102 protein-coding genes and 1 riboswitch (2 of these 103 cut by a window edge) are annotated in these 115,343 nt (G+C 56.6%); of the genes, 38 read left to right on the plus strand and 64 right to left on the minus strand.

All coding sequences use genetic code 11. From position 1 onward, the window contains the following. The 3 genes from asmA to udk form a co-directional block, all read right to left on the minus strand. On the minus strand, positions 1 to 423 hold the start of the coding sequence (gene asmA / locus AAE045_RS11910) for an outer membrane assembly protein AsmA (RefSeq protein ID WP_455547900.1). Its footprint begins 1,416 nt before the window's first position; only the first 423 of its 1,839 coding nucleotides appear in the window; the start codon lies at positions 421 to 423; its stop codon lies beyond the left edge, outside the window. A 32-nt stretch (positions 424 to 455) separates the two neighbouring features. Next, positions 456 to 1,037, minus strand: a complete 582-nt coding sequence (gene dcd / locus AAE045_RS11915) for a dCTP deaminase (protein ID WP_202304634.1) — start codon at positions 1,035 to 1,037, stop codon at positions 456 to 458. 140 nt (positions 1,038 to 1,177) lie between these two features. Further along, positions 1,178 to 1,819 carry a uridine kinase gene (gene udk, locus AAE045_RS11920; protein ID WP_455547901.1) on the minus strand — a complete coding sequence of 214 codons (642 nt, stop codon included), beginning with the start codon at positions 1,817 to 1,819 and terminating at the stop codon, positions 1,178 to 1,180. Positions 1,820 to 2,177: 358 nt separating this feature from the next. Here udk and AAE045_RS11925 point away from each other — a divergent pair, with 358 nt between their 5' ends. Then, positions 2,178 to 5,507: a diguanylate cyclase gene (locus AAE045_RS11925; RefSeq protein ID WP_455547902.1), complete on the plus strand. Its 3,330-nt coding sequence runs from the start codon at positions 2,178 to 2,180 to the stop codon at positions 5,505 to 5,507. Positions 5,508 to 5,573: 66 nt separating this feature from the next. On the opposite strand, the gene AAE045_RS11930 is transcribed toward AAE045_RS11925, so the two are convergent. From AAE045_RS11930 to alkA, 5 genes are all read right to left on the minus strand, one after another. Next, positions 5,574 to 7,346, minus strand: coding sequence for a polysaccharide biosynthesis protein (locus AAE045_RS11930; RefSeq protein WP_455547903.1), 1,773 nt, complete (start codon positions 7,344 to 7,346; stop codon positions 5,574 to 5,576). A 142-nt stretch (positions 7,347 to 7,488) separates the two neighbouring features. Next, positions 7,489 to 8,067: a NeuD/PglB/VioB family sugar acetyltransferase gene (locus AAE045_RS11935; protein ID WP_455547904.1), complete on the minus strand. Its 579-nt coding sequence runs from the start codon at positions 8,065 to 8,067 to the stop codon at positions 7,489 to 7,491. Between the two features lie 5 nt (positions 8,068 to 8,072). Then, entirely contained in the window at positions 8,073 to 9,104 is a 1,032-nt protein-coding gene (locus AAE045_RS11940) for an MraY family glycosyltransferase (protein ID WP_455547905.1), read from the minus strand. Continuing rightward, a complete protein-coding gene (locus tag AAE045_RS11945; RefSeq protein WP_455547906.1) occupies positions 9,104 to 10,048 on the minus strand; it encodes an NAD-dependent epimerase/dehydratase family protein in 945 nt (314 codons plus the stop codon). The genes AAE045_RS11940 and AAE045_RS11945 overlap by 1 nt, the downstream gene beginning before the upstream one ends. Before the next feature lie 152 nt (positions 10,049 to 10,200). Next, entirely contained in the window at positions 10,201 to 11,046 is an 846-nt protein-coding gene (gene alkA, locus AAE045_RS11950) for a DNA-3-methyladenine glycosylase 2 (protein WP_455547907.1), read from the minus strand. A gap of 133 nt (positions 11,047 to 11,179) precedes the next feature. Here alkA and yegD point away from each other — a divergent pair, with 133 nt between their 5' ends. Further along, on the plus strand, positions 11,180 to 12,538 hold the full coding sequence (yegD, locus tag AAE045_RS11955) for a molecular chaperone (protein ID WP_455547908.1): 1,359 nt from the start codon (positions 11,180 to 11,182) through the stop codon (positions 12,536 to 12,538). 37 nt (positions 12,539 to 12,575) lie between these two features. Here yegD and AAE045_RS11960 read toward each other — a convergent pair whose 3' ends face one another. Both AAE045_RS11960 and AAE045_RS11965 read right to left on the minus strand, forming a co-directional pair. Next, positions 12,576 to 12,890, minus strand: coding sequence for a helix-turn-helix domain-containing protein (locus AAE045_RS11960; RefSeq protein WP_455547909.1), 315 nt, complete (start codon positions 12,888 to 12,890; stop codon positions 12,576 to 12,578). Between the two features lies 1 nt (position 12,891). Further along, positions 12,892 to 13,239, minus strand: coding sequence for a type II toxin-antitoxin system RelE/ParE family toxin (locus AAE045_RS11965; RefSeq protein WP_455547910.1), 348 nt, complete (start codon positions 13,237 to 13,239; stop codon positions 12,892 to 12,894). A 229-nt stretch (positions 13,240 to 13,468) separates the two neighbouring features. On the opposite strand from AAE045_RS11965, the gene AAE045_RS11970 reads away from it, so the two are divergent. From AAE045_RS11970 to yegS, 10 genes are all read left to right on the plus strand, one after another. Then, on the plus strand, positions 13,469 to 14,701 hold the full coding sequence (locus AAE045_RS11970) for an MdtA/MuxA family multidrug efflux RND transporter periplasmic adaptor subunit (RefSeq protein WP_455547911.1): 1,233 nt from the start codon (positions 13,469 to 13,471) through the stop codon (positions 14,699 to 14,701). Continuing rightward, on the plus strand, positions 14,701 to 17,826 hold the full coding sequence (locus AAE045_RS11975) for an MdtB/MuxB family multidrug efflux RND transporter permease subunit (RefSeq protein WP_455547912.1): 3,126 nt from the start codon (positions 14,701 to 14,703) through the stop codon (positions 17,824 to 17,826). Before AAE045_RS11970 ends, AAE045_RS11975 begins: the two co-directional genes overlap by 1 nt. Continuing rightward, positions 17,823 to 20,903, plus strand: a complete 3,081-nt coding sequence (mdtC, locus tag AAE045_RS11980) for a multidrug efflux RND transporter permease subunit MdtC (RefSeq protein ID WP_455547913.1) — start codon at positions 17,823 to 17,825, stop codon at positions 20,901 to 20,903. Before AAE045_RS11975 ends, mdtC begins: the two co-directional genes overlap by 4 nt. A gap of 52 nt (positions 20,904 to 20,955) precedes the next feature. Continuing rightward, positions 20,956 to 22,371 carry a multidrug transporter subunit MdtD gene (gene mdtD, locus AAE045_RS11985; RefSeq protein ID WP_455547914.1) on the plus strand — a complete coding sequence of 472 codons (1,416 nt, stop codon included), beginning with the start codon at positions 20,956 to 20,958 and terminating at the stop codon, positions 22,369 to 22,371. Then, positions 22,368 to 23,765 (plus strand): envelope stress sensor histidine kinase BaeS, encoded by a 1,398-nt coding sequence (gene baeS, locus AAE045_RS11990; RefSeq protein ID WP_455547915.1) that lies wholly within the window; start codon positions 22,368 to 22,370, stop codon positions 23,763 to 23,765. The genes mdtD and baeS overlap by 4 nt, the downstream gene beginning before the upstream one ends. Beyond that, a complete protein-coding gene (baeR, locus tag AAE045_RS11995) occupies positions 23,762 to 24,484 on the plus strand; it encodes an envelope stress response regulator BaeR (protein ID WP_455547916.1) in 723 nt (240 codons plus the stop codon). The genes baeS and baeR overlap by 4 nt, the downstream gene beginning before the upstream one ends. Positions 24,485 to 24,605: 121 nt before the next feature. Then, positions 24,606 to 24,875: a type II toxin-antitoxin system TacA family antitoxin gene (locus AAE045_RS12000; RefSeq protein ID WP_455547917.1), complete on the plus strand. Its 270-nt coding sequence runs from the start codon at positions 24,606 to 24,608 to the stop codon at positions 24,873 to 24,875. A gap of 3 nt (positions 24,876 to 24,878) precedes the next feature. Next, a complete protein-coding gene (locus AAE045_RS12005; RefSeq protein WP_455547918.1) occupies positions 24,879 to 25,403 on the plus strand; it encodes a GNAT family N-acetyltransferase in 525 nt (174 codons plus the stop codon). Positions 25,404 to 25,558: 155 nt separating this feature from the next. Next, positions 25,559 to 26,920 (plus strand): prephenate-dependent tRNA uridine(34) hydroxylase TrhP, encoded by a 1,362-nt coding sequence (gene trhP / locus AAE045_RS12010; RefSeq protein ID WP_455547919.1) that lies wholly within the window; start codon positions 25,559 to 25,561, stop codon positions 26,918 to 26,920. Between the two features lie 262 nt (positions 26,921 to 27,182). Next, positions 27,183 to 28,082, plus strand: a complete 900-nt coding sequence (gene yegS, locus AAE045_RS12015) for a lipid kinase YegS (RefSeq protein WP_455547920.1) — start codon at positions 27,183 to 27,185, stop codon at positions 28,080 to 28,082. A gap of 36 nt (positions 28,083 to 28,118) precedes the next feature. Here yegS and AAE045_RS12020 read toward each other — a convergent pair whose 3' ends face one another. The 7 genes from AAE045_RS12020 to fbaB all read right to left on the minus strand — a co-directional run bounded on the left by AAE045_RS12020 (position 28,119) and on the right by fbaB (position 35,899). Beyond that, positions 28,119 to 28,892 carry an ABC transporter ATP-binding protein gene (locus AAE045_RS12020; protein ID WP_455548063.1) on the minus strand — a complete coding sequence of 258 codons (774 nt, stop codon included), beginning with the start codon at positions 28,890 to 28,892 and terminating at the stop codon, positions 28,119 to 28,121. Between the two features lie 15 nt (positions 28,893 to 28,907). After that, complete coding sequence (locus AAE045_RS12025; protein WP_455547921.1) at positions 28,908 to 29,774, minus strand: ABC transporter ATP-binding protein; 867 nt, start codon at positions 29,772 to 29,774, stop codon at positions 28,908 to 28,910. Next, the gene (locus AAE045_RS12030; RefSeq protein ID WP_455547922.1) at positions 29,746 to 30,651 is read right to left on the minus strand and encodes an ABC transporter permease; all 906 of its coding nucleotides are present in this window, start codon (positions 30,649 to 30,651) and stop codon (positions 29,746 to 29,748) included. Before AAE045_RS12030 ends, AAE045_RS12025 begins: the two co-directional genes overlap by 29 nt. Beyond that, entirely contained in the window at positions 30,651 to 31,685 is a 1,035-nt protein-coding gene (locus AAE045_RS12035) for an ABC transporter permease (protein WP_455547923.1), read from the minus strand. Before AAE045_RS12035 ends, AAE045_RS12030 begins: the two co-directional genes overlap by 1 nt. Then, positions 31,682 to 33,307, minus strand: coding sequence for an ABC transporter substrate-binding protein (locus AAE045_RS12040; protein ID WP_455547924.1), 1,626 nt, complete (start codon positions 33,305 to 33,307; stop codon positions 31,682 to 31,684). Before AAE045_RS12040 ends, AAE045_RS12035 begins: the two co-directional genes overlap by 4 nt. A 66-nt stretch (positions 33,308 to 33,373) precedes the next feature. Continuing rightward, positions 33,374 to 34,531, minus strand: coding sequence for a mandelate racemase family protein (locus AAE045_RS12045; RefSeq protein ID WP_455547925.1), 1,158 nt, complete (start codon positions 34,529 to 34,531; stop codon positions 33,374 to 33,376). Between the two features lie 315 nt (positions 34,532 to 34,846). Then, positions 34,847 to 35,899, minus strand: a complete 1,053-nt coding sequence (gene fbaB / locus AAE045_RS12050; RefSeq protein WP_455547926.1) for a class I fructose-bisphosphate aldolase — start codon at positions 35,897 to 35,899, stop codon at positions 34,847 to 34,849. 271 nt (positions 35,900 to 36,170) lie between these two features. On the opposite strand from fbaB, the gene AAE045_RS12055 reads away from it, so the two are divergent. Genes AAE045_RS12055 through AAE045_RS12065 form a run of 3 tightly spaced genes read left to right on the plus strand, consistent with a single transcriptional unit; the run spans position 36,171 to position 39,431 of the window. Beyond that, positions 36,171 to 37,448 (plus strand): nucleoside permease, encoded by a 1,278-nt coding sequence (locus tag AAE045_RS12055; RefSeq protein ID WP_455547927.1) that lies wholly within the window; start codon positions 36,171 to 36,173, stop codon positions 37,446 to 37,448. After that, positions 37,448 to 38,461: an ADP-ribosylglycohydrolase family protein gene (locus tag AAE045_RS12060; protein WP_455547928.1), complete on the plus strand. Its 1,014-nt coding sequence runs from the start codon at positions 37,448 to 37,450 to the stop codon at positions 38,459 to 38,461. Before AAE045_RS12055 ends, AAE045_RS12060 begins: the two co-directional genes overlap by 1 nt. After that, entirely contained in the window at positions 38,451 to 39,431 is a 981-nt protein-coding gene (locus AAE045_RS12065) for a PfkB family carbohydrate kinase (protein WP_455547929.1), read from the plus strand. The genes AAE045_RS12060 and AAE045_RS12065 overlap by 11 nt, the downstream gene beginning before the upstream one ends. On the opposite strand, the gene AAE045_RS12070 is transcribed toward AAE045_RS12065, so the two are convergent. The 3 genes from AAE045_RS12070 to thiM all read right to left on the minus strand — a co-directional run bounded on the left by AAE045_RS12070 (position 39,405) and on the right by thiM (position 41,813). Then, complete coding sequence (locus AAE045_RS12070; RefSeq protein ID WP_455547930.1) at positions 39,405 to 40,151, minus strand: GntR family transcriptional regulator; 747 nt, start codon at positions 40,149 to 40,151, stop codon at positions 39,405 to 39,407. The two genes, AAE045_RS12065 and AAE045_RS12070, sit on opposite strands and share 27 nt — an antisense overlap. Before the next feature lie 67 nt (positions 40,152 to 40,218). Further along, on the minus strand, positions 40,219 to 41,028 hold the full coding sequence (gene thiD / locus AAE045_RS12075; RefSeq protein ID WP_455547931.1) for a bifunctional hydroxymethylpyrimidine kinase/phosphomethylpyrimidine kinase: 810 nt from the start codon (positions 41,026 to 41,028) through the stop codon (positions 40,219 to 40,221). Beyond that, positions 41,025 to 41,813, minus strand: coding sequence for a hydroxyethylthiazole kinase (thiM, locus tag AAE045_RS12080; RefSeq protein WP_455547932.1), 789 nt, complete (start codon positions 41,811 to 41,813; stop codon positions 41,025 to 41,027). The genes thiD and thiM overlap by 4 nt, the downstream gene beginning before the upstream one ends. Before the next feature lie 33 nt (positions 41,814 to 41,846). Next, a riboswitch (TPP riboswitch) is annotated at positions 41,847 to 41,944 on the minus strand. Between the two features lie 135 nt (positions 41,945 to 42,079). Here thiM and AAE045_RS12085 point away from each other — a divergent pair. From AAE045_RS12085 to AAE045_RS12105, 5 genes are all read left to right on the plus strand, one after another. Then, the gene (locus AAE045_RS12085; RefSeq protein WP_455547933.1) at positions 42,080 to 42,691 is read left to right on the plus strand and encodes a PAAR domain-containing protein; all 612 of its coding nucleotides are present in this window, start codon (positions 42,080 to 42,082) and stop codon (positions 42,689 to 42,691) included. Further along, positions 42,669 to 42,944, plus strand: a complete 276-nt coding sequence (locus AAE045_RS12090) for a hypothetical protein (RefSeq protein ID WP_455547934.1) — start codon at positions 42,669 to 42,671, stop codon at positions 42,942 to 42,944. The genes AAE045_RS12085 and AAE045_RS12090 overlap by 23 nt, the downstream gene beginning before the upstream one ends. 397 nt (positions 42,945 to 43,341) lie before the next feature. After that, positions 43,342 to 44,124 (plus strand): hypothetical protein, encoded by a 783-nt coding sequence (locus tag AAE045_RS12095; protein ID WP_455547935.1) that lies wholly within the window; start codon positions 43,342 to 43,344, stop codon positions 44,122 to 44,124. 219 nt (positions 44,125 to 44,343) lie between these two features. Next, positions 44,344 to 46,761: a DUF3772 domain-containing protein gene (locus tag AAE045_RS12100; RefSeq protein ID WP_455547936.1), complete on the plus strand. Its 2,418-nt coding sequence runs from the start codon at positions 44,344 to 44,346 to the stop codon at positions 46,759 to 46,761. Positions 46,762 to 47,004: 243 nt separating this feature from the next. Then, positions 47,005 to 47,379, plus strand: a complete 375-nt coding sequence (locus tag AAE045_RS12105) for a hypothetical protein (RefSeq protein ID WP_455547937.1) — start codon at positions 47,005 to 47,007, stop codon at positions 47,377 to 47,379. Between the two features lie 127 nt (positions 47,380 to 47,506). Here the strand turns inward: AAE045_RS12105 and AAE045_RS12110 are convergent, their stop codons facing one another. The 3 genes from AAE045_RS12110 to AAE045_RS12120 are packed head-to-tail and all read right to left on the minus strand — an operon-like array spanning position 47,507 to position 52,085. Beyond that, entirely contained in the window at positions 47,507 to 48,748 is a 1,242-nt protein-coding gene (locus AAE045_RS12110; RefSeq protein WP_455547938.1) for a c-type cytochrome, read from the minus strand. Continuing rightward, a complete protein-coding gene (locus AAE045_RS12115) occupies positions 48,745 to 49,299 on the minus strand; it encodes a (2Fe-2S)-binding protein (protein ID WP_455547939.1) in 555 nt (184 codons plus the stop codon). Before AAE045_RS12115 ends, AAE045_RS12110 begins: the two co-directional genes overlap by 4 nt. After that, on the minus strand, positions 49,296 to 52,085 hold the full coding sequence (locus AAE045_RS12120) for a xanthine dehydrogenase family protein molybdopterin-binding subunit (RefSeq protein WP_455547940.1): 2,790 nt from the start codon (positions 52,083 to 52,085) through the stop codon (positions 49,296 to 49,298). The genes AAE045_RS12115 and AAE045_RS12120 overlap by 4 nt, the downstream gene beginning before the upstream one ends. A gap of 172 nt (positions 52,086 to 52,257) precedes the next feature. Between AAE045_RS12120 and AAE045_RS12125 the strand changes: the two genes are divergently transcribed. Continuing rightward, a complete protein-coding gene (locus tag AAE045_RS12125) occupies positions 52,258 to 52,848 on the plus strand; it encodes a nucleotidyltransferase family protein (RefSeq protein WP_455547941.1) in 591 nt (196 codons plus the stop codon). Continuing rightward, positions 52,835 to 53,803, plus strand: a complete 969-nt coding sequence (locus AAE045_RS12130; RefSeq protein ID WP_455547942.1) for an XdhC family protein — start codon at positions 52,835 to 52,837, stop codon at positions 53,801 to 53,803. Before AAE045_RS12125 ends, AAE045_RS12130 begins: the two co-directional genes overlap by 14 nt. Positions 53,804 to 53,866: 63 nt before the next feature. Here the strand turns inward: AAE045_RS12130 and AAE045_RS12135 are convergent, their stop codons facing one another. Continuing rightward, on the minus strand, positions 53,867 to 54,334 hold the full coding sequence (locus tag AAE045_RS12135; RefSeq protein ID WP_202302851.1) for a YehS family protein: 468 nt from the start codon (positions 54,332 to 54,334) through the stop codon (positions 53,867 to 53,869). A gap of 177 nt (positions 54,335 to 54,511) precedes the next feature. Then, positions 54,512 to 55,624: an iron-sulfur cluster carrier protein ApbC gene (apbC, locus tag AAE045_RS12140; RefSeq protein WP_455547943.1), complete on the minus strand. Its 1,113-nt coding sequence runs from the start codon at positions 55,622 to 55,624 to the stop codon at positions 54,512 to 54,514. 161 nt (positions 55,625 to 55,785) lie between these two features. Between apbC and metG the strand changes: the two genes are divergently transcribed. Further along, positions 55,786 to 57,816: a methionine--tRNA ligase gene (metG, locus tag AAE045_RS12145; protein ID WP_455547944.1), complete on the plus strand. Its 2,031-nt coding sequence runs from the start codon at positions 55,786 to 55,788 to the stop codon at positions 57,814 to 57,816. 88 nt (positions 57,817 to 57,904) lie between these two features. On the opposite strand, the gene AAE045_RS12150 is transcribed toward metG, so the two are convergent. Further along, positions 57,905 to 59,125: an MdfA family multidrug efflux MFS transporter gene (locus AAE045_RS12150; RefSeq protein WP_455547945.1), complete on the minus strand. Its 1,221-nt coding sequence runs from the start codon at positions 59,123 to 59,125 to the stop codon at positions 57,905 to 57,907. Positions 59,126 to 59,305: 180 nt separating this feature from the next. On the opposite strand from AAE045_RS12150, the gene AAE045_RS12155 reads away from it, so the two are divergent. The 3 genes from AAE045_RS12155 to deoR all read left to right on the plus strand — a co-directional run bounded on the left by AAE045_RS12155 (position 59,306) and on the right by deoR (position 61,528). Next, positions 59,306 to 60,046 carry a phosphatase PAP2 family protein gene (locus tag AAE045_RS12155; protein ID WP_455547946.1) on the plus strand — a complete coding sequence of 247 codons (741 nt, stop codon included), beginning with the start codon at positions 59,306 to 59,308 and terminating at the stop codon, positions 60,044 to 60,046. Then, positions 60,043 to 60,651 (plus strand): undecaprenyl-diphosphate phosphatase, encoded by a 609-nt coding sequence (gene ybjG, locus AAE045_RS12160; RefSeq protein WP_455547947.1) that lies wholly within the window; start codon positions 60,043 to 60,045, stop codon positions 60,649 to 60,651. The genes AAE045_RS12155 and ybjG overlap by 4 nt, the downstream gene beginning before the upstream one ends. 112 nt (positions 60,652 to 60,763) lie before the next feature. Next, on the plus strand, positions 60,764 to 61,528 hold the full coding sequence (gene deoR / locus AAE045_RS12165; protein ID WP_455547948.1) for a DNA-binding transcriptional repressor DeoR: 765 nt from the start codon (positions 60,764 to 60,766) through the stop codon (positions 61,526 to 61,528). Here the strand turns inward: deoR and dacC are convergent, their stop codons facing one another. Beyond that, complete coding sequence (gene dacC, locus AAE045_RS12170) at positions 61,529 to 62,698, minus strand: serine-type D-Ala-D-Ala carboxypeptidase (RefSeq protein ID WP_455548064.1); 1,170 nt, start codon at positions 62,696 to 62,698, stop codon at positions 61,529 to 61,531. Positions 62,699 to 62,985: 287 nt separating this feature from the next. Between dacC and AAE045_RS12175 the strand changes: the two genes are divergently transcribed. Continuing rightward, positions 62,986 to 63,612, plus strand: a complete 627-nt coding sequence (locus AAE045_RS12175; protein ID WP_455547949.1) for a glutathione S-transferase family protein — start codon at positions 62,986 to 62,988, stop codon at positions 63,610 to 63,612. On the opposite strand, the gene AAE045_RS12180 is transcribed toward AAE045_RS12175, so the two are convergent. From AAE045_RS12180 to AAE045_RS12195, 4 genes are all read right to left on the minus strand, one after another. Then, entirely contained in the window at positions 63,609 to 64,718 is a 1,110-nt protein-coding gene (locus AAE045_RS12180; RefSeq protein WP_455547950.1) for a PQQ-dependent sugar dehydrogenase, read from the minus strand. The two genes, AAE045_RS12175 and AAE045_RS12180, sit on opposite strands and share 4 nt — an antisense overlap. A gap of 119 nt (positions 64,719 to 64,837) precedes the next feature. Then, a complete protein-coding gene (locus AAE045_RS12185) occupies positions 64,838 to 65,221 on the minus strand; it encodes a biofilm formation regulator BssR (protein ID WP_455547951.1) in 384 nt (127 codons plus the stop codon). Between the two features lie 135 nt (positions 65,222 to 65,356). Further along, the gene (locus tag AAE045_RS12190; RefSeq protein WP_455547952.1) at positions 65,357 to 66,568 is read right to left on the minus strand and encodes a serine hydrolase domain-containing protein; all 1,212 of its coding nucleotides are present in this window, start codon (positions 66,566 to 66,568) and stop codon (positions 65,357 to 65,359) included. A 42-nt stretch (positions 66,569 to 66,610) separates the two neighbouring features. Then, positions 66,611 to 66,916, minus strand: a complete 306-nt coding sequence (locus AAE045_RS12195; protein WP_455547953.1) for a hypothetical protein — start codon at positions 66,914 to 66,916, stop codon at positions 66,611 to 66,613. Positions 66,917 to 67,534: 618 nt separating this feature from the next. Here AAE045_RS12195 and AAE045_RS12200 point away from each other — a divergent pair. The 3 genes from AAE045_RS12200 to AAE045_RS12210 all read left to right on the plus strand — a co-directional run bounded on the left by AAE045_RS12200 (position 67,535) and on the right by AAE045_RS12210 (position 70,112). Beyond that, complete coding sequence (locus AAE045_RS12200) at positions 67,535 to 68,446, plus strand: LysR family transcriptional regulator (protein ID WP_455547954.1); 912 nt, start codon at positions 67,535 to 67,537, stop codon at positions 68,444 to 68,446. Between the two features lie 33 nt (positions 68,447 to 68,479). After that, positions 68,480 to 69,355, plus strand: a complete 876-nt coding sequence (locus AAE045_RS12205) for a LysR family transcriptional regulator (RefSeq protein WP_455547955.1) — start codon at positions 68,480 to 68,482, stop codon at positions 69,353 to 69,355. Positions 69,356 to 69,557: 202 nt separating this feature from the next. After that, positions 69,558 to 70,112, plus strand: coding sequence for a hypothetical protein (locus AAE045_RS12210; RefSeq protein ID WP_455547956.1), 555 nt, complete (start codon positions 69,558 to 69,560; stop codon positions 70,110 to 70,112). A gap of 157 nt (positions 70,113 to 70,269) precedes the next feature. Here the strand turns inward: AAE045_RS12210 and gsiD are convergent, their stop codons facing one another. The 5 genes from gsiD to iaaA form a co-directional block, all read right to left on the minus strand. Beyond that, positions 70,270 to 71,181, minus strand: a complete 912-nt coding sequence (gene gsiD, locus AAE045_RS12215; protein WP_455547957.1) for a glutathione ABC transporter permease GsiD — start codon at positions 71,179 to 71,181, stop codon at positions 70,270 to 70,272. A gap of 2 nt (positions 71,182 to 71,183) precedes the next feature. Next, on the minus strand, positions 71,184 to 72,104 hold the full coding sequence (gene gsiC, locus AAE045_RS12220; RefSeq protein ID WP_455547958.1) for a glutathione ABC transporter permease GsiC: 921 nt from the start codon (positions 72,102 to 72,104) through the stop codon (positions 71,184 to 71,186). A 100-nt stretch (positions 72,105 to 72,204) separates the two neighbouring features. Then, entirely contained in the window at positions 72,205 to 73,743 is a 1,539-nt protein-coding gene (gene gsiB, locus AAE045_RS12225; RefSeq protein WP_455547959.1) for a glutathione ABC transporter substrate-binding protein GsiB, read from the minus strand. 23 nt (positions 73,744 to 73,766) lie between these two features. Beyond that, positions 73,767 to 75,641 carry a glutathione ABC transporter ATP-binding protein GsiA gene (gene gsiA / locus AAE045_RS12230; RefSeq protein WP_455547960.1) on the minus strand — a complete coding sequence of 625 codons (1,875 nt, stop codon included), beginning with the start codon at positions 75,639 to 75,641 and terminating at the stop codon, positions 73,767 to 73,769. Beyond that, positions 75,641 to 76,594: a beta-aspartyl-peptidase gene (iaaA, locus tag AAE045_RS12235; protein ID WP_455547961.1), complete on the minus strand. Its 954-nt coding sequence runs from the start codon at positions 76,592 to 76,594 to the stop codon at positions 75,641 to 75,643. Before iaaA ends, gsiA begins: the two co-directional genes overlap by 1 nt. Before the next feature lie 214 nt (positions 76,595 to 76,808). Between iaaA and moeA the strand changes: the two genes are divergently transcribed. Then, positions 76,809 to 78,041 carry a molybdopterin molybdotransferase MoeA gene (gene moeA, locus AAE045_RS12240; RefSeq protein WP_455547962.1) on the plus strand — a complete coding sequence of 411 codons (1,233 nt, stop codon included), beginning with the start codon at positions 76,809 to 76,811 and terminating at the stop codon, positions 78,039 to 78,041. A gap of 2 nt (positions 78,042 to 78,043) precedes the next feature. Beyond that, positions 78,044 to 78,805 (plus strand): molybdopterin-synthase adenylyltransferase MoeB, encoded by a 762-nt coding sequence (gene moeB, locus AAE045_RS12245; RefSeq protein WP_455547963.1) that lies wholly within the window; start codon positions 78,044 to 78,046, stop codon positions 78,803 to 78,805. 64 nt (positions 78,806 to 78,869) lie between these two features. On the opposite strand, the gene AAE045_RS12250 is transcribed toward moeB, so the two are convergent. The 20 genes from AAE045_RS12250 to AAE045_RS12345 all read right to left on the minus strand — a co-directional run bounded on the left by AAE045_RS12250 (position 78,870) and on the right by AAE045_RS12345 (position 101,315). Further along, entirely contained in the window at positions 78,870 to 79,538 is a 669-nt protein-coding gene (locus AAE045_RS12250; protein WP_455547964.1) for a LuxR C-terminal-related transcriptional regulator, read from the minus strand. Positions 79,539 to 79,589: 51 nt separating this feature from the next. After that, a complete protein-coding gene (locus tag AAE045_RS12255) occupies positions 79,590 to 80,228 on the minus strand; it encodes a LuxR C-terminal-related transcriptional regulator (protein WP_455547965.1) in 639 nt (212 codons plus the stop codon). 123 nt (positions 80,229 to 80,351) lie between these two features. Next, positions 80,352 to 80,888 (minus strand): fimbrial protein, encoded by a 537-nt coding sequence (locus tag AAE045_RS12260; RefSeq protein WP_455547966.1) that lies wholly within the window; start codon positions 80,886 to 80,888, stop codon positions 80,352 to 80,354. Positions 80,889 to 80,943: 55 nt separating this feature from the next. Beyond that, positions 80,944 to 81,975 (minus strand): fimbrial protein, encoded by a 1,032-nt coding sequence (locus AAE045_RS12265; RefSeq protein ID WP_455547967.1) that lies wholly within the window; start codon positions 81,973 to 81,975, stop codon positions 80,944 to 80,946. A gap of 10 nt (positions 81,976 to 81,985) precedes the next feature. Then, on the minus strand, positions 81,986 to 84,550 hold the full coding sequence (locus AAE045_RS12270) for a fimbria/pilus outer membrane usher protein (RefSeq protein WP_455547968.1): 2,565 nt from the start codon (positions 84,548 to 84,550) through the stop codon (positions 81,986 to 81,988). A 100-nt stretch (positions 84,551 to 84,650) separates the two neighbouring features. Then, complete coding sequence (locus tag AAE045_RS12275) at positions 84,651 to 85,322, minus strand: fimbrial biogenesis chaperone (protein ID WP_455547969.1); 672 nt, start codon at positions 85,320 to 85,322, stop codon at positions 84,651 to 84,653. A 100-nt stretch (positions 85,323 to 85,422) separates the two neighbouring features. Then, entirely contained in the window at positions 85,423 to 85,941 is a 519-nt protein-coding gene (locus AAE045_RS12280) for a fimbrial protein (RefSeq protein WP_455547970.1), read from the minus strand. Positions 85,942 to 86,427: 486 nt separating this feature from the next. Beyond that, positions 86,428 to 86,976, minus strand: coding sequence for a tyrosine-type DNA invertase (locus tag AAE045_RS12285; RefSeq protein WP_455547971.1), 549 nt, complete (start codon positions 86,974 to 86,976; stop codon positions 86,428 to 86,430). A gap of 608 nt (positions 86,977 to 87,584) precedes the next feature. After that, positions 87,585 to 88,319, minus strand: a complete 735-nt coding sequence (locus AAE045_RS12290; protein ID WP_455547972.1) for an SDR family NAD(P)-dependent oxidoreductase — start codon at positions 88,317 to 88,319, stop codon at positions 87,585 to 87,587. Between the two features lie 4 nt (positions 88,320 to 88,323). After that, entirely contained in the window at positions 88,324 to 88,572 is a 249-nt protein-coding gene (locus AAE045_RS12295) for an acyl carrier protein (RefSeq protein ID WP_455547973.1), read from the minus strand. A 10-nt stretch (positions 88,573 to 88,582) separates the two neighbouring features. Next, positions 88,583 to 89,383 (minus strand): MaoC/PaaZ C-terminal domain-containing protein, encoded by an 801-nt coding sequence (locus AAE045_RS12300; protein WP_455547974.1) that lies wholly within the window; start codon positions 89,381 to 89,383, stop codon positions 88,583 to 88,585. Next, positions 89,380 to 90,636 carry a beta-ketoacyl-[acyl-carrier-protein] synthase family protein gene (locus AAE045_RS12305; RefSeq protein WP_455547975.1) on the minus strand — a complete coding sequence of 419 codons (1,257 nt, stop codon included), beginning with the start codon at positions 90,634 to 90,636 and terminating at the stop codon, positions 89,380 to 89,382. The genes AAE045_RS12300 and AAE045_RS12305 overlap by 4 nt, the downstream gene beginning before the upstream one ends. Next, on the minus strand, positions 90,629 to 92,029 hold the full coding sequence (locus tag AAE045_RS12310; protein ID WP_455547976.1) for an efflux transporter outer membrane subunit: 1,401 nt from the start codon (positions 92,027 to 92,029) through the stop codon (positions 90,629 to 90,631). The genes AAE045_RS12305 and AAE045_RS12310 overlap by 8 nt, the downstream gene beginning before the upstream one ends. A 2-nt stretch (positions 92,030 to 92,031) precedes the next feature. Beyond that, entirely contained in the window at positions 92,032 to 93,984 is a 1,953-nt protein-coding gene (locus AAE045_RS12315) for an ABC transporter permease (RefSeq protein ID WP_455547977.1), read from the minus strand. Beyond that, a complete protein-coding gene (locus AAE045_RS12320; RefSeq protein ID WP_455547978.1) occupies positions 93,977 to 95,146 on the minus strand; it encodes an efflux RND transporter periplasmic adaptor subunit in 1,170 nt (389 codons plus the stop codon). The genes AAE045_RS12315 and AAE045_RS12320 overlap by 8 nt, the downstream gene beginning before the upstream one ends. Position 95,147: 1 nt before the next feature. Beyond that, positions 95,148 to 97,286 carry a peptidase domain-containing ABC transporter gene (locus AAE045_RS12325; protein ID WP_455547979.1) on the minus strand — a complete coding sequence of 713 codons (2,139 nt, stop codon included), beginning with the start codon at positions 97,284 to 97,286 and terminating at the stop codon, positions 95,148 to 95,150. 18 nt (positions 97,287 to 97,304) lie between these two features. Continuing rightward, positions 97,305 to 98,252 carry an ABC transporter gene (locus AAE045_RS12330; protein WP_455547980.1) on the minus strand — a complete coding sequence of 316 codons (948 nt, stop codon included), beginning with the start codon at positions 98,250 to 98,252 and terminating at the stop codon, positions 97,305 to 97,307. After that, positions 98,252 to 98,926 carry a DsbA family protein gene (locus AAE045_RS12335; protein WP_455547981.1) on the minus strand — a complete coding sequence of 225 codons (675 nt, stop codon included), beginning with the start codon at positions 98,924 to 98,926 and terminating at the stop codon, positions 98,252 to 98,254. Before AAE045_RS12335 ends, AAE045_RS12330 begins: the two co-directional genes overlap by 1 nt. A gap of 139 nt (positions 98,927 to 99,065) precedes the next feature. Then, on the minus strand, positions 99,066 to 99,254 hold the full coding sequence (locus AAE045_RS12340) for a DUF4762 family protein (protein WP_455547982.1): 189 nt from the start codon (positions 99,252 to 99,254) through the stop codon (positions 99,066 to 99,068). A 465-nt stretch (positions 99,255 to 99,719) separates the two neighbouring features. Beyond that, complete coding sequence (locus tag AAE045_RS12345; protein WP_455547983.1) at positions 99,720 to 101,315, minus strand: ABC-F family ATPase; 1,596 nt, start codon at positions 101,313 to 101,315, stop codon at positions 99,720 to 99,722. A gap of 232 nt (positions 101,316 to 101,547) precedes the next feature. On the opposite strand from AAE045_RS12345, the gene ldtB reads away from it, so the two are divergent. The 5 genes from ldtB to sanA all read left to right on the plus strand — a co-directional run bounded on the left by ldtB (position 101,548) and on the right by sanA (position 105,641). After that, positions 101,548 to 102,468: a L,D-transpeptidase gene (gene ldtB / locus AAE045_RS12350; RefSeq protein ID WP_455547984.1), complete on the plus strand. Its 921-nt coding sequence runs from the start codon at positions 101,548 to 101,550 to the stop codon at positions 102,466 to 102,468. Between the two features lie 213 nt (positions 102,469 to 102,681). Continuing rightward, entirely contained in the window at positions 102,682 to 103,083 is a 402-nt protein-coding gene (locus tag AAE045_RS12355) for a CidA/LrgA family protein (RefSeq protein WP_455547985.1), read from the plus strand. Next, positions 103,080 to 103,775, plus strand: coding sequence for a CidB/LrgB family autolysis modulator (locus AAE045_RS12360; protein WP_455547986.1), 696 nt, complete (start codon positions 103,080 to 103,082; stop codon positions 103,773 to 103,775). The genes AAE045_RS12355 and AAE045_RS12360 overlap by 4 nt, the downstream gene beginning before the upstream one ends. Before the next feature lie 130 nt (positions 103,776 to 103,905). Continuing rightward, a complete protein-coding gene (gene cdd, locus AAE045_RS12365; RefSeq protein WP_455547987.1) occupies positions 103,906 to 104,790 on the plus strand; it encodes a cytidine deaminase in 885 nt (294 codons plus the stop codon). Between the two features lie 131 nt (positions 104,791 to 104,921). Then, on the plus strand, positions 104,922 to 105,641 hold the full coding sequence (gene sanA, locus AAE045_RS12370) for an outer membrane permeability protein SanA (RefSeq protein ID WP_455547988.1): 720 nt from the start codon (positions 104,922 to 104,924) through the stop codon (positions 105,639 to 105,641). A 120-nt stretch (positions 105,642 to 105,761) separates the two neighbouring features. Here the strand turns inward: sanA and mglC are convergent, their stop codons facing one another. The 7 genes from mglC to AAE045_RS12405 all read right to left on the minus strand — a co-directional run bounded on the left by mglC (position 105,762) and on the right by AAE045_RS12405 (position 113,950). After that, positions 105,762 to 106,772 (minus strand): galactose/methyl galactoside ABC transporter permease MglC, encoded by a 1,011-nt coding sequence (gene mglC / locus AAE045_RS12375; protein WP_202302906.1) that lies wholly within the window; start codon positions 106,770 to 106,772, stop codon positions 105,762 to 105,764. A 20-nt stretch (positions 106,773 to 106,792) separates the two neighbouring features. Then, positions 106,793 to 108,310, minus strand: coding sequence for a galactose/methyl galactoside ABC transporter ATP-binding protein MglA (mglA, locus tag AAE045_RS12380; RefSeq protein WP_455425154.1), 1,518 nt, complete (start codon positions 108,308 to 108,310; stop codon positions 106,793 to 106,795). A gap of 83 nt (positions 108,311 to 108,393) precedes the next feature. Further along, positions 108,394 to 109,392, minus strand: coding sequence for a galactose ABC transporter substrate-binding protein (gene mglB / locus AAE045_RS12385; protein WP_455425155.1), 999 nt, complete (start codon positions 109,390 to 109,392; stop codon positions 108,394 to 108,396). A gap of 292 nt (positions 109,393 to 109,684) precedes the next feature. Beyond that, positions 109,685 to 110,707: an HTH-type transcriptional regulator GalS gene (gene galS / locus AAE045_RS12390; protein WP_455547989.1), complete on the minus strand. Its 1,023-nt coding sequence runs from the start codon at positions 110,705 to 110,707 to the stop codon at positions 109,685 to 109,687. A gap of 156 nt (positions 110,708 to 110,863) precedes the next feature. After that, on the minus strand, positions 110,864 to 112,021 hold the full coding sequence (gene yeiB / locus AAE045_RS12395) for a DUF418 domain-containing protein YeiB (RefSeq protein WP_455547990.1): 1,158 nt from the start codon (positions 112,019 to 112,021) through the stop codon (positions 110,864 to 110,866). A gap of 20 nt (positions 112,022 to 112,041) precedes the next feature. After that, positions 112,042 to 112,707, minus strand: coding sequence for a tunnelling fold family protein (gene folE / locus AAE045_RS12400; protein ID WP_455425158.1), 666 nt, complete (start codon positions 112,705 to 112,707; stop codon positions 112,042 to 112,044). A 118-nt stretch (positions 112,708 to 112,825) separates the two neighbouring features. Continuing rightward, positions 112,826 to 113,950 carry a YbfB/YjiJ family MFS transporter gene (locus AAE045_RS12405; protein ID WP_455547991.1) on the minus strand — a complete coding sequence of 375 codons (1,125 nt, stop codon included), beginning with the start codon at positions 113,948 to 113,950 and terminating at the stop codon, positions 112,826 to 112,828. 107 nt (positions 113,951 to 114,057) lie between these two features. On the opposite strand from AAE045_RS12405, the gene fghA reads away from it, so the two are divergent. Beyond that, positions 114,058 to 114,888: an S-formylglutathione hydrolase gene (gene fghA / locus AAE045_RS12410; protein WP_455547992.1), complete on the plus strand. Its 831-nt coding sequence runs from the start codon at positions 114,058 to 114,060 to the stop codon at positions 114,886 to 114,888. A gap of 78 nt (positions 114,889 to 114,966) precedes the next feature. On the opposite strand, the gene cirA is transcribed toward fghA, so the two are convergent. After that, positions 114,967 to 115,343, minus strand: partial view of a catecholate siderophore receptor CirA gene (gene cirA / locus AAE045_RS12415; RefSeq protein ID WP_455547993.1) — the 3' portion only. It continues 1,606 nt past the right edge of the window; the window shows 377 of its 1,983 coding nt (coding positions 1,607–1,983); its start codon lies beyond the right edge, outside the window; its stop codon occupies positions 114,967 to 114,969.

Genomic DNA, 115,343 nt, shown 5'->3' on the forward strand with positions numbered 1-115,343 from the left:
GCCTTGCTCCGGCTCCGGCACCGGGTTGCTGCCGGAAGGGCCGACCGGGGCGTTTTCAGGCTTACGCTCTTCGGTTTCCGGCGTCAGCTGGACGACCGCGCCTTTCAGCATCACCTGGCGAACCTGCAGCTGATGGGAAAGCAGCGGCAGCAGCGCCACATCAAGGCGCATATTATCTGAGCTGACCAGCGGCTGAGTCGCCCCCGGCGCGGTCAGTGACATTCTGCCGGATAAAATACTCAGCTGCGGCCAGACGTGCCAGCGCAGGGGTCCGTCCAGCCTGAGCTGGTATCCGCTGCGCTGTTCCACCTGGTGCACCATATAAGCGCGAAAATCATTGGGATTGACCAACAACACCAACGCAGAAAGGCCGGCCACTATCACGACCAGCAAAATCATCAGCGTGGTTAATAATCGTCTCATTGGATCCTCAGTTCAGAAATCAGGGCGTCCGCCTAGTCTTTGTCGATGCGGCTGGCAACGGCACCCTGCTGATCGCGATACTTCGCGTCCTGGCGACGGTTGTAAGGGCGAGCGGCGGGACCGGACAGCGGCTCAAAGCTTAGCGCACCAATCATCATGCCGGGACGCAGCGCCAGCGGCAGCTTGCCAGAATTATAGAATTCAAGAACGATGCAGCCGTGCCAGCCCGGATCGATTCGGTGGGCGGTGACGTGAACCATTAACCCTAAACGCGCCAGCGACGAACGCCCATCGAGCCAGCCCACAAGGTCGGACGGAATCGTTACCGACTCAAGCGTTACCGCCAGCGCAAGCTCACCCGGATGGAGGAAAAATGCGTCGCCCTCATCGAGAACGATTTCATCGCTCATGACCCGCTCGAGTGAAGCAGTCACTTCATCTTTTGGCCCGCTAAGGTCGATGAACGGTGCGGTATGGCCGCTGAAGGTACGGAATTTATTACCCAGACGGACGTCAACGGTAGCACCGTTGATACGCTCAACCGGCGGACGTGGCGTAATCGTTAATCGCCCGTCATCAAGCCAGGCCTCTATATCGCGGTCACATAAACGCATCGCAGATTCTCCTTATCAGGCAGTTTTGTTTACCCTGCCATACCGGGCGGCAGATATCCACGGCAGGCAGCTAATAACTGGTAATTCATTGTAACTTACGGGCGCGGGTGAAAAGCGCTCGCGCTTGAACCCCTGCGGGGCTACTCGAAGAACTGGCTGATTTTCGCTTTCAGAATGTCGATAGCAATGCGGTTTTTACCCCCGCGCGGCACGATAATATCGGCGTACTGCTTGGAAGGCTCAATAAACTGCAGGAACATTGGACGTACGGTTTTCTGGTATTGCGCCATAACCGAATCCATTGAGCGACCGCGCTCGTTAACGTCGCGCTTCATGCGGCGCATCAGGCAAATATCCAGCGGCGTATCCACAAAGATGGAGAAGTTCATCTCTTCGCGCAGGCGGGCGTCGGTAAGTAGCAAAATCCCTTCCAGAATAATGACTTTCTTTGGCACCAGATGCACCGTATTGGCCGTACGGGTGTGCTCTACATAGCTGTAGACCGGCAGTTCGATGGCCTTACCCGACTTCAACGTCTGCAGATGCTGGAACAGCAAATTATGGTCCATCGCGCTTGGATGGTCGTAGTTAGTCTTGACTCGCTCTTCCATCGACAGATGGCTTTGATCTTTGTAATAGCTGTCTTCTGGAATAACACCAATGTGTTCATCACCAACCTGATCGCGTAATTCACGATACAGCGTGCTGGCAATAAGACTTTTCCCTGAGGCCGATGCGCCGGCGATCCCAATGATGACGCATTGATGAGACTTGTCAGTCATGTTGTAAACGAGCCTTGTTGACTTAAATGTGAAGGAAGGGCGACGCAGATGCGTCAAACGCGCCAATTATAGGGAGTTCCGGCGGGTGATACCAGAGTAATGCTAAGTGACTGCTGATTTAGCTTAGGCAGGCGAAATATATCGTTCGAAACATCAACAATACGAAGGGATCGGCGGAGAATGTCATAAATGAAAATAAGCAGCGTTCAGCGGCACTTTTTATAACACGTTGATGTTAAATTATGAGCGCACGGCATAGGAATTGTAAAATCTTTGTACTAGCATAAAACGAAACAACTCATTTTTCTTGCATCCGGGCGTTGCACCTGGCGGCACTGCCTTAACGGATTTAGTGGGAATGACCAAAACTAAAACAAATAATATTGTCGCCACCCCTCCCCTTTTGCTGCTGGCGGGCCTGGGTTTACTGAGTTTTGTGTTTACCCTTTACTCGCTGGAATTATCCCTGCTCGGCACCGTTCTGGCGCCGCTTTGGTTTCCGACCGCCATTATGATGGTGGCCTTCTTTCGCAACCCGCTCCGCCTGTGGCTGCCGGTCATTGTTGCCTGTTCAGCAGGCAGTCTGGCGGCGTCCGCCGTGCTGTTTCCGGTTAGCGAAATCAATCCCGGCTTCACCGCCATCAATATTGTCGAAGCGCTGACGGGGGCGGTGCTGATGCGTCGCTTCCTGGCGCCGGACAACCCGCTGCAAAATCTCAACAGCTGGGTACGCCTGTCGCTTTGCAGCGCCGTGATCCCACCCGTTATCGGCGGGGCGTTGGCAATCTGGCTCACCGGAGCAGAAAGCGGGACGGAGACGAAAACTTTCTTCGTCTGGGTCCTGTCAGAGGCCATAGGCGCGATGGCCCTGCTGCCAACCGGCCTGCTATTTAAACCACACTTTTTGCTTAGCACCCGCCATCCAAAACAGCTGCTGGAGACAGCGCTGACGTTTATCGTCACCCTTGCGCTGAGCTGGCTGGCGCTGCGCTTTATGCCCTGGCCCTTTACCTTCATCATCGTCTTCCTGATGTGGAGCGCCATTCGCCTGCCTCGCCTGGAAGCCTTTATTATCTTCCTTGGCACGCTGATGGTGGTCTCTGCCATGATGGCCACTAACAACGTCTCGATGTTGGCCCCTCACGCCACCATCGTAGATAACGCCCCCTGGCTGCCCTTCCTGATGATCCTGCTGCCCGCCAACGTCATGACCATGGTGATGTACTCGTTCAGGGAAGAGCGCAAGCATATCACCGAGAGCGAGGCACGCTTTCGTAATGCGATGGAGTATTCCGCCATCGGCATGGCGCTGGTCGCCATTGAAGGCCAGTGGATTCAGGTTAATAAATCCCTGTGTAACTTTCTGGGCTACACCCCGGCCCAGCTCCGGTCGCTCACCTTCCAGCAAATTACCTATCCGGAAGACCTGCACGCTGACCTCGTCCAGCTGGAAAAACTGGTTTCCGGTGAGCTGAATAGCTATTCGATGGAAAAACGCTACTACACCAGCAAAGGTGACGTAGTGTGGGCATTACTGGCCGTTTCAGTCGTGAGGGATACCGACGGCTCCCCGCTCTATCTGATTGCCCAGATTGAAGATATTAACGACCTCAAGCATACGGAGTGGGTTAACAAACGCCTGATGGAACGTATTACGCTGGCGAACGAAGCAGGCGGCATCGGCATCTGGGAGTGGGATTTAACCAACGATGTGCTCAGCTGGGACAAACGCATGTTTGAGCTCTACGAAGTTGCTCCCCACCTGAAGCCGACCTACCAGATTTGGGCCGAGTGCCTGCTGCCTGAGGATTTACCCGAAGCGGAAAAAGTGGTTCATGACTCCCTGCGGGCGCGCATCCCTTTCAAAATTGAATACCGTATAAAAGTGAAGGATGGCATTCGCCATATCCGCTCGCTGGCCAACCGGGTGCTCAATAAAAATGGCGATGTAGAGCGCCTGCTTGGCATCAATCTGGACATGACGGAGGTCAAGCAGCTGAACGAAGCGCTCTATCAGGAGAAAGAGCGTTTGCACATCACGCTGGACTCCATCGGCGAAGCGGTGATCTGTACCGATATCGACATGAACGTCACCTTTATGAACCCGGTGGCGGAAAAGCTAAGCGGCTGGCCGCAGGCGAGCGCCACAGGTCAGCATATCCTGTCGATTCTGCGCATTACCTTTGGTGACAATGGGCCGGTCATGGAGAACATCCACAGCGGTGATTTCTCCCGTATGGCCATCGAGCAGGACGTGGTCCTGCACTGCCGTAACGGCGGCAGCCACGACATTCATTACAGCATTACGCCATTAACCACGCTGGATGGCCAGAGCATCGGCTCCGTGCTGGTTATCCAGGACGTGACCGAGTCGCGTAAAATGCTTAAACAGCTGAGCTACAGCGCCTCCCATGACAGCCTCACGCATCTTGCCAACCGGGTGAGCTTCGAAAACCACCTGAAGCGGCTGCTGCAAAGCGCGGCGGAAAATCGCCAGCGCCATGCGCTGGTCTTTATCGACCTGGACCGGTTCAAAGCGGTGAACGACAGCGCGGGCCATGCGGCGGGAGACGCGCTGCTGCGCGAACTGGCTTCACTTATGCTCAGCATGCTGCGCACCGGAGATTTCCTGGCACGCCTGGGCGGCGACGAGTTTGGCCTGCTGCTGCCGGACTGCTCGGCGGACAGCGCCCGCCATATCTCAGAGCGCATTATCAAGAGTATTAACGACTATCACTTCGTCTGGGAAGGCAGACTACACCGCATCGGTGCCAGCGCCGGGATCACGCAGATTGACGCGGATAACCGCATTGCCTCCGAGGTCCTCTCACAGGCGGATATCGCCTGCTATGCCTCCAAGCACGGCGGCCGCGGGCGCGTCAGCCTCTATGAAGCGCAGCAGCTAATGCAGAACAGCCGCAGCGCGCTGCCCATCGATGAACAGTGGCGCATCATCAATGATAATCCGATGCTGATGATTGCGCAGGCCATCGCCCCCCCGCGCGTGCCGGAATCCACCAGCTTCTATCTGCTGCAGCTGAAATTCTGGAACAGCGAAGGTGAGGTGCTGGACGAGCAGGCCCTGCGCAGCGGTATTACCGACAACGAACTCCACCTGGCCCTGGACCGCCGGGTATTCAACGAGTTCTTCCGTGATTTTGCCCAGCAGCTTGCACTGAAAGGGTTCGGCGTGGCGCTGCCGCTCTCCAGCGCCGGGCTTGCCAGCAGCGGCTTCATCGACGAGCTTTTAAATCTGCTTTCCCTCAGCCCGCTGCCAGCACGCCTGCTGCATTTACAGGTTGGCTGCGAGGTACTCATGACAGAAGACGGAAATATTCGGGAGAATCTGCAGCGTCTGCGCAGGCATGGCTGCCAGCTGGTGCTGACGCAGGTGGGGCGCGATCTGGATATTTTCGACAAGATTAGCCGCCAGGATTTCAGCTACCTCGTCGTGGACAGCGAGCTGATTCAGAACATCCACTGCAATTTAATGGATGAGATGATGGTCACCATCGTGCACGGCCACGCCCAGCGCCTGAAGATTCAGACCATCGCCGGTCCCGCCGATATGCCGCTGATAATGGACACCCTTTCCGGCATCGGCGTAGACATGATCTATGGGGAAACCATCAGCCTGCCGCAGCCGCTGGGAATGCTGCTGAGCACCAGCTATTTCGCGATTAACTAATGAGATCTTACCTGGGCGGATAAGAAAACGGCGCCTCATCCGCGCCGTTTTTTCATTTTTAATGACTTATGCTTCGCGGGCTTTTAACCACAGTACATCGCAAATTTCATCAGTTGGTTTGAATCCGGTTGGGGCCTGCAATAAAAGCTCCCTGATTCGATGCTGATTGAATTCTGTGCACGCAATGTCCAGCTCCTCAATGTACTCTTTAAGCTCATTCCATGGCAGCATCACTTCGTTTGCCGTCATGATTCTTGGATGCTGGGTGCGCAGGACGCTGTCTCCAATCAACAGCTCCTCGAAGAGTTTTTCACCCGGACGTAAACCGGTTGTTTTGATCTCGATGTCGCCATTGACGTTAGTCTCGTCGCGGATGGTTAAGCCACTTAGCGTAACCATTCGGTGCGCCAGATCGATGATTTTAACCGGCTCTCCCATATCCAGTACAAATACGTCGCCGCCGCTTCCCATAGCACCTGCCTGAATAACCAGCTGAGCGGCTTCCGGTATGGTCATGAAGTAACGGATGATATCCGGGTGAGTCAGCGTAATCGGGCCACCGGCATCAATCTGCTTCTCAAAAAGCGGCACAACGGAACCCGAAGATCCCAGTACGTTACCGAATCGAACCATACTGAAAAGGGTAGAAGGCTGCTGAGCAGAAAGCGCCTGAAGCACCAGTTCGGCCATGCGCTTTGTCGCGCCCATGGTATTAGTTGGTCGAACAGCTTTGTCAGTGGAAATCAGAACAAAATTCGGGACCTGGCACTTAATCGCAGCCTGGGCGCAGGCCAGCGTGCCAAAGACATTGTTGCGTACGCCATCGGTAACGTTATATTCGACCAGCGGCACGTGCTTATAAGCGGCTGCGTGGTAAATAGTCTGCACGTGGAAACTTGTCAGGACACGCTCAAGATGCTGCTGATTTTGCACGTTTCCGAGAACAGGATATAAAACAATATCCAGCTTTTCCTCGGCAATGTAGGCAGATAGCTCGCGCTCAATCGCATAGAGTGAAAACTCCGACATTTCAAAAAGAACCAGCGTTTTCGGCCCGTTGCGCAAAATCTGCCTGCACAGTTCAGAACCAATAGAACCACCGGCACCGGTCACCATAACCACTTTACCGGTGATATTCCTGGAGATCAGTTCAGGCACTGGATCGACCGGATCGCGGCCCAGTAAATCGGTAATAGAAACTTTCTGCAGGCTATCTATGCGGGCTTTCCCCTCCACGAGATCGACCATGCCCGGTATCGACAGCACTTCACAAGGCAGGCCTTCAAGCATGGTGATAACTTCGTTCTTACGTGCACGGGTGGCGCTGGGCATAGCCAAGAGGATTTTTTTTACTTCATATTTTTGCACTAACCAGGCGAGTTTTTCCGGCGGATAAACAGTTACGCCGTGCATCACGCTTCCCTGCAACCGGGGATTATCATCAACAAACGCCACTGGATAATATTCCGCAGCCTGGCTCAACGCGGGAAGCAGCTGCCGGCCAGATGCCCCGGCACCATAGATAATCACCTTTGTACCCAGCCTTAATCCCCGGTTTACAATCATTCGCAGCGCGAGTCGAGAGCCGCTAATCAGCAGAACCCCGAAGGAGAAATAGATAAACGGAATGGTGCGGGGTAGATAAAGGTTGGTATAAAACGCCGCGATGATGAGCAGGATTGAAGAAGCGACCATTCCCGCCGCGACGGCGACAAAAACTTTAGCGGTGATGTAACGGATAACCGCCCGATATAATCCAAGCTTTACAAAGAAAGCCAGGGTAATCAGGATAATAGAAAAAATAAGCTGCCAGTGCGCCAGGCTGGTAAGCGGGGTCATGGAGTCTATGCGCACCCAGAATGCAAACCAGAACGCAAAAAGCAGAAGAACAATATCAATCCCCAGGGTAATCAGTCTTTTTGCCGGTCTGGGTAAGGTCAATAAAAACGTTAGCATAGTTTTAACCACTTCATTCTGAGCATCATGCTCGTGAGTTCAAAGTTGATCCAGGAGCGCAGACAGCAAAAGCCTCTGCAAATGCGCCAAAGCCACCACGTGACCCTGCCTGTACAAAAGCACTTTTTCCGATGTGACAACCTCCCGCCAGCTGCACGCCCACCCCGAGATGGGCGAAATCCTCTATGACACCATCATGGTCCACCGTTGAGTTGCAGTTAATGATAGTGCCCTCGCCTGTCTGCACGTTGGCACCGATCACCACCCCCGCAAATACCACGCTACCCTTTCCCAGCCGAGCTGAGGAACTGACCCATGCTCGTGGGTGTACCAGGGTGGCGAGTGCAAGGCCTTCTGCTTGCAGCTCAGCGTGCAGCTTTTCCCTGACGCCGTTGTTACCAATCCCGATGATGGCGTGGGTGAAAGATGCTTGATATTTTTTGAGGTGATCCATGCGACCGACTATCGGCAGCACCGAGGGGGCATCGGGCTCCCATGAGTCATCCAGGAAAGCGATGTTTGAGTAGGTGCCTGTCAAAGCAGCCAGTTCAGCTATGGAACGACCGTGCCCCCCCGCACCCAAAATCAGCAAACTTTTGTCCACGACTATCACCGATCCTTGTCTTTAACACCGGCGCCAAAGCGGTACGCAAGCACTACAAGCGGCAGCCAGGCAATCACGACGCCAACGACGCCGGTAACGCTACCGGTAGCAATGAGCATAGCGAGAGGGAACAGCCAGACCACGTTAATGACAAATGCGCCAAGGGTGACGGGTTTGTGCGAGCCAAACTTCCGGGCAAGGATTTGATAAGTATGGCTGGCATGCGCCTCGTAAACTTTTTTGCCACCAATAAGACGGCGTAACAGCGTGACGGTAGCATCAACAATAAAGACGCCAAGCAGGCAAATTTCAGCCAGGAAAAGTTTACTGTCCAGCAAGGCAACGTGCAGAACGATAAGACCAATAGTGATCCCCAGGAAGCCGCTGCCAGCATCGCCCATAAATATTTTTGCCGTCGGGAAATTCCAGAAAATAAAGCCCAGTGCCGCACAGCCGAGCAAAGCCATTATGGCGAACTGGCTGGTTTCCATACCGTCCGGCACGCTGAACATGATCATCAGGCCAGAAAGTAATGCGAACATAATGGCTTCCATGCTGGCCAGGCCATTGATACCGTCCATAAAGTTATACAGATTTAGCATCCACGCCAGGTAAACCAGGCCAAAGATCATCCCCAGCCAGCCAGCAGAAAGCGGATATCCGAAAAGGTCAATAACCGGGAACTGTCCGAGGAAATACAAACCTGAGGCCGCGGCCAGAAAATGCATTAATAACCGCCAGCGGGCTGCAATATGACCGTGATCGTCCAGAAAACCGACCACAGCGGTTACCACACCGGCAATGAATAATGACAGCATCTGCGATACGGGGACAAAACCGAGGGCACATAACACTACGATGCCAATCAGGAAACTAATGACGATCGCAACGCCGCCTCCACGAGGGGTCGGAACTGAATGTGAACTTCGTTGATTAGGGACATCAATGACATTATTTTTTAATGCATATATGCGAAGCCCCCAGGTCAGCGCGAAAGAGCATGCAAATATGGCTACTGCAACGATCGGTTCCAGCATTAGTTTTGTTCCTTAGAATAATACGCCGCGGTTTTTTTCATCGTCTCACGAAGGGTGACGGGTGGCTGCCAGCTAAGAAGGCGTGAGGCTTTTGTGGCATCAATATCCAGCGAACCAAAGAGTTGTTCATAGATGTTCGATTTCCCTGCGGCCGTTAATGCTAGTTTTAAAATAGACGACGGGAACCACACAAGCCTGGCGGGTTTGTTCATACCTTCTGCAAAAGCAGAGATGATCTCTTCGGTCGTAGGCTTATCCGTATCTGCCAACAAAAAGAGTTCATTTTTAGCTAACGGGTTTTGAATGCAGGCGAGGATAAAACCGGTCACATTCGCTAAGGAAACCATACCGCGTTTGTTTTTAACGCCTTTGAAAGGGAGTGGAAGGCCGCTTTTAACTAATTTAAGCAATCTGCGTATATTACCCGGTGCATTCTCACCGCAAATCAGAGCCGGGCGAATCACAGTGATCGCCATAGGCCCTTCAGCAAATTGTTCTTTCAGTGCCAGCTCGGCTTCTAATTTTGAAACGGCATAGTCAGAGGTGGGTGCAGGCGTTGAATGTTCGCTAAACGGTACGCCTGATGTTGCATTACCATTGACGCCGATGGAGCTGATAAAGATGAAGTGTTTAACCCCTGCAGCCTGCGCATCATGGGCGAGCTTGAGGGTGGCATCGCGATTAACCCGACGAAACTCGGCTAATTTATCCGCCGCAGTGTCGTTCATCATATGGGCGCGGCCCGCGGTGTGGACCACAACATCACAGCCAGCCAGAGCAACAGACCAGTCAGTTTGCTCTGAAATCTCTCCGATGTTGATCAGCTCAGGGGCCGCCTGCAATGAACGCCGGGTAGTTCCTGAAACATCATAGTTGTTAGCTTTGAGTTCGCTCATCAGCTTACTGCCGACAAACCCCGTAGCCCCCGTCACAAGTATTTTCACAATTTACCCTATCAAAGTTTAAGCACTACAAACGTTGTTCAAAATTATTGCTGATAAAAACTTTTATAAAAGCTTAATCAAAAGATTTTCATACTTAAGGAAGGGAGATACAAGTTGAATTCTTTTTTTCAGGCCTGTAGCTCTTATTTAGGTCAGATTTCCGGCAGCCAGCCGTCGCTGTACCAGATGTGCAGCAGGGCATACGACCGCCACGGATGCCAGCGTTCGGCGTAGCGGCGGATCTGTGCCGGGGTCATGCCGGGGAAGCGCTGCTTGATAAGGTAGTCATCCGGTAAAAAGATATCGCTCGCCTGCCAGCCGCGCAGGGCGAAGTAGTTCGCCGTCCAGCGGCCGATGCCCGGCAGCGTGATTAACTGTTTAACCCCCTGCCCGACGTCCTCGGGCAGGGTAAGCGGAAATTCTCCTGCATCCACCAGCCGCGCCACATTGATAATCGCTTCCCCACGCCTGAGCGGCATGCCCAGCGTTTTCAACTCTTCCGGCGTCAGCGCAGCCAGGCGGCTGGCCTGCGGAAAAAGCTGCCAGCCTGGGAAGCCGGCAAGGGGTTCGCCATAACGTTCCGCCAGTTTACCGGCGAGTTTCGCCGCCATCGCCACGCTTACCAGCTGGCCAAGAATCGCACGAATCGCCTGTTCGAAGGCGTCCATACTCCCCGGCAGGCGCAGGCCGGGACGGGCTTTAGCGAGTTCGCCCAGGCTCTCCAGCACCGGCTGCGGCTGACGGCTGAGATCGAGCAATTTTTGCACCTTGATCAGCACTTCATTTGCCACGGGCAGCAGCCCGTCGGTGATGCTGACCTTCAGCACACAGCGGGCCTCATCAGGCTCTAACGTGATAAGCCCGCTGTGGCTGCCCACGGCGAAACTTCGGCAATAGTGGTTATCATTGACGGTCTCAATACCGTAAACCGCACGGGCGGCGAGAAAGCCAAACATCCACTGCCAGTCATAGGGTGGCGTGTATTTAAGTTCGAACATGATCGATTCCCCCGGATTTTTATGGGGTTAGCATAATAGCAAACGCGGATTTCCGCCTTGCTTTGATATTCAGTTGCCCGCACGCACGCATTCCGCTAAAGTCGCCCCCCTTCTCACCGGCATGGGGATTTTTATGCAATTTATAGGCTTTGATTATGGTACGGCAAACTGCTCGGTAGCGGTGATGCGCGAGGGTGTCCCTGTCCTGCTGGAAATGGAAGATGGCTCTTCGCTGCTTCCTTCAATGCTGTGCGCGCCAACGCGTGAGTCGGTGAGCGAATGGCTCTATCGTCACCATCAGGTACCGGCAAGCGGCGATGAAACCCAGGCGCTGCTTCGTCGTGCCGTCTCTTTCAACCGCGAAGAAGATATCGACGTGCTGCCGGGCAGCGTACAGTTCGGCTTAAGCTCGCTTCGCCAGTATATGGAAGATCCGGAAGAGGTTTACTTCGTTAAATCCCCGAAGTCCTTCCTCGGCGCCAGCGGACTGAAGCCGCAGCAGGTCGCGCTGTTCGAAGATCTGGTCTGCGCCATGATGCTGCACATCCGCAATAAGGCCCAGACCCAGGTCGCCGAGCCGATTAACCAGGCGGTGATTGGCCGTCCGATTAACTTCCAGGGCTTAGGCGGCGACGAGGCCAACGCCCAGGCACAGGGCATACTCGAACGAGCCGCGCACCGCGCCGGGTTTGAAGATGTTGTGTTCCAGTTTGAACCCGTTGCCGCAGGGCTGGATTTTGAAGCCACGCTGACGGAAGAAAAGCAGGTGCTGGTCGTGGATATCGGCGGCGGGACAACCGACTGCTCGGTTCTGCTGATGGGGCCGCAGTGGCACGCAAGACGTGACCGCGAGCAAAGCCTGCTCGGCCACAGCGGCTGCCGCGTTGGCGGTAACGATCTCGATATTATGCTGGCATTTAAGCAGCTCTCCCCGCTGTTGGGCATGGGTGGGCAAACTGAAAAAGGCATCGCCCTGCCCGTCCTGCCGTGGTGGAACGCGGTTGCCATCAATGACGTGCCCGCACAAAACGAATTCTACAGCAGCGCCAACGGCCGAATGCTGAATGAGCTGGTGCGCGATGCGCGCGAGTCAGAAAAAGTCGCCTGGCTGCAAAAGGTCTGGCGTCAGCGCCTGAGCTATCGCCTTGTGCGTGCCGCAGAGGAGAGCAAAATCGCGCTCTCCGACAGCGAGCAGGTTGCCACGCTGCTGCCTTTCATTGCCAAAGATCTGGGCTGCGAAATCACCCAGCCGGAGCTGGAAAGTGCCATCAGCCAGCCATTGCAGCGCATACTTGAGCAGGTAAGCCTTGCGCTGGAAAGCAGCGACGTGAAGCCGGATGTCATTTACCTCACCGGCGGCAGCGCCCGCTCACCGATGATCAAGCAGGCGCTGGCCCAACGGCTGCCGGGCATAGAGATTGCGGGCGGCGATGACTTCGGCTCGGTAACCGCAGGCCTTGCCCGCTGGGCCGACGTTGTGTTTCGCGGGTAAACGTCAGGCTACTCCAGTTGCTTAGCCGTGGGGAAACTCACGGCTTGTCCATCTGGATATGCTTTACGCCGTCAGGAAAGTCGATTTGCAGGGAAAGCGTGCCGCCCAGCGCTTCAATGTAGCGCTTGAGCGTACCGAGCTTTATCTCGTTCCCCCGCCGTTCTATGGCGGTAACCGCAGGCTGGCTGATGCCCATCGCCTCCGCCAGCTGTTTCTGCGACCAGCCCATCTCCTCGCGGATCATGTGCAGGCAGGTTTCAAGGATAAGTGCCTGGGTGCCTTCTTTGATGCGTTTTTGGCTCTCTGGCGAACGTCGAGCGATAAGCTCTTCGAGTGTGGTATAGCCTTTCATCTTATTTCTCCTTTAACTTCAACCAGGCCACAAATTCTTTGTCAGCGACTTTGATCATCGTTTCGTAGAAGCGTTTATTTTTCGATTTATCCCCCGCACAGAGCAGGATGGCACAGCGGCGATAATCGAAAATATAAAAAGCCCTGACTGGCCTTCCATGATGCTGGACCCGCAGCTCTTTCATGTTCGAAAAGCGAGACCCTTTAACGGTATCCGCATAAGGGCGGGACAGAGCGGGCCCCCAAAATCTGAGCTGTCCCATCGCTTTTAACATCTCTTCCTGAAGATCGTTATGCTGCTCTTCAATCCATGCTTCAAACCTTGCGGTCGTCAGTACCGTCCATGTCATAGCCACTCCGTTATAAACTATAGTTTATATTTTTTAGCGAAACCACAGTTTATTGCTGGAATTTTGACCTGAATACCGTTTCAGCACGCGCGTGCGAGGCGTCTCGAAAAATAACGTTCTATAGGATTTATCCATACAGTCCTCCTTATTTCCTTCATTTTTCAGGGCCGCCTGGTCACTACACTAGTATCATTGGCTTTATCGTTTCAGGAAGAGAAGACGTTTAACTATGAAAGGTACGCACAACACCCGTTGGTTCTGGATTGCAGGGGCGATTATTGTTGCCGTCGCGGCCGTGTATTTCTGGCGCAGCGGCTCTGAGAGCGAGCCTGGCGCGCAGAAGCCTGCCCAGCAGCAGTCCGGTGGACGACGCGGCATGCGAGGCGGCGCTCTGGCCCCCGTGCAGGCCGCCACAGCAACCAGCGAATCCGTTCCGCGTTACCTGACGGGCCTCGGTACCATCACGGCGGCCAACACCGTTACCGTGCGCAGCCGGGTAGACGGCCAGCTGCTGGCGATCCACTTCCAGGAAGGCCAGCAGGTTAAAGCGGGTGATTTGCTGGCCGAAATCGATCCAAGCCAGTTCAAAGTCGCGCTGGCTCAGGCGCAGGGCCAGCTTGCTAAAGACCAGGCGACGCTCGCCAACGCCCGTCGCGACCTTTCCCGCTATCAGCAGCTGGTGAAAACTAACCTGGTCTCCCGACAGGAGATGGACGCGCAGCAAGCCCTGGTTAACGAATCCGTCGGCACGGTGAAAGCAGATCAGGCCGCCGTTGCCAGCGCGCAGCTGCAGCTGGACTGGAGCCGTATTACCGCCCCCATCGACGGGCGCGTGGGCCTGAAACAGGTTGATGTGGGTAACCAGATCTCCAGCGGCGATACCACCGGCATCGTGGTGCTCACCCAGACGCATCCAATCGACCTTATTTTTACGCTGCCGGAAAGCAATATCGCCACCGTTGTTCAGGCCCAGAAGGCCGGTAAGACGCTGAGCGTAGAAGCCTGGGACCGTACCAACAAAATGAAGCTCAGCAGCGGTACGTTGCTCAGCCTCGATAACCAGATCGACGCCACCACCGGCACCATCAAGCTTAAAGCCCGCTTTACTAACGAAGACGACGCGCTGTTCCCGAACCAGTTTGTTAACGCCCGTATGCTGGTGGATACCCAGCAGGACGCCATTGTTATTCCGGCGGCGGCGCTGCAGATGGGCAACGAGGGTAACTTCGTCTGGGTACTGAACAGCGAAAACAAAGTCAGCAAGCACCTTGTCACTACAGGTATTCAGGACAGCCAGAAAGTGGTTATCAGCGCGGGCCTGTCAGCCGGTGATAAAGTCGTGACGGACGGCATCGACCGCCTGACGGAAGGCGCAAAAGTTGAAGTCGTGGAGGCGCAGTCAGCCACGGCCAGCGCAGCGGATGAGAAAGCTGCCGCTAAACATCACGGAGCGAAATCCTGATGCAGGTCTTACCTCCCAGCGCAACGGGCGGCCCGTCCCGCCTGTTTATTCTGCGCCCGGTCGCCACCACGCTGTTGATGGTGGCCATCCTGCTGGCGGGGATCATCGGCTACCGTTTTCTGCCCGTCTCTGCGTTACCGGAAGTAGATTACCCGACGATTCAGGTCGTCACGCTCTATCCTGGCGCCAGCCCAGATGTGATCACTTCGGCTATCACGGCTCCGCTGGAGCGCCAGTTCGGGCAGATGTCCGGCCTCAAGCAGATGTCCTCGCAGAGCGCGGGCGGCGCATCCGTTGTGACCCTTCAGTTCCAGCTCACGCTGCCGCTGGACGTTGCCGAGCAGGAAGTGCAGGCCGCGATTAACGCCGCCACCAACCTGCTGCCGAACGATCTGCCGAACCCGCCCGTTTACAGCAAGGTGAACCCGGCAGATCCGCCAATCATGACGCTCGCCGTGACGTCTACCGCCATTCCGATGACCCAGGTCGAAGATATGGTGGAAACGCGCGTGGCGCAGAAAATTTCCCAGGTGTCCGGCGTGGGGCTGGTGACGCTTGCCGGTGGGCAGCGCCCTGCGGTACGCGTTAAGCTTAACGCCCCGGCGATTGCCGCCCTCGGCCTGACCAGCGAAACCGTTCGTACCGCCATTACCAGCGCCAACGTCAACTCTGCGAAGGGCAGTCTCGATGGCCCGGAGCGCGCCGTTACGCTTTCCGCCAACGACCAGATGGAGTCGGCGGAAGAGTACCGCAACCTGATTATTGCCTACCAGAACGGCGCGCCGGTTCGTCTGGGCGACGTGGCGACCGTTGAGCAGGGTGCCGAAAACAGCTGGCTCGGCGCATGGGCCAACAAGCAGCAGGCGATTGTCATGAACGTGCAGCGCCAGCCGGGCGCTAACATCATCGACACCGCCGACAGCATCCGCAAAATGCTGCCGACGCTGACCGAAAGCCTGCCGAAATCGGTGGAGGTGAAGCTGCTGAGCGACCGCACCACCAACATCCGCGCGTCGGTAACCGATACGCAGTACGAGCTGATGCTGGCAATCGCGCTGGTGGTGATGATCATCTATCTGTTCCTGCGCAACGTTCCGGCCACGATCATTCCCGCCGTCGCCGTGCCCCTCTCGCTGATTGGCACCTTCGCGGTGATGGTGTTCCTGGACTTTTCCATCAACAACCTGACGCTGATGGCGCTCACCATCGCCACCGGCTTCGTGGTGGACGACGCGATTGTGGTTATCGAGAACATCTCGCGCTACATAGAAAAGGGAGAGAAACCGCTGGCGGCAGCGCTGAAGGGCGCGGGTGAGATCGGCTTTACCATTATCTCGCTGACCTTCTCGCTTATCGCGGTGCTGATCCCGCTGCTGTTTATGGGTGATATCGTCGGACGCCTGTTCCGGGAGTTTGCCGTCACGCTCGCCGTCTCTATCCTGATTTCTGCGGTGGTCTCGCTGACGCTGACGCCAATGATGTGCGCGCGCATGCTGAGCCATGAATCACTGCGCAAACAGAACCGCTTCTCAACGGCCAGCGAGCGCTTCTTTGAGCGGGTCATTGCCGGATATGGCCGCATCCTGACCAAAGTTTTACACCACCCGTGGCTCACGCTCGGCGTGGCTTTTGGCACCCTGGCCCTCACCGTTCTGCTGTGGGTTTTCATCCCCAAAGGCTTCTTCCCGATTCAGGACAACGGCATTATTCAGGGTACGCTTCAGGCCCCGCAGTCCGTCTCCTTTGCCAGCATGGCCCAGCGCCAGCGGCAGGTAGCGGATGTGATTCTCAAGGATCCGGCGGTAGAGAGCCTGACGTCGTTTGTCGGCGTGGACGGCACGAATCCATCGCTTAACAGCGCCCGCCTGCAAATCAACCTTAAGCCGCTGGACGACCGCGATGACCGTATCAAAGCCGTTATTGCGCGGCTGCAAACCGATGTCGCGAAGGTGCCCGGCGTGCAGCTTTATCTGCAGCCTATCCAGGATCTGACGATTGATACCACCGTCAGCCGCACGCAGTATCAGTTCTCTCTGCAGGCCACTTCGCTGGATGAGCTGAGCACCTGGGTGCCAAAACTCACCGAAGAGCTGAAAACCCTGCCGCAGCTGACGGAAGTGAGCAGCGACTGGCAGGACCAGGGGCTGGTGGCCTACGTCAACGTCGATCGCGCCAGCGCCAGCCGACTCGGCATCTCGATGTCGGACGTGGACAACGCCCTCTATAACGCCTTCGGCCAGCGCCTGATTTCAACCATCTACACCCAGGCCAACCAGTACCGCGTGGTGCTGGAACACGATACGTCCACCACGCCGGGTCTGAGCGCGCTGGATAACATTCGCCTGGCAAGTAGCGACGGCGGCAGCGTGCCCCTTACCGCGATTGCCAAAGTCGAACAGCGCTTTGCGCCGCTGACGGTGAACCATCTCGACCAGTTCCCGTCGACGACCTTCTCGTTCAACGTGCCGGATGACTATTCGCTGGGCGAAGCCGTAGAGGCCATTACCCAGGCGGAGAAAGATCTGGCGCTGCCTTCGGACATCACCACCCAGTTCCAGGGCAGCACCCTCGCCTTCCAGGCCGCGCTGGGCAGCACCATCTGGCTGATCGTTGCCTCCGTTGTGGCGATGTATATCGTGCTGGGCGTGCTTTATGAAAGCTTTATCCATCCGATTACCATTCTTTCCACGCTGCCCACCGCGGGGGTTGGCGCGCTGCTGGCGCTGATGCTGGCAGGAGCCGAGCTGGACGTGATTGCGATCATCGGCATCATCCTGCTCATCGGCATCGTGAAGAAGAACGCCATCATGATGATCGACTTCGCGCTGGCGGCGGAGCGTGAGCAGGGGATGGCCCCGTACGAGGCGATTTACCAGGCCTGCCTGCTGCGTTTCCGCCCGATCCTGATGACCACGCTGGCCGCCCTGCTCGGCGCGCTGCCGCTGATGCTCTCAACGGGCGTGGGCGCGGAGCTGCGCCGTCCGTTGGGTATCGGCATGGTGGGCGGCTTAATGGTCAGCCAGGTATTAACCTTGTTTACCACGCCGGTTATCTACCTGCTGTTTGACCGCCTGTCGCACTATACGCGCAACCGTTTTGGCCGCCGTGAAGAGGAACTGCCGTGAAATTCTTCGCGCTGTTTATCTACCGTCCGGTCGCGACCATCCTGCTGACCGTTGCCATCACGCTGTGCGGCGTGCTCGGTTTCCGGCTGCTGCCCGTGGCCCCGCTGCCGCAGGTGGATTTCCCGGTGATCATGATCAGCGCCTCGCTGCCGGGGGCGTCGCCTGAAACAATGGCGTCGTCGGTGGCAACGCCGCTTGAGCGGGCGCTGGGGCGAATCGCGGGCGTCAGCGAAATGACGTCTTCCAGCTCGCTTGGCAGCACGCGCATTATTCTGGAATTCAATTTCGACCGTGATATCAACGGGGCCGCCCGCGACGTACAGGCGGCCATCAACGCCGCGCAAAGCCTGCTGCCAAGCGGCATGCCGAGCCGTCCGACCTATCGCAAAGCCAACCCGTCAGACGCGCCGATCATCATTCTGACGCTGACATCGGACACCTTATCTCAGGGCCAGCTGTACGACTTCGCCTCCACGCAGCTCGCGCAAACCGTCTCGCAGATTGACGGCGTCGGCGACGTCGACGTCGGCGGCAGCTCGCTACCGGCGGTGCGGGTGGATTTAAATCCTCAGGCTTTGTTTAACCAGGGCGTCTCGCTGGACGCGGTGCGCACCGCTATCGACAACGCTAACGTGCGCCGCCCGCAGGGTGCCGTCGAAGAAGATACGCGCCGCTGGCAGCTGCAGACCAACGACGAGCTGAAAACCGCCGCGGAATACAAGCCGCTCATCATCCATTACAACAACGGCGGTGCGGTACACCTGAGCGACGTGGCGAACGTTACCGACTCGGTACAGGACGTGCGCAACGCGGGGATGACCAACGCTAAGCCCGCGATTTTGCTGATGATCCGCAAATCCCAGGAAGCGAACATCATCGAAACCGTGGATCGCATCCGGGCAAAGCTCCCCGAACTGCGCGAAACCATTCCTGCCTCCATAGATTTACAGGTTGCCCAGGACCGCTCGCCAACCATTCGCGCCTCACTTGCCGAAGTTGAGCAGTCGCTGATTATTTCCGTCGCGCTGGTGATCCTCGTGGTCTTCCTGTTCCTGCGTTCGGGCCGCGCCACGCTGATCCCGGCCGTTGCCGTTCCCGTCTCGCTTATCGGTACGTTTATCGCGATGTACCTGTGCGGGTTCAGCCTGAATAACCTGTCGCTGATGGCGCTGACCATCGCCACCGGCTTCGTGGTGGATGACGCCATCGTGGTGCTGGAGAACATTTCCCGCCACCTCGAAGCCGGAGTAAAACCCTTGCAGGCCGCTCTACAGGGCGTTCGGGAAGTCGGCTTCACGGTACTTTCCATGAGCCTGTCGCTGGTGGCGGTGTTCCTGCCGCTGCTGCTGATGGGCGGTCTGCCGGGGCGATTATTTAAGGAGTTCGCCGTCACGCTGTCGGTGGCGATAGGCATCTCGCTGGTCGTCTCCCTGACCCTGACGCCAATGATGTGCGGCTGGCTGCTGAAGAATAAACCCCAGCACACCCCAACCCGCAAACGCGGCTTTGGGCGCCTGCTGGTCGCGATGCAGGAAGGCTATGGGCGTTCGCTGAAGTGGGTGCTGAACCACGCGAAGCTGGTTGGCCTGGTGCTGATTGCCACCATCGCACTGAACGTCTGGCTGTATATCGCCATCCCGAAAACGTTCTTCCCGGAGCAGGATACCGGGCGGCTGATGGGCAATATTCAGGCGGACCAGAGCATTTCGTTCCAGGCGATGCGCGGCAAGCTGCAGGACTTTATGAAGATCATTCGTGAGGATCCGGCGGTGGATAACGTTACCGGCTTTACCGGCGGCTCGCGGGTGAACAGCGGCATGATGTTTATTTCCCTTAAGCCGCTCAGCGAACGCAAAGAGACCGCGCAGCAGGTGATTGACCGCCTGCGCAAGGCGCTGGCGAAAGAGCCGGGAGCCAGCCTGTTCCTGATGGCCGTGCAGGATATTCGCGTCGGCGGGCGTTCGGCCAACGCCAGCTATCAGTACACACTGCTATCCGACAGCCTGGCCGATTTGCGCACCTGGGAGCCGAAAATCCGGAAGGCCTTCGCCAGCCTGCCGCAGCTGGCGGACGTCAACTCCGATCAGCAGGACAACGGCGCGGAAATGGATCTGATCTATGACCGGGAAACCATGTCGCGGCTGGGCATCAGCGTCTCGGACGCCAACAGCCTGCTGAACAACGCCTTCGGCCAGCGGCAGATTTCCACCATCTACCAGCCGCTGAACCAGTACAAGGTAGTGATGGAGGTCGACCCGCGCTACACCCAGGACATCAGCTCGCTGGATCAGATGTTCGTCACCAACGCCGAAGGCAAGCCGATTCCGCTCTCCTACTTTGCGAAATGGCAGCCTGCAAATGCCCCGCTGGCGGTAAACCATCAGGGGCTGTCGGCGGCTTCTACCATCTCGTTTAACCTGCCGACGGGCGTTTCGCTCAGCGAGGCAAGCGACGCCATCGACCGGATGATGACGTCGCTCGGCGTGCCGTCCACGGTGCGTGGCAGCTACGCGGGCACGGCGCAGGTCTTCCAGGACACCATGAAGTCGCAGGTGCTGCTGATCATCGCGGCTATCGCCACCGTCTACATCGTGCTGGGGATTCTTTATGAGAGCTACGTTCACCCGCTGACCATCCTCTCAACGCTGCCGTCTGCCGGGGTCGGCGCGCTGCTGGCGCTGGAGCTGTTCGGCGCCCCGTTCAGCCTGATTGCGCTCATCGGGATCATGCTATTAATCGGCATCGTGAAGAAAAACGCCATCATGATGGTGGACTTCGCGATAGACGCCCAGCGTAACGGCAACCTGACGCCGCAGGAGGCGATTTTCCAGGCCTGCCTGTTACGCTTCCGCCCGATTATGATGACAACGCTCGCCGCGCTGTTTGGCGCGCTGCCGCTGGTGCTGACCAGCGGCGACGGTGCCGAGCTGCGCCAGCCGCTGGGGATCACCATCGTCGGCGGTCTGGTCGTCAGCCAGCTGCTGACGCTCTACACCACGCCCGTTGTCTATCTGTTCTTTGACCGGCTGCGGTTGCGCTTTAGCCGCCGCAGCAGCAAACAATTAGTTGGCGAGTAAAATGTAGGGTGGATAAGCGTAAGCGTCATCCACCGATGAGGAATCAGATGAAATGACCGACCTGCCCGCTGCCGTCCGCTGGCAACTGTGGATTGTCGCCTTCGGCTTCTTTATGCAGTCGCTGGACACCACTATCGTGAACACCGCCCTGCCGTCGATGGCGGCAAGCCTGGGCGAAAGCCCGCTGCATATGCACTCGGTGATTGTCGCCTACGTGCTGACGGTGGCGGTGATGCTGCCCGCCAGCGGCTGGCTGGCGGACCGGGTTGGGGTGCGCAATATCTTCTTCACCGCCATCGTGCTGTTCACCGCAGGATCGCTGCTCTGCGCCCACTCCTCCACGCTCAACGAGCTGATTTTATCCCGCGTGGTGCAGGGGATTGGCGGCGCGATGATGGTGCCGGTGGGCAGGCTGACGGTGATGAAAATCGTCCCCCGCGAGCAGTACATGGCGGCGATGACCTTCGTGACTTTACCCGGTCAGATCGGCCCGCTGCTTGGCCCGGCGCTCGGCGGCCTGCTGGTTGAGTATGCTTCCTGGCACTGGATCTTCCTCATCAACCTGCCGGTGGGGATTATCGGCTGCATTGCTACGCTCTGGCTGATGCCCAACTACACCATGCAAACCCGGCGCTTCGACGCGTCGGGATTCCTGCTGCTGGCGTTTGGCATGGCGGCGCTGACCATCGCGCTGGACGGGCAAAAAGGGCTGGGCATTTCGTCACTGACGCTGGGCCTGCTGGTTGCTGGCGGCGTGCTGTCGATGCTGCTCTACCTCTGGCATGCCAGAGGCAACGAGAACGCCCTGTTTAACCTCAACCTGTTCAAAACCCGCACCTTCTCCCTCGGCCTGTTCGGCAGCTTCTGCGGCCGTATCGGCAGCGGGATGCTGCCGTTTATGACGCCGGTGTTTTTACAGATTGGCCTGGGCTTCTCCCCTTTCCACGCCGGGCTGATGATGGTGCCGATGGTACTGGGCAGCATGGGCATGAAGCGCATCGTGGTGCAGGTGGTCAACCGCTTCGGCTACCGTAACGTGCTGGTTGCCTCCACGCTGGGGCTGGCGCTGGTTATCCTGCTGTTTATGGCCACCGCGCTGCTGGGCTGGTATTACCTGCTGCCGGTGGTGCTGTTTATCCTCGGTATGGTGAACTCGACGCGCTTCTCGTCGATGAACACCCTGACGCTGAAAGATCTCCCGGACGATCTCGCCAGCGGCGGCAACAGTATGTTGTCGATGGTGATGCAGCTCTCCATGAGTATCGGCGTCACCGTCGCCGGGATGCTGCTTGGCATGTACGGTCACCATCAGCTCACCCCGGACAGCGGCGTGGTGCATACCGTCTTCCTCTACACGTATTTAAGCATGGCGGTGATTATCGCCCTTCCCGCGCTGGTCTTCGCCCGCGTTCCTAAGGACACCAGCAAAAACGTCATTATTGCGCGACGCAAAAGGAAACAATCATGAAACTCTGGCGGCCGGGCATTACCGGGAAACTGTTTCTTGCCATCTTCTCAACCTGCCTGCTGGTGCTGGCGATTATGCACTGGGGCGTGCGGCTGAGCTTCGAGCGGGGCTTCATCGACTACATTAAACACGGCAACGAGCAGCGGCTGGAGATGCTGAGCGACGCGCTTGGCGAGCAGTACGCCCTGCACGGCAACTGGCAGTTCCTGCGCCATAACGACCGCTTTGTCTTTCAGATCCTCAGATCCTTCGAACACGACGAAGATGCCAATAACCCAAAAATGCCGCCCCACGGCTGGCGCACCCAGTTCTGGGTTATGGACCAGGACTACAAGGTGCTTGTTGGCCCGCGCGGCCCGGTGCCGCCTGACGGTACCCGCCGGGCGATTAAAGTCGACGGGCGCAATGCGGGCTGGGTCATCGCCTCCCCCGTCGAGCGGCTGACGCGCAATACCGACATTAACTTTGACCGCCAGCAGCGCCGCACGAGCTGGATCATCGTCGCGCTTTCTACTTTGCTTGCCGCAGCGGCGACGTTCCTGCTCGCGCGCGGCCTGCTCGCCCCGGTCAAAAAACTGGTGGAAGGCACGCATAAGCTCGCGGCGGGCGACTTTACGACGCGGGTAGCCTCCACCAGCCAGGACGAACTGGGCAAGCTGGCGCAGGACTTTAACCAGCTCGCCAGCACGCTTGAGAAAAACCACAACATGCGCCGCGCCTATATGGCCGATATCTCCCACGAACTGCGCACGCCGCTGGCGATTCTGCGCGGCGAGCTGGAAGCTATTCAGGACGGCGTCAGGAAATTCACTCCGGATTCCGTGGCCTCGCTGCAGATGGAGGTCGCCACGCTGACCAAGCTGGTTGACGACCTGCACCAGCTGTCGATGTCCGACGAAGGCGCGCTGGCGTACCAGAAAAAATCTCTCGATATCATTAACCTGCTTGAAGTGGTTGCGGGAGCGTTCCGCCAGCGCTTTGACTCGCGTGGCCTGAGCATTCGTCTGGCCCTGCCCGACAACGTGACCATTTTTGGCGACGGCGACCGCCTGATGCAGCTGTTTAACAACCTGCTGGAAAACAGCCTGCGCTATACCGACGCGGGCGGCCAGCTGCTGATTTCCGGTGAGGTCAGCCAGCAGCGGTTCGTGATGACCTTCGCCGACAGCGCGCCGGGCGTGAATGACGAGCAGCTGAATATGCTTTTTGACCGCTTTTACCGCACGGAAGGCTCGCGCAACCGCGCCAGCGGCGGCTCCGGCCTGGGGCTGTCCATCTGCCAGAACATTGTTGCCGCCCACGGCGGCACGCTGACGGCGGGCCATTCGCCTTTCGGCGGCGTCAGCATTACAGTAGAGTTACCGCTGGATCCAGAATCACAGAGGAACGTATGACCGAATTCCCGCTTGATGAAAATGCGCCACGCATTCTGATTGTTGAAGATGAACCGAAGCTCGGACAGCTGCTGGTGGATTACCTTCGCGCCGCCAGCTACGCGCCAACGCTGATTACCCACGGTAACGACGTGCTGCCTTACGTACGCCAGACGCCGCCGGATCTGATCCTGCTGGATCTGATGCTCCCGGGCACCGACGGGCTGACGCTGTGTAAAGAGATCCGCCGCTTCTCTGAAATCCCCATCGTGATGGTGACCGCCAAAATCGAAGAGATCGACCGCCTGCTGGGGCTGGAAATCGGTGCGGATGACTACATCTGCAAGCCCTACAGCCCGAGGGAAGTCGTGGCGCGGGTGAAAACGATTCTGCGCCGCTGTAAGCGCCAGCAGGAACCGATCCCGGCGGGAGAAGAAAGCCCGCTTATCATCGACGAAGGACGCTTTCAGGCAAGCTGGCGCGAAAAGGTGCTCGACCTGACTCCGGCAGAATTCCGGCTGCTGAAAACCCTCTCCCACGAGCCGGGCAAAGTCTTTTCCCGCGAAATGCTGCTCAACCAGCTTTACGATGACTATCGTGTGGTGACCGACCGCACCATCGACAGCCATATCAAGAACCTGCGCCGCAAACTAGAAGCGCTGGACGAAGAGCAGTCGTTTATCCGCGCCGTCTACGGCGTGGGCTACCGCTGGGAAGCAGACGCCTGCCGGATGGCCTAGGGAATAACTGCGGCGGTTGAAAAATAAGGCTGAGCGGGATAGATTATCTGTACGGAAAAAATCCGTACAGATTTCGATAACGTAACAGCAGGCTACAATCTGGTAGCCACGGGAACTGCAAATGTCTGCACTAAAGAAACAGCGCATCGATCTGAGATTAAGCGACGCGGATAAAAGCCTGATAGAAGAAGCTGCGGCAATGAATAACCAGACCCTTACCCAGTTTATGGTTAGCTGCGCTTCAGAGCGCGCGGCGGAGGTCATTGAGCAACATCGCCGACTGGTTCTCAACGAAGAATCATTCAACCTGGTCATGGATGCCATCGCTAACCCACCGGCACCAAACGAGAAACTGAAACAAGCAGCTAAACGTCTACAAGACAGGGAGTGATCCGTGGACGACCTGACAATTGAAATTTTTACTGCAGCGACCGGGTATGAGCTGAGCACATTTGACTGTGGAGAAGCCGCGTTGAACGCATTCTTAACCGATCATCTGCAGCGTCAGCATGACGGGAAAATACTGCGCGCTTACGTACTTAGAACAAAAAACTCTCCCTATAAAGTGCTGGGTTTCTATACCTTGTCAGGTAGCTGTTTCGAAAAAGCGTCACTTCCTTCTAAAACTCAACAAAAAAGAGTGCCTTACCGGAATGTACCCAGCGTTACGCTCGGGCGTCTTGCCGTCGATAAGTCACTTCAGGGCAACGGCTGGGGCTCAACTTTAGTTTCGCACGCCATGAAAGTAGTTTTTGCCGCTTCGCAGGCGGTCGGCATTCACGGCCTGTTTGTGGAAGCCCTTAACGACAGCGCCCGCAATTTTTATATCAGCCTTGGCTTTGTTCCTCTGGTTGGTGCGAACGGACACTCGCTCTTTTTCCCGACTAAATCAATCGAGATGCTTTTCAGTAATCATTAACCCACACCCTCTCTGTAAGACAGGAACGCCCTTCACAGTGGTTTCCGGAAACAATTAGCGCTACAATTCCCGCCCTAAAAGTGTGGCAATCCCACCTTCGATTAACCGCTTCACCCGGTGAGGCGGTTCTGACCTGACATCAGAACGAGAACATCATGTTTAAACCAGAGCTTCTTTCCCCGGCGGGAACGCTGAAAAATATGCGTTTCGCTTTCGCCTACGGCGCCGATGCCGTTTACGCGGGCCAGCCGCGCTACAGCCTGCGCGTGCGTAACAACGAGTTCAACCACGAAAACCTTCAGCTCGGCATCAACGAAGCCCACGCGCTCGGTAAAAAATTCTACGTGGTGGTGAACATCGCCCCGCATAACGCCAAGCTAAAAACTTTTATCCGTGACCTGAAACCCGTTGTGGAAATGGGGCCGGATGCGCTGATCATGTCTGACCCGGGCCTGATTATGATGGTGCGCGAAGCCTTCCCTGAGATGGACATCCACCTGTCCGTGCAGGCGAACGCCGTGAACTGGGCGACGGTAAAATTCTGGAAGCAGATGGGCCTGACCCGCGTCATTCTTTCCCGCGAGCTGTCGCTGGACGAAATCGCCGAAATTCGTGAGCAGGTGCCGGAAATGGAGCTGGAAATCTTCGTTCACGGCGCGCTGTGCATGGCCTACTCCGGCCGCTGCCTGCTGTCCGGCTACATCAACAAGCGCGATCCTAATCAGGGCACCTGCACCAACGCCTGCCGTTGGGAATACAAGGTTGAGGAAGGTAAAGAGGATGACGTGGGCAACATCGTCCATCTTCACGAGCCTATCCCGGTACAGAATATTGAACCTACGCTGGGCGTCGGCGCGCCTACGGATAAGGTCTTTATGATGGAAGAGGCCAAACGTCCGGGCGAGTACATGACCGCCTTTGAAGACGAACACGGCACCTACATCATGAACTCCAAAGATCTGCGCGCCATCGAACACGTGGAGCGCCTGACCAGAATGGGCGTTCACTCGCTGAAAATCGAAGGCCGTACCAAGTCTTATTACTACTGCGCGCGCACCGCACAGGTTTACCGCCGTGCCATTGACGACGCCGCCGCGGGTAAACCGTTTGACCCGACGCTGCTGCAAACCCTGGAAGGCCTGGCCCACCGTGGCTATACCGAAGGCTTCCTGCGTCGCCATACCCATGACAGCCACCAGAACTACGAATACGGCCACTCCATCTCCGACACCCAACAGTTTGTCGGCGAGTTTACCGGTGAGCGCCGTGGCGACCTGGCTGCGGTGGCGGTTAAGAACAAGTTCCTGCTGGGGGATAGCCTTGAGCTGATGACCCCGCAGGGCAACGTAACCTTTACCCTCGAAGTGCTGGAAAACGGCAAAGCCCAGCCGATTGAGGTCGCACCCGGCGACGGCCATACCGTATGGTTGCCTGTTCCTCAGGACGTAGCGTTAGATTTTGCACTGCTGATGCGCAACTTTGATGGTCAGACCACGCGAAATCCGCATACTAACTAGTTAATTACGGTTATTTTTTCAGGCTGGGATAATTCTTAGAAACCGATCACACACCGCTTCGTCTGAGTTGGTTATTATCGCCGGGCTGAAAAACATAACCCATAAATGCTAGTTGTACCAGGAACCACCTCCTTGGCCCGCGCAATCTCCCTTGCGCGGGCCTTCTTTTTGCGCGTCATCCCGAATAATTCAGCCAGTTCTTACCCGTCCCGGCCCGGCATAGGATACACTTTCGGCACGACTGAAATTCCCGAGGTATGCCATGGAGAAGTTCCCGGAATCGCTAGTGATCCTCAACGGCAAAGGTGCCAATAACGACGTTCTGCGCAGCGCGGTAAACATCATGCGCGACGAAGGTTATCAGCTGCATCTGCGAGTGACCTGGGAGTATGGCGATGCGGCCCGTTACGTCGATGAAGCGATTGCGCTGGGCGTCGATACGGTGATTGCAGGCGGCGGGGACGGCACCATCAACGAGGTGGCTACGGCTCTGGCGCAGCGCCCGCAGGAAAATCGCCCTGCCCTCGGCATTCTTCCCTTAGGTACGGCCAACGATTTCGCCACCAGCGTCGGCATCCCCGACGAGCTGGATAAGGCCCTGCAGCTGGCGATGGTCGGCCGCGCTTTTGATATCGACCTGGTTGAAGTGAATAAATCTTCTTTCTTTATCAACATGGCAACCGGCGGCTTCGGCACGAAAATTACCACCGAAACGCCGGAGAAATTAAAAGCGGCGCTGGGCGGCGTCTCATACTTTATTCACGGCCTGCTGCGCATTGATACGCTAAAGCCGGACCGCTGCGAAATTCGCGGCGAAAACTTCAGCTGGGAAGGCGACGCGCTGGTGATCGGTATTGGCAACGGGCGTCAGGCCGGCGGCGGGCAGCAGCTTTGTCCGCAGGCGTTAATTAACGACGGCCAGCTGGATCTGCGTATTTTTACCGGCGAAGAGCTGCTGCCCGCGCTGTTAACCACCCTCACCCGCCCGGAAGACAACCCGAATATTATCGACGGGCAGTCCTCCTGGTTTGAAATCACCGCCCCGCACGACATTACTTTTAACCTGGACGGCGAGCCGCTCAAAGGCCGCGAGTTCCGCATTGAGGTTCATCCTGCCGCCCTGCGCTGCCGCCTGCCGCCAAACTGTCCGCTGGTAGGTTAAACCCGATGCGCCGGGAAACCGGCGTATCGGCACTCGTTAAAACTTCGCCACCCTGCTCGCCATTTCCCGGCTGTACTGCCGACTGGCATTGACCAGCATCTGCGTGTAATCCACCCTCGCTTTTCCCGATATCAAGTCTTCCGTGCCTATCGTCTCCAGAATTTTGCCATGCTGCATCACCGCTACCCGATGGCATAGATGCGCAATCACCCCTAAATCGTGCGTGACCATTAAATAGGTGAGTTTCGACTCCTGCTGTAAATCCGCCAGTAAATTGAGGATCTCCGCCTGCACTGAAACATCCAGCGCGGACGTCGGTTCATCGAGCAATAACACCTGCGGCTCAAGTATTAATGCGCGCGCAATCGCCACGCGCTGACGCTGGCCGCCGGAAAGCTGGTGGGGATAGCGGCTGCGAAAAGCGCGGTTTAGCCCGACTTTATCGAGTATGGAATGAATCCGCCGCTCCCGTTCGCTGAAGCCCTGAATAACCAACGGCTCCTCCAGGATATCGCCAACGGTATGGCGGGGATGCAGCGACCCGTAGGGATCCTGAAAAACCATCTGTACCAGGCGGCAGCGTTCGCGGTTAATACTGTGCCCCAGCGCCGAGCCGTTGATGGCCAGCTCACCTTGCCAGTGGGTAAACAGCCCGGCCAGGCACTTGAGCACCGTGGTTTTCCCGGAGCCGGACTCCCCGACCAGGCCGAAGATTTCTCCCCGCGCCACGCTAAAATTCACGTCAAACAGAACCTGGTTGGTTTTTGTTCCTTCACCAAAGGTTAAATTGAGCTGGCTGACCGCAATCATCGACATAATTACCCCTTATTCACTAAGCCAGCTGGCCTGGCGCTGTAATACCGGCAGATGATCCCGGCGTTTATCCATATCCGGCAGCGCGTTGATAAGCCCCTGGGTGTAAGGATGCCGCGCATTATGCAATTCATCAGCGGCAATGGACTCAACTACACGCCCGGCGTACATCACCAGCACCCGATCGCAGAAGCTGCGCACCAGGTTGATATCATGGCTGATAAAAATCAGCCCCAGCCCGCGCGACTGCACTAAATCATCCAGCAGCGCCAGCACCTGCAAACGCACTGACACGTCCAGCGCGGAAGTCGGTTCGTCGGCAATCACCATTTCCGGGTCGGTAATCAGCATCATGGCAATCATGATCCGCTGCCCCTGCCCGCCGGACACCTCATGGGGATAGAGGTGGTAAACGCGTTCCGGCTGGCGAATGCGCACCACTTCCAGCATTTCCAGCACCTTTTGCTTCGCTTCTTTATGCCCGACGCGATGGTGCGTCAGCCACGCTTCCGCAATTTGATCCCCGACGCACATCACCGGGTTCAGGGAGTATTTCGGATCCTGCATAATCATGGAAATGCGCCTGCCTCTTACCTCTCGCATTTGTGCGTCCGTCGCGCGCAGCAGATCAATATCGCCAAACTGCATGCGTTCGGCGGTAATCTGCGCTTTGGAAGGATGAAGCTGTAGCAAGGCGCGCCCCACCGTGGATTTACCGGAGCCGGACTCGCCGACAATGGCCAGCTTCTCGCGGCCAAGCTGGAAGGAAACGCCACGCACCGCGTGGGTTTGCTGGCGGCCATTAACGAACGTTACGTTCAGGTCGCGTACGTCAAGCAGTGCTGGCGAGCTATTCGCCGCGCGGATCGAGGATGTCACGTAGGCCGTCTCCCAGAAAATTAAATGCCAGGCTGTTGATGAGGATCGCCAGCCCCGGAATGGTTACTACCCACCAGCACTCCATCATGTAGGTGCGTCCGCTCGAAATCATCGCCCCCCACTCAGGATCGGGCGGCTGCGCGCCAAGCCCCAGAAAGCCCAGCCCAGCGGCGGTGAGAATAATGCCCGCCATGTTCATGGTGATGCGAATAATCACCGAGGGCATGCACAGCGGCACGATATGCCGCCACAGCACGCGAACCGGCGACGCGCCCTGTAGGCGAACGGCAGAGATAAAATCTGCCTGCCGTAATGAGAGCGTTTCGGCGCGGGCAAGACGGGCAATGGGCGGCCAGGCGGTGAGCGTAATCGCAATAACAACGTGCTCAAGGCCTGGGCCCAGGGCGGCGACAAAAGCCAGCGCCAGCACAAGGCTCGGGAAGGAGATAAAAATATCGGTGATGCGCATCAGCACCATATCAACCCTGCCGCCGAAGTAACCGGCCGTGACGCCAAGCAGCAGGCCAAGCGGCCCGACGGTTATCGACACCAGCAGCACGATGTAGAGGGTAATGCGCGAGCCATAAACCAGACGGCTGAATATGTCGCGTCCAAACTCATCCGTGCCGAACCAGTGCGTCGCGCCCGGCGGACTTAACGCGTGGTTGAGATCCTGAACCAGCGGGTTAAACGGTGCAATCCAGGGGGCAAAAATCGCCACCATCAGCAGCAGGAAGACAATTGCCCCGCCGATTGCCGTCAGCGGATTGCGCGCCATCTTGCCGATGAATCCCCAGGTTCGCATGACCGCGCGCCTGAAGGACTGAGCGCGTTCATCTGCCCGGGTAATCTGAGGCGTACCAAAGGAAACGGTCATCATTTCGTCCTCGGATCAAAGAGTTGATAAAGCATGTCCGACAGCAGGTTAAGCAGCACGAAGATCGCCCCGACTACCAGCACGCAGCCCATTACCGCATTCATATCCCCAAGCAGCAGGCTGCCCGTCAGATAGGAGCCAAATCCCGGCCAGGAGAAGACGGTTTCGATAAGCACCGCCCCCTCCAGCAATGAGCCGTAAGCCAGCGCGACCACCGTCAGAAGCTGTACAAGAATATTGCGGAAGGCGTGATTCCAGATAACCTGCCGCTCGGTCAGCCCCTTTACGCGGGCGGTAATGATGAACTCCTGCGAGAGCTGCGCCAGCATAAAGCTGCGCGTCATGCGGCTGATGTAGGCCAGGGAGTGAAAGCCCAGCAGGCACGCGGGCAGAACCAGATGATTCAGCGCGTTAAAAAATACGCTGCCGTTGCCGGCCAGCAACGCATCCACCAGCAGCAGCCCGGTGCGGCGCGGCACTAAGCCATCCAGCCCCAGGTCAATACGTCCCGCACCGCCCACCCAGCCAAGCCAGGCGTAAAACAGCAGCAGACCCATCATCCCCACCCAGAAAATCGGCGTGGAGTAGCCAGCCAGGCTGATAATACGCACCGCATAATCGACAATACTGTTGCGGCGAGCGGCGGCCCAGACTCCAAGCGGAATGCCAAGGCCCGCGCCGACAACGATCGCCACCGTTGCCAGTTCAAGCGTGGCCGGGAAGACCCGCAGGATATCGTCCAGCACCGGCTTTCCGGTCAGCAGCGCGTTGCCCAGGTCGCCGTGCAGCAGGCCGCCCAGATAAATCCAGAACTGCGTGGCCAGCGATTTGTCGAACCCAAGCTGGTGGTAAACCTGCTGATAGGTGCTCTGGTCCGCGTCCGGGCCGACAATCGCCAGTACGGGGTCGATGGGCATCACCCGCCCTATGAAGAAGGTCAGCAACAGCAGGCCAAACAGGGTAATAAGTACCTGACCGACGCGGCGGGAAAAGCGCCGGGTGCGACCGCCCGGCGCAAGCAGAATCATGCTCATGATTTATCCTCCCCGGCAGGCGATTTATAAACATCGCGCAGGAACGTTGTCGCTGACGGGTGCGGCTGATAGTTATGCACCTCTTTGCGAACCACCACGGAATCCACCATTTGTGAAACGGGCAGCAGCGCCGGAATTAATGTGTCATAGCGCACCTGAATCGCCTGATACTCTTCCTGCTGCCTGCGCGGATCGCGTTCCACAAGCGCCCGGTCTATCTGCTGATTGAGCGTTTTGTCGTAGAAGCTGGTGCGCCAGCCCTGGAAGTTGGTCAGCCGGGCGGCATCGCTGTTATCCGGGTTATAAACCAGCGACCGCAGGCTGGAGTGAGGATGAGGCTCCACGCCGCTGCCGCCGCGCCCGACCAGCATGTCGAACCGGCGCTCGCGCATCGCGCCGTAAATCTGGTTGCCGGTACCGGTGATGATTTTCGCGTTAATACCCGCCTGCATCAGCGTCGACTGCACGGCTATAGCAATATTCAGGAAAGGCTGATCGGCAAGCACGCGCAGCGTGGTATCAAACCCGTCAGGATACCCGGCCTCGGCCAGCAGCTTCTTCGCGCGCGGCACGTCCAGAGCGTAGCCAGGGTCGGGCAGCGTGGCGGGCATGCCGGACTGGATTGGCCGCTGGTGCAGCACGCCGTAACCCGGCATCAGCGCTTTGTTAATCCCCTGATAATCAATCAGGTAGCGCACGGCTTCGCGCACCTTCGGGTTAGCAAAATGCGCCTCTTTCATGCTCATCGCCACGTAGTAAATCGTCCCTTTTTTGACGGCGTCAACCGTCAGGTCGGGATCTTCCCGCAGGGCGTTGACGTCCGACACCGCCATATTGCTGGCGATATCCAGATCCCCTTTAGCAATCATCAGCCGCAGCGTCTGGGACTCCTGAAAATGGCGGAACACCACGCGGCTTAACTTTGGCTCGCCGCGCCAGTATTCAGGATTGCGCTTCATACGCAGGACATCTTTCGCCTGCCAGACTTCCAGGCTGAACGGCCCTGACCCGGCTTCGTTGGTCGCAAGCCAGCGGTTGCCCCAGTCATTATTCTGTACGTGCTGCTGCACGGTCTTGCTGTCGAGCACCACTACGCTGCCCAGCGCCGCCAGCGAGTAAATCACCAGCTGAGGATCGTTGGCTTTCGGCAGGGTAATTTCCACCGTTGAGGCATCCGGCGCTTTGACGTGCTCATCGACGTTTTGCTTAGTGAAGCCGTAAGATTTCCAGACGGACGCCTGGGCAAGGTTCAGATGCAATACGCGGCGCATCGACCAGACGACATCATCGGCGGTCAAAGCATTTCCGGAGTGAAACTTCACCCCGTCGCGCAGATGGAAAGTCAGGCGGTTGCCGTCCTCTGACACAGCCCAGGACGTTGCCAGCGCCGGGCGCACATGCGTAAGCTGCGCGGGATCCAGCTCCACCAGCGAATCATAGAGATTAACCACCAGCCCAACGACCTCGTTACCGGTCATGGCGGCCGGATCGAGCGTCAGCAGGTTGTTCATATTCATGCCGATAATCAGCTGGTCGGGGGGCGTTTTTGCCACCGCCGACGCGCTACCGAACATGAAAAGGAGCGTGAGCAGCCACGCCCCCGGTCGGGAGCTTCTGTTCATATTGGATACCGTTTGTAGGGTCAGTTTTCCCCGGCGTCATTCGCGCCGGGATTGTTATGTTTGCGATTATTCGTCGCGGCTGACGGTATGCGTCTCTATGTAATCAAAATTGATGTCTTCCCCAAGCCCAGGGCGCTGCGGCAGATGTACAAAACCTTCAGAGTCCATCGGGTCGACGATGCTGTTGAGGTAAGCGGCTGGCTCATCGTATTCGAGGAACGGATGCAGCAGACCCCGCTCGTACCAGCGGCAGTTACGAATAGCCCCGACAACGGCAAGGCTCGCCGCCCCGTTGCCGTGCACCTCGCAGTCCATGCCGTAGGCTTCTGCCAGGCCGGCAACTTTCATGCAGGGGGAGATCCCGCCCACGCCGTTTGCCCCCGCCCGCAGGATGTCGCAGGCACCGGCCTTAACCCAGTCGGCCCGGCTGTGGTGTTTGCCGCCCAGGCTCTCCGGGCCCACCACATCGATGGATAAATTCTCCGCAAGCCACACGTAGGAGGCCATGCTCTCCTCTTCCATCGGCTCTTCGAACCAGGCAAAGTTGAGCTTCTCCAGCGCCTTGCCGATATACAGCGCCTGGCTGCGGCTGTACCAGTGGTAGCCGTCGAGCATCAGATCAATGTCCGGCCCCACCGCCTCACGCACCGCCGCGCAGGCTTTTACATCCATCTTTGGATCGGGTGCAAACGCCACCGGCGGCATCCAGGTATGCAGCTTGATGGCCTTGTAGCCCCGCGCCACCAGCTTTTCGGCAAACTGGCCGAACTCATCCGGCGTGGAAAGCCCGCCCGCCAGCTCGTCCCCGCACATGGTGCTGCCGTAAGCGGGAACCTTATCGCGATAACCACCGAGCAGCTTATAGACCGGCACTTTCAGCCTGCGGCCAATCAAATCCCACAGCGCCTGCTCAACGAATGAGAGTGCGCGTTCGGTTAGCTGGTGCGCGCTACCGCGCTGCCAGTGCACAAGATCCTGCCAGATACGCTCACGGTTGAAGGGGTCCTGCCCTACCAGCACCTTGCGGAAGAAGGCGTTTACCACATAAGGGCGAACCACCTCCGGCGGAGCGAAAGAGTAACCACAGTCTCCTTCATCAGTCGTAATGGTCAGCATCGCCATTTTTGCCAGGCTCTCTTCACCCGGGTGCGAATGCCCAGCGCTGTCGGCAACGCGGCGGGTTGGATAGGTAAAAACGGTCACATTTACAGAGGTAATTTTCACAATCGTGGATGTCCTTTTTTAACGACGAATTCGGTTAATCGGTGCCACTTCTGCTGCAAAAACGGAACGATATCGGAAGGAAGGCGGGCCTGACTCAAAATTTAAAACAGCGTTTCAGCAACAACTTTATGCGTAAAATTTCGCCTTCGCCTCGTTCAAAGGTGCGTAAATGACGGCCATTTTTTGGACATGTGCACAAGGTGGCGTGACACTTTTCACAAATTGTTATCGAATTGTGACGGGATTAACGATGTAAAAAGAGGGGGGATGAGCAGGAACCCCTCTCCTGAACAGAGAGGGGGTTACAACCTATCGTCAGGCGATGGTGACCTTGCCGTCCAGATAAACATCCTGTACGGCGTTGATCAGCTTCACGCCGTCGGCCATGGATTTCTTGAACGCCTTACGTCCCAGAATCAGGCCCATGCCGCCCGCGCGCTTGTTGATGACGGCGGTGCGCACGGCGTCGGTCAGATCCGTTTCTCCCCCAGCCGCGCCGCCGGAGTTAATCAATCCCGCGCGTCCCATATAGCAGTTTGCCAGCTGGTAGCGCACCAGATCGATGGGGTTATCGCTGGTCAGTTTGCTGTAGACGCGGTCGTCGGTATAGCCGAAGTTCACGGCTTTATAGCCGCCGTTGTTCTCGGCCATTTTCTGCTTCACGATGTCCGCGCCAATCGTTGCCGCAAGGTGGTTGGCCTGCCCGGTCAGATCCGCGCTGACGTGATAATCCACGCCGTCTTTCTTGAAATCTGAGTTACGCAGATAGGCCCACAGCACGGTCACCAGGCCCAGCTCGTGGGCGCGCTCGAAGGCGCTGGAGATCTCTTCTATCTGGCGGCGGGACTCCGGGGAGCCGAAGTAAATCGTCGCCCCTACCGCCACCGCGCCCATATTAAAAGCCTGCTCAACGCTTGCGTACAGCGTCTGGTCGTAGGTTGTCGGGTAGCTCAGGGTTTCGTTGTGGTTCAGCTTCACCAGGAAAGGAATGCGGTGGGCGTAGCGGCGAGAAACCGAAGCCAGCACGCCGTAGGTTGAGGCCACGCAGTTACAGCCCGCTTCAATTGCCAGCTCGACGATGTTCTTCGGATCGAAATAGAGAGGGTTAGCCGCAAACGATGCCCCGGCGGAGTGTTCTACGCCCTGGTCTACCGGCAAAATAGACAGATACCCCGTCCCGGCCAGCCGCCCGGTGTTATAGAGCGTCTGCATGTTTCGCAGCACCGCAGGCGGGCGGTTGTTGTCCACCATCACGCGGTCTACGTAATCCGAGCCGGGCAGGTAAAGCTGTTCTGCCGGAATAGTCATACAACGATGCTGTAATAGGCCGTCGGCGTCTTTGCCAAGCAGCTGCGCAATATCAGTCATAATAAGCTCCCGTAAGGTCAGCGAGCGGCCTGCCCGCTGAGGATAAATGTCCTGGCCCTGAGCGTCGCAAAGGGCAGTCCTAAGCCTGGTAGCGACTCGCGTCCTTCGCCAGCATAAGGAGCACTTTCGGCCTGTTCCGACCTGTAACGCCAGGCGGCCAGCGGCGCTATTTTTGCAACGGCGGTCATAGAATTCGCGCAAAGGTATTTAAAAGGTATTATTGAATGGTAGGGTTAAGGTGTACCCACCGCCGATTGTGAAGGACGTAAAAATGAAACGTACAACAATAAGCCTTTCATTCATGATGTTTATCGAATGGTTCATCTGGGGCGCCTGGTTTGTGCCCCTGTGGCTGTTCCTGAGTAAAAGCGGCTTTAGCGCCTCGGAGATAGGCTGGTCCTATGCCTGCACGGCTATCGCCGCCATTCTGTCGCCGATTCTGGTTGGTTCGCTGACGGACAGATTCTTCGCCGCGCAAAAGGTGCTGGCCCTGCTGATGTTCGTCGGTGCCGTGCTGATGTTCTTCGCCGCGCAGCAAACCGAGTTCAGCACCTTCTTCCCCCTGCTGCTGGCCTACTCGCTGACCTATATGCCTACCATCGCGCTCACTAACAGCATCGCGTTTTCCAACGTTGACGACGTGGAGCGCGAATTCCCCCGCATCCGCGTGATGGGCACCATCGGCTGGATTGCCTCCGGCGTCGCCTGCGGATTCCTGCCGCAGATGCTCGGCTATAGCGATATTTCGCCAACTAACGTTCCCCTGCTCATTACCGCAGCCAGCTCCCTGCTGCTGGGCTTCTTCGCCCTGACGCTGCCGAACACGCCGCCGAAAAGCACCGGCAAACTGAGCCTGAAGGTGATGCTGGGCCTGGACGCTATCGTGCTGCTCAAGGACAGGAACTTCCTGGTCTTCTTCATCTGCTCGTTTCTGTTCGCCATGCCGCTGGCCTTCTATTACATCTTCGCCAACGGCTACCTGACCGAAGTCGGCATGCATAACGCCACCGGCTGGATGACGCTGGGCCAGTTCTCTGAAATCTTCTTCATGCTGGCGCTGCCCTTCTTCACCAAACGCTTTGGTATTAAAAAGGTTCTGCTGCTTGGGCTGGTGACCGCCGCCATCCGCTATGGCTTCTTCGTTTACGGCGGGGCCGACCATATCTTCACCTATGGCCTGCTGTTCCTGGGCATTTTGCTGCACGGCGTGAGCTACGACTTCTACTACGTCACCGCCTATATCTACGTGGATAAGAAAGCGCCGGTATACATGCGTACCACCGCGCAGGGGCTGATTACCCTTTGCTGTCAGGGCTTCGGCAGCCTGCTGGGCTACAGCCTCGGCGGCAAAATGATGGAGAAACTGTTCGCCTACCCGACGCCGGTTAACGGCCAGAGCTTTAACTGGGCGGGAATGTGGGGCTTTGGCGCCGTGATGATCGCGCTTATCGCCGTGCTGTTTATCGTCTTCTTCCGGGAGTCGGACAAAGAGATTGCCACCATTGCCGTTGCCGGCAGTGAATCTGAAAAAGCTTTAAAGGAAGCATAATGATGGAAAATCGTATTCTTGGGGCCTTCTACGGCCAGGCGCTGGGCGACGCGATGGGTATGCCGTCAGAACTCTGGCCGCGATCCCGCGTTAAGGCACACTTCGGCTGGATTGACCGTTTCCTGCCGGGGCCTGCGGAAAACAACGCCGCCTGCTACTTTGACCGCGCCCGCTTCACCGACGATACCTCCATGGCGCTGGCGCTGGCGGATGCCATCATTGAGCATGACGGAAAAATCAATCCCGATACCATCGGCCAGCATATTTTGCGCTGGGCTGAGGGCTTCGATGCGTTCAATAAAAATGTGCTCGGACCAACGTCGAAAATCGCGCTGCGGGCAATTAAAGAAGGTACGCCGGTCAGCGAGCTGGAAAACAACGGCGTGACCAACGGAGCCGCCATGCGCGCCTCCCCGCTGGGCTGCCTGCTGCCAACGCATTCGCTGGATGCGTTTATCGATGAAGTGGCGGCCGCCTCCAGCCCGACGCATAAATCAGATCTCGCTATTGCGGGCGCGGTGGTAATCGCCTGGGCCGTCTCAAAAGCGATTGAAGGAGCGGACTGGAAAACGATTTGCGATGAGCTGCCTGCCGTTGCCCGTCATGCACAAGAGAGGAAAGTGACCACTTTTAACGCCTCCCTGGGCGCGCGTATCGAGCTGGCGCTGGACGTGGCCAGAACCGCGCGCGGCACGGAGTCCGGCATGGAGACGGTTTATCAGCTGATTGGCACGGGCACCAGCACCATTGAGTCCGTTGCGGCGGCGGTTGCCATGGTCGAACTCGCGCAGACCGACGCAAACCGCTGCGCGATTTTATGCGCCAACCTGGGCGGCGACACGGATACGATTGGCGCAATGGCGACGGCGATCTGCGGCGCGCTGAACGGCGTGGAAAGTATCGATCCGGCGCTGAAAGCCGAGCTGGATGACGTTAACCAGCTCGACTTCACCCGCTACAGCCGCATCTTTATGGGCTATCGCAAGCTTCGGGAGGCGAAAGATGCAGGCTAATGAACTGCGCGAGCGGCTGCCGGAGCTGGCCGCCAGACGCCCGGTTTGCGTACTGGGCTCGGCTGTAATCGACGTGATTGCCGATGCCTACTCCCTGCCGTGGCGCGGCTGCGATATAGAGCTCCAGCAGCAGAGCGTTAATATTGGCGGCTGCGCGCTAAACATCGCCCTTACGCTGTCGCGTTTAGGCGTTGAGGCGAAGAACGCCCTCCCCGTCGGCGTGGGCACCTGGGCCTCCATTATCCGCAGCAGCCTGCAGGCGCAGGGCATCCAAAGTGAGATTCATACCGATGAAGGCGATAACGGCTGGTGCCTGGCGCTGGTCGAGCCGGACGGCGAACGGACGTTTATGTCGTTCAGGGGCGTCGAGCATCAGTGGAATCAGGGGTGGCTTGACCGGCTTGATCTTGCCCCCCGTACGCTGCTGTCGCTTTCGGGCTATCAGCTGGCGGGGCCGTGCGCGGAGCTGCTGGTCAGCTGGCTCGAAACGCTTGAGGGCGTGACGCCTTATATCGACTTCGGGCCGCGCATCGCCGATATTCCCGCCCCGCTGCTGGAGAGGATCATGGCCTGCAAACCCATCATCTCCCTCAATCGTCAGGAGGCCGCCGTGGTCGCCGGGTGGCTGGATGTGCCGCCGCAGGATATGCAGGAAATATGCAGCGCCTGGCTGGTTCGCTTTGGCTCACCGCTGATTGTGCGTCTCGATAAAGAAGGTGCCTGGTTCGCCTGCGCCGAGGGGATTGCGCTGGCAGCGCCGTTCCCGACAAAGGTGGTGGATACGATTGGTGCTGGTGACAGCCACGCGGGCGGCACGCTGGCAGGTCTTGCCGCGGGCTGGCGCCTGGGTGATGCGGTTTGTCTGGGGAATGCCGTGGCTTCGTGGGTTGTCGGCCACCGCGGCGGCGACTGCGCCCCAACCTACGCCGAGCTGAACGAAGCCCTACTCCTCGCAGACGAACACGTATAAATCGCTGCGGCAGTAGCTGATGCTGTACTCGATGGGCCGGTTGTGCGGATCGAACGCCACCTGTTTGATCACCAGAACCGGCACCGGCGTTTCCAGTTTAATATGCGCCTGGAACTCGCTGTCCGGCATCCTGGCGCTGACCCGGCTGCGGGTGCGCTGGGGGATAATATTGCGGCTGCGGAAATAGTCGTAAAGCGAAACGCCGATGTCATCCGCATCCGCAATCAGCTCCCCCGGCACGTAGGACTCCTCAATGGAAACCGCGTCCTCATCCACATAGCGAATGCGCTTCAGCAGAAACACATCGCTGTTTACGGGCAGCTTCAGCTGCTCGGCGACTTCCGCGTCGCACTGCACCACGCGCTTGTTCACCCACAGCGTATCAGGCTTTTTGCCGCGCAAAATGACCTGCTGCGAGAAGCCGCGCGCCTCTTTGAGAGAGTATTCAAAGGTATTATTAATCTGCGTGCCGTACCCCCGGGAGCGCGTCACAACCCCCTCATCCTCCAGCGCCTGCATCGCCTTACGTACCGTAATGCGGGACACGCCCGTCAGCTGGCTGAGATCCCGCTCGCCGGGCAGGATATTTCCCTGTGGCAGGGCGCCGCTGCGCACCGCCGACTTCACCGTCTCGGCGAACCTGAGATACAGCGGCGTGTTGTCCGCAGCGGTTAATCGCTGGCGGAGCTGTTCCACTAGCTGGGTATGAGCCTGTTCCATAAACAAAAATGTCCGGGGGATGAAGTAACGCCATTATAGCCCAATGGGCTTAGCGTGCTATTACCCCTTACCACCATTCATGAAAATGATGTACCGGGCCAATCCCCTGCCCGACCTCCAGGGAATCGGCCTGCTCCAGCGCTTTTGACAGCCATTTTTTCGCCGCGTCTATTGTCTGCGGCCAGTCGTCATAACGCGGACGAAGTGCGGCCAGCGCCGCAGAAAGCGTACAGCCCGTACCATGTGTGTGACGGGTTTGCACTCTTGGTGCGGTAAAACGGCGTGCTCCCTCTCGCGTAAACAGCCAGTCCGGGCTTTCGGCATCGTCAAGGTGGCCGCCCTTCATCAGCACCGCCCGGCAGCCCATCGCCAGCAAAGCATCGCCCTGCTCCTTCATCTCTTTTTCACTGATTGCCTGTGGCGCGTCCAGCAGCGCTGCCGCCTCCGGAAGATTCGGCGTAATTAAAGCTACCTGGGGCAGCAGGCGGCGGCGCAGGCTTTCCACCGCCGACGGGGCAAGCAGCGGATCGCCGCTTTTCGCCAGCATCACCGTATCCAGCACCACATTTTGCGCCTTATAGAATGCGAGCCGCCCGGCCACCGCCTCGACGATATCCGTTTCGGCCAGCATGCCAATTTTGATGGTATCAATGCGCACATCGCTCAGCACCGAATCCAGCTGTGCCGCCACGAAATCAGGCTCAATACGATAAACCGACTGCACGCCCCGGGTGTTTTGCGCCACCAGCGCAGTAATGACGCTTGTGCCATACGCGCCGAGCGCGGAGAAGGTTTTTAAATCCGCCTGGATACCTGCGCCACCGCTGGGATCCGTCCCGGCAATCGTCAGGGCGTTAACACGTTTTAAGCCCTTCATGCCAGAGCCTCCGGTTGAAGATGGTAAAGCGCGTCCAGGAAGGCCGGAATGAAGCTGCCGGGGCCGCTGCTGGCAGCAACCGCCTGGCCGCCCGCAAGTTTCATAATCTGGCAGGCGGAGGCGACGTTATCGAGCAGCGAGCCCGGCAAGGCGCTACAGGCAGCAACCACGGCGGAGAGCGCGCAGCCCGTGCCCACCACGCGCGTCATCAATTTGTCCCCGCCAGCGATTGCCCAGGTTTTTAGCCCGTCGGTCACATAGTCGCGCTCACCCGTAACGGCGACGATAGCTCCGGTTTGCAGGGCAAGCTGCCGGGCGGCAGGCAGTGCGCTAAGGGCATCATCGGTACTGTCCACGCCGCGCCCACCGGTATTCACACCGGCCAGAGCAAGGATTTCAGAGGCATTACCGCGAATGACAGCAGGATGCAGCGCAAGGATTTCGCGGGCAAACTGGCTACGGAAAGCAAGGCCGCCAACGGCAACGGGGTCAAGTACCCAGGGCGTAGAAGATTTATCAGCGGAGTGAATGGCAGCGAGCATCGCATGGCTGCGTTCAGCGGTCAGCGTCCCGATGTTAATTAATAAAGCGCTGGCCGCAGCGCTAAACTGCGCGGCCTCTTCGGCCTCGATCACCATTGCAGGTGAGGCGCCAATGGCGAGCAAAACGTTAGCGGTGAAGTTCTGCACCACATCGTTAGTCATGCAGTGGACCAGTGGGGACGCAAGACGTAATTGGGTTAAAACAGATGCGGCACGATGGCCGGGTAGCAGGTCAGGTTGCATTGCAGGCTCCTGTCCGGCGTGAAGAAGGGATACCGGACAGGTATCTGACTTCCCTACGCTGGCATTATCCAGATCAGGTGGTACGGGTATTTCTCAGCCTTCAACGAAGAAGGGCACCCCGAGTCTCAAGACTGGCAGAATAAGCAGATGGCGATAGCAAAGCAAGCTTCGCTGAAATATCTGACAATTTGCTTTATTCGTGGTTTTTGCAACATATGGGGGCTTAAAATAGCAATCAGCACAATGGACAATCCGTAGAGGGACTTATGGCAAAAGGTTATATTTTACATATGAACGATCCCACCACCTGCGGTGGGCGGGTGCTTGAAGGGGCACCAAACAGAAGAACCAACGGCATCTCAGTCGCCCGCATGGGCGACACTGTGACATGTGGTAAAGATGGCAAGGCTTACCGCATCGTAGGTGGCATTTCGTGGATAACCACCGACGGTCGGCCTGTTGCAGGCAGCCTCGACAGCATCAGTAGTTGTCCCTGTAATGCACGATTTATTCCCCAGATAACCGTACAATCCTATGAATCCAGAAGTCGTTCGGAGTCATTAGCTTCCCCCCATTTAGCATTTGCTGAATTTGCTGGCTCAGCATCTTTAACAACATTTGAGCAAACAGAACCAGAACAGCATGCTCAGACAGCAAAGAAGAAAAACAGCTTTGCTGACACCTGCAAGCCAGAGGATAACGAACTATTAAACGGCGTTTACATCTGGACTGAAACCAAAAACGCAGGTCACGCTTTCGTTTCGGTGCACGAGAATAACAATGTCTATCTCTATACGTATGATTCATTATCTCCGTATTCCGGCGGCACTGTAGGTGGCGTATTAGGGGGATCTTATGGCGATGACGAACAGAACTAAAACCGTTTTCCGATGGGGTGGAATTGTCATTGTATCGCTATGCTACTTTATCGCACTGGTGCTATCTACCTTCTCTTTTTCCGCATTCAGCGAGAGTGAAAGTATGCGGTTTTCTGGCCCAATCCCATTAAAAGAGTACCAGGCTTCTATAGACTCGATCATGCAAGCCACCGATGGCGTTTTTATTGTCGCCCTTTTTGGCTTTGCGATCTGCGTGCCTCTCATCCTACTGATCTTTAAAAAGGTGAGATGACCGCCAAAGGCTGGAACCCTCCAGCCTTTCCCTCTTCCCTGATTCTACTTATCACCTCCGTTAAAAATGGGGGGATTACCATTTGACGGACGGCTTCTTCCTTTAATTTAGGTGTAAATCGTGGTGTGCCCATACGCTCCTCCTATGCTCAAACTATAGGGCAGGATCGTCTACCGGGGCGGGGTCAGTCTAACTGAGCCATGTTCCCTTTAGCTGGATAACGTACGCAAAACAATCCAAAAAGAGATGTTGGCAAATCACAGTGATAACAAGCTTGTCGGCCTTTCGTATTAAACTCCTAAATCTTCCCCAAAATTTAAGTTAAAACAACCTGAAGATCGCGCTCTCTGAAAGTTTGTCTATTATTCAAGTATTTCCCCTGGACTACTGGAATAGTATGAAAAAAGCAATTTGCTTTAGCGCCCTGGCGCTCTTCGCGGGCAACGCCTGGTCAGCCGGAGGCAGCCCGGATGCTGCGCAGGCCAATAACCCGCTGGCTAACATGACCGCATTTAACATGCAGAACTACTACATCGGTGACGTCAGCGGTACTGACAAAGATGCCAACCAGTTCTGGTTTCGTTATGCCTCCCCTTTCTCAATAGGAGACAGCGACTGGCTGTTACGCGCCTCTTTGCCCGTCAATACCTATCCTTCTCCCCCGACCGGCGGGCATACCACAGGGGTTGGCGATCTTAACCTGTTTGCCTCCTGGCTTATTGATACCGGCAATCCCGCCGTGAGCTTCGGCTTTGGCCCGCAGATTACGGCCCCTACGGCTTCTGAGGACGCCGTTGGTACAGGTAAATGGTCCGCAGGCCTGGTTAACGTTCTTTTTAACGCCAGCAATCCAAAATTTCAGTACGGCTATCTCGCCTCCTGGCAGCATAGCTTTGCCGGGGAGGACGATCGCAGCAACGTTAATCTGGCCACCTTCCAGCCGTTTCTTTTTTATCAGTTAGGCGGCGGCACTTACTTACGCTCTGCCCCAATCTGGGCTTATAACCTGCATAATGATAATTACAGCGTTCCGCTGGGGCTCGGTATTGGTCAGGTCATCAAGAGCCAGAAAACGGTGTATAACTTCTTCATCGAGCCGCAGGGTTCTATCGCAGACAGGGGTGATGGACAGCCGCGCTGGCAGATTTTCGCCGGGCTTAATCTCCAGTTCTTAAATTAAGCGTCAGGTTTAACAGATATAAGGGGGAGATCCTGCTGTCTGGATCTCCCCTTAACCACCCCACTGCTCCTGGCGTCCGTCCGGGCGCGCTGAAAACTGCGCAAATCGCCTGCGACCGCAGCATTGTCAGACAAACAGAACTATTCATCTCGTAAATAAAAGGTATTCTTAAGCGGTTGCCAATGGCCGTTTCATTTACGATTTTTTCCGGGTACTTTCATGCCAAAAATATTCAGGTTGCCGCTCTTACTGGCTCTTCTCTCCTGCTTGCTGTTAACGCCTTTTTTATCGAACGCAGACGAGAGCACCGGCCAGGCCACGACCGAGCAGCCCGTTAAGGTCAACGCCAGCACCGAGCTGCCGGCCTTACAAAAACGGCTGGATGCGCTCAAGCAGCGCGCTTCTACCGCGAAGGTTGATAAACAGTTTTCCAGCCTGAATGATGACGCGCAAAAGCTCGCCGCCGATGCCGATAAGCTGGGCGCGGCCCTGGCTCCCCAGCTGGCGCAGGTTAAAGCGCAGCTGGACGTTCTGGGCCCCGCACCCGCGCCGGATACGCTGAAAGAAACGCCGCAGGTGGTCAGCCAGCGTAAACAGCTCAACAACAGCAAAACGCTGCTCACCACCCAGATTGAACAGACGAAGGCGATTGGCGTGGGGGCACAGAATCTTTCTGCGCAAATCTCCGGCCTGCGCCGCGACGCGCTGAAAACGCAGATAGCCCTGAATACCGGCAGCATTCTGGGCGCGAAGTTCTGGTCGCCGCTTATCGACCCGAGCGATAAAGACGCCGATCGCTTTGCCGATTTTGGCGCGCAGGTCAGCAGCGCCTGGGAGCAGGCATGGAGTGAAGAGTGGCGCCTGGGCTCCGGTCTCTTCCTGCTGCTGGCGCTGGGCATCGGCGTGTTTGGCCGCCGGGTGCTGGATATGCCGATCAACTGGGTACTGCCGCGCTGGCTGCCGCAGGGAAGATTGCGCCGCAGCTTCCTCGCCTGCTTTACCACGCTGAGCACGACGTTCACGCTGGGCATCAGCATGCAGCTACTGTGCTATATCTTCACCCGCCTGCCGGACACCCCGCAGATGGTGATAGAGTTTGCCGACCAGCTTATTCAGCTGACCTATATTTCAGCGGTGATCGCCGGGGTGGGTATTGCCCTGCTGTCTAACCGCCACCCCTCCTGGCGCCTGCCGGGCATGGCGGATCGGCTGGCAAAATCGCTGGCGTCGTTCCCGGTTCTGCTGGCGGGTTCAATCTTTATCTTCGGCTCGATTGAGGAGCTGAACGCCCTGGTCAGCGCGAGCATCGACGCCACACTGTTCGGCAACGGCCTCTCCGCCCTGCTGGTCGCGCTGATTTGCATTATTGCGCCAATCCGCGTCAACCGTATGCGCCGCAAGATGCGCGCCGACGGCGAACAGACTGAAGTCCGATCCACGCTGGCAGGCCTTATCCACCTGGTCATCAGCCTGACGGCGTTTGTGATCCTGCTGGCGCTGCTGATTGGCTATATCCCGCTGGCGCGGTTCGTTACCTTTGAGCTGCTCTGGGTCGGCATCGTTCTCAGCGTGCTCTATTTGCTTATTCACTTCGTGGTCGATCTGGCGGAAAGCGTTTTTTCTCCCACCACCCATAGCGGCACGATATTAAAAAGTACGCTCAGCGTGAACGATCGCCATCTGTCGCTGGCCTCCACGCTCTGTTCCGCCCTGGGCAAAGCAACCCTGCTGCTGCTGGCCGCCTTCGCGCTGCTGAACGGTACGCTGGGTGCCACCACGCCGCTGGAGCTGCTCAGCAAAATTGCCGATATGTGGGGCGGAAAAGGCCTCGAGGGCATGAACATCATCCCGGCGCACGCGGTCAATGCCGTGCTGTTCCTGGTGATCGGCTGGTACATTCTGCGCTCCACGCGCCGCTGGCTGGATAAAGACTTCCTGCCGAAGACCACCATGGATCGCGGCATGCGGGCCTCGCTGGTAACGCTGTTTACCAACGTTGGCTACGTGCTGATTATCATGCTGACGCTATCGATGCTCGGCATTGAGTGGAACAAGCTGGCGTGGATCGTCAGCGCCCTGTCGGTGGGGATCGGTTTTGGCCTGCAGGAGATCGTGAAGAACTTTATTTCCGGCCTGATCCTGCTGACCGAACGTCCCGTTAAGGTCGGCGACCTGGTCAGCATCAGCGGCGTGGAGGGCGATATTCGTCGTATTAACGTGCGCGCCACTGAAATTCAGCTCAGCGATAAATCGACGGTTATCGTCCCGAACTCCCAGCTTATCTCGCAAAACGTGCGAAACGCCACCATGGGCAACGCCCAGGGCGTCGCCACTATTACGCTGACTTTCCCGCTGGATATCGACCCGGAGCAGGTGCGTAATTTACTGCTCGAAGCCTATGGCCTGCATGAATCCATTCTGGAAAATCCGGCGCCTTCCGTGAGCTTTAAGGAGCTGGGGCCAAACGGGATCGTGCTGAGCGTGACCGGCTATGTGAACAGCCCTCGTATGGTCGGCGGCGCGCGTAGCGACCTGCTGTATGAAATTCTCAAGATGCTGCGGGCGGCGGATATCAACCTCAGCCAGACGCAGACGATGATCCTCGAGCAGCCCACCAAAGTAGTCACCGAAGAGTAACCCTCTCCGCCGCTGGTGAAAAAAGCCAGCGGCGCCTTCGAACGCAAGCCGCAGAAAATCGCTCGAAACTCCGCTGCGGGAAGCTATATTTATTAAGAATATTTACCGCAAAACACATTCACCAGTTTGATTTATGTCAACGTGGCTCGCCCCGGCCAGCCGCATTATCTCGCCGGACAAATATTCCATTTCATATATTCACCTGACGTGAGTAATGAGAATTTTAAAATAAGAGAGTTAATGATGAGCAAACTGAAAACGATGGCGCTGGTTCTGGGCTTTGTGGCTTTTTCGGCCAGCGCGGCGCTGCCGCTGTTCAACGGCAAAGGCGCGCCGGGTGATGTGCATATCGACCAGAACGGGCCGGTCTACCTGAACGGCAAAGAGCTGAAGCTGAAGAAAGTGAACGATAACTTCTATGAGGCTCGCGGTCAGGGCGTGGTGCTGTCTATCGCGGTAATGCCGGACGGTAACGCGTCCGTAAGCTGGACGGGTAAAAACCGTGCCCACGGTGAAATCCTGCCCGAAGATCAGCAGGCGGTGAAAGGCCCTTCGGGCCGCGATCTGGACTGTTCTCGTGCGGATTTGACCAACGCTGAAATGAAGGCCTGCCAGTAAAAAAATAAGGTGGATGACGCTTCGCTTATCCACCCTACGTTTGTTCAGTGTCGGGAAAATAAGCGTAGCGTCAGCCACCAGTTTCAGTCGTAGGGCGGATAAGCGTAGCGTCATCCGCCGGTTTTAGTTACTTCTCAGGGCGCAAAGCCTTCACCTGCTCGGCGGTCACATCCCCCGGTAAGCCACCCCAGGTCACCCGCAGATAGTTCACCAGCTCGGCAATCTGCTCGTCGTTCAGGCGATCGCCGAAGCCCGGCATGCTCTGCATGCTTTCGCCGTTCGGGAAGTTCTGCGCAGCCAGGCCGTCCATCACCGACACGATCAGGTTTTTCGCATCCGGCTGGCGCAGCGTGGCGTTGTTCAGCATCGGCACCGCGACGTGCGGTTTACCCTCGCCTTCACGGGCGTGGCATCCCGCGCACTGATCCAGATACGTCATGCGCCCTGCGTCATTACCCTGGCCGAGCTTCGCCGCAACCGCTGCCGGTGGCTTCTCGCCCGTCAGGTAGGTCGCCATCGCCTGACTATCTTCTTTCGTCAGATGCTGCGTGCTGAGATCCACCACCATATGCATTTCGCTGAACGCGCTGCCCTGAGGCGCAATGCCCGTCGCCAGGAACTGCTTCACGTCGCCCTGCGTCCAGCCGCGCTGCGCCATCGCTTTCGGCGTGATATCCGGCGCCATAAAGCGGCCCAGCGGCCCGCCCTGCATCGCTTTATCCAGCTTCATCTGGCCCAGCAGCCCGCGCTCGGTATGGCATTCGCCGCAGTGGCCCAGCACGTCCGCCAGATAGCGGCCACGGTGCCAGTCGGCGGAATCACCTTCTGAAATCGCCGGCAGCGGATCTTTGCTGTGGAACAGAATATTCCAGCCAATCAGCGCGACGCGCTGGTTGAACGGGAAGGCCATGTCGTTATCAGGAATGGCTACGTCCACCGCCGGGCGCGTCATCAGATACGCGTACATATCATCTGAATCCTGCCGCGAAATACCCTTGTAGGAGGTGTAAGGCATCGCCGGGAACAGATGGCGTCCCCCCGGCGCAACGCCGTCGGTCAGCGCTTTGTAGAAGTCGTCTTTCGTCCAGCGGCCAATGCCGTAGTCTGCCGATGGCGTGATGTTGCTGCCGTAAATCGTGCCGTAAGGGGACTCTAACGGATAGCCTCCCGCCAGCGGCGCGCCGCCGGATGCCGTGTGGCAGGCCGCGCAGTCCGCTGCTTTGGTCAGATACTTACCGCGTTCAATTTGCTCTTTGCTGGCGGTGACCTTCTGCACCGGGCCATCCCAGGTGCGGTATTCCCGCCAGTAGAGCACGGCGACGATAATAATGATTATCGCCAGCACGATTAGCGCGAGACGCTTTTTCATTTCACCGTCTCCTTCAGCAGCCCCGGCGTTTTCAGCACCACGTCGCGCACCGCTTCGTAGTAGCGCACATAGCCCGTACAGCGGCAGATGTGATTTTCCAGCGCCTTGGAGATAGCCCCTTCCAGATCTTCGCGGGCGATCGGCTGGCGCTTAAGCTGTTCAACAAAGATGGTTGCCGCATTCACAAAGCCCGGCGTGCAGTAGCCGCACTGGAAGCTGTAGTGGTCAAGAAACGCCTGCTGGATGGCGGACAGTTCAACGACTTCGCCCTGCTCGTCCACTTTCGCGATACCTTCAACGGTACGCACTTTTTTACCGTTGAAGAAATGCGCGCCTGTGATACAGGTGCGTACTTCTTCGCTGGTGCCGCTTGGGTTATCGACAATCGCCACGCAGGCGTGACAGATGCCCTGCCCGCAGCCCAGACGGGATCCCGTCATGTGAACGTATTCGTGCAGGAAGTCGATCATCATCAGCCCTTCCGGCACGTCCACCGGGCCGTACTGTTTGTTGTTCAGGGTCAGGGTTAGCGGCCTGGTTTTGATGCTCATGGTAATACCTCACGAATATTTTCAGCACGGACGGGCAAATCACGGAAACGGTGGCCGGTGGCGTCGGCGATGGCGTTAACCAGCGCGGCGACAACCGGGATCATAACGACTTCAGCCATGCCTTTTGGCGGATCGGTTTCCGAAAGCGCAGGCATGATGTCGCCGGTCTGCTGCCAGACCGCAACGTCGGCTGCGCGCGGCAGGTGATAACGGTTGAAGTTCCACGTCCCGTCACCCGGCCCGTCTTCATACAGCGGGAGATATTCGTGTAAAGCGTGGCCGATCCCCATGGCCAGGCCGCCCTGCAGCTGCCCGGAAACCAGCTCCGGCACAATCAGGTTGCCGCACTCCATAATCGAGTGGTGGTTAAGCACGTCGACTTTGCCGTCAGCACGGCCCACGGCAATTTCCACCAGCGTGCCGACCGCACTGTAATAAGTTACCGACGCGTTGTTACGCTGCGTTGGCGGGTAGTAAACGTGTTCACGATTGATCGCGGCAAACTCGCCATTCCCCGTGCGCACGGAAAGTGCGTCGACCGGCAGGCGGCGGCTCTGGCTGGCGATGGTGAAATCCGCTTCCGCCCACTGCCAGCGGTTAAAGACGTGAACAACCGCGCCGGTCAGCAGGCCCAGCTCGTAGGCCTTTTTCGCCAGACGCTCAAAGCTGAGGATTTCCATCCCCGCGCAGGTCAGGCCGCCTTCAACCCAACGGGCATCCTCAATACGCACGACCAGCGGAGCCGCCTGGCCGCCGCCGATGCCCGTGGTCCAGATGGCCATTGCCGCAGGCCACAGGCCGTGTTCAAACACCAGACGCGCCGCTTCACGCGTGCTGTGGGAGAAATAGAAAGCAGAGTTGCTCGCGCTTGACGGTGAACAGTAAGACGGTGACCAGGCCGGATTAGCGGCCAGCTTGTCCTGCTCTTCCTGGGACATGATGTACGGATCGCCGCTGGTGACGACCGGCAGCATGGACCAGTCGGTCACGGAGAAATGCGATTGATCGGCAGGTTTACCCAGCCACTGGGCGCAAAGCACGGACTGGGAGGTGGACATCCCGGTGCCCATTTCCGCGCCGCTGTGGTACAGGGTGATGCGTCCGTCCTCGCTGAACTCTACGCGGGCAAAGGAGGTTTCCGCGCCCGTACCGAAGTCTTTCTGCACGCAGCCGAAGCCCACGCCGTAAAGCTTGCCTGGGTTTTTGCTTTCGAATTCCGCTTTACGCTTTGCGCGATCGATCCAGATTTCATGCTTCGCCGCTTTCGCCAGCACTTCGTCCACGCGAATTGCGCCCGCCGGGATTGCCCCCTGGGTATTTTTCATTCCGGACTTCAGCGCGTTGCGCATGCGGAACTCGATAGGATCGAGCTTCAGCTCGGCGGCAATTTCGTCCACCATCATCTCGGTGGCGGCCATGCTTTGCAGCGTGCCGTAGCCGCGTGCCGAACCGGCGTCAATCGCGCGGGAAGCGATGCCAACCGCAGAGAGATCGCTTTTCGGGAAGTAATAAATGGACTGCGCGGCGGTTGCCCCCACCATCGCTACGGATGGCGTAAAGTTGCTGCGCCCGCCGCCGTTGGCGATCATCGAGCCGAAGAAGGACTGCATCATGCCGGTGCTTTTATTCACCCCGATGGTGTAGTCCATATCGAACGCGTGGCGCTTGATGGAGGTCTGGAACTGCTCGTAGCGGTCGTTCGCCAGCCGCACGGGGTGGCCGTCGCCGTACATCGCCGCTACCGCGCCGTAATAAGGGAAGTTGTAGTGATCTTTCGAGCCGTAGCCCACGGTATAGCAGGGGTGCAGGATTAGCTGTTTCACCGGCTGGGTACGCTTTGCCAGCATACGCGGCAGCTCGTCCGCCACTTCCTGCGGTGACTGGGTTGGCACCACCAGATGCAGCGTCTGCGTAGCTTCGTCGAACCAGCCGTTGGCGTTATCCGGCTCCAGCGCTGCGGTATCAATGGACTGCGTGGTGTAGCGACGGGAGAGCACCAGCCAGTCGTCCGGCGGGCTTTTCAGCTCATCGGCAATCGTCGCGGCGAAGTGCATGCCCTCTTCGTCCAGCTTGCCGCCTTCGCGCCCTTCAGGCCAGACCGGCAGGTGCTTTTTCATCGCCACCGGGAAGATCGGCATATCTTTCAGGCTGGAGAACTGGTCGTCATCCTGGGAGGTTGCGCCGCCCACGCGAACAAAGCGGAAGGTGCCCCACGGGTCACGCTCAAGCACGCCTGTTTCTGCGCCGTATTTCACGACGCCTTCTTTGAATTTGATCTTGTCTTTGGCAAAGCGGAAGCGGGCAAAATCGTGGTAAATAAGGATTGCTACGGCCTGGCCCAGATAGGCTGGCGTTTTGCCCGACGGCAGCAGCATGTCGTCGCCATAAAAAGCCGGGAAAGCAAGGCCATCGCGCGCCAGATCTTCTGCGGTAACTACGCGGTCCGGCTGCAGATCGTCGCCCAGCAAAGAGAGATCGATACCCGTAAACAGGCGATCGGCTTTGGTGGTGCGGATAATAAAGGCGTGGGCCTGTTTCTGCGGCCAGTGCGGCATGTCGACGGCGCGAATATCACGGGCAAAGACCTTATGCCCCATGACTTTTGAACGGCCATCGATTCTGAAACGAATGCGTTTTTTCTCCGCGTCCCAGTTGGGCGCGAGAAGGATTTTTTCTTCGAATAGCGCGGCGTATGCGCGGCTGTAGAGCGGGGCCAGATAGACAGAAACGCCCGCGACCACCGCGCCGGTAATAAACCGACGCCGCGATGGATTGAACTTGCTCATAAAGCTTCCCTTTAAAACTATTATTGTTTTTTATTCGCTGCCGAAGGGTGATTAAAAATGCATCTCCGTAGTGATTATAAGTATATGCTTTTAAGTGAAACCATGTGAGAATTAACATCTCATTTTCATAAAAAAAACAAAATTGTTCACCACCGAGAGGGGGAAAATCCTCATGAAGCCCGGCATTATTATTGCCGCTGCGGGCCTGGGCACGCGCTTTAGCCTGGCGGGCGGAACCGGACATAAGCTCGGCGCCGCGCTGGCAAACGGCAGCGTGTTTGAACAGACGCTGCGAAACGCCTGCGCCAGCGGTCTTGCGGTGCACGTGGTGACTCGTCCGGACAACCTTCACGTTCAGCAGATCTGCTCCGCTCAGCGCATCCCCTTTACCCTTATCACGAGCGAAGGACTGGGTGAATCCATTGCCGCAGGCGTTGCGGCGACGGCTAGCTGGCACGGCTGGCTGATACATCTTGCCGATATGCCGTTTGTCCCCCCTGCCGTTTTCATACGGATAGCCGATGCGCTAGGGCAACACGCTCTGGTACGGCCCCGCGCAGACAACCAGCCCGGCCACCCGGTTGGCTTCTCTTCCGTCTGGCGTAAAGAACTTTGTCAGTTAACGGGCGACGACGGCGCGCGTGAACTTTTGCGCGGCCAGCCGCTATATTTCATAGAATTAAAAGATTCAGAGTTTCTGCGGGATATCGATCTCCCGTCGCAGCTGCCTTCAGCGAGTAATAATGCCCATGCAACATCTTGATATTAGCGTGCTCAACCAGTCCCTTAGCTGGCTGGAACAGCAGCCGGTCTGGCTGTGTACCGTGCTCAGAACCTACGGTTCCTCCCCGCGCTCGCCCGGCGCGCTGATGGCGGCAACGGCGGACGGCCGTTTCTGCGGATCGCTGTCCGGCGGCTGCGTTGAGGACGATTTTTTACAGCGCATCGGCGCTGGCGAATACCGCGCCGCCAGCCAGATTGTTCGTTACGGTGAAGGCGGCCTGACGCCCGGCATCGCGCTGCCCTGCGGCGGCGTGCTGGATATTCTGGTGGAGTATTTACCCGCCGGGGAGGCCAGCGCCACTTATGTGGCAAAAATGCTGGAAGCGCTAAACGGCCATTTCGCCCTGCAAAAGCGCCTCGAGGTTGGGCAGCCATGCAGGCATCTGGAAGTGACTGATTTTGCGGACGTCACTCAGGTGGAGATTAACGAAAAGGAGATCACCCTTCACGTTGCCGCCGCGCCACGGTTGCTTATCGCTGGCCTGTCGAGCGTGGCGCTCTACTGCGCGGACTTCGCCCAGTCGCTGGGGTTTGAGGTCGTGGTCTGCGAAAACCGCCCGGAGGCGCTGGAAAACTTTATCGGGCAGCTTAAGCCGGGCATTACGCTGCTGAAACAGTTTCCGGCCAACTATCTGGAGCAGCAGAACTGCCATGCCAACACCGCCATTGTGGCCCTCACCCACGATCCACGCATGGACGATCTGACCATGATGGAGGCGGTAAACACGCCCGCGTTTTATATCGGCGTGATGGGGTCGCAGAAGAACAGCGCAAAACGGCTGGAGCGGCTGCAGAATATTGCGGAGTTAAACAGCGAAGAATTAAAGCGGATTCAGGCGCCCATCGGCCTGAAGCTTGGCAGCAAAACGCCAGCGGAGATTGCGCTGGCGGTCATGGCGGATATTGTAAAACGGAAGAACGAAGCGCGGGGTTAAGAATAGTTGTCAGCTGCCGTTGTAGGTGGATAAGCGAAAGCGTCATCCACCAAAACCAGCCAACTATTTCTTAGGCTGAACTCGTGCGGTCAAACCACGCAGGAAGTAGCGCAGGAACTGGTCGCCGCACTCGCGGAAGTTTTTGTGCTCAGGCGCACGCATCATCGCGGTAATTTCCGGCATGGAGATGCGGAATTCCTGCGAGGTCAGAATTTCCAGCACGTCGTCGCTTTTCAGGTCGAAGGCAATACGCAGCTTTTTCAGGATGATGTTATTGGTCATCTTGCGCTCAAGCTTTGGCGCCGGGCGGCTTTCGTCTTTACCGCGGCGGAAATAGATCAGGCCGTTTAAGAAGTTAGCCATCAGAATATCCGGGCAGAGCTTGAAGTTCTCTTCTTCTTCCTTCTTGGTCCAGGTCACGATTTGCTCGGCGGTGACCGTGGTATCCGTCAGGGCGAAAATTTTCACCATGTCGTCATTGTTCAGGTTCAGCATGTAGCGCACGCTGCGTAATACGTCGTTGTTCATCATGGTGGAAAATCTCTCGTTCAGGATCTCGAAAAGCGGGCAGTATATCGGGAAGCATGGGCGTTGTAACAAAAACTACGTCGTTATATATCCCTTAATGGTGGAAGACGCTCTCGCTTTTCCACCCTACCAGGCCCGGGCGTGTTTAGAGCGGGTAAGGTTACTCACCCGCTACAACATTTAAACGGCCCGGAAAGCGATATCGGCTGGGATAACTTCACCCTGCCAGTAGAGCTGCGCCGCTACGCGGCCTGCCAGTTCGCGGTATATCGCGGTGAATTCGCTGTCAGGGCGGCTGACCACGGTTGGCGTACCCGCATCCAGATCTTCACGCAGCGTGATGTGCAGCGGCATCTGGCCCAGCAGCGAAGTGTGATACTGCTCCGCCAGCTTCTGTGCGCCGCCGGTGCCGAAAATAGCCTCGTGGTGTCCGCAGCTGCTGCAAATGTGCATGCTCATGTTCTCGACGATACCCAGCACCGGCACGTCCACCTTCTCAAACATCACGATGCCTTTACGGGCGTCGATAAGCGCAATGTCCTGCGGCGTGGTAACGACCACGGCACCGGTAACAGGAATGTTTTGCGCAAGCGTCAGCTGGATGTCGCCGGTGCCCGGCGGCATATCCAGCACCAGATAATCCAGATCCGGCCACATGGTTTCCTGCAGCATCTGCATCAGCGCCTTGCTGGCCATCGGGCCGCGCCAGACCATGGCGTTTTCGTCTGTCACCAGATAACCGATAGAGTTAGTGGCAAGCCCGTGTGCAGTTATCGGCGTCATGTGCGTGCCGTCCGGCGAGGTTGGACGCTCGTGCTCCGCGCCCAGCATGGTCGGGATCGATGGACCATAAATATCCGCATCCAGAATGCCGACCTTCGCCCCTTCTGCGGCCAGCGCCAGAGCGAGGTTAACCGCCGTGCTGGATTTGCCGACGCCGCCCTTGCCGGAGCTGATGGCAATAATGTTCTTCACACCGCTGATGCCCGGATGATTTTTGACGCGCTTTAAGGTGGCGATGTTGTGGCTGAGCTTCCAGTCCACCGCTTTCGCACCGGTGATGCGCAGCAGATCCGAACTGCACTGCTCCTGTAGCGCTTCGAAGCCGCTGCGCCAGACGAACGGCATCAGCAGCTCAACGTGCAGCGTGTCGTCAAGCATCGCGACGTGGTGTAGCGCTTTGAGCGCGGTGAGGTTGTGCTTCAGGGTTGGGTGTTGAAAATTGGCCAGCGTTCCGGCAACCATGGCGCGCAGCTGCTCCGGGGACTTACCTGGCTGGGATTGAGAGCTCATCCCGACTCCTTATGTTTTTTATCGACAATTGCAGTTTGTTAAGCATACCAGATGCCGCCTGGGGCGATAAAATTTCCTTGTGCACCTTGTGTGGTTTACCCCGGGGCGGGCTTTCGGTTAACATCAAAGCCCTTTTCTCTCTAGAAGATGCAATTCCTACTATGGCTCATGTCGCGAAAAAATTATTGGTAACGTGCGCACTCCCGTACGCTAACGGCTCAATCCACCTCGGTCACATGCTCGAGCACATTCAGGCTGACGTCTGGGTCCGTTACCAACGAATGCGCGGCAACACGGTCAACTTCATCTGTGCGGACGACGCCCACGGTACCCCTATCATGCTGAAAGCCCAGCAGTTAGGCATTACCCCGGAGCAGATGATTGGCGAAATGAGCCAGGAACATCAGACGGACTTCGCCGGCTTTAACATCAGCTATGACAACTATCACTCCACACACAGCGATGAAAACCGCGAGCTGGCGTCGCTGATGTATGGCCGCCTGAAAGAGAACGGTTTTATTAAAAACCGCATCATTTCGCAGCTTTACGATCCGGAAAAAGGCATGTTCCTGCCGGACCGCTTCGTGAAAGGCACCTGCCCGAAGTGTAAATCACCGGATCAGTACGGCGATAACTGCGAAGTTTGTGGCGCGACCTACAGCCCAACCGAGCTTATCGAGCCTAAATCAGTGGTCTCCGGCGCTACGCCAGAAATGCGCGATTCCGAGCACTTCTTCTTCGACCTGCCGTCGTTCAGCGAAATGCTGCAGGCCTGGACCCGCTCCGGCGCGTTGCAGGAGCAGGTCGCCAACAAGATGCAGGAGTGGTTCGAGTCTGGCCTGCAGCAGTGGGATATCTCCCGCGATGCGCCTTACTTCGGCTTTGAAATCCCGGACGCGCCGGGCAAATACTTCTACGTCTGGCTGGACGCGCCAATCGGCTACATGGGCTCCTTCAAGAACCTGTGCGACAAGCGCGACGACCTGGACTTTGACGAGTACTGGAAAAAAGACTCCACCACCGAGCTGTATCACTTCATCGGTAAAGATATCGTTTACTTCCACAGCCTGTTCTGGCCGGCGATGCTGGAAGGCAGCGGTTTCCGCAAGCCGACCAACCTGTTCGTGCACGGCTACGTGACGGTAAACGGCGCGAAGATGTCCAAGTCCCGCGGCACCTTTATTAAGGCCAGCACCTGGCTGAACCATTTTGACGCCGACAGCCTGCGCTACTACTACACCGCGAAGCTCTCTTCCCGCATCGACGATATCGACCTGAATCTGGAAGATTTCGTGCAGCGCGTGAACAGCGATATCGTCAACAAAGTCGTTAACCTGGCGTCCCGCAATGCGGGCTTTATCGCCAAACGTTTCGACGGCGAGCTGTCCGCTGAGATTGCCGACCCGGCGCTGTACAAAACTTTCACCGATGCGGCGCAAAGCATTGGCGAAGCGTGGGAAAGCCGCGAGTTTGGCCGTGCGGTGCGTGAAATCATGGCGCTTGCCGATGTGGCAAACCGCTACGTCGACGAACAGGCGCCGTGGGTTGTCGCTAAGCAGGAAGGTCGTGACGCCGATCTGCAAAGCATCTGCACCATGGGCATCAACATGTTCCGCGTGCTGATGACCTGGCTGAAACCAGTCCTGCCAACGCTTGCGGAACGTGCTGAAGCGTTCCTGAACTGCGAGCTGAGCTGGGACAGCATCAATACCCCGCTGCTCAGCCACAGGGTGAACAACTTTAAGGCGCTCTACAACCGCATCGAGATGAAGCAGGTTGAGGCGCTGGTTGAAGCATCGAAGGAAGAAGTGAAGGCGGCAGCGGCCCCGGCCACCGGCCCGCTGGCGGACGATCCGATTGCTGAAACCATCACTTTCGATGACTTCGCAAAAGTTGATCTGCGTATTGCGCTGATCGAGAAAGCCGAATTCGTGGAGGGCTCCGACAAGCTGCTGCGCCTGACGCTGGAAATCGGCGGCGAGAAGCGTAACGTCTTCTCCGGCATCCGCTCTGCCTACCCTGACCCGTCCAGGCTGGAAGGCCGTCTGACCATGATGGTGGTCAACCTGGCGCCGCGTAAAATGCGCTTCGGCATCTCCGAAGGCATGGTGATGGCCGCAGGCCCTGGCGGGAAGGATATCTTCCTGCTGAGCCCGGACAGCGGCGCTCAGCCTGGAATGGCCGTTAAGTAAAAACAAAATACCCCGGCAAGCCGGGGTATTTTTTTAGCAATGAGCATAGCGGTTGTAGGGGGACAGGCGTCAGCGCCATCCGCCGGGTTTATGCATCCGTCCGGTTCCCCACGCTCTTATCCTTCAGAAACACCACCATCAGCCCCAGCCACAGCACGCCGCCCAGCAGATTAAACAGGCTGAACAGCCCGCTGCCGCCGTGGAGATAGGCGTGCTTGCTGACTTCAATCCCAACCGTAAAGATCAGCATTTGCAGCATGCCCATCGCCGCCGACACCGTGCCTTTGCTCATCGGGCTGGCAAACAGCGTCAGGCGCACCAGGCCCGCGTTGGCAAGGCCAATCCCGTAAGCGTACAGGCTAAGCCCTGCGGTCATCCACAGATAAGCATGGCTGGAGACGACGGTAGCTGCCGCCGCCACAATCAGGCCAGGCACAATCCACCAGCCGCCCATGATAATCAGCGAGCGCACGCTGCGCCGGGACGTTAAGCGCGCCAGCACCAGGTTCCCCAGAATCAGCGCGCCGAAGATTGGCACCTGCAGCAGGCCGTATTCGTAGGTGCTGAGCTTTTCACCGCTGATGATAATTACCGGCGACTGGGCAATCCACGCCAGCAGCGGCAGGCTGACAAAGCCGATAGCCAGCGATCCGGCGACAAAGCGGACGTTTTTCAGGACCAGCTTGTAGTCATGCCCAAGGTCTTTGAGGGAGAGCTTCTCGCCCAGGCGCGTGGCGGTTTCCGGCATCGCACGGTGCAGGCCAAAGAACGAAAAGGCTGCCAGCACGGCGAACAAAATAAACATGGTTTCCCAGGGCGCGTAATGCACCCACGCCGCGCCAACCAGCGGCCCAAGCAGCGGGGCTATCAGCGCCACGTTCGCCATCAGCGCGGTTATCTTGATGCAGACCGCCTCCTCGAACGACTCTTGAATAGCCGCGTAGCCCACCGCGCCGATAAAGCACAGGCTTATCCCCTGCAGGAAGCGCAGGAAGGTGAACTGCTCGATGCTTTGCGCGAGCAGGGTGGCAAGGCAGGTGACGATAAACCAGACCACGCCGGTCAGCATCACCGGACGGCGGCCAATGCGGTCCGACAGCGGCCCTAACAGCCACTGTAAAAACATGCCGCCTGCGAGATAGGCCGTCATCGACGTAGGAACCCATTCGATACCCGCGTTGTACTGTTTAACGACCTCCAGCATGCCGGGCTGGATCATGTCGTTGCCGATGTAGGTAGAAAATTCATAGAGCACCAGGCACAGCGGGAAAAGCAGCGCCTGGCGACCCAGTCGTTTGTTATTTTGCATTAGTAACTCGAGAGGATAATGACCTGAAGAAACGAAAATCACGCGCAGTTTAATCAATTGCCCGCGCGGCTGATAGTAAATTGTGGCTGAAAAAGCGGGATATAGCACAACGGGTATTTCGTTTAAGGTTTTCTTAAGATCGCCTGCGTATGCTGCTCTTTTCCATTAAATAGTTCAGCTATGACGATCCAGGACAAACTCCCGCTATCCGCTAAAGTTGGGGCAATTAAGACAAACCCGCTTTACCGCCTGCCGCCGCGCTTTTACCTTTACCAGTTCTGCTGGCTGCTTCTGCTTGCCGTGGTGTTTACCTGGCTGTCGCGCAATGAAGGGCTGGATCGCCTGATGACCGGCTACTGGTACGACGCTGCCAGCCATCGCTTCCCGTGGCAGAAAAATCAGCTGCTGGATCTGATTAACCACCGGCTGCTGAAAGATATTGTCATTGCCGGGGCCGTAATCGGCCTGTTTTACGGCCTGATTCGCCGCCAGCCGCGCTTAGTCACCGTTGCGGTACTGTTCGGGCTTGGCGCACTGACGGTGGGCGTGCTGAAAGCCACCAGCCACCACTCCTGCCCGTGGGATCTGCTGGAGTACGGCGGCAAGGCTATCTCTTATCCGCTGTTCGGCCACGTGCCGGACGGCAGCGGGCCAGGACGCTGTTTCCCCGGCGGCCATGCCTCCAGCGGCTTCGCGGTGATGGCGCTGTTTTTCCTGTTTTACCGCGAGCGTCCGACGCTTGCCTGGTGCTGCTTCGCAGGCGGTGCCGCCCTCGGGCTGATAATGGGCTATGGCCAGGTCATGCGCGGGGCACACTTTTTCAGCCACAACCTGTGGGCAGGTTGGTGGGTATGGCTAACGCAGATTGTGGTGTACGGCATCGTCTCCACTCTGCTGGTTAAGGAACCACAATCGCTATGATGGAACAACTCAATCAGACGCTCTTTTTACTGATTAACGCCACCCCAGATTCGCCGGAGTGGACGATTAAGCTGGCGATTTTCATCGCCAAAGATCTGATTAATATCGTCCCGCTGCTGATTGCTATTCTCTGGCTGTGGGGCCAGCGCAAACAGATCGCCGCCCAGCGCGAGGTGGTCATCAAAACCTCGATGGCTATCATTATCAGCGTGTCGCTCTCCTGGATAATCGGCCATATTTTCCCGCACGACCGTCCCTTCGTAGAGGGGATTGGCTATAACTTCCTGCACCATGCGGCGGACGACTCCTACCCAAGCGACCACGGCACGGTGATCTTCACCTTCGCCCTCGCCTTCCTGCTCTGGCACCGGCTGTGGTCGGGCGTGGTGCTCTTTGCCATTGCCTGCGCCATCGCCTGGTCGCGGGTTTATCTGGGCGTCCACTGGCCGATGGACATGCTCGGCGGGCTGCTGGTCGGGCTGTGCTCGTGCCTGTGGTCGCAAATGATCTGGAACCAGTGGGGCGCGAACATCTACCGCCGCCTGCATCAGCTGCACCGCTTCTGCTTCGCGCTGTTTATCCGCAAGGGCTGGATACGTGACTAAGCGGCAATCGGCAGGTAATATCTGCTCTGACACGAACGGCGGGTAGCGCAGGCTTATCCGCCCTAGCTTTTAAAAACCCGGCAGCGCCGGGTTTTTACTGTTCAGAGGCATTATGGAAACCCGGCGCGACGAACGCATCACCCGCCTGATTCAGGCGCTTAAACGCAGCGATAAAATCCACCTGAAAGACGCGGCCCTGCTGCTTGGCGTTTCGGAGATGACTATTCGCCGCGATCTGAACGGCGAGGCTGGCCCCGTCGTTCTGCTGGGCGGCTACGTCGTACTCGAACCGCGCAGCTCGTCCGTCAGCCACTATCTTTTAAGCGATCAGAAGACGCGCCAGGTTGAAGAGAAGCGTCAGGCCGCGCGGCTGGCCGCCGCCATGATCCGCCCGCATCAGACCGTGTTTTTCGACTGCGGCACCACCACGCCCTACATCATCGAAGCGCTGGATAACGATCTGCCGTTTACCGGCGTCTGCTATTCCCTGAACACCTTTCTGGCGCTCCAGGACAAGCCCAACTGCCGGGTCATTTTAAGCGGCGGCGAGTTCCACGCCAGCAACGCGATTTTCAAACCGATCAATTTTCAGGAGTGCCTGAGCAACCTCTGCCCGGACGTCGCCTTTTTCTCGGCGGCGGGGCTGCATACGCGCCACGGGGCAACCTGTTTTAATCTGGATGAGCTGCCCGTGAAACACTGGGCGCTGTCGATGGCACAGCAGCGTGTGCTGGTGGTGGATGGAAGCAAGTTCGGCAAGGTGCGCCCGGCCTGCATGGGGCCGCTCTCCTCGTTCAATACGATTATCAGCAATGAAAAACCCGCCGCGGAGTTTGTGGAGTACGCCGCGGCGGAAGCTGTCAGGCTGGTGTGGTGATCAGGAGAACCAGCTGCCGAACCAGGCGTGGAATTTCATCAGCACAAAGTCCCACATGCGGCTGAAGAAGCCGCCCTCTTCAACGGCCTCCATCACCATCAGCGGACGCTGCTCTATGACCTTATTATTGAGCTGGAAGTTAATCTTGCCGACCACCTGCCCTTTCTTCAGCGGCGCGGTCAGCTGGGGCTGATCGAGGGTAAAGCTCGCCTTCAGGTTCTTCAGCTGCCCACGCGGGATGGTCACTGAGCCCGCCTCACCCGCGCCCAGCTTCACTTCGCTGCTGTCACCAAACCAGACTCGTTGCGTCACGAAGGTGGCATCCGGCTTGATCGGGGTGACAGTTTCAAAGAAGCGGAAGCCCCAGGTCAGCAGCTTTTCACTCTCGTTAAAACGAATGCGGTCGGTTTTCGTTCCCAGCACAACGGAAATCAGGCGCATATCGCCCTGGGTAGCGGAGGAGACCAGGTTGTAGCCCGCCCCGGCGGTGGTGCCGGTTTTCATGCCATCCACGTTCAGGTTAGAGCTCCACAGCAGGCGGTTGCGGTTCGGCTGCTTGATTTTATTGAAGGTGAACTCTTTCTCTTTGTGGATGGCGTACTCTTCAGGCACGTCGTGGATCAGCGCCCGGCCCAGTAGCGCCATGTCACGGGCGGTACTGAACTGCCCCGGCGCGTCAAGACCGTGTACCGTTTTGAAGGTAGTGCTGGTGAGGTTGAGCTTCTGGGCGTAGTTGTTCATCAGGCTAACGAAGGAGTCCTGGCTGCCCGCCACGTAGTCGGCAATGGCAATACTGGCGTCGTTACCCGACTGGATAATCACGCCTTTGTTCAGGTCTTCAACCGAAACCAGATCGCCCGGCTTCAGGAACATCAGCGATGAGCCGCGCAGCACCGGGTTGCCGGTCGCCCAGGCGTCTTTGCCGATGGTGACCATATCGGTCAGGTGGATTTTGCCCGCCTTCAGCGCCTGGCCCACGACATAGCTGGTCATCAGCTTGGTCAGGCTGGCCGGATCGAGCTTCTCGTCGGCGTTACCTTCCGCCAGCACCTTGCCGCTGGCGTAGTCCATCAGTATCCAGGCTCGCGCCTCAACCTGCGGCGCGTTCGCCGTTTGTTCTTCTGCTACCGCCGGGGCTGCCAGCAATAAAAGGGTCGTCCCTGCAAGCATTGCTCGTAATGACGCTGGGATTTGCAAAATCTTCATAAAACCACCCGAGTATCCATTCTAAAAAAAATCACGACGCGCGCCGCACTCATTGTTTCAAGTTGTAAGTAAGCTAGCGTGCGAACCCGCTTAAAGAAACATGGCGTTGGTAAAGTTTGTTAAGTTTATTCGATATTTTGCGCACTTGCCGCAGTCGCGCCTGTTTTTTTCTGGTCCGTTGAGGTGCTATGGTGTTTTCTTAAACGAAGATCGCAATTAATCGCAAACAGCCACGCTAAACAGGAGCGTTTATGATAACCGTCTGGGGCAGAGACAATTCGACCAACGTGAAGAAAGTACTGTGGTGTCTGGAAGAGCTGGGGGAAGAGTATCAGTCCATTCCGGCGGGTGGGAAGTTTGGTAAAATGCATGACGCAGAGTATCTGGCGATGAACCCCAACGCGCTGGTGCCCTGCATTCATGACGACGCCACGAACCTGACGCTGTGGGAGTCCAACACCATTGTTCGCTATCTGGCTGCGCAGTACGGCAAAAACACCCTGTGGGTGGACGATCCGGCCGCCCGCGCTCACGGTGAAAAATGGATGGACTGGGCGGCAGGCACGCTGGTCAGCCCTTTTCGCGGGGTCTTTATGGGCCTCGTGCGTACCGAACCAGCGCTGCGTGACCACAAGCTGATTGAAGAAAGTATCGCCCAGTGCGACGCGCTCTTTGGCATTCTGGATGCCGAGCTGGCGAAACAGCCGTGGCTGAGCGGCTCAGCGTTTGGCCCTGCGGATATCGCCCTCGGCCCGTCAGCTTATGGGCTGCTCAACCTGGATATCCAGCTGGGGCCGCACGTCAACCTGCTGCGCTGGTATCAACAGCTGACCCAGCGCCCGGCGTTCCAGAAAACGGTCATGATCCCACTGAGCTAACTTTTCGGGCTTAGCTTCAGCAGCTGCCCGTCAGAGGCGTCGGTCAGGACATAAAGATAGCCGTCCGGGCCGACGCGTACATCCCTGATCCGCTCTTTGTGGTCGTCCAGCAGGCGCTGCTGGTCCGTTACCTTATCGCCGCTGATCGTCAGCTCAATCAGATTTTCGTCCTTCAGCGCGCCGATAAACAGCCTGCCCTTCCACTGCGGGAATTTGTCCGCGTTATAGAACGCCATACCGCTTACCGCCGGGGAGACTTTCCAGTAATAGCTCGGCTGTTCGGTCCCCGCTACAATTTCTCCTTTCGCCTCCGGGATCTTCATGCCGCTGTAGTTAATGCCCCAGGTGGCGATCGGCCAGCCGTAGTTTTTACCCGCCTGCGGGATGTTAATTTCGTCGCCGCCGCGCGGCCCGTGCTCGTTCAGCCACAGCTCGCCGTTGGCGGGGTTGATGGCCATCCCCTGCGGATTGCGGTGTCCGTATGACCAAATCTCTGCCCGCGCGCCCTGCTTATCCGCAAACGGGTTATCCTTCGGCACCGTGCCATCTTCGTTCAGCCGCACCAGCTTGCCCTGAAGCTTGTCGAGATCCTGCGCCGTTGAGCGCTGGTTATTTTCCCCGAGCGCGATAAACAGGTGCCCTTTGCCGTCAAACACCATGCGCCCGCCGAAATGGTTGCCGGTGGAAAGCTTAGGCTGCTGGCGGAATACGACTTTGAAATCTTCAAGACGTTGCAGATTAGGGCTTAGCGTGCCGTAGCCCACGGCTGTGCCCGCTTTATCGTCAGCGCCAGCCTCGGCATAGCTCAGCCATACCCGGCGGCTATTGGCAAAATCGGGGGCCAGCACAACGTCAAACAGCCCGCCCTGTCCGTGCGCCCAGACTTTCGGCACGCCCGCGATAGGGTCGCCCAACCCCTCTTCCGGCTGCCAGCGGCGCAGCTGGCCGTCACGCAGGGTAATCAGCATGCCTTTATCGTCCGGCAAAAATGCCAGCGACCAGGGGTGATCGAGTTTGCTTTGCAGCACGTCAACGTTGACCCCGGCGGCACAGGCAAGGACCGGGGCAAACAGAAACGCGGTGGCGATGAGGGTGCGGGACGGCATGGCATTCTCCTTTTCCGGTAACAGGATAAGGGTAGCCGCCCGACTTCATGAAAGAGGTATTTTTACATAACCTTTAACGGCTGTTGGGGGAGTCCTTCCCCCGTTGCCAGCCTGGCCCGTCACGACTCAACGGCCAGCTCCACGCTTAGCAAAGCGCTGAGGCTGGACGCCAGACGGTCGTGGCAGCTTTCGAGCTTATCCGCATCGATGGCGATATAGTGCGGACAGTCGTGCCGCCCCGTCATCAGCGCAATGGCTGCGGCAGAAAGCGCAGCGTTTGCCTGTCCTAAAGCCGCCATCTCATCCGCAGCAAGCTCATGCTTAAGGCGCGGAGCGCTTTCGCGATAGACATTACATAACTCAAACAAGCTGTCGCGCAGACGCTCGCTTTCACTCACCGACATGTAGCCTTTTGCCCGCCGCAAAGAGAGATAAGCGGCGACATCTGTTTTCGCGACGATCATTTTTTGCAGCAGATCGCGCCCGAGCATACTCATGGCCATACCTTTTCCCTCCTCTTCGTGTGCCTGTAATACTTAGTTATAGTATGGTTATTTTTTAGGCGATCGGCGGCGTTTTTGCGGCAGACTTTGATCCACCGCAAGCTGATTTACAGAGGGGAAAACGGTTCGTATCGATCAGGCCGCAGAAGCTTTGGCGCAGGTTGCAACGGCGTTTTGCTCACGCCACATCTGGCGTAGCACGCTGTGGCCAAGGTTGTTCTGCCAGGTAAAGCTGTTCTGCAGGACGACGACGGCAAAATGGTGCTTCCGGTCGATGCCGATATAGCTCGAGTAGCCGCCGATATAGCCAACCTGGTAGGTGATGGTCTGCTCATCAAAGGTGTCGCTGACCCAGGCGATATTCGCCGCCTCTTTCCTGCGCGGATAGTAAACCCGCAGGCTGTCGGCCATCGCCTTATCAAGCACGGCGTTGCCGCTGCCGTTGAGATGCGCGGCGGCAAAGGTCAGCAGCTCGGCGGTACTGGTATACAGTCCGCCAGCCCCCAGCATGTTGCCGGTAAACTGCCAGTCGGGCACAACCTGGCCGGTGGGAATGAACTTAGGCTGGCTGCCCGCGTGGCCGATTGCCCGCAGCGGATAGGCTTTTAAGGTTTGCGGCGTGAAGCTGGTGTTTTGCAGGCCCAGAGGCTTAAACAGCAGATTGTCGGCGAGCTTGTCCGCACGCTGGCCGGTCTGGTACTTCAGCACGTAGTCCAGCACCGCGTAGCCGAGGTTGGAGTAGCGTGGCTCGCTGCCGGATGGCTTAGAGAACGTCGCCAGATCGTCAATCACGCGATCGCTGTCCAGGTGCGGATAGAAGTTTTCGCCGCTGCCAAGATAGCGAACGAAAGCGGCCAGCATCGGCAGATCCATGGTCTGGCGCGGCAGGCCGGAGGTGTGGGTCACGAGCTGCAGCAGGGTTATCCGCTTTGCATCGTCACTGAGCGGCGTCCCCGGCGGCAACAGCCTTTCCAGCGTGTCCGACCAGCGAAGACGCCCCTGGGCTACCAGCACCGCCGTGGTTTCTGCGGTCATGCCTTTACTAAGCGAGCCGACGGCGAACAGCGTATCCTGATTCACCGGATACTGATGCTCAGCGTCTGTTACCCCGAAATGCCAGTAGTGGCGCTGGTTGTGGGCATCAATAACCCCCACGGACATGCCCGGAGAGCGGAGATCGACCATTTTGGGCAGCCACTCGTTGATGTCGCGAGGTGCCGGATCGCCGCAGGCGCGCTGAGCCAGCTGGGGGACTTCCACCTCCGGAGCAACGTTCGAGAGCGTACCGCAGCCCGTCAGCAGGCCGCTGAATGTCACAATCAGCAGCGCCCCAGGCTTTACAGCCACAAATTTTTTCACGCGCGGTGGCTCATCGTCGGGCTCTTAGATTTAATTGGCTGCAACACAGGGTTTGGCACTCAGATCGATAAGCAGCGTCCGCTCATTGCCGGTTTTTTTCACGGCAAGATTGCTGCTGTGGTAGCGGTACAGCGCCTGGCCGCCGCTCATGTTCTGATAGGAGTAACGGCGCCCGTTATACCAGGCGTAATCGCCATCCAGCGCCAGCTTTTCGCCGCCGCAGACAAATTTCTGCGCGGTGTCCGGCGGCGTATTCAGCGGCGTGGGGATGACGTTACAGGCAGACAGCAACAGCGAGCCGGCGAAAAGGCCGGTTAAAGCTAAAATCTTGCGCATTTCAGCGTCCTTTTAAAAATTCGTTAACGGCGGTGGGCCTGACGGCTGTGATAATAAAGCGTACCGCCGCGCCGAGCAAAATAAGAGATGTCGCAAAGCCACAGAAAAGGATGAAAGAGCGGGCCCCTGCGTGGCTAACTGGCCTTTACGTGCCGCTTTATGAGCGGAAAAAATCACGCTAATGCCCAGCCAGCAGCACCATTCCTAAGATAAATAAATGCTTCTTTTTTTTGTTTTTGACATTAAGAGCTAAAACCTAATACAAAGGTCAGCCTAAATTCACCAGCCGGGAAATATTAATCCCTCTCACCTATCGCAACACAGCATGAATGCTTAATTCAATATTCAGCAAGTTTATATTTAAACAATTTAAACTCACCGCTGAAGGGATTTAATTTCAAAGGGTTACTCCGGCGCTTGCCGGTAATAACCCGCCACTGGCTGAGGCTTTACGATCAAATCATTGTTTTTTCAACTGAAGATCGTTACATTTTAATCCCTTGAGTGCTTCACCTGTAAATTCGCCAGATTGATAAACGTCCAGCCCACTTTTCAAGTTATTATTTATTAAATAGCGAGTAGATATTGTAAACATCACAAGCGTGTAAAAATATAACTATGCATAATAATATTGATTTATCTCTGTTGAAAGTAATCAGTACCCTCGTTAGCTGCGGCAGCGTGACTAAAACCGCCGAAATATTAAATGTTTCACCAGGCGCAATCAGCTATTCATTAAATAAAGCTCGTTTCCAGACTGGTGCCCATCTGTTTATTCGTACGCGCACCGGGATGAAGCCTGACTCGACGGCGCTGGAATTAAGCCTGCGCTATCAAAAATTCAATTCCAGCCTCACGGAAAAGAGAGAGGCGGAACCAGGCTACCAGCGCGATGCGTTAACGTTCAATACCTGGTCCCTGCTTGAGCTGATGCTGGCCTCCACCGATTCGCTGGCCGATGACGAGCCCTCGCCCTGGCGCCATGTTTTTCGTCCGTATGTCGAAAGCGTAGCGGAAAGAGTGAGGATCCTGCGCGAGGGGGAAATAGATATTGATATTGGTTCGAAGCTGCCAGCCGATGCAATGATAGGAAAAACAAAGTTATTCACTTCCAAAGTCGCGATTGTCGCGGGCGCGAATAACCGTCATGCCGGTACGGCCTTTACCCTTGATGACTGGTACAACAACCAGCATGCCGTCTGGTCGGTGATGGTGGATTATTATACAACCGGCATTACCCAGACCAGCGCGGCGCTCAAACACTTTAACGCGCGGAAAATCTCGGTCGTTTCAGGAAGCATTATCAATATGCTAACTTTTTGCGCCGCAACGGACTGTATTATGATTGTACCGGCTTATTGCGTGCCCATCCTTGAGAAAAATTTCCAGCTGCGAAGCTTCACAATGCCAAAAGAAATCGAAGCCTGGTACGACTGTTTTGTACATTTTAATACGCAGCTGATAAATGAGCCTGCGGCTATTGAATACCTGAATAAACTGATCGGCAAAGTTAATGCTTTATATGGTTAAGCCGTACATCTTATGCATTTTAAGAGAGAGAAAATGGAAGAGCTGAATATTAAGCAGTTAGCGATTATTAATGCGGTCATAGAATGCCAAAGCGCAGCGCTTGCCGCTCAGAAGCTCAATATTTCTCCCTCTGCCATCAGCTATACGCTCAATCAGGCACGGAAATTTACTGGCCAACAGCTATTCACCCGAACGGCAAAAGGATTGAAGGCTAATCCGGAAGTTTACGCCTTACAGAAAAAATACCAGCAGATCTCTTCCCTGAACTCTTCGCGCAGCGATTTTATTATTACCACCTATTCCCCTATCGAAATGATTCTCTCTCAGCATCTTTATAAGATGATGGGGCAAACGGAGACCACTTCCCTGCGCTTTATTACCATGGACAGCAATGAAGACAACCGGCTGATAAAGCTCAAGCACCGGGAGGTGGATATCGATATCGGCGGCAGGTTACCCGATGATAAATCTATTGTCTGCGCCCGCTACCTGCACAGTGACGTCCGCGTTCTGGTCAATAAAGCTCACCCGACCATCGGCAACAGCTTCTCGCTGGACGACTGGCAGCAGAATCAGCATTTGCGCTGGCGCCGGGATGTGGGCAGCATTGCCGATATGGTGGACGGGCTAAAGTCCTCTGCATCGCTAATGGCGAGCCGCGTCACGGCCTATGAGAGCGCAAACCTTCTGACGCTGGCGGCCATTTGCTCCCGCAGCCCTCATATCATGCTGATGCCGGAGATATTCATTCCGTCGCTGCAGAAGATATTCCCGGTAAAACACTTCAGGCTGCCGGATAGCCACTCGTTAACCTTTGATTGCCATCTTCATTATCACCGTTCTATGGCAGCCAGTATTAGCCAGCTGGCGATTTTCGATGCTTTTCATCAGGGTAGAGCTAATATTTAGCTCTACCCACATCAATTATAACCGCAATGCTAATTCTTTAAATTTAACTTTCAAAATATCAGCGGGCGCTCAGGGTTTACCTGTTCCCCTATACACTATAAGGTTAAACCTAATTAGCGATAGCCAACGTGATTACGCTAAATTGCGCCCAATAATGAATAACGCAAAGAATACTTACTTTTTGTAATACAAGGTTTACTCTATGAAATTTGACGTCATCAGTGATAATTACTTCTACTGCGAAGGAATAAAATCATCCCAGAACCAGGTCCATTATGTTCTTGATCGTGACGATGTTAATCTTTTCTTCTCAAGTTTTACCCACACAAATTACCTGATTATTGCCCTGAGAAACATGCACTTACGCGGCATAGTTATTGAATACTGCCGGGCAAACCAGGCAAAATATGTCGTACTGCTGGAAGACATGATTAAAAACGACTGGTTTGAAATCGATAACGTCATCTATTTTTCAATGGACAGCTCTCAGCAGCATATTCGTAAAATAATCACCTCCCCGATTATGAGCAAGGGTGATAAACTCACGCAGCGCGAACTGGATATTCTGCCCCACGTTCATTTAAATAATACGACAATGGCTTCGATGCTTAACCTGTCGCAAAAAACCGCCAGCGGCTACAAAATTATTCTCAAACGTAAGCTTAAAATGAAAGCTTTTAACTCATTAGCCCTGACGCGAATGAAGAATGCCATCATGTGTACCGACACCGAAGGCCAGCGCTATTTAGTTTCTTAATCCATCGCGGTTAAACAGCAAACGCTTAGCATTATTATCACCAGAAAATTCGATCCTGTTCGCTGAAACAGGGAGCCAATCTCCTGAAATGAGGCCAATGCTAAGCGTTTCATTGGTGACCCCGCCCCTCCCCGATACGGACCGAGGGGCGACGCCTTCATCCCTTGATTTTCGGATCCAGCGCGTCCCGCAGCCCATCCCCCAGCAGATTAAACGCCAGCACCGTCAGGAAAATTGCCAGGCTCGGGAAAATAGCCACGTGCGGGGACATCACCATATCCGCCCGCGCTTCGTTAAGCATTGCTCCCCACTCAGGCGTAGGGGGCTGCGCGCCCAGACCGAGAAACGACAGGCTCGCCGCTGAGATTATCGACGTGCCGATGCGCATCGTAAAATAGACTACGATGGATGACACCGTGCCCGGCAAAATGTGGCGGAAGATAATGGTCCAGTCAGACGCGCCGATGCTGCGTGCCGACTCGATAAACGTCTGGTGTTTCAGCACCAGCGTATTTCCGCGCACCAGACGGGCGAAAGCCGGAATGCTAAATATCGCCACGGCGATAATCACGTTCGCCATGCCGCTGCCCATGATTGCCACCACGGCAATCGCCAGCAGAATACCGGGGAAGGCAAAGAGCACGTCGCAGATGCGCATAATGACCCTGTCCCACCAGCCTTCGTAGTACCCCGCCAGCAGGCCAAAGAAAGTGCCGATAACCGCGCCGATTAAAACAGAGAACACTCCCGCCGCCAGCGATATCTGCGCCCCCACCAGCACGCGGCTGAAAATATCCCGCCCCAGCGAATCCACGCCGAACCAGTGCAGCATCGACGGGCCGTCGTTAAGCCTGTCGTAATCGAAGTAGTTTTCCGCATCGAACGGGGCGACCCAGGGGGCAATCAGGGCAACAGCGATCAGCAGCATAACGAAAATGCCTGCGATCACCGCCACCGGCTGCCTGCGCAGCCGCCGCAGAAACTCATGCCACGGCGTGCGTACCCTGTCGGGCCGCACAAGCGGCAGCGCATTAAGCACGGCCTGACGTCGCCAGTTAAATAGTCGCATCCTTACTTGTACCTGATTGCAGGGTTAATGGCCGCGTAGAGCAGATCCACTACCAGATTGATAACAATGAACTCCAGCGAAAAGAGCAGCACTTCCGCCTGGATTACCGGGTAATCACGCATTTCCACAGAGTCCACCAGCAGGCGCCCCAGCCCCGGCCAGTTGAACACTTTTTCGACTACGATAGAGCCGCCGAGCAGAAAACCAAACTGGAGGCCCATCATGGTGACCACCGGGATCATCGCGTTGCGCAGGCCATGTTTGATCACCACCAGCGTTTCGCTCACCCCTTTGGCGCGGGCGGTACGCATGTAATCTTCCTGCAGCACGTCAACAAAGGACGCGCGCGTGAAGCGGGCCATTACCGCAGCCACCGCGGCGCCCAGGGTAACGGAGGGTAAAATATAGTGCTGCCAGGTGTCGGCCCCAACCGTGGGCAGCCAGCCCAGCTCGACGGAAAAGACCTGCATCAGCAGCATCCCCAGCGCAAACGCCGGGAAAGAGATCCCCGACACGGCGATGGTCATGCTCAGCCTGTCCGGCCAGCGGTTGCGCCAGACGGCGGAGACAATGCCGGTAAACAGCCCAAAAATGACCGCCCACACCATGCTGGTCAGCGTCAGCCAAAGCGTCGGCATAAAGCGGCTGGCAATCTCCTCGGAAACCGGGCGGTGCGATACCATCGAGGTGCCGAAATCGCCCTTCAGCACGCTGCAGATAAAGTGCAGAAACTGCTGCCAGAGCGGAAGATCCAGGCCCAGCTGTTTACGCACCAGCTCAATGACCTGAGCATCCGCCTCCGGCCCGGCAATAATCCGTGCAGGGTCGCCCGGCAGCATGTGGACAAACAGAAACACCAGCACCGCCACGATTAGCAGCGTAGGAATGAGACCCAGCAGGCGCTTAAGGAAATAGTTAAACAAGGAAGCTCCGTTCACGTAGGGCAGGTAGCGCAACCGCTACCTGCCGTATTCCCGGTGGATGACGCATGTGCTTATCCACCCTACAACACCAGCTTCGATGCTATTTCAAATCCGCATCGTCAAAGCTGAACCCGGTATCCGGCATCACGTAGAAACCGGTCAGGTTCTTGCTGTGGGCAGAAACCAGTTTTTCCACCACCAGCGGCACCCACGGGGACTCTTTCCAGATGGTATCCTGGGCGTCCTTGTAGAGCTTCGCCTTCTCGTCGCGGTTGGTGGTTTTCAGCGCGTCCGTCAGATCTTTATCTACCTGCGGATTGCTGTAGAACGCGGTGTTGAACAGCGTTGGCGGCCAGTTCTGCGAGGCAAACAGCGGCGACAGCGCCCAGTCCGCTTCGCCGGTGGAGGCCGTCCAGCCGGTGTAGAACATTCTTACGCCGCTTTCGGCCTGCCCTTTGCCTTCCACTTCGGCGGAGCGCTGTCCGGCATCCATCGCCGTCACTTTTACCTTGATGCCCACCTGCGCCAGCTGCTGCTGGGTAAACTGGAGAACCTTCTGCGCGGTGCTGTGGTTGTGGGAGGACCAGAGCGTCGTTTCGAATCCGTTCGGGAAGCCCGCTTCCTTCAGCAGCGCCTTCGCCTTAGCCGGATCGTACGGCCACGGCTGGTATTTTTCTGAGAAGTCGATGGACGGCGGCACCACGCCCTGCGCCGGGGTCGCATAGCCCGCAAAGGCCACCTTCACCAGTGCCTGACGGTTGATGGCGTAGTTAATCGCCTCGCGCACCTTCGGATTATCAAACGGCTTCTGCGTCACGTTCATGCTGATATAGCGCTGCATGATGGACGGTGAGGCAACCAGATCCAGCTTGTCGTTTTTCTCCAGGCGCGCGGCCTGCTCGTAAGGGATCGGGAAGGCAAACTGCGCTTCACCGGTTTGCAGCATTGCCGCGCGGGTATTGTTGTCCACCACCGGACGCCAGGTGATGGTGTCCAGCAGCGGCCGCCCCTGCTTCCAGTAGCCGGTAAATTTCTTCACCTTCACAAAATCCGTCTGGTTCCAGGTATCAAGCTGGAACGGGCCGGTCCCCACCGGGTGGAAACCAATATCTTTGCCGTATTTTTTCAGCGCCGCAGGGGAGATCATCGCCGTCGCCGGGTGGGCAAGGATATTGATAAACGCCGAGAACGGCTGTTTTAAGGTAATTTTTACCGTCGTCGCATCTACCGCTTCAGTTTTCGCAATGGCTTTATAGAGGTTGTAGCGCTTAAGGTGGTTTTCCGGGTCGCTTGCGCGGTCGAGGTTTACCTTCACCGCTTCGGCGTTAAAGTCCGTGCCGTCCTGGAACTTCACGTCGGGACGCAGTTTGATGGTGTACACCAGCCCGTCGTCAGACACTTTATAGCTCTCCGCCAGCACGTTTTGCAGCTTCATGTCTTTATCGAGGCCAAACAGCCCCTGATAAAACGACTTCGCCACCGCCTGGGAGAGCGTGTCGTTGGCGTCGTAAGGATCGAGCGTAGTGAAGTTGGAGGCAACCGCTACCACGACATCCTTGGCGGCAAACGCCGGTGCGGCGAAGACGGAGGACGCAAGGCCCGCCGCCAGCAGCCATTTAGTATGCACGTTCAGTTTCATTGTTATTCTCCTGTTGTCCCTGCCTAAATACGGTTATCGCTGCTGCCTATCGGGTGGCGGGCGACAAAATGCCCCGGCCCTACGGCAACCAGCGGTGCGACGAGCGGTTCATCCCCGATGCTGCGCGTGTTGCTCGGGATCTCGTCGGAAAGCAAAACGGGGTTCGGCCGACGGTGCGCCGGATCCGCAACCGGCACGGCCGCCATCAGCCTGCGGGTATACGGGTGCTGCGGGTTTTCAAACACCTGGCGACGCGGGCCAATTTCGACGATCTGCCCCAGATACATCACTGCCACGCGGTGGCAGATCCTCTCCACCACCGCCATGTCGTGGGAGATAAACAGAAAAGCGATGCCAAACTCGCGCTGTAAATCGAGCAGCAAATTAATTATTTGCGCGCGGATAGAGACGTCCAGCGCCGACACCGACTCATCTGCAATCACCACCTTTGGATTTAGCGCCAGCGCCCTCGCGATACAGATACGCTGCCGCTGCCCGCCGGAAAACTCGTGCGGGTAGCGCCACGCGTGCTCGGGCAGTAACCCCACCCGCTCCAGCAGCCACGCCACTCGCTTCTCCGCCTCCGCTTTTGGCATGACGTTATGGACCAGCAAGGGCTCCATGATGGAGTAGCCCACCGTCAGGCGCGGGTCGAGCGAGGCGTAGGGATCCTGGAAGATAAACTGAATGTCCCTGCGGACGTGCTGCATCTGCGCGTTGGGCAGATTATCAATGCGCTGGCCGTTGAAGCTGATGCTTCCGCCCTGGTTTTCAACCAGCCGCAGCAGGGAGCGGCCGGTAGTGGATTTACCGCTGCCGGATTCGCCCACCAGCCCCAGCGTTTCGCCGGGCCACAGGTCGAAGCTCACCTTTTCTACCGCGTGGACCTGCTTCGTCACGCGGTTCAGAATGCCGCTGCGGATATCAAAGCGGGTGGTAAGATCCCGGACTTCAAGAACGGGGCCAGCCCCTTCGGGAATGGTGTTCTGCTCGGTTTCCGGCTCATGCTTTTCTGGATCGTTCGGATTCAGAAGGGGGAATTTGCGCGGCAGATCCGAGCCTTTCATGGAGCCCAGGCGCGGCACGGCGGAGAGCAGCGCTTTGGTGTAGGGATGAACGGGCGCACGAAATATTTGCTCAACGCTGCCGGTTTCCACCGCTTCCCCGCGATACATCACCAGCACGCGGTCGGCGATGTCCGCCACCACGCCCATATCGTGGGTGATAAAAATTACCCCCATCTGCATTTCATCCTGCAGCACGCGGATGAGCTGGAGGATCTGCGCCTGAATGGTGACGTCCAGCGCCGTTGTCGGCTCATCGGCAATCAGCACCGCCGGGCGGCACGAGAGCGCCATGGCGATCATCACCCGCTGGCGCATCCCGCCGGAGAGCTGATGCGGATAGCGGCCCAGAATGGCCTTCGCCTCGGGGATGCGCACGCGCTCCAGCATCCGCTGGGCCTCAAGCAGCGCCGCGCCCTTATCCAGGCCCTGGTGCAGACGGATAGATTCAGCGATTTGCTCGCCCACCGGGAACACCGGGTTGAGGGAGGTCATCGGCTCCTGAAATATCATCGCGATATCCGCGCCGCGCACGTCGCGCATCTGGGCGTTGCTCAGCTCGTTGGGTTTAATGACCTGTTTATTGCGGCGGCGCAGAAGGAAAGCTTCGCTGTCCACCAGCCCCCCGGACTGCTCCAGCAGGCGCATCAGCGCCAGCGCGGTCACCGACTTCCCGGAGCCGGACTCACCGACGATAGCCAGCGTTTCCCCTCGTTTAAGATCGAAAGAGAGGTTACGCACCGCATCGGTGTACGCCTTCTCCTGGCGAAAACGGATGTTCAGGCCGCTGATGGAGAGCACCCGATCCTCAGGCAGTTCATGGCTGTGCGGCATCAGCACTCCCGATCACGATAAATACCCACGCTCGGCGCGTCGCCCGCATAACCGTAGCCGCGATACATTCCTTCGCTGTTAAACGGCAGCGCCACGTTGCCTTCGCTGTCGATGGCAATGACCCCGCCTTCGCCCTCCAGCGCCGGAAGCTTCTCCATCACCACGCGTTCGGTGGCCTGGTGCAGGCTCAGCCCGCCGTATTCCATTAGCGCGGCGATGTCGTAGGCGGCAAGCGTGCGCATAAAGACTTCGCCCGTCCCGGTGCAGGAGACGGCGACGTTGGCGTTGTTGGCGTAGCAGCCCGCGCCGATAATCGGCGAATCGCCCACCCGGCCGGGCTGTTTATTCGTCATGCCGCCGGTAGAGGTAGCGGCGGCAAGGTTACCGAATTTATCCAGCGCGACTGCGCCGACGGTGCCGAATTTCTGGTCTGGATCGAGAGGCTCACCGCCGGAGTGATCCAGCACGGTTTGCTGATTATCCCGCGCGCGCTGGAGCTGTTCCCAGCGTTCCGGGGTAGAAAAGATGTCCGGTGAAACGGCTTCAAACCCCTGCTGCTGCGCAAAGGCTTCTGCGCCCTCGCCGATTAACAGCACGTGCGGGCTGTGCTCCAGCACCTTCCGGGCGGCAAGAATGGGGTTGCGGATGTGGCTGACGCCCGCGACGGCTCCGGCGTTCAGCGTATTGCCGTCCATGACGCAGGCATCCAGCTCGTGGGTGCCCGTGTGGGTAAATACCGCACCGATCCCCGCGTTGAACAACGGGTTCTCTTCCAGCAGGCGTACCGCCTCGGTGACCGCGTCCAGCGCGCTGCCGTCGGCTTCAAGAATCGCCTGGCCCGCTTCGATAATGTCCGACAATGCCCGGATGTACTGCTGCTCTTTCTCAACGCTCAGCTGCGAGCGCGTGATGGCACCTGCTCCGCCGTGGATGGCGATTACCGCTTTGTTCATAACGACATAGCCTTGTCATAGTTATCAGGGGCTGCGTTTTTTCTATAAATATCAGAATCGTTGCGAATTCCTCATACGATTTTTGAATATAGAAAGATGTAAAAGTGTTGTAAAGAAAATTGACCTCTCGCCGCACCCCGAATGGAACGTTCAGTCGCTGAGCTTTATCTGCCATAATATGCCCCTCACTTTGCCCCCGCCGCAGGAGTTTTTCATGGAATTTACCGCCGGGCTGATCCCCCTTGAAGCCGCGATGGAGCAGATGCTTTCGCGCATCGTGCCTGTCACCGAAACCCAGACCGTCCCTTTATTACAGGCTAACGGGCGCATTACGGCGCACCCTGTCACGTCGCCAATTGACGTCCCTGGCTTTGATAACTCCGCGATGGACGGCTACGCGGTGCGCATGACCGATATCGCCGTGGGCGGCGCGCTGCCGGTTGCCGGAAAAGCTTTCGCCGGGCAGCCGTTTACCGGCGAGTGGCCGGAGGGAACCTGCATAAGAATTATGACCGGAGCCCCGGTGCCAGCGGGCGCACAGGCGGTGGTGATGCAGGAAGAGACGGAAGTCACCGAAAGCGGCGTGCGCATTAACGCAGCCGTCACCAACGGCCAGAACATTCGTCTGCGCGGCGAAGATATTCGTCGGGATGGCAGCGTGCTGCCTGCAGGAAAGAAACTGACCGCCGCCGAGCTGCCGCTTATCGCCTCGCTGGGCATCCCGGAAGTCGAAGTCGTGCGCAAAGTTCGCGCTGCGGTATTCTCCACCGGCGATGAGCTGCAGCTGCCGGGCCAGCCGCTGGGCGAAGGGCAAATCTACGATACCAACCGCCTTGCGGTGCACCTGATGCTCGAGCAGCTGGGCTGCGAAGTTATCGATTTAGGGATTATTAAGGATGATCCTGAAGCCCTGCGTGCCGCTTTTATCGAGGCGGACAGCCAGGCGGATGTGGTGATCAGCAGCGGCGGCGTCTCCGTCGGTGAAGCCGATTACACCAAACAGCTGCTCGAAGAGCTGGGTGAAGTTGGCTTCTGGAAGCTGGCGATCAAGCCAGGTAAGCCTTTCGCCTTTGGGCGTCTGCAAAACAGCTGGTTCTGCGGCCTGCCGGGCAACCCCGTCTCTGCTGCCCTCACCTTCTATCAGCTGGTGCAGCCGCTGCTGGCTAAGCTCAGCGGCCAGCAGGGGAATGCGCTGCCTCCGCGCCAGCGCGCCCGCACCGTCGGCCGCCTGAAAAAAGCGCCGGGTCGTCTGGATTTCCAGCGCGGCATTATGCGCCGGGCCGAAGACGGCCAGCTGGAAGTGCTCAGCACCGGCCATCAGGGATCGCATATCTTCAGCTCATTCAGCCAGGCGAACTGCTTTATCGTGCTTGAACGCGAGCGCGGCAGCGTGGAAGCCGGTGACTGGGTGGAGATCGAGCCGTTTAACGCGCTGTTCGGAGGCTGACCGTGGCAGAAGAGCTCAGCGACGGCGAAATGCTGCGCTACAACCGGCAGATTATTCTGCGCGGCTTCGACTTTGACGGGCAGGAAGCGCTGAAGGCAGCCCGCGTGCTGGTCGTCGGCCTCGGCGGCCTGGGCTGCGCCGCCGCGCAGTATCTTGCGGCGGCAGGCGTGGGCCATCTCACGCTGCTGGATTTCGACACCGTGGCGCTGTCCAATCTGCAACGTCAGACCCTGCACAGCGATGCGACCATCGGAAAGCCAAAGGTGGAGTCCGCCCGCGACGCGTTGACGGTTATCAACCCTCACGTTTCGCTTGCGGTTATCAACGCCCTGCTCGATGAGCAACGGCTGGCGGATGAAGTTGTCCGCCACGACCTGGTGCTGGACTGCACGGATAACGTGGCTATTCGCAATCAGCTGAACCACTGCTGTTTTCACGCGAAGAAGCCGCTGGTCAGCGGCGCCGCTATCCGCATGGAAGGGCAAATCAGCGTCTTTACCTATCAGGAAAACGAACCCTGCTACCGCTGCCTGAGCCGCCTGTTCGGCGAAAATGCGCTGACCTGCGTCGAGGCGGGCGTGATGTCCCCGCTGGTGGGCGTGATAGGTTCGCTGCAGGCAATGGAAGCGATAAAGCTGCTGACGAACTACGGCACGCCCGCGAGTGGAAAAATAGTGATGTACGACGCCATGACCTGCCAGTTCCGCGAGATGAAGCTGGCGCGGAGTGCGCAGTGCGAGGTTTGCGGCTCTCGCTCATCGTAAAGCCCGCGCTATGCACTCTTCGCAGGTTTGTCATTACGGCCTGCGAAGAGTAGCAATACACCTCTTATCCTTTTGCAAAACGCTGGACGAACCTGGAGCGCAGCGAAAACAGCTCGCTGTCGCTGTGCACGTGAAGTTTTCGCATCGCGTTGCATTTGTGGGCGCTGATGGTCTTCACGCTACGGTGCTTGCGCTCCGCTATCTGGCTTAGGCTCAACCCGCTGAACAGGTAGCTCAGCACGTCGTTTTCGCTGCGCGTCAGCGGGCTTGCGCTGCTTCCACCGCTAATCGTATTGCAGGCCAGGGCTGAGCCGATGGCGGGGCTCAGCACTCTCTCCCCCTTGATGACCCTTTTGATGAACTCCCGCACCATAGACAAATCGTCGCTGCGGGCAATCATGCTGATATTTTTCAGCATGAGTAATTTGTGAAGCACTTCGTTCTCTTTGCAAAGGGTATAGACAATGATTTTCTGGTGGGGGAAGGACTGGCACAGCGCGTAGAGGTTTTTACAACCCTGCTCTACCGTCTCCTTCTGGCCGTTCAGCTCGCTTATCAGCAGGTCGACCGGCTGATAGTGGAAGCGCTCGCGGGCCTTTTCAAGGCTGGTGTCCTGGGTGATCTGAATGTCACCGCATTCCAGCTCGCTAACCAGGCTGGCCAGCCCTTCGAGCGCCAGAGGACAGCGATCCATCAGGGCGATGGTCAGGGGGTGTTGGGTTAATGGCTGCATAAAGTTCTCCTTCTTTAAACGCTTATTCATCCTGAAGATGCGCACTGCCAGCTAGCAGGAAAGCGCGGGGTCCGTATTGATAAGCCACTTTCCCTGAATAAACAGTTCGCCATCGTTACGAAAGCCGAGCTTTTGCATGACATTACGCTTGTGCGTGCTGACGGTTCGCACGTCCCTGTGCAATACCTGGGCTACGCTGGTGACGCTCTTACCGGAAAAGAGCAGGCACAGTACATCCAGCTCCCGCAAGGTGAGCGGCTTAAGGCAAGGCTGCGCCTGTTCAAGGATGCTGCGGACTTTGAAGCTGTAACCTTTGCGGCCCGACAGGACGGTTCGTACAGACTGCGCCAGAGCGTTAGCGGGCTCCTGTTTTAATAAGATCCCCCTTACCTCCGCCGCGCTCAGCAGCTGCAGCAGCTGCGGCTCCTCCATCCCGGTACAGATCACCAGCCGACAGCGAGGCCACTTGTACTGCCAGAGCGTAATAAGCTTCAGCCCGTCCAGAACGGACTCTCCCTCCCCACAAAGCTCCATGATCAGAATTCGGGGCTGGTAGATATGCATAACGGAGCTGAGCTTCGCTAAGCTGTTTACCTCAATAATCTGCCCTGTAAACGCGCACTGCTGCTCCAGCACCTTACGCATCCCCCGGGCGGTTATCGCGCAGGGTTCCATAATTATGGCTTTCATGTCACTGCACCCGTTGCCCTGGCCGGTCGCCGGGTGAGAAGAGTTCGTTTGCATCATTTATCTCTGAATCCCTGTGAGAAAGATGATCGTGCCCGGTCAGTTTCGCCTGAGGGGGCTTAGCTGTTATATGTAGGTGAAGGACACCACGACGCGGCCAAGAATCGATCCCGGCGTTGCGCCCCCCTGGGAGCTATAGGCACGCACCCGCAGCGGGAACGTTGCTTCATGCGTCGTCGCGTTGACCGGCTGTACCAGCGTTGTCCCGTTCCCCTGGTTATTCCCCGCGCTGTCCTGAAGCTCAATCTGCACGCGAGACGCCGTACCCGTGCTTTTATAGAGCGTGGCGCTCTCCTCTGCCACCGTGCCGCTGAAGGCCGCACTGACCTGTTGCGTGGTCGTCGGGCAATTACTCATCGGGATATTAAACTGCACCCAGCCGCTGGCGCTGGAAGGTGCTGCCAGGCTTGTGGCCTCAATATTGTCGCCAAGATTGACGGAGATGCCGCTGCCGCCGTTATCACTAACGGTGCAGGGAGAAGCTTTTATTGTGCCAGTAATATTTAACGCGGTATCAGCCAGGGCGGGCTGTATTGTGCCCCCCCCTACGGTAAGCCCCAGCATAAGCGCGCTGTTGATTAAAAATGACTTATTCTTCTGCATGATGATTTCCTTATTTTTCCCATCAGGATTTAAAAATTTTTCCGTTTTGGTATGGCTACTGAATTTCCGCGCGAATAGTCGCCCGGGCGTTAAATGTGCCCGTATGCGGCGTATGGCCGGTGGTGTTAATCGGATAAAGACCCATCTGAGTGGAACCGCTTTGCGTGGTGTAATCGAAATTGACGGGAAGATTTCCGCTGACCGGCGTAATTCCGTTGCCCGCAGCATCCTCTATCCTGACGGCAATATCGTCATTGTCGGTTTTCAGGGCAGTGGGGTCGTTAAGGTCCGGCGTGCCCTGGAACGAAAGCGATATTTTTACGCCGTCGGAGATATTGGTGCACGCCAGGGTTAGCTGCCTGGTGACTTTAGCGAAGTTATCCGGCATTGCGCCTTTGCGGGTAAAGCTCCCGGACAGAATATCGCCAAAGTCCACCGTGACCGGCTGCGGGTTAATGTCACATTTCTGCGGCACAATCACCGTCCCGCTCATGGTTACGGTTGATACCGGCCTCGTGCTGGTGACGCCGCTTGTGGATGAGAGGTAGACATCCAGTATTTTGGTGCTGGGAATAACGTTCTTACCAACGAAAGGCCGACGGAAATAAAGGCTAATTTTACCCCTGGCTCCGCTGAGAAAAGGCTGTGAAAAACAGGACGACAGGGGGTAGTTAAGGTTGCTGATATTCCTGAAAGGTGTCGCAACGTATTTCTGAAGCTCGCCGTGGATCCACACCATGCTGCCAACGGCAAGATAATCGTTGAGCACGAAATAGTTCATCGTACCGTCATTGTGATCGAGCGTTGGCAGCGCCGAGAGTGCGGTCGCGTAGGCAGCCGTCATCGAGGTGCATTCACAGGTCACGGAATAGACTGACTGCATATTCCAGTTGTTTCCCGCTGCATCTGGAATCACTTTGCCGGTCGTATTCTGACTCGGCTCCGTCATGGTAGAGACAAACGAGAAAGCATAGGACTTGGTCCCGGAATCGGCGACGCACTGGCCCGGCGCCGCCTGCGCCTGCCAAACAAGGCCGAGCGATAATATCAGGCCAGCACGTCTGGCCAGGTAACTTAACGTCTTCATAAAAATCCTTTTATAAACATTGGCCGCTGAGGGTTCTGACGCCGGAGGTATTTTTCATCCCCGCCAGGCTGTAGCTCATCTCGCACTGCTGGGATGCCTGTTTTCCCCAGGTAGCCAGCAAACGCCCGCTCTCGGCAAGCCCGGTCATGTAGACCTGGCCCTCATCTCCGACAAATCCGGCGCTGTTATCCGGATGCGCTGGATCGGTAACCGTAGTGCCGAAAGGCACGGGCTGCCCGTCCTTTTTAATCAGCGTCAGCAGGACACGCATACCGATATTCGTTTTGTATTCGGCCCGCACAACGGCACCGCGCCGAGGGATCACCGTCTGGCTGTTCAGGGTGAGATCGAGATCCTCGCCAAGCGTGGTGGTATCCAGTGCGATAAGGTTCCGGCGATAAGAAGAGAGATAGGGCACCACGGCGTAGCCCCGACCGTCGGTATCGACGCCGGTCTGGTTTAGCACCCGTACTCCTTTAGCGCCGGGGGCTTTCACAAGCGCTACCGTTTCGCCTAAGGGTTGCGACAGAGTCAGCCCATTTTCATGAAGCAATACCCCGCCCTGAATGCCGTAGTTCAGGCGCTGCATGTTACGGTCGTAGCCGTATCCCACGTTGACTTCACCCAGCCCGCCGCGATAGTCCGCGCTGGCATACCCGTTTGCCCCCTGCCCCTGGCTGGTATAGCCCTGGCTGATGCTGTAGCTCAGATTGTCGTTCTCAAGCGCCGTGCCGTTCAGGCCGACATTGTTGCTGGTGGCCCCCTGCTGGCTGCTGGTCATGTTGTAGGTGGCGTAGCTGTTCGGTAAAAAGTTACCGAGCGGAATGCTGATATTAAAAGAGACAACGTGGTCGGTGGCGCTGGTGCGGTCACCGTTGCTGTCATAACCGTTTTTGCTGTAGGTGTAGTTCAGCCCGTAGCTGATGCCTTCCCAGCTGTTGTTGTAGCCCAGGCTACTGGAGAAATTACGTTGATTATCATTCCAGTAGTTCTCGCTGATTAAGCTTAACGAGAGCGCCCCGGCGTTGCGCCACAGTGACTGGCTTAACGTCAGCTCCCCCCGATTCTTTTTATGCACCTGATTGCTCATCGAGGTAGTCCAGCTGTCGGTGTAGGTTTCCAGCGCTTCTTCCAGGCTGTAGTACCCTTTTGTGGAGTAGCGGTAGTTCGCCACGCTAAAGCTGGTGCCGGTGTCGACGAAGTTTTTGCCGTAACGAATACGCCAGGACTGCCCGCTTTCTTTCTCTTCATACTGCGGCCGGGTCCAGGCCTGCGTAACGTCGGCCGAGAGCGCGCCTATCCGCCCCAGGTTCTGTCCCCAGCCTAAAGAGACGGATTGATATTTGCTTGCGGCCTGCACGCCGCCGTACAGGGTGGCCCCCCACGGCAAACCGTAGATGCCCGTCGCCTGGCTAAAAGGCGTTTTATTGACGTCATGATTCCACGAGCGGTATTGCCCGCTGGTCACGCTGTATTTAAAGCGCCCCTCCCGTTGCAGCACGGGGACGGAGGCAAAGGGCACGGTCAGATTCTGCTCGCTGCCGTCGGCCTCTTTGATATTGACGTTAAGATCGCCGCTGCCGGAGGTGGGATAAAGATCGGTAATTTCAAACGCGCCGGGCGGCACGTAGCTTTGATAAATCACATAGCCATTCTGGCGGATGGTGACCTGCGCATTGCTTTTAGCAATGCCGCGCACCACCGGCGAGTAGCCCTTCATGCTGTCCGGCAGCATTTCGTCATCCGAGGCAAGCTGGCCGCCACGAAATGGAACGCTGTCGAAAACGTCGCTCGGGGTTGTACTGTCTCCAAGGGTAAGCTGGCTTTTAAGCGTCACGATATCCCGCTGAAGCCAGGTATTAATGGAGTTCCAGCTGGTCTCGCCCTGGGTATTACGACTCCAGGTAGAGTAGTTCCGCAGCCGCCATGCACCCAGGTTCGCGCCGGAGCGAAGGTTAAGGTAATACGCGTCGCTGTCCTCGCTGTCGCCTTTTCGTGCCCAGTTGCTGGCGCCGCTGAAGTTATAATTCGCCAGCAAAACCGGGATGCCCGCATCCCATTTGTCCGGAGAAACATAATCTCGCGCTTTCTGATCGAGCGCGATTTGCGGGATGCTGATATCCAGCCGCTGCTGGCTGAAATGAAACGACCAGTACGCCTGCGGAATAGCCTGAGACAGGTCCACACAAGTTTCGGAAGCCTTGATTACCGGGAAAGCGTCAACACGCACGCCGAGCGAGGCCAGCAGGTCGCGGCTCAGGCAGGGCTGTAGCTCTGGCTTATCCTCCGTGGATTTTTGCAGTTGAAAATCCATGTCGCGCGTTTCAACCATTTCCCCATTCAGGTAGAGATCGACGCGGTAAATCCCCGGCGCCTGCCCGCTCCCCTCATCAAAAATGGTCAGGTCTGCCCCACGCAGAGCGGGGTTCTCTATTTCAAGAAACGCCGGATCAAAAAACTTGCGGGCAACGGCCGGACTGGTCAACCCTATGAGCAAGGCAATCTGACATGAAATCATGCAGGCTAGCGGCCTGGGGGCACATTTGCGCTTGCTGCGCGGCATTACGCTCTTCATCCATCTCACTCCCTTCTTCAGCCAGCGCCGCAGGCGGCGATGGCTGACAACTTTCCCTGAGCAATGTGCTCTTACCCTGCTGTAATACTCAGCCGGGTCGTTAAAGCGTGGCGTTCAGTACAGGGCTGGCTCCCCCGTAATCATTAATAATCTGCCAGCTAAGCATTCCGCCGCTCGCGGCGGGCAGCGTGAGGGTTGTGCTGGAAAAAGGGGCGACCATTCCCGTTTCTTTTAGCTCGACGCCGTTAAGTTTCACGTTGAAAAACGTCAGGTAGTAAGGCGAGGAGTTACTGACCTGCAGGCTTTTGCCGGACCGCTGCCATTTCAGTTTTGCCGCAGCCTCGGTGACGCCGCCCTCCAGCCCCGCGGGCCGGTAAAACAGCTTGATGCGGGTTTTTACCGCGATCTGCAGCGTGTTCTCTTTCGCTTCCGTCGAGGGAATAGATTTAATATTTATCCAGAACAGGGACTCTTTATCGCCGGGCAGGTTTGCATTAGTTGCAATGACTCGCAGGATATTGTCCTGCCCACCGTCCAGCCGAAAAATTGGCGGAGTGATAATAAACGGCGCCTTGCCGCTGCTCCCTTCGGGCATATCAACCCAGGACTGAATGAGAAAAGGGTTTTTATCCGGATTGCTGAGGGTCAGCGAAGACTCTTTTTTATTCCCGTCATAAACCAGCCGCGTGCCGCCGATCACGACGCCAGCCTGCGCGCCAGCAAGCGTTGTCAGACAGATCGTCATCAGCAGGAATTTTTGCCAAATATTCATTGTTGTTGCTTACCCGTTAAGCCCGTAGGAAAGAACCAAAGAGAGCAGTCGCCCTCTTTGGTTCGTCTGTTAGCGACCTGAAAATCAGGCCGTATTTCCGTTACGGATAAACAATAGTGAAGTTGGTTACCGCGTTGGCCACACCTGGGGTAACGTCTTTAGCTAACGCATAGTAGCGTGCGGTGAAGTTAAGTTTATTATCACCTGTCGTCAGAGCGAATACGGATGAGTTCTGATAGAGATTGATGACGTTGTTATCGTTGTCAGAGATCTGAATACCGACGTTGGTTGCCTTACCGGCATCATTATTGAGCGCCAGCACGGCATCGTTCCCCGGCACCTGCGTTCCATCAAAGCGCACCATCGCTGCCTTAACGCCTTCCGGACACTCATTTATCTTGATAATAAATTGTTTTGCCCCTGCCGTTGATCCTGCTTCGTTAAAGGCCGTGGAGGAAATTTTCCCCAGATCAACGGTCTGATCCTTCGATGCTGTATCAATCTTACAGGCAGTACCAGTAATGGAACCTGTAAAATTGACGGTGCCATCAGCAGCAAAAGCAGCTGAAGAAACCATCGCACCTGCAAATAACCCAACAGCCAGAAGACTTTTTTTCATTTTTCCTTTCACCTTTATAAATTCATCGACGCACATGTGTGTGCATGTTTATTTCAGGCATAAACTCATGCCATCCCTGCTATTTAGTTCATGAAAAAAAGGAGGGTGGATCTATTTTCAAAACCCATCAACGCCTTTCAAAAAAGATTCATTTTGAACTAAAGTGACTCCTTTAGTTTTTATCACCAGATAAGTATCAATGTCCCCTCACCGATAAAATTTAACGCTTAGAATGGTGAATAATCAGAATTATGTTTTGTCGAGCGGAGACGTTATAATTTGGTTGTAGAAGTGTTACTCCCTGAACAGGAAAATTCCCGGATTCTTTCAGACTTAACAAGAGCACGTTTAACATAGGTATCAATTTGTTTTGTAAGGCATTTAAAGATTAAGTCGCAATTACTGGAACGAGTATATTGACATGCTTTTAAGGCAAAACTAGGATGATGACACTTTAGTTCAAAGTGACTCCTTTTCTCTATTTCCCTACCAAACTTCTTTAAATCTTCTGGCATTACTGGCGGTGTACAACACCGTATTTTGTATATTCCTGTGCCCCAGATAATCCTGTATTAATCGGGTGTCAATGCCTCTGTCGGCCAGCGCAAAACCACAGCCGTGGCGCAGCATATGAGGATGGGCATTAACCTCGAGATTCGCCGCTTCGCTATAATTTCGAATAAGCTTATAGATCCGCTGACGCGAAAGGCGCGTCCCGCGATTTGAAAGAAACAGCCACTCGCTGTCAGACCCGCGGTAGCCCTTGCGCTTTTCAAGCCAGCGGGACAGGCACTTACGCTCGCGGGGGTACAAAGGATGTATCGTTGAAAAGCCGTTTTTCAGGCGGTGAATAAAGATATTTCCCCCTTCAATATCAATGTCCGCCAGCCGCCAGTTGATGATTTCACTTACCCGGCAGCCGTGCGTGAAGCACATGGAGATCAGACAGTAGTCACGTTCAGGGTCTTTACCTTCACGAGCTGCCTCAAGGAGTTTATCCACTTCTGAAGGGGTCAGGTGTTTGCGATTTTTCATATTGCCTCTTTATGAAATTTACTGGAGAGTTATGTCATTTCTAAGCAGAACAGAAACACGTTAAATCCATTTTAAGAACCCTGCGGTTCCTGAATAAATTATAGATAACCATTGGGTATTAGTGGCGAAGATACTGACATAAATTCCATCAGGCGCCTATGTCAAAACAATTCAGCGCCCTATAAAAAACATAAAATCACATCCGGGCAGAGTGTAAATTCTCATCTTCAGAAGGTAATAAATGCTTAAATTAAGCAACATTATTCACTCATTCCTCTGAATATTACCGAATGTCGTTGATGCATAATGTCCGCATATTCTTGCTTTCAAACGTACAATCTCTGCCGTTGTCCTGGAATAGAGAGACATCATTAACCCATTATAAATGGTGATTAATATTGCATAACAAAGCCTGGCCACAACAAAATTCTTTTTCATGATTTTTATACAAGAATTATCTTAGCTATAAACATAAAATGTCATTTATTCCGGGCCTGAATGTGGCGGTCCTGAGAAGGTGAAAGCGAACGCAGCGGTTTTTGGTAAACAGGAGCAAAAAAAAGAGCGTGGAAATCACGCTCTGCGAGGATTAAAACGGGATAACAGATTCAGACGGTCAGGCCGCCGTCGAGTACGATGCTTTGCCCCGTCATATAGCTGCTCTCTTCGCCAATAAGAAAGGCCACGCTCTGCGCCACCTCTTCAGGGGTGCCAAGGCGGCGCATGGGAATCATTTTATGCAGCGACTTTATGGTCCGCTCAGGCATGGCCGCAGTCATGTCGCTTGCGATATACCCCGGCAGCAGGCAGTTGACGCGTATGCCGAAACGGCTCAGCTCCAGCGCCAGCGACCTGCTGAGCCCAAGCATCGCGGCCTTGCTGGCACCGTAGGCCGTCTGGCCGACGTTGCCTTTAATCGCGGTGGCGGAGGACATCAGCACCATCGCCCCTTTCCCCTGCTCAACCATGGCCGGTAACAGGTACTGATTCCAGTAAAACACCGCGTTCAGATTGGTTTCCAGCACCCGGTTCCAGCTTTCTGCCTGCTGGTGGATATGCAAACTGTCCTCGGTAATACCGGCGTTGTGCACGATCCCGTATGGCGCGCCATATTCGGCCAGTAGTTCCATAGCCACTCCTCTGACCGTTGCAGGTGCGGTTCCGTCACAGCGCACATGTTCGACCCGACCGGGCAACGCGCCGCAGGCGCGAACAACCTCGTCGCTGTCCTGCTGCTGGCTGCGCCATGTGAATACAACGTTCCAGCGCTGCGCCAGTTTTTTAACCACTTCGCGGCCAATGCCCCGGCTTCCGCCGGTCACTAAAATCCATTCTTTTTCCATAGCGCTACCGCTTCTCACCGACCAGCAGATGACAGAGATCGCTCAGCGTCATGTTCGGATGCTGCATAAACAGCTCCGCGGTCAGCGTAAAGCCAAACACACGCTTCGCCAGCACCATCAGTTCCACATAGTCCAGGCTGTCGAGCTTAATCTGCGTCAGCGCCATAGTAGGTGACAGTTCATCACGCTCTAAATCTTTGGCATCACATAACATTTCACAAACGAGTTCATACGCTTCCTGATAAGTTTTCATCTTTATTTCCTTATTGATTAAATTGCTGATTCAGCGGCCTGATACGGAACGTTGCGGCGGTAGTCAGCAGCAGATCTCCTTCAGGTGCCCATCCCCGCAGCACGGCATGAACCACCAGCCCCTGCGGCAGACTGCCGATAATTTGAGAGGGCAGCACGGAATAGTGAAGCCGTCGGAGGGGCCGGGGATGTAAAAGCGAGGCACTAAAATGGACTTCGTAATGTGTCTGAATAACGCTATAAAGCGTGAAGAGATCGCTGACCCGCCAGGCGGGATGACAAGCACTGTCTGTTCCGCTGATTTCCCCGGCCAGCGTCGAGGAAGCAAGCATGCGCTGAAACAGGACGGCATCGAGAAATCCCCAGCGTCCGACCGGCGACATCGCCTCGCCGGGATAAAGCAGGAGCGGCGTTTCCAGGTCAGCGGTCTCGCAATCGTAGGGGAGGATCGTTTGATCCGGGGCCGAAGCCGAAAAAAGCCGGGCGCTAACACAGCAGCTTTCTTCATCGACGGTCACCAGCCGGGCCTCAACTCCCCCGGCCTTATCCGCTAACGACAGTCGGTATGGAGTGCCGCACGCAAGCGGCTTGCGCAAACGCGCGCTAAAGCGATAAAAATCGCCCTGCGGTTGGCTGTTCAGCAGCCTTTCAGTCAGCGCGCTTTTGACATCCAGCATCGCGCGCATGCCGTGCACTATGACGCCCTTACACCCCATGGAACGGGCAAATTGTTCGTCAAAATGTATCGGGTTGTTATCGCCTGAAAAACCAGCCCATTGCCGGGCGTCCTCCTGCTGCCAGCTAACTATCATGGTTCATCCTTACCGATAACCAGCACGGCGTTGGCGCCGCCAAATCCAAAGCTGAGATTAAGGGTGTTGTGCAAAGTCAGATGGCGATGCCCCTCGGGTACATAATCCAGATCGCACAACGGGTCGGGAGCGTTGAGGTTGTGGGTAGCCGGTACGCACTGATGCTCCAGCGCCTGCAGGCAGACGATCGATTCAAAGCTGCCCGCCGCAGCGATCAAATGCCCCGAATAGGATTTGGTACTGGAGATGGGGACAAGCCGCGCCCGGTCACCAAAGACCTCTTTTATTGCCTCAGATTCATTAACATCATTCATCGGCGTAGAGGTGCCGTGCGCATTGATATAGTCGATATCAGCAGGATCTAATCCTGCCTGTTCCAGCGCCCGTCGTATCGTTTTTACGCGGGCGACTTTATCCTCCGCCGGGGCACTAAAATCAAAAGCATCTGAGTAATTCCCGTAGCCTTTTATCTCGCCAAATATCTTCGCACCGCGGGCCAGGGCCGATTCCCGGTCTTCCAGACATAGAACCGCAGCGCCTTCGGAAAGCACAAAACCATTACGATCGAGACTGAAAGGACAGCTGGCTTTGGTGATATCTTCAGCCTCGCTTGCCAGCGCGCCTAATACATCAATATTCCACACCGATGCTGAAGTCCGCAGTGATTCTCCGCCGCCCGCCAGCATCATTTTCGCGCGTCCGCTGCGGATAACCTCAAAGGCATCGCCAATGGCGATTGTTCCCGTCGCACAGGCGGCTATTGGCGTATTTTGATAGCCGCGCAACCCCCAATAGAGGCTACAGGCAGCGGTTGCCACGTTTGGCATCGAAATGAAGCAGCCAAACGGCGATCCCAGTTTGCTGCGCAGATACTCTTCGTAATTAATTTGGGTTTCATCCTGCCCCGCCCAGCCGGTGCCGATGATCGTGCCGCAGTCCAGCAAATCGTAGTAATCAGCGGGGGTGCCTTCCGGGAACGCCATCGCCATTGCCTCTCTCGCAGAAGACAGCGCCAGACGAGCAAAGCGGGGCAGCCGTCGGCGAATTGCAGCCGGTACGGTTTTCAGGTCTGGCTCCTGGTTCACTACGCCGAAATAATGGGATTTGATGCCCATCTCACGCCAGTCGTAATACTGGTAGCCAGGCCGATAATCCATGATTGCCGCCCAGCTCTCTTCGGCGCTCATCCCAAGGGGGGTCACTGCCCCGTAGCCGGTAACAACCACGCGCCGTGGCACAGAAGGTTTATTCATCATGAAGTCCTTTATCATCGTTAATATCGCGGGCTCCCCCGCCAAGGGCGAGCCACAATTTCATCGTGGCGTTGAGGTAGCCGTACTGCAGCGCAGAAATGCTGACCTTGCTTCTCAGTAACGTATCCTGTGCATCAAGCAGGGTCTGGAACGACACCGCGCCCGACCGGTACTGACTTTGTACAATGTCCAGACGCCGCAGGCTGAGCTGTAAATCCTCGAGCTGATGCTGACGCTGCCGCGCGTAGCTGAGCCGCTCGGCCTGGGCGTTATCAACGTCCGCCAGCGCGTTGTAGACCGCGCTGCGAAAATCAATTGCCGCCTGCTGTACCTCTATGTGTGACTTTGCCACCGTCAGCTGCACGGTATTCCATTGAACGAACGGCAGGGCGACTGCGCTGCCGACGCTGCTGACAGGGTTAGTGAACCACTGGTTAAAAATGGCGCTTCCTGCGTTCAGTGAAGCGCTCAGTGAAAGAGTGGGCCAGAAGCTCAGCCGGGCCGCATCCGATCCCGCAAGCGCCGCCCGAAGCCGCCACTCTGCCGCCTTAACATCGGGACGCCGTGCGAGCGCCGCGACGGGTAAAGACTGAACAACCGGAATATCCTGGCGGGGATCGAGCGATGTCCGTTCCGGCTGGCGGTTCAAAGGAGAGGTATTGAACAAAATTGCCGTTGCGTTGCGGGCGCGCTCGCGTTGCTGTTCATAATCGCTGAGCTGGTTCTGCCGGCTCAGCAACGTCTGGCGGGCCTGCAGCACATCGGTCTGCCCCACGGCACCGGCGGCATAGCGGGCTTCGGCCAGCTGCAAAGTCTGCTGAGCAATAACGATGCTCTCCCGCTGGCTGGCAATGTTCTGGTTCAGATTGGCTATCTGCCAGTAAAAATCAGCCGTGGTGCCAATGAGCGTTAAAGCCGTATTCTGACGATCTTGTTCTGACGCCTGGACAAGCCACTGCGCCTGCTCGCGTGCGCGGGCCAGCCTGCCCCATAAATCCAGCTCGTAGCTAAGCGAAAGCGACGAGCTGTAGCTTTCTTCGGGCGTCCTGTTTTGCCTGAGGTTGCGGCTGTTGTTGGCATTCGCGCCCACCGAGACGTCCGGCGTTGCGTTGGTGTCCGTCAGTCCGGCTTCAAGCCGGGCAAGCTGGAGCTGAAGCCCCGCTTTCGCCAGATCGTTATTGCTGACCAGCACGGCGCTAAGCGTGCGGGATAGCAACGGATCCTGAAAGTTATCCCACCAGTGCGGGGTATTCTGCAGCCAGCCCGTTCCGCTCTCTTTCAATCGCCACTCTGGCGGCACGGAAAGCATCGGCCGTTGATAATCGCTTTTTAGCAGGTTGCCGCATCCGCAGAGCACGACGACCGTGAGAGTGATGACAATCAGCCTGTGCATGTTCATTCCCGGGCCAGCGCCTGGGTTGGGTTAAGGCGGGCGGCATTGCGTGCCGGGAAAAAGCCAAAACCCAGGCCAATAAGCGCCGAGAAGCCAGAGGCCAGCACAATCGGCGGCCAGGTAAAGACCATGGTAAATTCGCTTGTTAGCCAGGAAAAAATTTCCCCGGCCAGGATCGACCCGCCAATGCCGGTCAGCCCGCCGAGCGTGCAGATAACGACGGCCTCTACCAGAAATTGCCGCATGATGTCGCCGGGCCGGGCACCCACGGAGAGGCGTATGCCGATTTCATGCGTGCGCTCGGTCACGGATACCAGCATGATGTTCATTACCCCAACGCCCCCCACCAGCAGAGAAATCCCGGCGATAGCCGTAATCAGCAGGCGCATCGAAGCGGACGCTTTCTCGACGGCGCGGGTCATCTCATCGTCGCTAACAATGAAGAAGTCACGCCGACCGTGCTGCAGTTCGAGGCGCTGCTCTGCATCTCGCTGCGCCTCAACTAAAGGAAAACCGTCTTTAACCCGAAGCAGGATGGCCTCCAGCGGCATTTCTCCTGACATGCGTACCAGCAGTGAGGTATAGGGCAGCCAGGCAGCAGGCATGCCACCGCTGGATCTAGCGCCTTTTGGTTTTGCAACTCCTCCCACGCGAAACGGCACGCCAGCTATTTGCACGATCTCGCCAACGGCCCGATGTACCGATGTAAACAATGTTTTCGCCAGTTCGGCGTCGAGAATAACCACGGCTTCGTGCCGATCCAGATCGCGCTGGGTGAAGCCGTAGCCCGCCTGGAAATCAAGCCCCTGAACCCGGAAGAAAGCGTCGCTTACCCCCGTTATCGACACCATGACCTCTTTACCGCCGTGAATGACTCGGGAAAATTTTTTGACCGTCGGGGAAAGGCTATCGACATAAGGCGCCTTAGCGAGCAGGGACAGATCTTCAAGCCTGAGGGAGCGTTCAAAATCCGGACGAGGTTTGTCCCATCCCAGACCGGGACGAATCTCAAGCGTTGATGTGCCTAACGCACTTATTTCTTTGAGTATTTGCTGACGGGCACCCTCGCCTACTGCTATCGACGAAACCACTGAAGCAATGCCAATAATAATCCCCAGCATGGAAAGAAACGCCCGTATCCGGTGCCCCAATAGCGCCCGCCACGCCATCAGCATCGCCTCTTTAATGCTGCGCCAGAACGGTGCCCGACCGGTTGTCCGAGCAGCCGGCATCGCAGGAGACGCCGTCGGATCCTGATGGCTATTGTTGGAACAGTCGTTCACGATTGAACCATCGCTGATTTCAATGATGCGCTGCGCCTGGTCTGCAACATCACGATCGTGCGTAACAATAATGATGGTGTGCCCGGCCTGGTGCAGCGCGTGCAGGATCCCCATGACTTCCTGCCCGCTGCCGCGATCCAGCGCGCCCGTTGGTTCGTCGGCCAGAATAATTTCCGCGCCGTTCATTAAGGCACGCGCAATACTCACGCGCTGCTGCTGTCCGCCTGAGAGCTGGGCCGGTTTGTAATTCATACGGGGCTGCATGCCCAGGCGCTGCAGTAAATACTCCGCGCGTCTTTTACGCTCTGCGGGAGACATTGCGGTATACAAAGCGGGGATAGTCACGTTTTCCGTCGCGCTGAGATAGGGCATCAGATGATAGCGCTGGAAGATAAAGCCAAGATGGCGGCTGCGCAGCCGGGCCAGCTCGTCATCGCTGGCGTGCCGGATTGCCAGGCCGTTGATGCGCATCTCTCCCGTGGTCGGCTTGTCCAGACAGCCGATGATATTCATCAGCGTGGATTTGCCCGAGCCGGAGGCGCCAACGATTGCCACCATTTCTCCACGGCGGATGGTCAGGGAGATATCTTTCAGCACCACGGCGCTTTCCGTACCCGAAACAAAGCATTTTGAGACGGCCGTAAGGCCAATCAGCACGTCAGAATCAGGCATTTACATCCTCCTTCTGCACCGCTATTACCCGTTCGCCCTCCTTCAGCCCCTCCAGCACTTCAGCATACTGACGATCGTTGACGCCTATTTTTACCCAGCGCTCGGTCACCCTGCCGCCCTGCTGAACCTGCACCTGGTAACGATCTTTATCCTGCTGCCTGCCAAGGGCGTTCATCGGCACCCGCAGCGCATTTTCCGCACGGGCGGTGATGATGAAGACCTGCGCGGTCATTGAGGTACGCAGACGACGGTCCGCGTTGCCGATTGAGAAGATGCCGTTGTAGTAAACCGCCGACGCCTGCTGGGCGCTGGCGCTCTGGCTTTCGGTTTGCAGCGCCTCGTCCGGGGCCTCCTGCAGCGATCCCATTACGCTTTGATACCGCTGTTCAGGATCGGAGACGACGTAAAACCACAGCGGCTGCCCCGGTCGGACTTTAAGAATGTCCGTTTCCGAAATGCGCGTGTGCACGGTCATGGTGTCGATATCCGCCAGCACCAGAATGGTGGGCGCGGTCTGCGAAGAGACAACCGTCTGCCCCTCTTTGGTGACGATGCCCAGCACTTCTCCATCCATCGGGGCGAGAATTTGGGTGTAGCCCAGATTCGCTTTTGAGGTTTCAAGCGCCATCTCTGCCTGCACGATTTGCGCGTCGTTCACCCGCAGCTGAGCGGTCTGCGTCTCATACTGCGCCTGCGCCTTTTCAACATCGCTCTGCACCGCTGCGCCGTCCCGGGCCATCCTGCGCTGGCGTTTCAGCTCCAGCAGATACTGGCGGAGCAGCGCCCGTGAGGCCTCTTTCTGCGCCTGCGCGCTTTTCAGTTCAGCCTCGGATTTGCGCAGCTCATTTTCCTGAAGCGTAGGATCTATCGATGCCAGCAGCTGCCCGCGCTTTACTCGGTCACCCGGTTTGACGTACAGACGTTTGAGCTGCCCGTTTACCTGGGCACCGATATTCACCTGCACCGCGGGTTTAAGAATACCGGTTGCCAGCACGGTGCTTTCGATAGTGCCACGCGTTACCGCTTCGCCGACGTTCAGCAGCGGCTCCCCACCGTCCGAAGAGGCGGCGAGCCAGACACCGTAACCGGCCAGGATTAACAATATCCCGGCGCCCGCCGCAATCGCCCTTCTGCTGTGTTTGCCGATCCTTATAGCCAGCATTTCAAAACGCTTCGGCCAGTTCAGGGGAGGCCGCGCCGCTATTAGCCAGCTTCAGGTGTCCCTCCTTCATGTGGTACACCTTATCAAACAGCGGTAATGCATTTTCTCCGTGCGTGACAATAATCAGGGTCTTGCCGTATTCCCTGCAGTGGGCAAGCAGAGTTTCGATAACCTGCCGTGCGGTTTCTTCGTCAAGATTAGCGGTGGGCTCATCGAGCATAAGAATCGGGCGATCGCTGTACATGGCGCGGGCCAGCAGCAGGCGCTGACGCTGACCCAGAGAGAGCGCCGCATGGCTCTCACGGATTAACGCGCTCTTGCCACCGGGTAAAGCAGCAATGACCGACGCCAGCTGTAAGCCCTCAAGAGATTTATCAATACGGCTCAGCCTGCCTTCATCAACTTGCCCGTCGAACAGCGTGATATTCTGCAGTACCGAGCCGTTAAACAGGATGTCTTCCTGGCTTTGCAGGAAGAGCAGGCGCTGAAGCTGTTCACAGGAAGCGACCTGCCCATCAATAACCATTTCACCCTGCTGGCAGGGTAAAAGCCCCGCCATAACCTTCAGCAGGGTGCTTTTTCCTGCACCAGACTCCCCGACGATAGCGATCTTCTCCCCCGGCTTTATGTCGAGCGTAATACCATGCAGCACGGGACGCGCAGCCTCCCAGGCGAAAACAAGGTGGCGATAGCTCATTCCCCGGGCGAAGCAAATTTTTGGATAGTGCATGCCAGCCTGCTTTCCGCCCGGCTCATTCGTCGGGAAGAGATCCCGCGCCCGGGTATCAATCACGTGCAGCTGGTTCTTTTGCAAAATCGCAAAAAAAATGCGCGTGATATAACCGGTGAATATTTCCCTGACGAAGCTATAGGCAAAAAACTCCCCCATGCTCAGCCTGCCGCTTTGCAGCAGCGGCAGCGCCAGCAGCATAAAGAACACCATTTCCAGGCTGCTAATCAGCTGATAGACGCTGCTTTTGCCCTGTTCATAAATTTTCTGATTCTGAAAGCTGGTGAAAAAAGCCTGTGCGTGAAGCGCGAAGGCCGTCTTGCGGATGCTTCCAAGCCCGGCGGATCGGATTGTAGAAAAGCCCTGGATGGATTCAAGAATGAATTCGTTTTGCGCAGCGCCAAGCGCCTGCAGCTGCTGCGTATAAAAACGGTCACGATAGATAGCCCAGACGCTGACCATCCCCATCAGCATCACCCCGATTGCCGAGACCATTGCCAGCAGCGGGCTCATATAGCACATCACGCCCAGCGCGATAGCCCCCACAATCCAGTCCGTTCGCAGCCCGTTATCCAGCTCAATCTTCTGGGTGGCGGCAATCTGCCAGCTGGCGAAGCGGCTGAAAATTTCCCCCGGCGCACGCTTATCGAAGAAATTTAACGAATTGCTGAGCAGTCGGGAAAATCCCGCGACGCTGCGGGACAGAGCAAATCGCTTGATATAGCGCTCGGTGACGATGCGCACGATGAGAGCCAGGCTGGTCGATGCGGCAAAAGCCAGCAGGTACATCAGCCAGGGAAACGCCTGCGGCTTCGCGCTGGAATAAACATCGTTGATGGCGCTGCCAACCATCATCGGCATGATAAACAGCGTTAATGAGATCAGAAAGGCCAGCGCCATCAGCCTGTAAATACCCGGCTGACTCGCCGTTTCTTTTAAACTCAGGCACGCCAGCGCGCTGAGACGTTTACTTTTTGCCACGCGACGCACGGCATCTTCATCCGGCTGGGTTTCCGTATCCAGCACCAGCGCGAAGCCGCTTATCTCCAGCTTCAGCGCTTCTACCGGCAAAAGCTGCTGGCCGATAGCGGGATTCATTACGCAAACATAGTTCCCTTGCCGATAGGCCAGAAGTACGTAATGGTTGGCCCCGTAGTGCAGAATGGCGGGCAGCGGCAGAGAAGCCAGCTCGCCGTGTTCAAAAGAAATCGGGTAGGCTGGTATGGCAAGCTCATTGAGGATGTCATAGAGATTGACCAGGGACATACCGTGCTGGGACGCGGGGAAGCGCTCACGCAGAGCTGTCAGCGTGACGTCAATGCCCTGCGTCTCGGCCAGCATGGCGATACAGGCCAGTCCACATTCGTTGGTTTCACCCTGGAACACCTGGGTGGGGATAATCTTTTCCATGATAATGAGTAACTCCCTTTATTCATTAATGAAATAGAGTGAGTGAGCGTGCCAGAGCATCCAGTCGTCCGGGTGCTGACGAATGGCTTTCTCAATGATTTCTGGCAGCAACGTTTTTAGCTTCCTCGCCGGAACGGGCGGCTCAATATGCAGCTTTAGCTTTCCGTCGTGGTACAGGTGATAAAAAACAACCTGAGCACCAAGCATTCTCGCCACGCGCAAAATACCGCTGTGCAGATTGGCGGGACGCTCAAACAGGCGGCAGGGCAGCTTGGCCGTGGAGTCATGGCTGGCATTGACGGTAAAATCAGGCGTGATATCCGGATAAATCATGATGTTGCGGCGGTTTTCTGCCGCCTCCATGACGGCGCTCATCAGGTTACCGGCGATTTCCCGGTTATCATCGTGAATGGAGCAATAATCCAAATCTATGCCACCAAGCGCACGCGTCTGCTGCTGATACTCATCAGCTCTTGAGGAGACAATGACGGTAGTTTTGCCGGGCGTTACGCCCGCGCCAACCATCGCCACTAACACATCCGACACCATATGCAGCGGAGCGAGAATAACGGGAGTACCGGATTCATGCAGAGGGGCGACAACCTCATCAAGCTGCTGACGGCATGCGGCCAGCTCGGCCAGGGCCTGACGGTTTTGCCCCCACATGACCCCCAGCTCCAGCACCTTGCGCCGCAGCGTAAACCCGACATAATCCAGCGTTTCATCATGGGCGAGCAGCGAACGCTTATTGGCCGTAGCGACGCACGCCCGGGCTTTTAAATGTGGATCGATAAAGGGCAAGCGGTAGATAACACGCGCCAGCCTGAACAAAACGCGGTAATGGAAATGACGCAGCAGCAGGCAGGCCAGCATACGGCGGACCTGCCAGACTTTTGCTATACGCTGCGCTCCGGCATCAGCGGCATTGCACCAGGCCAGATAGAGCCACACGATGAAATAGCGCATTACCGATCCAGGGGCTTATCATGCTGGAGGAGTGACATCAGCTGCTTAGAGAAAGTTGGAAAGTCACCCTCCTGCTGAGCGAGCCATTTTTTCCCGACGATAAAAGTTGGCGTGGCATTGATGCCATAGTATTGGCTGACCTCAGTCATATAGGTCAGCATAGCCTCGCGTTCGGGCGACTGGCTCGCTTTAAGATATGCCAATCGATCGATACCGTTTTGTAGCAGCCACTTCTCAAGCTGCGTTTCGTCTGCCAGATTAATATTTTCTTCCAGAATGGCTTTATAAGCCTGTCCACGATACTGCGCCTCAATCCCCATCACGCTCAGCGTGGCAAATACGGAGGCATAACTGGCCAGCCCGCTAAGAGCCGGCGTACTGAAATGCAGGCGAATCAACTTTGCCGTTGGTGGCAGCTGCTGTTCGAACCGCGAAATATCCTTTTCACTTACCGCACAGTAATGGCAACCATATGAGATTATTTCAACGATTGTGTTTTCTTCTTTTATTGGGCTGCCAGCAACCTGCGCCTCAGGGATTTTTTTAAGAACTTGTTCTTGATCTTCAACAGCGCTGCCAAATACGAACAGGTGAAAATAACCGGTAGTTATCAGTGCCGATACAATAATAAGGAAAAGAGAATAAAATATAATAGACAGGCGCGTTTTAAGCATGTTATTCATCCTGAATCACCGGGGACAACCAAGGGTATAACGAGTATATTAATTGCCGGGGAATAATACTTTTTGAAATACAGAAATTAATAAACGGGTGCTTATAAAAAACACCCGTAGAAAAGATAATCCGGTTGGGTTAGCCCGCCTGCTTACAGAAATTTACAGCTGCAGCATCGTATTTCTTGTAAACCTTACCTGTTTTATCGGTACAGGTTTTAACTGCATAACAGCCTTGCTGGCCTGCTACAATCGCCAGTTCATAAGAATCGATGCAAGAAGTACCACCCACAACCGCCGCCGCTTCTGTCATATTTAATTTTTTCATCATAATTCCCTTATAATTGAGCTCAAAATTTTTGCATTCCTGCCTACAGATATTACCTCGTGCGCTACCGTTCTCCGATTGCCTTAGACATTATTAATCTCGCCGGCAAGAACAAGTAAGACAATACATAACATCTGTAAAACGCAGCGAGAATAGCGTTCACCTGACGACAGATCAATAGCCCCCACACGAACAGAGCACCGCGACATGAGCAGATTACGCCCATTATTGACCGGATAATTCTTGATAATTATTTGGCATAATCTTAATTGCCAGCAATAAGACGCGGTAATTAAAAAATAGTGAGCAGGATATAACTAAGCTTTAACCTTTGAAAAATGAGAATGCATTTTATGAAGTAAGGAGCTTTAGTTTAAAAATCATGTTCAGACAAGCCCAAAACGAAAAAAATCTCCGCCACGTGACGTGGAGGAGATTCATTAAAGCAGGGATCAGGGCTGCTGCTTAGCCGTCAATACCTTTACTGCGCAGGTAATCTTCATACCCACCGGTAAAGTCGATAACGCGCTCTGGGGTGATTTCGACGACGCGGGTAGCCAGGGAGCTGACGAACTCACGGTCGTGGGAGACGAATATCAGCGTGCCGGGATACATTTCCAGCGCCATGTTCAGCGACTCGATGGATTCCATATCCAGGTGGTTTGTAGGTTCATCCATGACCAGCACGTTCGGACGCTCCATCATCAGCTTGCCGAACAGCATGCGGCCCTTCTCACCGCCGGACAGCACCTTAGCAGGCTTTTTGATGTCGTCCTGGCTGAACAGCAGACGGCCAAGAATGCTGCGCACGGCCTGCTCGTCATCGCCTTCCTGCTTCCACTGGCTCATCCAGTCAAACACGGTCAGGTCGTTTTCGAATTCGTATTCGTGATCCTGCGCGTAGTAACCGATCTGCACGTTCTCGGACCATTTAACCGTTCCGGCATCCGGGGTCAGTTCGCTCACCAGAGTCTTCAGGAAGGTCGTTTTACCCACGCCGTTGGTGCCCAGCACCGCAAGCTTCTCGCCTACTTCCAGCAGCATGTTAACGCCTTTGAACAGCGGGCCTTCGTCGAAGCCTTTAGCCAGCCCTTCCACTTCCAGCGCGTTACGGAACAGCTTCTTGTCCTGCTCGAAGCGGATGAACGGGTTCTGACGGCTGGAGGCCTTCACTTCATCAAGCTTGATTTTGTCAATCTGACGGGCGCGAGAGGTAGCCTGGCGGGATTTTGATGCGTTCGCGCTGAAGCGGCTGACGAAGGATTGCAGGTCGGCAATCTGCGCCTTTTTCTTCGCGTTATCGGACAGCAGGCGCTCGCGAGCCTGGGTTGCTGCCGTCATGTATTCATCGTAGTTGCCCGGATAAACGCGCAGCTCGCCGTAGTCCAGATCCGCCATGTGGGTACAAACCATGTTCAGGAAGTGGCGGTCGTGGGAAATGATGATCATGGTGCTGTTGCGCTCGTTGAGCACGGTTTCCAGCCAGCGAATAGTGTCGATGTCGAGGTTGTTCGTCGGTTCATCGAGCAGCAGAATGTCCGGATTAGAGAACAGCGCCTGCGCCAGCAGCACACGCAGCTTCCAGCCCGGTGCGACTTCGCTCATCGGGCCGTAATGTTGCTCAACCGGAATGCCGACGCCCAGCAGTAATTCGCCAGCACGCGCTTCGGCGGTGTAACCGTCCATTTCGCCGTATCTGGATTCCAGATCGGCCACCCGGTAGCCGTCTTCCTCGCTCATCTCCGGCAGCGCATAAATGCGGTCGCGCTCTTCTTTTACTTCCCAGAGTTCGGCGTGGCCCATGATCACCGTATCGAGCACGGTAAATTTCTCAAAGGCGAACTGATCCTGGCGCAGCTTACCGATGCGCTCGTTAGGATCGAGAGAGACGTTACCCACGGTTGGGTCGAGATCGCCACCGAGGATCTTCATAAAGGTGGACTTACCGCTACCGTTAGCGCCAATCAGGCCGTAGCGATTGCCGCCGCCAAATTTGACGGAGATGTTTTCAAACAGCGGCTTACTGCCGAACTGCATAGTGACGTTACTGGAAACTAGCACAGAGATGTCCTGATAAATGAGGTGTGTAATTTGTGATATCTGCCACATTATGCCATAAGTGCGGGCGTGGATCGCGTTGCTTGTACGCTGTCTATAGTTTAATCGATATGAAAAAAATGTGATTTCAGCCACATCTGATTTCCCAGACTGATGGAATGCACATATAATGCGCGGCTGAACCGTACCTGATACTCAACTAACTAGCCTGTCTGGCCATAAATACTACGCACACATGAATATGAAAATACGCACAATTTTACTGGCATTTGTGGCTGCGGTGTCTTTCTGCAAAACAGCCTCTGCCGTGACTTATCCTCTGCCTACCGATGGCAGCCGTCTGGTGGGTCAAAACCAGGTGATTACCATCCCTGAAGGTAGCACCGCGCCGCTTGAAGAGTTCGCGGCGCAGTACCAGATGGGCCTGTCTAACATGCTGGAAGCCAACCCGGGCGTTGACCCTTATCTGCCGAAAGGCGGCACCATCCTGAACATACCTCAGCAGCTGATCCTGCCGGATACCGTTCATGAGGGTATCGTTATCAACAGTGCTGAAATGCGCCTCTACTACTACCCGAAAGGCACCAACACGGTCATCGTGCTGCCAATCGGTATCGGCCAGCTGGGTAAAGACACCCCAATCAGCTGGACCACGAAAGTAGAACGTAAGAAAGCAGGCCCGACCTGGACGCCTACCGCTAAAATGCACGCGGAATACGCAGCGGCGGGTACGCCACTGCCAGCCGTTGTGCCAGCCGGCCCGGACAACCCTATGGGCCTGTACGCGCTGTATATCGGTCGCCTGTATGCTATTCACGGCACCAATGCCAACTTCGGTATCGGCCTGCGCGTGAGCCACGGCTGCGTGCGCCTGCGTAACGAAGACATCAAGTTCCTGTTCGAGAATGTACCGGTCGGTACTCGCGTGCAGTTCATTGATGAACCTGTTAAAGCAACCGTAGAGCCGGACGGCACCCGTTACATTGAGGTGCATAACCCGCTGTCGACTACCGAGGCGCAGTTCAACTCCGGTGAAATCGTGCCAATTACGCTGAAAGATAACGTAACCGCGATCACCGCCCAGCCTGACGTAGACACTAACGTTGTGGACCAGGCGATTCAGAACCGTTCCGGTATGCCGGTGCGTCTGAACTAAACGACGCTTTAGTATGTTGGATGACGCTGACGCTTATCCAGCCTGCGCAAACCGTTAAAGGCGACCTTCGGGTCGCTTTTTTATTGCCTGCGGTCAGGCATCCCGGAACCTTACTTTCGGGAATATTTGGTATGCTCATAAGTCATGATGTGATCGGTAGCACAATTTTAGATTTAATTGTATGATGAATGCGTTTCTTAAGGGGTCATCTCCATGCGTAACTCGCTCACCGTAATCTGGCAGTTTCTGAGATCGTTTATTCTGATTTACCTGTGCTTATATGCCGGTATCGCCCTCTCCTCCGTGCTGCCGATTGCCATTCCCGGCAGCATTCTTGGCATGCTGATTCTGTTTGTGCTGCTCTCCTTACAGATCCTTCCCGCAAAATGGGTCAAGCCCGGCTGCCATCTGTTTATTCGTTATATGGTGCTGCTGTTCGTGCCCATCGGGGTTGGCGTTATGCAGTATTTCGACGTGCTGCGCGCGGAGTTCGCGCCGATTATCGTCTCCTGTACGGTGAGCACGCTGCTGGTCTTAGTGATCGTGAGCTGGAGTTCCCATCTGGTGCACGGCGAACGCAAAGTGATAGGTGAAGCGGAGGGCGATCAAAAATGATTCATTATATCTGGTGGTCCCTGCCGTTAACCCTGATCGTGTTTTACGGCGCGCGCAAGCTGGCGGTTCGCTTCCCTACACCGCTGCTCAATCCGCTGCTGGTCAGCATGGCCATCCTCATCCCCTTCCTGATGCTCACCGGCATTCCCTACGAGCATTATTTCCAGGGGTCGAAGGTGCTTAACGATCTGCTGCAGCCCGCGGTCGTGGCGCTGGCCTTCCCGCTCTATGAGCAGCTCCACCAGATCCGCGCGCGCTGGAAATCTATTATCACCATCTGCTTTATTGGCAGCCTGGTGGCGATGATTACCGGGACGAGCATTGCGCTGATGATGGGTGCGCCCGTGCAGATCGCCGCCTCTATCCTGCCTAAGTCCGTCACCACCCCGATCGCTATGGCCGTTGGCGGCAGCATCGGCGGCGTACCGGCGATTAGCGCCGTCTGCGTTATCTACGTCGGCATTCTTGGCGCCGTGCTGGGCCATACGCTGCTGAATATCATGCGCATCAAAACCAAAGCCTCACGCGGGCTGGCCATCGGCAGTTCGGCGCACGCGCTGGGCACCGCCCGCTGCGTGGAGATGGATTTCCAGGAAGGGGCGTTCAGCTCGCTGGCGCTGGTCATCTGCGGGATCATTACCTCGCTGCTCGCGCCGTTCCTGCTGCCGGTGATCGTGTCGCTCTTTGGTTAAAACTTGCGAGAGATCGCGCATTTTCAGTTTTTATTTCATCTGTTGCATTTGCAATTAGATACCGATCACATATAAAGCCTTATAAGCACCGTAAACTACGGTTCCATAACCTGATATGAGGCTCAGATAGATGCGTTCTCGTTTTGATGCTGCTTTTGCACAGCTCCCGGCTTCGCTGCAGGCCGCTCTGCTTCCCCTGCTTGCCGAAGACCACTTCCCGGCCATGTTTAGCGCGCAGGAAGTGGAGGCGATAAAGCACCAGGCCGGTCTGGATGATGATGCGCTGGCCTTCGCCCTTCTTCCTCTTGCAGCCGCCTGCGCGCGCGCGGCAATCTCCAGTTTTAACGTCGGGGCCGTTGCCCGCGGCGTGAGCGGCAACCTCTATTTCGGTGCCAACATGGAGTTCGCCGGGGCCACCATGCAGCAAACCGTCCACGCCGAGCAAAGTGCCATTACCCACGCCTGGATGCGCGGTGAAAAAGGTCTGGCTTCGATTACCGTCAACTACACGCCGTGCGGCCACTGCCGCCAGTTTATGAACGAGCTGAACAGCGGCGTGAAGCTGCAGATCAACCTGCCCGGCCGCAAGCCCGCCACCCTTGGCGACTATTTGCCGGACTCTTTCGGCCCGCGCGACCTGGCTATCGAAACGCTGCTGCTCGACGATCTGGACCACGGGTACAAAGCTGAAGGTGATGAAGTCAGCCAGGCTGCCATCGGGGCAGCAAACCGCAGCCATGCGCCTTACAGCAAAGCGCCTGCTGGCGTAGCGCTCGCCCTGCGCGACGGCAAAATCATCGCCGGCAGCTACGCGGAAAACGCGGCGTTCAACCCGTCCCTGCCTCCGCTTCAGGCCGCGCTGAACCTGCTTAGCCTGTCAGGCTATGAGTACGGCGACATCCAGCGCGCGGTGCTTGCCGAACGTGCTGATGCGCCACTGACGCAGTGGGACGCCACCGTCGCCACGCTTAAAGCGCTTGGCTGCCAGAATATCGACCGCCAGCTGCTGGCCTGAGTCCTGTTTGCGGGTGTACCCACACCCGCACTGCTGAAATTTACCTCAACCAAAACCGCTAATCTTGCTCTTCCCCCCCAGGTAAAGTAGCCTTGAGTAAAATTTCATCCAAACCACGAGTCCGTAAGTCCATGTTGAAGCGCTTGTTTTATAGCCTGTTAGTCCTCATCGGCTTGACTGCGTTGACTGCGCTTGCCCTCGACCGCTGGATGAGCTGGAAAACCTCCCCCTACGTCTACGACGAACTGCAGGACCTGCCCTATCGCCAGGTCGGCGTGGTGCTCGGCACCGCCAAGTATTACCGCACCGGGGTCATTAACCAGTACTACCTCTACCGTATTCAGGGCGCGCTGAACGCCTACAACAGCGGCAAGGTTAACTACCTGCTGCTGAGCGGCGATAACGCGCAGTCCAGCTACAACGAACCAAGAACGATGCGCAGGGATTTGATCGCCGGAGGCGTTGACCCGGCGGATATCGTGCTGGATTACGCCGGTTTCCGTACCCTCGACTCGATTGTGCGCACCAGGAAAGTGTTCGACACCAACGACTTCATTATTATTACCCAGCGTTTCCACTGCGAGCGCGCGCTGTTCATTGCCCTGCATGAAGGCATCCAGGCGCAGTGCTACGCCGTCCCGTCGCCGAAGAATATGCTGTCCGTGCGCATGCGTGAATTTGCCGCCAGGCTGGGGGCTATCGCCGATGTGTACATCTTTAAGAGCGAGCCGCGCTTTCTGGGGCCGCTGATCCCGATCCCGGCATTACATGAAGTGCCGGATGACGCCCAGGCGTACCCGGCAGTGACGCCGGAACAGCTGCTGGAGCTACAGAAGAAAGAGAAGAAATAACGCAAGGTGGGGATGTTTCGTAGGGCGGATAAGCCTGCGTCATCCGCCATATACCCGAGTTTGGGGCGGTGGATGACGCTGCGCTTATCCACCCTACAACGTGCAGGGTGGATTCGTTTCTTACTTCTTACGAGCGTACTTCAGTGAATCCAGGGCAACCGCGAAGATAATAATCGCGCCCTTGATGATGTACTGCCAGTAAGGGTTCACGCCGATATAGGTCAGGCCGTAGTTGATAACGGTGAAGATGATAACACCGGTCACCACGCCGACAACCGTCCCTACCCCGCCGCTGAACGACACGCCGCCTACCACGCACGCCGCAATCGCATCCAGCTCGTACATAAAGCCGAGGTTGTTGGTTGCCGAACCGATACGCCCCGCTTCCAGCATCCCGCCGAAGGCGTAGAACACGCCGGACAGCGCATAGATCATGATCAGGTTCAGGCCGACGTTAACGCCGGACACTTTCGCCGCTTCCGGGTTGCCGCCGATAGCAAAGATGTTTTTGCCAAAGCGAGTTTTGTTCCACAGCACCCACACGAACATCACCGCAAACAGCGCGTAGAACGTGATGTAGGAGAGACGGAACGTCCCCAGGGCGATGAATCCCTGGGTAAACGTCGAGAAGTTAGAGTCAAAGCCGGATACCGGCGACGCCCCCACGAAGTCGTAATACAGGGAGTTGATCCCGTAAACGATAATCATCGTACCCAAAGTGGTGATAAACGGCGTCACGTTCAGGTAGGCAATGATAATGCCGTTAATCAGGCCAATGATCGCGCCAACGGCACAGACAATCAGCAGCACCACCGGAATAGGCATGGTCGCCATATCCGGGAACACTTTATTGACGTTATCCATCGACTGCAGAAGCGTTGCCGCGATAACCGCCGCAAGGCCTACCTGGCGCCCGGCGGACAGGTCGGTCCCCTGGGTAACAATCAGGCCCGCCACGCCCAGCGCGATAATAATACGCACCGAAGACTGGGTCAGAATGTTACTTAAGTTCAGCAAGCTTAAAAACGTCGGATCCTGGAAAATAATAATCGCCAGCAGCACCAGCAAAACGACATAAATGCCGCCTTCTTTCAGATAAGTTAGAAAACTTTTCTTATTTAACGCACTCATTTTCAATAGCCCCTAAATTATCAAAGATGCACAGACGCAAGACGTAATATTTCGTTCTGCGTGGTTGTTTTAGTGTCTACAATTCCCGCAACGAGGCCATTGCTCATTACCAGAATACGGTCTGTAATCCCTAACAACTCCGGCATTTCGGACGAAATAATGATGATGCCTTTCCCTTTCTTAGCCAGCTCGGCAATCAGCTGGTAAATTTCAAACTTCGCTCCCACGTCGATCCCGCGCGTCGGCTCATCCAGCATTAAAATTTCCGGCTGGGTTAATAACCAGCGGCCAATAATAACTTTCTGCTGGTTACCGCCTGACAGCGAACCAATCGACGTGCGGTGCCCCGGCGTTTTCACACGCATGGAGTCGATAACCCACTGGGTATCGCTTTTCATACGGCTATTATCGAGCAGGCCTATTTTGTTTTTATAGTTGCGAATATTTGAAATCAGCGAGTTAAAGCCGATATCCAGGTAAGCATAAATGCCGGTAGAGCGGCGCTCTTCGGTCACTAACGCAAAGCCATGGTTAATCGCTTCGTTGGCGCTGTGGTTATTAATTTTTTTGCCGTGCAGAAAAATGGTGCCGGATGATTTTTCACGAATACCAAACAGCGTTTCCACAATGTCGGTACGCTTCGCGCCCACCAGGCCTGCAATCCCCAGGATTTCTCCTTTATGCAAATCAAAGGAGACATCGCGGATTGAAGGCTGACGCAGCGAGGTCAGGTTACGCACCTCCAGAATCACTTCCCCCGGCACGTTGGACTTGTCCGGGAAGCGCTGGTTCAGGGAGCGGCCAACCATCATGGAGATGATTTTATCCATGTCCAGCCCTTCCAGCGGCTGGGTGGCGATCCACTGTCCGTCACGCAGAATGGTAATTTCATCGCACAGCTGGAATATCTCTTCCATTTTATGGGAGATATAAACGATGCCGCAGCCACGCTCTTTTAATTTACGGATAATTTTAAAGAGGTGGTTGACTTCTTTTTCCGTCAGGGAGGACGTTGGCTCATCCATAATGACGATTTTGGCGTTATAGGAAAACGCCTTGGCAATTTCGATCATCTGCATTTGTGATACGGAAAGCGTGCCTACGCGGGCGCGCGGATCGATATCAATATCCAGCTCGTCGAAAATGTCTTTTGTGTCGCGGTACATTTTATCCTGATCGACAAATACGCCCTTGGTTGGGTAACGCCCCAGCCACATATTGTCCATCACGGTACGTTGCAGGACCAGGTTCAGCTCCTGGTGCACCATGGAAATACCGTTCTCCAGCGCCTCTTTCGTGCTGTTGAAATTAACTTCCTGTCCCTGAAAAAGAATACTGCCGGAATCCTTACTGTAGATCCCAAAAAGGCATTTTAATAATGTGGATTTACCCGCCCCGTTCTCACCCATTAAGGCGTGAATGGAATGAGGGCGAACTTTCAAATTGACATTATCGAGTGCCTTAACGCCGGGGAAAGACTTGTTGACGTTGGTCATTTCCAACAAGAATTCAGGCGTCGCTGTTTGATTGCTGACCATAGTTATACCTGGCTGCGAAAGTGTTGCTGAGCGTAAGGCCTGCCCGGGCGGCGGTTTGCCCGGGCAGAACTGTCTGACTTATATTATTTGTTTGAGAACTGCGCCAGGTTGTCTTTATCAACGCCGACGTAAGGAATACGCACGATCTTGTTTTCAATCTTCCAGTTCGTGCCTTCTGCCGCAGGTTTACCCGCCGCCAGGTTTTTCGCCAGATCGAAGGTGGCTTTCGCCTGGTTGTTGGCATCGTTCAGCACGGTACCGGCCAGCGCGCCGGATTTAACCAGCGCCAGCGCTTCAGGCAGGGCATCCACGCCGAAGACCGGAATAGATGATTTGTTGTGTGCTTTCAGCGCTTCTACCGCGCCCATTGCCATCGCATCGTTGTTGGCGATAACCACTTCGATTTTGTTAGCGTTCGGGCCGGACATCCATGCGTCCATCTTATCTTTCGCCTGGGCGGTGTCCCACATCGCGGTATCTAACTGCAGCTGCTGGGTTTTCAGGCCCTTGGTGTTCAGCTCTTTGATAACGTAGGTGGTACGGGCTTCAGCATCCGGGTGGCCCGGCTCGCCTTTGAGCAGCACGAACTGAATCTGACCGTCTTTGTTCAGATCCCAGGCCGGGTTTGCCGCCCAATGTTTCGCAATCAGGTCGCCCTGAATGATACCGGACTCTTTAGAGTCGGTGCCCACGTAGTACGCTTTATCGTAGCTATCCAGCGCCTTACGTGAAGGTTCTTTGTTGTAGAAAACAATCGGGATGTTCTGGCCACGGGCTTTTTCAATGACCGTGCCTGCCGCTGCCGGGTCAACCAGGTTGATGGCCAACGCCTTCACGCCTTTCGCCAGCAGCACGTCGATCTGATCGTTCTGCTTGGACTGGTCGTTCTGGGAGTCGTTCATCAGCAGCTCAACGTCCGGGCTTGCTTTAGCGTCTTTCTCAATGGCTTTGCGCACGACTGACATGAAGTTATCGTCGTATTTATAGATGGTCACGCCGATACGGGTATCAGCAGCGTGAGCAGCCGTGCCAAACAGCATGCAGGACATAACGGCGGACAGGGTCAAAACCTTCTTATTCATGGTATCTCCGGTTTTTTTGCAGGGTAGTTCTGAGTGAGCTTCAGGCAGGGCAGTAATGTTATGAAAACGTTACTGAATGCCGAAAATTATCCTAAAAAAATAAGCTTCCGTGTTCTGTAACGATCCTGTACTGCATTTTATGGCTGGTTTTTGGCTTGATACCTATAGTGAAACCGATTAATCACCGTTACATATAGTTTCAGCCTATAAAACGCTGACATCATAGACAGCGTTATGTTAATTAACTGTGAATTTACTCACAGATTGAAACCGGTTACATCAAAGTCTTTAATCAGAGAGTGATCGGCCCCACAATTTGCTTTGGCGAGACGGAATGACGACGCACCAGCGTCGGCATAAAACAGTGCGTTGCCGCAGCGTCTATGGTCCCCGCCGCCCCCTGCAGCGCCAGCTCCGTCGCCAGACGGGCCATTGAAACGATGGGATAACGTACGGTGGTCAGCTGCGGGTCCGTGTAACGGGCAATGGGAATATCATCGAAGCCGATGACTGAAACATGATGCGGCACGACAATGCCGTTATCTTTCAGCGCCGTCAGCGCGCCCGCCGCCATGCTGTCGTTATAGGAAAACACCGCGCTGAGCTGCAGATTGCGCCCGAGCAGCTCAACCATGGCCGCCTCGCCGCCCTGCATATCCGGCGACCCCACGCCAACCCAGCTTTCCGGAGCCGCAATCCCCTGCTCTGACAAGCCGCGCAGCCACCCTTCCCGGCGCTGATCGTTATCTTCAATGTTGTGGCTGGAGGCCAGATAGCCGATGCGCTGATGCCCCTGATTGAACAGCATGCGAGTGGCCATTAAAGCCCCGCTCACGTTGTCGAGGCCGACGCAGCGGTGCGCGTAGCCCGGCACGATGCGGTTGATCAGCACCATGCCTGGGATATGCTCAAGGAATTCGGCAAGCTCTTCGTCGCTCAGCGCCTTAGCGTGCACAATCAGCGCGTTGCAGCGCTGGCGGATAAGCACCTCAATGGCGTGACGCTCTTTCTCTTCCTGGTGGTAGCTGTTGCCGATCAGCACATATTTGTTGTGCTCCTGAGCCACCACGTCCACCGCTTTAACCAGCGCGCCAAAGAAGGGGTCGGAAACATCCATCACCACCACGCCGATGGTGTCGCTCACCTGGGTAGCAAGCGCCTGGGCGTTGGCGTTAGGGCGATAGCCGGTCTGGGCCACGGCCCGCATCACGCTTTCACGCGTCTCCGGGCTGACCAGCGCGCTGTTGTTCAGGACGCGGGAAACGGTCGCCACGGAAACACCGGCAATGCGTGCAACGTCACGGATGGTGATCATGGTTGTCACCGTGCGGATGATGTGTCGGTTTCATAGCGGAACCCTGTATTTGGCAAGGTGGCTATTCTGGCAGCGAGTCGGGGCGGGTTTACGTGAAGAGGATCACACTCGTGAAAACGGTTACATACAATTCGTTAACCTTTGTGATGCAAGTCATTATCTTGCGGAAGGCTTTAATGAAACACCCGCAGCACGTGCGGTTAACTGACGCCACAGCCACTCCACCGGTCCCTGATGGAAGCGGCGCAGCCACAGGACGGAGAAGAGAATATTGACCGCCCAGACGACGGGCACCAGGGCCAGCAGCTGCAGGCGGTCGAACTTCATAAACAGGTCGAAGCGGTAGAATAATGTCGTGCAGATAAGCGTTTGCAGCAGATAGTTAGACAGGGCCATGCGGCCAACGCAGGTGATTGCCGCTGCCAGACGCAGCTTAGACAGCCACGGCCAGAAGCCGAAGGCCAGCGCGGCATAGCCAGCCGTCTGAAACGGCGCGCTCAGCTCGCGGGGAGCCTGAAGAATAAACGCGCACCAGCGATAGCTCCAGTCTAGGTGCCACTGGGCGTAAATCCCCGGCAGGTTAATCGCCATTCCCACCGCAACCAGCCAGAATCCCGTGCGGCGATAGTGCTGCAAACTGTACTGCCCTTTCAGCCAGCCGCTGCGCATCAGCGCGCCGCCGAGCAGCATCATGCCTGCCAGCTGCCAGCCGTACTGTGCGCCCAGCGCCAGCAGGTTCGAAGAAAGCAGGTCGGAGCGGTTGCTGATGGCCTCCACGCCGCCGTTCAGCTTCCAGAACGCTTCATACTGGATGTTCGCAGCGTCCGGTAGCCAGGAACGGTTGGGCGCGTTGCCTGATATAAAGCCCAGCAGCAGCAGCACGCCGACCCCGATAAGGTAAAGCAGCGCCCCGGTATTAAAGAGCTGCCTCGTCGTCGGCGCGTCGCGGATCATCCGCCAGCAGATTAGCCCCACCAGCCCGTAGGCCAGCAGAATATCGCCGTCCCACAGCAGCAAAGCGTGCATAAAACCGAGCAGAACGAGCAGCGTCAGGCGTGACTGGATCCAGCGCTTGCCGCGATGTAACAACATCTGCAGCCCTGCGCCAAACAGCAAAGCAAATAGGGTGAGGAATTTGACCTGCGCGAACAGGTCGAGCACGGCCCATGTCCAGGCGTCGCTCAGGGAAACGGAGCCGGACCAGGCGGGATTGATATACGCCGCCTTTGGCAGGCCGAAGGCGACGATATTCAGCAGCAGAATACCCAGGATGGCGACGCCACGAATAAAATCCAGCGTGACATTTCTTTCCATGGTTCCTGCCCGTTTAACAGTTAGCTATGACGAACGGCGCGCAGGAACTCCTGGCGCGTGTTCTGGCTGGATTTAAACAGCCCGCCCAGCGAGGTGGTGGTGGTGGCGCTGGTCGCGTCCTGCACCCCACGAGCCTTCACGCAGTAATGGACTGCATCAATAGATACCGCCACATTGTTGGTGCCAAGCAGAGTTTGCAGGGCAATCAGGATCTGCTGGGTTAAGCGCTCCTGAACCTGCGGGCGCTGGGCGAAGAACTGCACGATGCGGTTAATCTTCGACAGGCCAATCACCGTCTCTTTCGGGATATAGGCCACGGTGGCCTTTCCGTCGATGGTCACGAAGTGGTGTTCGCAGGTGCTGGTCAGGGTGATATCACGCACCGTCACCATCTCATCAACCTTCATCTTGTTCTCGATGACGGTAATTTTCGGGAAGTTCGCGTAATCCAGGCCGGAGAAAATCTCATCGACATACATTTTGGCGATGCGGTGCGGCGTCTCCATCAGGCTGTCGTCGCTCAGATCCAGATTCAGCAAATGCATGATTTCCGTCATATGTCCGGCAATCTCGCGCTTGCGGGTTTCGTTGTCCATTTCACGAACCGGCGGACGCAGCGGCGTTTCCAGCCCGCGCGCAACGAGGGCCTCGTGAACGAGAGCGGCTTCGTGACTTAATGATGGCATGTCGTTTTTTCTCCTGCAGGTGTGGCTGACCTCTGCCCTACGTGGGACAAAGTGTGCGCTCATTGTGCGTGAGCGCGCTCGCATAATCCAGTGGCGGCGGGGATAATTATTGAAATCGTCAATACCTTTTCCAGACCAGCGCGCCGCCGATAAGTAATGCTGCCCCGGCGACGTACAGCGCCGGTTCCAGCTGATGTGTTAAAGCCGTTGATAATGCGGATAATGCAGGCCCGATAAGCTGACCGATGGCGTAGCCCGTGGTCAGCAACCCGGCCAGGTATCTCGTGTGTTGCGGTGCCATTTCGCGGCCATACTGCAGCGAAAGCTGTACCGCGCAGAGGAACCCGCCGCCGACCAGCACGGCCCCCAGCACCAGGCCCGTCATGCCGGGCACTAAATCAGAGGCGAAGACCCCGACCGCCTGCAGCCAGAGCACCAGAGCCAGGCGCTGATTGCTGTGCAGCAGATGGCGCGTGGCAATGCCGATGGCGATGCCCACCACCGCTGCCCCGCCGAAAATAGGCCAGGCGAACTGCGCAAAGACGCTGGCCGGGAAGCGGGCCGCCGCCATCTGCGACAGGAAGGTAGCGGGCAGAATATAGCCGAAACCGGCGAGGCTGTAGCTCCAGACCAGACGTTTAAGCGGCGCGTTCAGCACCAGCGGCTCCGGCGCAGTTTCAGGACGGTGCAGCTCCCCTTTCCGGGGCAGATTGCGCGCAATAAGGAGCACCAGGACAAGCGCCAGAACGCCATACACCAGCCAGGCCTCCCGGGCGGTAAGATTCAGGCTATGAATCCCTGTCGCCAGCAGGCCGCTGATGAAGATCCCTGCCCCCGGCCCGGCGAACACCGCGGCGCTTAAGCCCGGCTTACCCAGCCGCGCCAGCTGTTCGTTGCTCCAGGCGGCCACCAGCACCATTGCCCAGCCGCTCGCCCAGCCAACCAGAAAGCGTATAACCGCGTGCCAGAGCGCGGAATCGACGGTGGCAGAAAGCAGCGTCAGAATAGCGGCTCCCCACACCCCGGCCATCAGGCGGAGCTCTACGCGGCGATGCGCGCGCATGGCATCCCACGCGCCGACCAGATAACCTAAATAGTTGATTGCGGCGACCAGTCCCGCGCTGGTTAAGGTAAGCTGACCTTCTGACATCATCAGCGGCACCTGTGGGGTGAAAGCAAAGCGGCCTATGCCCATCGCCACCACCAGCACCAGAAAACCCGTTAACGCGATACGTGCCGCCACACCGACCTCAATTGTTACAATACCGTTGTCAGCATGATGCAGCATAGCTAGACTGGGTTGAAGTGAAAATTGTTCAACGATACTGAATATAATTAAGGAACCTCTGGATGGAACTCCTCGAAGAACATCGCTGTTTTGACGGCTGGCAGCAGCGCTGGCGCCATGATTCGGCGCTACTCAACTGCCCAATGACGTTCAGTATTTTTCTGCCGTCGCCGCGCACCACGCCCCCACCCGTCCTCTACTGGCTTTCAGGCCTGACCTGCAACGATGAAAACTTCACCACCAAAGCAGGCGCACAGCGCGTGGCGGCAGAGCTGGGGATCGTGCTTGTCATGCCGGACACCAGCCCCCGCGGCGACGGCGTGCCTAACGACGAGAGCTACGACCTGGGCCAGGGCGCGAGCTTCTATCTGAACGCCAGCGAACAGCCGTGGGCGGAGCATTTCCGCATGTATGATTATATTTGTGACGAGCTGCCCGCGCTGATCGCCGACAACTTCAGCATCAGCGAAAAGGCCTCCATTTTCGGCCATTCCATGGGCGGACACGGCGCGTTAAGCATCGCGTTAAAAAATCCGGGCCGCTTCCGTTCCGTTTCCGCGTTCGCGCCTATCGTCAACCCAACCCGCGTGCCGTGGGGGCAAAAAGCGTTTGCAGCCTATCTGGGCAATAACGAAAGCGAGTGGCAGAAGTGGGACAGCTGCTGCCTGCTGATGGCGGCGGATCCGGCGGATGCGATCCCGACCTTAATCGATCAGGGTGATGCGGATCAGTTCCTGGCGGATCAGCTGCAGCCCGCCCAGCTTGCCGAAGTGGCAAGGCAAAAAAACTGGCCGTTAACCCTGCGCGTTCAGCCGGGCTACGACCATAGCTACTATTTTATTGCTTCCTTCGTGGAGGACCATTTACGGTTCCACGCGGAGCATCTGGCTTAGCATTCTGAACCCGGCGGATGACGCTGATGCTTATCCGCCCTATGGACTCTCCCCCCAATGGGAGAGAGTCCGGGAAAATCAGAACGAGTAATCCACCGCCGCGAAGTAACGACGACCGTCTTCGTTATAGCTGTAGTCGTCGCGGTTCAGGTCTTTGTCCAGCAGGTTCAGCACGCCCGCGCGAAGCTTGACGTTTTTCGTCGCTTTCCACGCCGCGCCGGTATTCCAGATAACGTAGCCGCCAGGCGTTGCAGCATTCTGCGTTAACGCACGCTTCTCGCCGGTGTAGTTAGCCGAAACGTAGAATGACCAGTCATCCACCGGCACCCAGTCAACGGTTCCGTTGGCGGTATGGAACCCCATGTTTTGCAGCGGCTTGTTGCCGCCGTCGCTGAGATCGCGCCCGTCGTTATAGGTGTAGTTCAGCGTCAGCTTCCACTGGTCGCTGAACGGCA

It is taken from the genome of Dryocola clanedunensis (genome assembly GCF_038405435.1).
Lineage (GTDB): Bacteria > Pseudomonadota > Gammaproteobacteria > Enterobacterales > Enterobacteriaceae > Dryocola > Dryocola clanedunensis_A.

Bases quoted from the DNA above. Each gene is read 5' to 3' on its own strand.
- dcd (WP_202304634.1), bottom strand. From the start codon at position 1,037: ATGCGTTTATGTGACCGCGATATAGAGGCCTGGCTTGATGACGGGCGA.
- udk (WP_455547901.1), bottom strand. From the start codon at position 1,819: ATGACTGACAAGTCTCATCAATGCGTCATCATTGGGATCGCCGGCGCA.
- AAE045_RS11925 (WP_455547902.1), top strand. From the start codon at position 2,178: ATGACCAAAACTAAAACAAATAATATTGTCGCCACCCCTCCCCTTTTG.
- AAE045_RS11930 (WP_455547903.1), bottom strand. From the start codon at position 7,346: ATGACCCCGCTTACCAGCCTGGCGCACTGGCAGCTTATTTTTTCTATT.
- AAE045_RS11940 (WP_455547905.1), bottom strand. From the start codon at position 9,104: ATGCTGGAACCGATCGTTGCAGTAGCCATATTTGCATGCTCTTTCGCG.
- alkA (WP_455547907.1), bottom strand. From the start codon at position 11,046: ATGTTCGAACTTAAATACACGCCACCCTATGACTGGCAGTGGATGTTT.
- yegD (WP_455547908.1), top strand. From the start codon at position 11,180: ATGCAATTTATAGGCTTTGATTATGGTACGGCAAACTGCTCGGTAGCG.
- AAE045_RS11960 (WP_455547909.1), bottom strand. From the start codon at position 12,890: ATGAAAGGCTATACCACACTCGAAGAGCTTATCGCTCGACGTTCGCCA.
- AAE045_RS11965 (WP_455547910.1), bottom strand. From the start codon at position 13,239: ATGACATGGACGGTACTGACGACCGCAAGGTTTGAAGCATGGATTGAA.
- AAE045_RS11970 (WP_455547911.1), top strand. From the start codon at position 13,469: ATGAAAGGTACGCACAACACCCGTTGGTTCTGGATTGCAGGGGCGATT.
- AAE045_RS11975 (WP_455547912.1), top strand. From the start codon at position 14,701: ATGCAGGTCTTACCTCCCAGCGCAACGGGCGGCCCGTCCCGCCTGTTT.
- mdtD (WP_455547914.1), top strand. From the start codon at position 20,956: ATGACCGACCTGCCCGCTGCCGTCCGCTGGCAACTGTGGATTGTCGCC.
- baeS (WP_455547915.1), top strand. From the start codon at position 22,368: ATGAAACTCTGGCGGCCGGGCATTACCGGGAAACTGTTTCTTGCCATC.
- baeR (WP_455547916.1), top strand. From the start codon at position 23,762: ATGACCGAATTCCCGCTTGATGAAAATGCGCCACGCATTCTGATTGTT.
- AAE045_RS12000 (WP_455547917.1), top strand. From the start codon at position 24,606: ATGTCTGCACTAAAGAAACAGCGCATCGATCTGAGATTAAGCGACGCG.
- trhP (WP_455547919.1), top strand. From the start codon at position 25,559: ATGTTTAAACCAGAGCTTCTTTCCCCGGCGGGAACGCTGAAAAATATG.
- yegS (WP_455547920.1), top strand. From the start codon at position 27,183: ATGGAGAAGTTCCCGGAATCGCTAGTGATCCTCAACGGCAAAGGTGCC.
- AAE045_RS12020 (WP_455548063.1), bottom strand. From the start codon at position 28,892: ATGATTGCGGTCAGCCAGCTCAATTTAACCTTTGGTGAAGGAACAAAA.
- AAE045_RS12030 (WP_455547922.1), bottom strand. From the start codon at position 30,651: ATGACCGTTTCCTTTGGTACGCCTCAGATTACCCGGGCAGATGAACGC.
- AAE045_RS12035 (WP_455547923.1), bottom strand. From the start codon at position 31,685: ATGAGCATGATTCTGCTTGCGCCGGGCGGTCGCACCCGGCGCTTTTCC.
- AAE045_RS12040 (WP_455547924.1), bottom strand. From the start codon at position 33,307: ATGAACAGAAGCTCCCGACCGGGGGCGTGGCTGCTCACGCTCCTTTTC.
- fbaB (WP_455547926.1), bottom strand. From the start codon at position 35,899: ATGACTGATATTGCGCAGCTGCTTGGCAAAGACGCCGACGGCCTATTA.
- AAE045_RS12055 (WP_455547927.1), top strand. From the start codon at position 36,171: ATGAAACGTACAACAATAAGCCTTTCATTCATGATGTTTATCGAATGG.
- AAE045_RS12060 (WP_455547928.1), top strand. From the start codon at position 37,448: ATGATGGAAAATCGTATTCTTGGGGCCTTCTACGGCCAGGCGCTGGGC.
- AAE045_RS12065 (WP_455547929.1), top strand. From the start codon at position 38,451: ATGCAGGCTAATGAACTGCGCGAGCGGCTGCCGGAGCTGGCCGCCAGA.
- AAE045_RS12070 (WP_455547930.1), bottom strand. From the start codon at position 40,151: ATGGAACAGGCTCATACCCAGCTAGTGGAACAGCTCCGCCAGCGATTA.
- thiD (WP_455547931.1), bottom strand. From the start codon at position 41,028: ATGAAGGGCTTAAAACGTGTTAACGCCCTGACGATTGCCGGGACGGAT.
- thiM (WP_455547932.1), bottom strand. From the start codon at position 41,813: ATGCAACCTGACCTGCTACCCGGCCATCGTGCCGCATCTGTTTTAACC.
- AAE045_RS12085 (WP_455547933.1), top strand. From the start codon at position 42,080: ATGGCAAAAGGTTATATTTTACATATGAACGATCCCACCACCTGCGGT.
- AAE045_RS12090 (WP_455547934.1), top strand. From the start codon at position 42,669: ATGGCGATGACGAACAGAACTAAAACCGTTTTCCGATGGGGTGGAATT.
- AAE045_RS12095 (WP_455547935.1), top strand. From the start codon at position 43,342: ATGAAAAAAGCAATTTGCTTTAGCGCCCTGGCGCTCTTCGCGGGCAAC.
- AAE045_RS12100 (WP_455547936.1), top strand. From the start codon at position 44,344: ATGCCAAAAATATTCAGGTTGCCGCTCTTACTGGCTCTTCTCTCCTGC.
- AAE045_RS12105 (WP_455547937.1), top strand. From the start codon at position 47,005: ATGAGCAAACTGAAAACGATGGCGCTGGTTCTGGGCTTTGTGGCTTTT.
- AAE045_RS12110 (WP_455547938.1), bottom strand. From the start codon at position 48,748: ATGAAAAAGCGTCTCGCGCTAATCGTGCTGGCGATAATCATTATTATC.
- AAE045_RS12115 (WP_455547939.1), bottom strand. From the start codon at position 49,299: ATGAGCATCAAAACCAGGCCGCTAACCCTGACCCTGAACAACAAACAG.
- AAE045_RS12120 (WP_455547940.1), bottom strand. From the start codon at position 52,085: ATGAGCAAGTTCAATCCATCGCGGCGTCGGTTTATTACCGGCGCGGTG.
- AAE045_RS12125 (WP_455547941.1), top strand. From the start codon at position 52,258: ATGAAGCCCGGCATTATTATTGCCGCTGCGGGCCTGGGCACGCGCTTT.
- AAE045_RS12130 (WP_455547942.1), top strand. From the start codon at position 52,835: ATGCAACATCTTGATATTAGCGTGCTCAACCAGTCCCTTAGCTGGCTG.
- AAE045_RS12135 (WP_202302851.1), bottom strand. From the start codon at position 54,334: ATGATGAACAACGACGTATTACGCAGCGTGCGCTACATGCTGAACCTG.
- apbC (WP_455547943.1), bottom strand. From the start codon at position 55,624: ATGAGCTCTCAATCCCAGCCAGGTAAGTCCCCGGAGCAGCTGCGCGCC.
- metG (WP_455547944.1), top strand. From the start codon at position 55,786: ATGGCTCATGTCGCGAAAAAATTATTGGTAACGTGCGCACTCCCGTAC.
- AAE045_RS12150 (WP_455547945.1), bottom strand. From the start codon at position 59,125: ATGCAAAATAACAAACGACTGGGTCGCCAGGCGCTGCTTTTCCCGCTG.
- AAE045_RS12155 (WP_455547946.1), top strand. From the start codon at position 59,306: ATGACGATCCAGGACAAACTCCCGCTATCCGCTAAAGTTGGGGCAATT.
- ybjG (WP_455547947.1), top strand. From the start codon at position 60,043: ATGATGGAACAACTCAATCAGACGCTCTTTTTACTGATTAACGCCACC.
- deoR (WP_455547948.1), top strand. From the start codon at position 60,764: ATGGAAACCCGGCGCGACGAACGCATCACCCGCCTGATTCAGGCGCTT.
- dacC (WP_455548064.1), bottom strand. From the start codon at position 62,698: ATGCTTGCAGGGACGACCCTTTTATTGCTGGCAGCCCCGGCGGTAGCA.
- AAE045_RS12175 (WP_455547949.1), top strand. From the start codon at position 62,986: ATGATAACCGTCTGGGGCAGAGACAATTCGACCAACGTGAAGAAAGTA.
- AAE045_RS12180 (WP_455547950.1), bottom strand. From the start codon at position 64,718: ATGCCGTCCCGCACCCTCATCGCCACCGCGTTTCTGTTTGCCCCGGTC.
- AAE045_RS12185 (WP_455547951.1), bottom strand. From the start codon at position 65,221: ATGGCCATGAGTATGCTCGGGCGCGATCTGCTGCAAAAAATGATCGTC.
- AAE045_RS12195 (WP_455547953.1), bottom strand. From the start codon at position 66,916: ATGCGCAAGATTTTAGCTTTAACCGGCCTTTTCGCCGGCTCGCTGTTG.
- AAE045_RS12200 (WP_455547954.1), top strand. From the start codon at position 67,535: ATGCATAATAATATTGATTTATCTCTGTTGAAAGTAATCAGTACCCTC.
- AAE045_RS12205 (WP_455547955.1), top strand. From the start codon at position 68,480: ATGGAAGAGCTGAATATTAAGCAGTTAGCGATTATTAATGCGGTCATA.
- AAE045_RS12210 (WP_455547956.1), top strand. From the start codon at position 69,558: ATGAAATTTGACGTCATCAGTGATAATTACTTCTACTGCGAAGGAATA.
- gsiD (WP_455547957.1), bottom strand. From the start codon at position 71,181: ATGCGACTATTTAACTGGCGACGTCAGGCCGTGCTTAATGCGCTGCCG.
- gsiB (WP_455547959.1), bottom strand. From the start codon at position 73,743: ATGAAACTGAACGTGCATACTAAATGGCTGCTGGCGGCGGGCCTTGCG.
- gsiA (WP_455547960.1), bottom strand. From the start codon at position 75,641: ATGCCGCACAGCCATGAACTGCCTGAGGATCGGGTGCTCTCCATCAGC.
- iaaA (WP_455547961.1), bottom strand. From the start codon at position 76,594: ATGAACAAAGCGGTAATCGCCATCCACGGCGGAGCAGGTGCCATCACG.
- moeA (WP_455547962.1), top strand. From the start codon at position 76,809: ATGGAATTTACCGCCGGGCTGATCCCCCTTGAAGCCGCGATGGAGCAG.
- AAE045_RS12250 (WP_455547964.1), bottom strand. From the start codon at position 79,538: ATGCAGCCATTAACCCAACACCCCCTGACCATCGCCCTGATGGATCGC.
- AAE045_RS12255 (WP_455547965.1), bottom strand. From the start codon at position 80,228: ATGAAAGCCATAATTATGGAACCCTGCGCGATAACCGCCCGGGGGATG.
- AAE045_RS12260 (WP_455547966.1), bottom strand. From the start codon at position 80,888: ATGCAGAAGAATAAGTCATTTTTAATCAACAGCGCGCTTATGCTGGGG.
- AAE045_RS12265 (WP_455547967.1), bottom strand. From the start codon at position 81,975: ATGAAGACGTTAAGTTACCTGGCCAGACGTGCTGGCCTGATATTATCG.
- AAE045_RS12270 (WP_455547968.1), bottom strand. From the start codon at position 84,550: ATGAAGAGCGTAATGCCGCGCAGCAAGCGCAAATGTGCCCCCAGGCCG.
- AAE045_RS12275 (WP_455547969.1), bottom strand. From the start codon at position 85,322: ATGAATATTTGGCAAAAATTCCTGCTGATGACGATCTGTCTGACAACG.
- AAE045_RS12280 (WP_455547970.1), bottom strand. From the start codon at position 85,941: ATGAAAAAAAGTCTTCTGGCTGTTGGGTTATTTGCAGGTGCGATGGTT.
- AAE045_RS12285 (WP_455547971.1), bottom strand. From the start codon at position 86,976: ATGAAAAATCGCAAACACCTGACCCCTTCAGAAGTGGATAAACTCCTT.
- AAE045_RS12290 (WP_455547972.1), bottom strand. From the start codon at position 88,319: ATGGAAAAAGAATGGATTTTAGTGACCGGCGGAAGCCGGGGCATTGGC.
- AAE045_RS12295 (WP_455547973.1), bottom strand. From the start codon at position 88,572: ATGAAAACTTATCAGGAAGCGTATGAACTCGTTTGTGAAATGTTATGT.
- AAE045_RS12300 (WP_455547974.1), bottom strand. From the start codon at position 89,383: ATGATAGTTAGCTGGCAGCAGGAGGACGCCCGGCAATGGGCTGGTTTT.
- AAE045_RS12305 (WP_455547975.1), bottom strand. From the start codon at position 90,636: ATGAATAAACCTTCTGTGCCACGGCGCGTGGTTGTTACCGGCTACGGG.
- AAE045_RS12310 (WP_455547976.1), bottom strand. From the start codon at position 92,029: ATGCACAGGCTGATTGTCATCACTCTCACGGTCGTCGTGCTCTGCGGA.
- AAE045_RS12315 (WP_455547977.1), bottom strand. From the start codon at position 93,984: ATGCCTGATTCTGACGTGCTGATTGGCCTTACGGCCGTCTCAAAATGC.
- AAE045_RS12320 (WP_455547978.1), bottom strand. From the start codon at position 95,146: ATGCTGGCTATAAGGATCGGCAAACACAGCAGAAGGGCGATTGCGGCG.
- AAE045_RS12325 (WP_455547979.1), bottom strand. From the start codon at position 97,286: ATGGAAAAGATTATCCCCACCCAGGTGTTCCAGGGTGAAACCAACGAA.
- AAE045_RS12330 (WP_455547980.1), bottom strand. From the start codon at position 98,252: ATGCGCTATTTCATCGTGTGGCTCTATCTGGCCTGGTGCAATGCCGCT.
- AAE045_RS12335 (WP_455547981.1), bottom strand. From the start codon at position 98,926: ATGCTTAAAACGCGCCTGTCTATTATATTTTATTCTCTTTTCCTTATT.
- AAE045_RS12340 (WP_455547982.1), bottom strand. From the start codon at position 99,254: ATGAAAAAATTAAATATGACAGAAGCGGCGGCGGTTGTGGGTGGTACT.
- ldtB (WP_455547984.1), top strand. From the start codon at position 101,548: ATGAATATGAAAATACGCACAATTTTACTGGCATTTGTGGCTGCGGTG.
- AAE045_RS12355 (WP_455547985.1), top strand. From the start codon at position 102,682: ATGCGTAACTCGCTCACCGTAATCTGGCAGTTTCTGAGATCGTTTATT.
- AAE045_RS12360 (WP_455547986.1), top strand. From the start codon at position 103,080: ATGATTCATTATATCTGGTGGTCCCTGCCGTTAACCCTGATCGTGTTT.
- cdd (WP_455547987.1), top strand. From the start codon at position 103,906: ATGCGTTCTCGTTTTGATGCTGCTTTTGCACAGCTCCCGGCTTCGCTG.
- sanA (WP_455547988.1), top strand. From the start codon at position 104,922: ATGTTGAAGCGCTTGTTTTATAGCCTGTTAGTCCTCATCGGCTTGACT.
- mglC (WP_202302906.1), bottom strand. From the start codon at position 106,772: ATGAGTGCGTTAAATAAGAAAAGTTTTCTAACTTATCTGAAAGAAGGC.
- mglA (WP_455425154.1), bottom strand. From the start codon at position 108,310: ATGGTCAGCAATCAAACAGCGACGCCTGAATTCTTGTTGGAAATGACC.
- mglB (WP_455425155.1), bottom strand. From the start codon at position 109,392: ATGAATAAGAAGGTTTTGACCCTGTCCGCCGTTATGTCCTGCATGCTG.
- galS (WP_455547989.1), bottom strand. From the start codon at position 110,707: ATGATCACCATCCGTGACGTTGCACGCATTGCCGGTGTTTCCGTGGCG.
- yeiB (WP_455547990.1), bottom strand. From the start codon at position 112,021: ATGGAAAGAAATGTCACGCTGGATTTTATTCGTGGCGTCGCCATCCTG.
- folE (WP_455425158.1), bottom strand. From the start codon at position 112,707: ATGCCATCATTAAGTCACGAAGCCGCTCTCGTTCACGAGGCCCTCGTT.
- fghA (WP_455547992.1), top strand. From the start codon at position 114,058: ATGGAACTCCTCGAAGAACATCGCTGTTTTGACGGCTGGCAGCAGCGC.